Origin of the sequence: Brevibacterium aurantiacum (assembly GCF_007558825.1) — a bacterium.
In the GTDB taxonomy this organism is placed as follows: Bacteria; Actinomycetota; Actinomycetes; order Actinomycetales; family Brevibacteriaceae; genus Brevibacterium; species Brevibacterium aurantiacum_A.
The window spans coordinates 1-115343 of sequence record NZ_VLTK01000014.1; the positions used below are offsets into that span (position 1 = coordinate 1).

General features: G+C 61.2%; 101 protein-coding genes and 2 pseudogenes (1 of these 103 running past the window's edge). 57 read left to right on the top strand and 46 right to left on the bottom strand.

What is annotated here, in order from left to right; translation table 11 throughout:
- Positions 1-356, top strand: a 356-nt coding sequence (locus FO013_RS18535) for an NUDIX hydrolase (RefSeq protein ID WP_222103676.1), incomplete at its 5' end; no start/stop codon positions are given.
- Between the two features lie 195 nt (positions 357-551).
- Here the strand turns inward: FO013_RS18535 and FO013_RS18540 are convergent.
- Positions 552-1358 carry an abortive infection family protein gene (locus FO013_RS18540; protein ID WP_143924048.1) on the bottom strand — a complete coding sequence of 269 codons (807 nt, stop codon included), beginning with the start codon at positions 1356-1358 and terminating at the stop codon, positions 552-554.
- Between the two features lie 227 nt (positions 1359-1585).
- On the opposite strand from FO013_RS18540, the gene FO013_RS18545 reads away from it, so the two are divergent.
- Both FO013_RS18545 and FO013_RS18550 read left to right on the top strand, forming a co-directional pair.
- Positions 1586-2284 (top strand): TIGR02391 family protein, encoded by a 699-nt coding sequence (locus FO013_RS18545; RefSeq protein ID WP_186293201.1) that lies wholly within the window; start codon positions 1586-1588, stop codon positions 2282-2284.
- A gap of 372 nt (positions 2285-2656) precedes the next feature.
- A complete protein-coding gene (locus tag FO013_RS18550; RefSeq protein WP_143924050.1) occupies positions 2657-3238 on the top strand; it encodes a recombinase family protein in 582 nt (193 codons plus the stop codon).
- 170 nt (positions 3239-3408) lie between these two features.
- Here the strand turns inward: FO013_RS18550 and FO013_RS18555 are convergent, their stop codons facing one another.
- Both FO013_RS18555 and FO013_RS18560 read right to left on the bottom strand, forming a co-directional pair.
- The gene (locus tag FO013_RS18555; protein ID WP_143924051.1) at positions 3409-4284 is read right to left on the bottom strand and encodes a DUF4062 domain-containing protein; all 876 of its coding nucleotides are present in this window, start codon (positions 4282-4284) and stop codon (positions 3409-3411) included.
- Positions 4285-4950: 666 nt separating this feature from the next.
- Positions 4951-6216, bottom strand: coding sequence for an amidase domain-containing protein (locus FO013_RS18560; protein WP_143924052.1), 1266 nt, complete (start codon positions 6214-6216; stop codon positions 4951-4953).
- 132 nt (positions 6217-6348) lie between these two features.
- Here FO013_RS18560 and FO013_RS22465 point away from each other — a divergent pair, with 132 nt between their 5' ends.
- Positions 6349-6525, top strand: a complete 177-nt coding sequence (locus FO013_RS22465) for a ParB family protein (RefSeq protein WP_186293202.1) — start codon at positions 6349-6351, stop codon at positions 6523-6525.
- Positions 6526-7079: 554 nt separating this feature from the next.
- On the top strand, positions 7080-7487 hold the full coding sequence (locus tag FO013_RS22470) for a hypothetical protein (RefSeq protein WP_186293203.1): 408 nt from the start codon (positions 7080-7082) through the stop codon (positions 7485-7487).
- 372 nt (positions 7488-7859) lie between these two features.
- Here FO013_RS22470 and FO013_RS18570 read toward each other — a convergent pair whose 3' ends face one another.
- The 3 genes and pseudogenes from FO013_RS18570 to FO013_RS18580 form a co-directional block, all read right to left on the bottom strand.
- Positions 7860-8183, bottom strand: a complete 324-nt coding sequence (locus FO013_RS18570) for a hypothetical protein (RefSeq protein ID WP_143924053.1) — start codon at positions 8181-8183, stop codon at positions 7860-7862.
- Between the two features lie 56 nt (positions 8184-8239).
- Positions 8240-8479, bottom strand: coding sequence for a DUF6968 family protein (locus tag FO013_RS23335; RefSeq protein ID WP_395949992.1), 240 nt, complete (start codon positions 8477-8479; stop codon positions 8240-8242).
- 473 nt (positions 8480-8952) lie between these two features.
- Positions 8953-9855 (bottom strand): annotated as a pseudogene (locus FO013_RS18580) (Abi family protein); the annotation flags it as partial.
- A gap of 416 nt (positions 9856-10271) precedes the next feature.
- Here FO013_RS18580 and FO013_RS18585 point away from each other — a divergent pair.
- From FO013_RS18585 to FO013_RS18605, 5 genes are all read left to right on the top strand, one after another.
- Positions 10272-10508, top strand: a complete 237-nt coding sequence (locus tag FO013_RS18585; RefSeq protein ID WP_143924055.1) for an antitoxin VbhA family protein — start codon at positions 10272-10274, stop codon at positions 10506-10508.
- 9 nt (positions 10509-10517) lie between these two features.
- Positions 10518-10991, top strand: coding sequence for a Fic family protein (locus FO013_RS18590; RefSeq protein WP_143924056.1), 474 nt, complete (start codon positions 10518-10520; stop codon positions 10989-10991).
- A gap of 1164 nt (positions 10992-12155) precedes the next feature.
- Positions 12156-12566 (top strand): MmcQ/YjbR family DNA-binding protein, encoded by a 411-nt coding sequence (locus FO013_RS18595; RefSeq protein WP_143924057.1) that lies wholly within the window; start codon positions 12156-12158, stop codon positions 12564-12566.
- A 14-nt stretch (positions 12567-12580) separates the two neighbouring features.
- Positions 12581-13525 (top strand): phosphoglycerate dehydrogenase, encoded by a 945-nt coding sequence (locus FO013_RS18600; RefSeq protein WP_143924058.1) that lies wholly within the window; start codon positions 12581-12583, stop codon positions 13523-13525.
- 171 nt (positions 13526-13696) lie between these two features.
- The gene (locus FO013_RS18605) at positions 13697-14548 is read left to right on the top strand and encodes an aldo/keto reductase (protein WP_143924059.1); all 852 of its coding nucleotides are present in this window, start codon (positions 13697-13699) and stop codon (positions 14546-14548) included.
- Positions 14549-14603: 55 nt separating this feature from the next.
- Here FO013_RS18605 and FO013_RS18610 read toward each other — a convergent pair whose 3' ends face one another.
- Positions 14604-15314 (bottom strand): TetR/AcrR family transcriptional regulator, encoded by a 711-nt coding sequence (locus FO013_RS18610; RefSeq protein WP_143924060.1) that lies wholly within the window; start codon positions 15312-15314, stop codon positions 14604-14606.
- Positions 15315-15446: 132 nt separating this feature from the next.
- Here FO013_RS18610 and FO013_RS18615 point away from each other — a divergent pair, with 132 nt between their 5' ends.
- The 3 genes from FO013_RS18615 (at position 15447) to FO013_RS18625 (ending at position 18826) form a co-directional block, all read left to right on the top strand.
- A complete protein-coding gene (locus tag FO013_RS18615; RefSeq protein WP_143924061.1) occupies positions 15447-16394 on the top strand; it encodes a ketopantoate reductase family protein in 948 nt (315 codons plus the stop codon).
- A gap of 49 nt (positions 16395-16443) precedes the next feature.
- Complete coding sequence (locus tag FO013_RS18620) at positions 16444-17181, top strand: hypothetical protein (RefSeq protein WP_260848263.1); 738 nt, start codon at positions 16444-16446, stop codon at positions 17179-17181.
- 100 nt (positions 17182-17281) lie between these two features.
- Positions 17282-18826, top strand: a complete 1545-nt coding sequence (locus FO013_RS18625) for a PepSY-associated TM helix domain-containing protein (protein ID WP_143924063.1) — start codon at positions 17282-17284, stop codon at positions 18824-18826.
- A gap of 55 nt (positions 18827-18881) precedes the next feature.
- On the opposite strand, the gene FO013_RS18630 is transcribed toward FO013_RS18625, so the two are convergent.
- A complete protein-coding gene (locus FO013_RS18630; protein WP_143924064.1) occupies positions 18882-20279 on the bottom strand; it encodes an SLC13 family permease in 1398 nt (465 codons plus the stop codon).
- A 473-nt stretch (positions 20280-20752) separates the two neighbouring features.
- On the opposite strand from FO013_RS18630, the gene FO013_RS18635 reads away from it, so the two are divergent.
- Positions 20753-21916, top strand: a complete 1164-nt coding sequence (locus FO013_RS18635) for a pyridoxal-phosphate-dependent aminotransferase family protein (RefSeq protein ID WP_143924065.1) — start codon at positions 20753-20755, stop codon at positions 21914-21916.
- A gap of 73 nt (positions 21917-21989) precedes the next feature.
- Positions 21990-24899, top strand: a complete 2910-nt coding sequence (locus FO013_RS18640) for an FAD-binding and (Fe-S)-binding domain-containing protein (protein WP_143924066.1) — start codon at positions 21990-21992, stop codon at positions 24897-24899.
- Between the two features lie 188 nt (positions 24900-25087).
- Here FO013_RS18640 and FO013_RS18645 read toward each other — a convergent pair whose 3' ends face one another.
- The 6 genes from FO013_RS18645 to FO013_RS18670 form a co-directional block, all read right to left on the bottom strand.
- Positions 25088-26164, bottom strand: coding sequence for a VanZ family protein (locus FO013_RS18645; RefSeq protein WP_143924067.1), 1077 nt, complete (start codon positions 26162-26164; stop codon positions 25088-25090).
- Positions 26165-26268: 104 nt separating this feature from the next.
- On the bottom strand, positions 26269-27786 hold the full coding sequence (locus FO013_RS18650) for a tripartite tricarboxylate transporter permease (protein WP_143924068.1): 1518 nt from the start codon (positions 27784-27786) through the stop codon (positions 26269-26271).
- 9 nt (positions 27787-27795) lie between these two features.
- The gene (locus FO013_RS18655; RefSeq protein ID WP_143924069.1) at positions 27796-28410 is read right to left on the bottom strand and encodes a tripartite tricarboxylate transporter TctB family protein; all 615 of its coding nucleotides are present in this window, start codon (positions 28408-28410) and stop codon (positions 27796-27798) included.
- Entirely contained in the window at positions 28407-29459 is a 1053-nt protein-coding gene (locus FO013_RS18660; RefSeq protein ID WP_143924070.1) for a 4-hydroxythreonine-4-phosphate dehydrogenase PdxA, read from the bottom strand. The genes FO013_RS18655 and FO013_RS18660 overlap by 4 nt, the downstream gene beginning before the upstream one ends.
- A 2-nt stretch (positions 29460-29461) precedes the next feature.
- Positions 29462-30433 carry a tripartite tricarboxylate transporter substrate binding protein gene (locus tag FO013_RS18665; protein WP_143924071.1) on the bottom strand — a complete coding sequence of 324 codons (972 nt, stop codon included), beginning with the start codon at positions 30431-30433 and terminating at the stop codon, positions 29462-29464.
- Positions 30434-30516: 83 nt separating this feature from the next.
- Positions 30517-31245, bottom strand: coding sequence for a GntR family transcriptional regulator (locus tag FO013_RS18670; RefSeq protein WP_143924072.1), 729 nt, complete (start codon positions 31243-31245; stop codon positions 30517-30519).
- A gap of 130 nt (positions 31246-31375) precedes the next feature.
- On the opposite strand from FO013_RS18670, the gene FO013_RS18675 reads away from it, so the two are divergent.
- Entirely contained in the window at positions 31376-32581 is a 1206-nt protein-coding gene (locus FO013_RS18675; protein ID WP_143924073.1) for a CaiB/BaiF CoA transferase family protein, read from the top strand.
- A gap of 25 nt (positions 32582-32606) precedes the next feature.
- Positions 32607-33401, top strand: coding sequence for an enoyl-CoA hydratase/isomerase family protein (locus FO013_RS18680; RefSeq protein WP_143924074.1), 795 nt, complete (start codon positions 32607-32609; stop codon positions 33399-33401).
- Positions 33402-34610: 1209 nt separating this feature from the next.
- On the opposite strand, the gene FO013_RS18685 is transcribed toward FO013_RS18680, so the two are convergent.
- From FO013_RS18685 to FO013_RS18730, 10 genes are all read right to left on the bottom strand, one after another.
- Complete coding sequence (locus FO013_RS18685; protein ID WP_143924075.1) at positions 34611-34823, bottom strand: hypothetical protein; 213 nt, start codon at positions 34821-34823, stop codon at positions 34611-34613.
- Between the two features lie 31 nt (positions 34824-34854).
- Positions 34855-35265 (bottom strand): hypothetical protein, encoded by a 411-nt coding sequence (locus FO013_RS18690; protein ID WP_143924076.1) that lies wholly within the window; start codon positions 35263-35265, stop codon positions 34855-34857.
- A 178-nt stretch (positions 35266-35443) separates the two neighbouring features.
- On the bottom strand, positions 35444-35893 hold the full coding sequence (locus FO013_RS18695) for a hypothetical protein (RefSeq protein ID WP_143924077.1): 450 nt from the start codon (positions 35891-35893) through the stop codon (positions 35444-35446).
- Between the two features lie 66 nt (positions 35894-35959).
- On the bottom strand, positions 35960-36850 hold the full coding sequence (locus tag FO013_RS18700; protein WP_143924078.1) for an NAD(P)-dependent oxidoreductase: 891 nt from the start codon (positions 36848-36850) through the stop codon (positions 35960-35962).
- Between the two features lie 39 nt (positions 36851-36889).
- A complete protein-coding gene (locus FO013_RS18705) occupies positions 36890-37699 on the bottom strand; it encodes an SDR family NAD(P)-dependent oxidoreductase (protein WP_143924079.1) in 810 nt (269 codons plus the stop codon).
- On the bottom strand, positions 37696-38640 hold the full coding sequence (locus tag FO013_RS18710) for a sugar phosphate isomerase/epimerase family protein (protein ID WP_143924080.1): 945 nt from the start codon (positions 38638-38640) through the stop codon (positions 37696-37698). The genes FO013_RS18705 and FO013_RS18710 overlap by 4 nt, the downstream gene beginning before the upstream one ends.
- On the bottom strand, positions 38637-39410 hold the full coding sequence (locus FO013_RS18715) for a GntR family transcriptional regulator (protein ID WP_143924081.1): 774 nt from the start codon (positions 39408-39410) through the stop codon (positions 38637-38639). Before FO013_RS18715 ends, FO013_RS18710 begins: the two co-directional genes overlap by 4 nt.
- Positions 39407-40228 carry a triose-phosphate isomerase family protein gene (locus FO013_RS18720; RefSeq protein ID WP_143924082.1) on the bottom strand — a complete coding sequence of 274 codons (822 nt, stop codon included), beginning with the start codon at positions 40226-40228 and terminating at the stop codon, positions 39407-39409. Before FO013_RS18720 ends, FO013_RS18715 begins: the two co-directional genes overlap by 4 nt.
- A 3-nt stretch (positions 40229-40231) precedes the next feature.
- Positions 40232-40687 carry a ribose-5-phosphate isomerase gene (locus FO013_RS18725; RefSeq protein WP_143924083.1) on the bottom strand — a complete coding sequence of 152 codons (456 nt, stop codon included), beginning with the start codon at positions 40685-40687 and terminating at the stop codon, positions 40232-40234.
- Complete coding sequence (locus FO013_RS18730) at positions 40684-42468, bottom strand: dihydroxyacetone kinase family protein (protein ID WP_143924084.1); 1785 nt, start codon at positions 42466-42468, stop codon at positions 40684-40686. The genes FO013_RS18725 and FO013_RS18730 overlap by 4 nt, the downstream gene beginning before the upstream one ends.
- Before the next feature lie 280 nt (positions 42469-42748).
- On the opposite strand from FO013_RS18730, the gene FO013_RS18735 reads away from it, so the two are divergent.
- From FO013_RS18735 to FO013_RS22985, 3 genes are read left to right on the top strand one after another with little or no spacing between them, the layout of a single operon-like run.
- On the top strand, positions 42749-43984 hold the full coding sequence (locus FO013_RS18735; RefSeq protein WP_143924085.1) for an aromatic amino acid transport family protein: 1236 nt from the start codon (positions 42749-42751) through the stop codon (positions 43982-43984).
- A complete protein-coding gene (locus tag FO013_RS18740; protein ID WP_186293204.1) occupies positions 43876-44871 on the top strand; it encodes an acetamidase/formamidase family protein in 996 nt (331 codons plus the stop codon). Before FO013_RS18735 ends, FO013_RS18740 begins: the two co-directional genes overlap by 109 nt.
- Before the next feature lie 19 nt (positions 44872-44890).
- Positions 44891-45514 (top strand): response regulator, encoded by a 624-nt coding sequence (locus tag FO013_RS22985; protein WP_143924087.1) that lies wholly within the window; start codon positions 44891-44893, stop codon positions 45512-45514.
- A gap of 156 nt (positions 45515-45670) precedes the next feature.
- Here the strand turns inward: FO013_RS22985 and FO013_RS18750 are convergent, their stop codons facing one another.
- Positions 45671-47647: a hydantoinase B/oxoprolinase family protein gene (locus FO013_RS18750; protein ID WP_143924088.1), complete on the bottom strand. Its 1977-nt coding sequence runs from the start codon at positions 47645-47647 to the stop codon at positions 45671-45673.
- 10 nt (positions 47648-47657) lie between these two features.
- Positions 47658-49745 (bottom strand): hydantoinase/oxoprolinase family protein, encoded by a 2088-nt coding sequence (locus FO013_RS18755; protein WP_222103678.1) that lies wholly within the window; start codon positions 49743-49745, stop codon positions 47658-47660.
- A gap of 162 nt (positions 49746-49907) precedes the next feature.
- On the opposite strand from FO013_RS18755, the gene FO013_RS18760 reads away from it, so the two are divergent.
- The 4 genes from FO013_RS18760 (at position 49908) to FO013_RS18775 (ending at position 54253) form a co-directional block, all read left to right on the top strand.
- Positions 49908-51047, top strand: coding sequence for a PucR family transcriptional regulator (locus tag FO013_RS18760; protein ID WP_186293205.1), 1140 nt, complete (start codon positions 49908-49910; stop codon positions 51045-51047).
- A gap of 119 nt (positions 51048-51166) precedes the next feature.
- Complete coding sequence (locus FO013_RS18765) at positions 51167-51388, top strand: type 2 periplasmic-binding domain-containing protein (RefSeq protein WP_143924091.1); 222 nt, start codon at positions 51167-51169, stop codon at positions 51386-51388.
- Positions 51389-51481: 93 nt separating this feature from the next.
- Positions 51482-53791, top strand: coding sequence for an MMPL family transporter (locus FO013_RS18770; protein WP_143924092.1), 2310 nt, complete (start codon positions 51482-51484; stop codon positions 53789-53791).
- 69 nt (positions 53792-53860) lie between these two features.
- Positions 53861-54253: a GNAT family N-acetyltransferase gene (locus tag FO013_RS18775; protein ID WP_143924093.1), complete on the top strand. Its 393-nt coding sequence runs from the start codon at positions 53861-53863 to the stop codon at positions 54251-54253.
- Positions 54254-54321: 68 nt separating this feature from the next.
- Here FO013_RS18775 and FO013_RS18780 read toward each other — a convergent pair whose 3' ends face one another.
- Positions 54322-55632 carry a glutaminase gene (locus tag FO013_RS18780; RefSeq protein ID WP_313900595.1) on the bottom strand — a complete coding sequence of 437 codons (1311 nt, stop codon included), beginning with the start codon at positions 55630-55632 and terminating at the stop codon, positions 54322-54324.
- A gap of 91 nt (positions 55633-55723) precedes the next feature.
- On the opposite strand from FO013_RS18780, the gene FO013_RS18785 reads away from it, so the two are divergent.
- Genes FO013_RS18785 through ltaE form a run of 6 tightly spaced genes read left to right on the top strand, consistent with a single transcriptional unit; the run spans position 55724 to position 59864 of the window.
- The gene (locus tag FO013_RS18785; protein WP_143924094.1) at positions 55724-56377 is read left to right on the top strand and encodes an isochorismatase family protein; all 654 of its coding nucleotides are present in this window, start codon (positions 55724-55726) and stop codon (positions 56375-56377) included.
- A gap of 10 nt (positions 56378-56387) precedes the next feature.
- Positions 56388-56840 carry a MarR family winged helix-turn-helix transcriptional regulator gene (locus FO013_RS18790; protein WP_143924095.1) on the top strand — a complete coding sequence of 151 codons (453 nt, stop codon included), beginning with the start codon at positions 56388-56390 and terminating at the stop codon, positions 56838-56840.
- A gap of 36 nt (positions 56841-56876) precedes the next feature.
- A complete protein-coding gene (locus FO013_RS18795) occupies positions 56877-57935 on the top strand; it encodes a pirin family protein (protein ID WP_143924096.1) in 1059 nt (352 codons plus the stop codon).
- Positions 57936-57989: 54 nt separating this feature from the next.
- The gene (locus FO013_RS18800; protein ID WP_143924097.1) at positions 57990-58367 is read left to right on the top strand and encodes a GNAT family N-acetyltransferase; all 378 of its coding nucleotides are present in this window, start codon (positions 57990-57992) and stop codon (positions 58365-58367) included.
- The gene (locus tag FO013_RS18805; protein ID WP_143924098.1) at positions 58364-58831 is read left to right on the top strand and encodes a carboxymuconolactone decarboxylase family protein; all 468 of its coding nucleotides are present in this window, start codon (positions 58364-58366) and stop codon (positions 58829-58831) included. The genes FO013_RS18800 and FO013_RS18805 overlap by 4 nt, the downstream gene beginning before the upstream one ends.
- Before the next feature lie 4 nt (positions 58832-58835).
- Positions 58836-59864 (top strand): low-specificity L-threonine aldolase, encoded by a 1029-nt coding sequence (gene ltaE / locus FO013_RS18810; RefSeq protein ID WP_260848264.1) that lies wholly within the window; start codon positions 58836-58838, stop codon positions 59862-59864.
- A gap of 13 nt (positions 59865-59877) precedes the next feature.
- Here ltaE and FO013_RS18815 read toward each other — a convergent pair whose 3' ends face one another.
- On the bottom strand, positions 59878-61053 hold the full coding sequence (locus FO013_RS18815) for an MFS transporter (protein ID WP_260848265.1): 1176 nt from the start codon (positions 61051-61053) through the stop codon (positions 59878-59880).
- A 195-nt stretch (positions 61054-61248) separates the two neighbouring features.
- Between FO013_RS18815 and FO013_RS18820 the strand changes: the two genes are divergently transcribed.
- A complete protein-coding gene (locus tag FO013_RS18820) occupies positions 61249-62559 on the top strand; it encodes an Nramp family divalent metal transporter (protein WP_143924099.1) in 1311 nt (436 codons plus the stop codon).
- Positions 62560-62814: 255 nt separating this feature from the next.
- On the opposite strand, the gene FO013_RS18825 is transcribed toward FO013_RS18820, so the two are convergent.
- Positions 62815-64317, bottom strand: coding sequence for an amidase (locus FO013_RS18825; RefSeq protein WP_143924100.1), 1503 nt, complete (start codon positions 64315-64317; stop codon positions 62815-62817).
- Between the two features lie 123 nt (positions 64318-64440).
- On the opposite strand from FO013_RS18825, the gene FO013_RS18830 reads away from it, so the two are divergent.
- The 8 genes from FO013_RS18830 (at position 64441) to FO013_RS18865 (ending at position 74026) form a co-directional block, all read left to right on the top strand.
- Positions 64441-66030, top strand: a complete 1590-nt coding sequence (locus FO013_RS18830) for a peptide ABC transporter substrate-binding protein (RefSeq protein ID WP_260848266.1) — start codon at positions 64441-64443, stop codon at positions 66028-66030.
- Positions 66031-66049: 19 nt separating this feature from the next.
- Positions 66050-66976 (top strand): ABC transporter permease, encoded by a 927-nt coding sequence (locus FO013_RS18835; RefSeq protein WP_143924101.1) that lies wholly within the window; start codon positions 66050-66052, stop codon positions 66974-66976.
- Positions 66969-67865, top strand: a complete 897-nt coding sequence (locus FO013_RS18840; RefSeq protein ID WP_186293206.1) for an ABC transporter permease — start codon at positions 66969-66971, stop codon at positions 67863-67865. Before FO013_RS18835 ends, FO013_RS18840 begins: the two co-directional genes overlap by 8 nt.
- A 243-nt stretch (positions 67866-68108) precedes the next feature.
- Positions 68109-68723: a GbsR/MarR family transcriptional regulator gene (locus FO013_RS18845; RefSeq protein WP_143924103.1), complete on the top strand. Its 615-nt coding sequence runs from the start codon at positions 68109-68111 to the stop codon at positions 68721-68723.
- Complete coding sequence (locus FO013_RS18850) at positions 68716-70344, top strand: dipeptide ABC transporter ATP-binding protein (protein ID WP_143924104.1); 1629 nt, start codon at positions 68716-68718, stop codon at positions 70342-70344. The genes FO013_RS18845 and FO013_RS18850 overlap by 8 nt, the downstream gene beginning before the upstream one ends.
- Complete coding sequence (locus tag FO013_RS18855) at positions 70341-71858, top strand: M14 family zinc carboxypeptidase (protein ID WP_143924105.1); 1518 nt, start codon at positions 70341-70343, stop codon at positions 71856-71858. The genes FO013_RS18850 and FO013_RS18855 overlap by 4 nt, the downstream gene beginning before the upstream one ends.
- Positions 71855-72499 carry an FMN-binding negative transcriptional regulator gene (locus FO013_RS18860; RefSeq protein ID WP_143924106.1) on the top strand — a complete coding sequence of 215 codons (645 nt, stop codon included), beginning with the start codon at positions 71855-71857 and terminating at the stop codon, positions 72497-72499. The genes FO013_RS18855 and FO013_RS18860 overlap by 4 nt, the downstream gene beginning before the upstream one ends.
- 12 nt (positions 72500-72511) lie before the next feature.
- Positions 72512-74026, top strand: coding sequence for a leucyl aminopeptidase (locus FO013_RS18865; protein ID WP_143924107.1), 1515 nt, complete (start codon positions 72512-72514; stop codon positions 74024-74026).
- 62 nt (positions 74027-74088) lie between these two features.
- Here the strand turns inward: FO013_RS18865 and FO013_RS18870 are convergent, their stop codons facing one another.
- Both FO013_RS18870 and FO013_RS18875 read right to left on the bottom strand, forming a co-directional pair.
- Positions 74089-75111, bottom strand: coding sequence for an aldo/keto reductase (locus FO013_RS18870; protein WP_143924108.1), 1023 nt, complete (start codon positions 75109-75111; stop codon positions 74089-74091).
- Positions 75108-75551, bottom strand: coding sequence for a MerR family transcriptional regulator (locus tag FO013_RS18875; protein WP_143924109.1), 444 nt, complete (start codon positions 75549-75551; stop codon positions 75108-75110). The genes FO013_RS18870 and FO013_RS18875 overlap by 4 nt, the downstream gene beginning before the upstream one ends.
- Positions 75552-75688: 137 nt before the next feature.
- Here FO013_RS18875 and FO013_RS18880 point away from each other — a divergent pair, with 137 nt between their 5' ends.
- Positions 75689-76252 carry a dihydrofolate reductase family protein gene (locus FO013_RS18880; protein WP_143924110.1) on the top strand — a complete coding sequence of 188 codons (564 nt, stop codon included), beginning with the start codon at positions 75689-75691 and terminating at the stop codon, positions 76250-76252.
- A gap of 61 nt (positions 76253-76313) precedes the next feature.
- Here the strand turns inward: FO013_RS18880 and FO013_RS23180 are convergent, their stop codons facing one another.
- From FO013_RS23180 to FO013_RS18915, 7 genes are all read right to left on the bottom strand, one after another.
- On the bottom strand, positions 76314-76751 hold the full coding sequence (locus tag FO013_RS23180; protein ID WP_313900596.1) for a DUF3263 domain-containing protein: 438 nt from the start codon (positions 76749-76751) through the stop codon (positions 76314-76316).
- Entirely contained in the window at positions 76663-77697 is a 1035-nt protein-coding gene (locus FO013_RS18890; RefSeq protein ID WP_143924112.1) for a CNNM domain-containing protein, read from the bottom strand. Before FO013_RS18890 ends, FO013_RS23180 begins: the two co-directional genes overlap by 89 nt.
- Positions 77694-79037: a hemolysin family protein gene (locus FO013_RS18895; protein ID WP_143924113.1), complete on the bottom strand. Its 1344-nt coding sequence runs from the start codon at positions 79035-79037 to the stop codon at positions 77694-77696. Before FO013_RS18895 ends, FO013_RS18890 begins: the two co-directional genes overlap by 4 nt.
- A gap of 276 nt (positions 79038-79313) precedes the next feature.
- On the bottom strand, positions 79314-80600 hold the full coding sequence (locus FO013_RS18900; RefSeq protein ID WP_143924114.1) for a TRAP transporter large permease: 1287 nt from the start codon (positions 80598-80600) through the stop codon (positions 79314-79316).
- Positions 80600-81169, bottom strand: coding sequence for a TRAP transporter small permease (locus tag FO013_RS18905; protein WP_260848273.1), 570 nt, complete (start codon positions 81167-81169; stop codon positions 80600-80602). Before FO013_RS18905 ends, FO013_RS18900 begins: the two co-directional genes overlap by 1 nt.
- Positions 81170-81171: 2 nt before the next feature.
- Entirely contained in the window at positions 81172-82215 is a 1044-nt protein-coding gene (locus FO013_RS18910) for a DctP family TRAP transporter solute-binding subunit (protein WP_186293207.1), read from the bottom strand.
- Between the two features lie 239 nt (positions 82216-82454).
- A complete protein-coding gene (locus FO013_RS18915; protein WP_143924117.1) occupies positions 82455-83054 on the bottom strand; it encodes a TetR/AcrR family transcriptional regulator in 600 nt (199 codons plus the stop codon).
- A gap of 101 nt (positions 83055-83155) precedes the next feature.
- Here FO013_RS18915 and FO013_RS18920 point away from each other — a divergent pair, with 101 nt between their 5' ends.
- Entirely contained in the window at positions 83156-83902 is a 747-nt protein-coding gene (locus FO013_RS18920; RefSeq protein WP_143924118.1) for an SDR family NAD(P)-dependent oxidoreductase, read from the top strand.
- Positions 83903-83947: 45 nt separating this feature from the next.
- On the opposite strand, the gene FO013_RS18925 is transcribed toward FO013_RS18920, so the two are convergent.
- A complete protein-coding gene (locus FO013_RS18925) occupies positions 83948-84541 on the bottom strand; it encodes a TetR/AcrR family transcriptional regulator (protein WP_143924119.1) in 594 nt (197 codons plus the stop codon).
- 119 nt (positions 84542-84660) lie between these two features.
- Between FO013_RS18925 and FO013_RS18930 the strand changes: the two genes are divergently transcribed.
- From FO013_RS18930 to FO013_RS18940, 3 genes are read left to right on the top strand one after another with little or no spacing between them, the layout of a single operon-like run.
- Entirely contained in the window at positions 84661-85092 is a 432-nt protein-coding gene (locus tag FO013_RS18930) for an Ohr family peroxiredoxin (RefSeq protein WP_143924120.1), read from the top strand.
- 31 nt (positions 85093-85123) lie between these two features.
- Complete coding sequence (locus tag FO013_RS18935) at positions 85124-85726, top strand: hypothetical protein (RefSeq protein ID WP_222103679.1); 603 nt, start codon at positions 85124-85126, stop codon at positions 85724-85726.
- Positions 85723-87135, top strand: a complete 1413-nt coding sequence (locus FO013_RS18940; RefSeq protein ID WP_143924121.1) for a dihydrolipoyl dehydrogenase family protein — start codon at positions 85723-85725, stop codon at positions 87133-87135. The genes FO013_RS18935 and FO013_RS18940 overlap by 4 nt, the downstream gene beginning before the upstream one ends.
- Positions 87136-87240: 105 nt before the next feature.
- Here FO013_RS18940 and FO013_RS18945 read toward each other — a convergent pair whose 3' ends face one another.
- On the bottom strand, positions 87241-87921 hold the full coding sequence (locus tag FO013_RS18945) for a GntR family transcriptional regulator (RefSeq protein WP_186293208.1): 681 nt from the start codon (positions 87919-87921) through the stop codon (positions 87241-87243).
- A gap of 170 nt (positions 87922-88091) precedes the next feature.
- Here FO013_RS18945 and FO013_RS18950 point away from each other — a divergent pair, with 170 nt between their 5' ends.
- The 6 genes from FO013_RS18950 (at position 88092) to FO013_RS18975 (ending at position 95521) form a co-directional block, all read left to right on the top strand.
- Positions 88092-89279: a CaiB/BaiF CoA transferase family protein gene (locus tag FO013_RS18950; RefSeq protein ID WP_143924123.1), complete on the top strand. Its 1188-nt coding sequence runs from the start codon at positions 88092-88094 to the stop codon at positions 89277-89279.
- A 5-nt stretch (positions 89280-89284) separates the two neighbouring features.
- Complete coding sequence (locus tag FO013_RS18955) at positions 89285-91000, top strand: FumA C-terminus/TtdB family hydratase beta subunit (protein WP_143924124.1); 1716 nt, start codon at positions 89285-89287, stop codon at positions 90998-91000.
- A gap of 93 nt (positions 91001-91093) precedes the next feature.
- Positions 91094-92242 (top strand): acyl-CoA dehydrogenase family protein, encoded by a 1149-nt coding sequence (locus FO013_RS18960; RefSeq protein ID WP_143924125.1) that lies wholly within the window; start codon positions 91094-91096, stop codon positions 92240-92242.
- A 14-nt stretch (positions 92243-92256) separates the two neighbouring features.
- Positions 92257-93435, top strand: a complete 1179-nt coding sequence (locus tag FO013_RS18965; protein WP_143924126.1) for an acyl-CoA dehydrogenase family protein — start codon at positions 92257-92259, stop codon at positions 93433-93435.
- A 1-nt stretch (position 93436) separates the two neighbouring features.
- Positions 93437-94306, top strand: a complete 870-nt coding sequence (locus FO013_RS18970) for an HTD2 family dehydratase (protein ID WP_143924127.1) — start codon at positions 93437-93439, stop codon at positions 94304-94306.
- A gap of 9 nt (positions 94307-94315) precedes the next feature.
- Positions 94316-95521 (top strand): CoA transferase, encoded by a 1206-nt coding sequence (locus FO013_RS18975; RefSeq protein WP_143924128.1) that lies wholly within the window; start codon positions 94316-94318, stop codon positions 95519-95521.
- Between the two features lie 655 nt (positions 95522-96176).
- Here FO013_RS18975 and FO013_RS18980 read toward each other — a convergent pair.
- On the bottom strand, positions 96177-99782 hold the full coding sequence (locus FO013_RS18980; protein WP_143924129.1) for a hypothetical protein: 3606 nt from the start codon (positions 99780-99782) through the stop codon (positions 96177-96179).
- A 442-nt stretch (positions 99783-100224) separates the two neighbouring features.
- On the opposite strand from FO013_RS18980, the gene FO013_RS18985 reads away from it, so the two are divergent.
- Together FO013_RS18985 and FO013_RS18990 are read left to right on the top strand one after the other, a co-directional pair.
- Complete coding sequence (locus tag FO013_RS18985) at positions 100225-100632, top strand: (deoxy)nucleoside triphosphate pyrophosphohydrolase (protein WP_143924130.1); 408 nt, start codon at positions 100225-100227, stop codon at positions 100630-100632.
- Positions 100633-100725: 93 nt separating this feature from the next.
- Complete coding sequence (locus FO013_RS18990) at positions 100726-103608, top strand: DEAD/DEAH box helicase (protein ID WP_260848267.1); 2883 nt, start codon at positions 100726-100728, stop codon at positions 103606-103608.
- A 174-nt stretch (positions 103609-103782) separates the two neighbouring features.
- Here the strand turns inward: FO013_RS18990 and FO013_RS23340 are convergent.
- Positions 103783-104369 (bottom strand): annotated as a pseudogene (locus FO013_RS23340) (DUF2891 family protein).
- Positions 104370-104488: 119 nt separating this feature from the next.
- Positions 104489-104623, bottom strand: coding sequence for a DUF2891 family protein (locus FO013_RS23000; protein WP_313900597.1), 135 nt, complete (start codon positions 104621-104623; stop codon positions 104489-104491).
- A 215-nt stretch (positions 104624-104838) separates the two neighbouring features.
- Here FO013_RS23000 and FO013_RS19000 point away from each other — a divergent pair, with 215 nt between their 5' ends.
- The 3 genes from FO013_RS19000 to hutH all read left to right on the top strand — a co-directional run bounded on the left by FO013_RS19000 (position 104839) and on the right by hutH (position 108650).
- On the top strand, positions 104839-105066 hold the full coding sequence (locus tag FO013_RS19000) for a hypothetical protein (RefSeq protein WP_395950014.1): 228 nt from the start codon (positions 104839-104841) through the stop codon (positions 105064-105066).
- A 379-nt stretch (positions 105067-105445) separates the two neighbouring features.
- Entirely contained in the window at positions 105446-107053 is a 1608-nt protein-coding gene (locus tag FO013_RS19005) for a BCCT family transporter (protein ID WP_222103680.1), read from the top strand.
- 40 nt (positions 107054-107093) lie between these two features.
- Complete coding sequence (gene hutH, locus FO013_RS19010) at positions 107094-108650, top strand: histidine ammonia-lyase (RefSeq protein WP_143924133.1); 1557 nt, start codon at positions 107094-107096, stop codon at positions 108648-108650.
- A 98-nt stretch (positions 108651-108748) separates the two neighbouring features.
- Here the strand turns inward: hutH and FO013_RS19015 are convergent, their stop codons facing one another.
- Positions 108749-109195: a DUF2891 domain-containing protein gene (locus FO013_RS19015; protein WP_260848271.1), complete on the bottom strand. Its 447-nt coding sequence runs from the start codon at positions 109193-109195 to the stop codon at positions 108749-108751.
- A gap of 195 nt (positions 109196-109390) precedes the next feature.
- Here FO013_RS19015 and FO013_RS19020 point away from each other — a divergent pair, with 195 nt between their 5' ends.
- Both FO013_RS19020 and FO013_RS19025 read left to right on the top strand, forming a co-directional pair.
- A complete protein-coding gene (locus tag FO013_RS19020; RefSeq protein WP_143924134.1) occupies positions 109391-110881 on the top strand; it encodes a peptide MFS transporter in 1491 nt (496 codons plus the stop codon).
- 96 nt (positions 110882-110977) lie between these two features.
- On the top strand, positions 110978-112597 hold the full coding sequence (locus FO013_RS19025) for an amidohydrolase (RefSeq protein WP_260848272.1): 1620 nt from the start codon (positions 110978-110980) through the stop codon (positions 112595-112597).
- A gap of 462 nt (positions 112598-113059) precedes the next feature.
- Here FO013_RS19025 and FO013_RS19035 read toward each other — a convergent pair whose 3' ends face one another.
- Positions 113060-113737 (bottom strand): hypothetical protein, encoded by a 678-nt coding sequence (locus FO013_RS19035; protein WP_143924137.1) that lies wholly within the window; start codon positions 113735-113737, stop codon positions 113060-113062.
- Between the two features lie 125 nt (positions 113738-113862).
- Positions 113863-115343, bottom strand: partial view of a primary-amine oxidase gene (locus FO013_RS19040; RefSeq protein ID WP_143924138.1) — the 3' portion only. Its footprint extends 484 nt past the window's final position; only the last 1481 of its 1965 coding nucleotides appear in the window; the start codon falls outside the window, past its right edge; it ends in the stop codon at positions 113863-113865.

A 115343-nucleotide genomic window follows, 5' to 3' on the forward strand; every position in this document is an offset into this window, starting at 1 on the left:
GCATGGAAATCATCGAAAACGACCCGACGACAGGCGCACCTGTCCGCTTGAACGGCGTTTATGAACGCGACGAGACCGGTCAGGCCGACTACATCATCGATTTGCTGGAAGTCTTCGATAGCGAGGGGGTGGATAGCGCGTTTGTTTTCCTCTTCGCACTCGACAACCTACCCCACCGCCCCGATGGTGACCCCCACGAGGATCTGGACCTGGCAAGCCTCAGTATCGTCAAAGTCCTCGACGGCCACAACGGAACCGCCTTTCCGCAGATGCCCTGGGAACCAAAAGCTGCCTTTACCGCGATCGCCGAATTCTATGCGCGGTGCTGCCCAAGCCGGCATGAGAAGAGCGACTGAGGTCACGGTCATTAGTTGCCCATCTCGCGCCTTGTATCCGATGGGTCTTGAGACATCTTGGGTACGAGGCACAATCAGGTCGGGGCCAGACCTGATAGGCGCCACGGCGCTATGCCGGGTACTAAGCAAAGGCTGTCACTCTAGTGGAGTGTGAGACTCGACTTACACGCCGCAAAGTGGATATGGGCCGAAGGCTTAATCGTCTTCAATCTTCTTCCACGGTGCGTTGGTGTCAGCTAGCGTGTCCAGCACGAACTGGCACCATAGGCGCGCTCCGTTTACAGCGAGCCGTGCGTGGCGTCGATTGAGGCCGGAGGGAGGTGCGTCTCGGCCGTGGCCGGTACCATGAGTGTTACGCAGTTCAGCTATTCCACCGGAAATAGCAAGAGCTCCTCCGAGGATTTTGCGAATAGAGTGCTGGTTGTCAGCTGCGGTCTGCTTGGGGTGAATACTTAGCGCATCGCTTGCCATTCCGGCCAATTTGGGCAGGTCGTCATTCTTGTCGAAGTTTTTGCCCCGCTCACGTAAGACGATTTTGGCTGTGCTTTCGACGAGCTCCTTGGCTGAACCAATAGCCAGTGCGGGGTCATTTCGAACTGGAGCCTCCTCGATCCGGCGCAGGTGCTCGAAAATCACCTCTGCCGATCTAAGGTCGCCGAGATACTCATGATCGAGATTGACAGTCTCCCCGCCCGTTATGTGACCCTCATCATGAAGAGTGTAGTTGTCTCTAGCGAACAGTTTCCTGAGGCGGGCAATGTGAGCTGAAGTGTCCCAATCCGGAGCCCACGGGTGGTCGAACAGAGGTCTGAGCGCGACTTCGAATACCCTGACGGCACGAGCGACTTGACTGGGCGAGGTCCAGTCAACTTGGTCTAGATACCCTTGGAAACGTGTGACGCGCTGACCCCCATTGCCTGCTGGCAGCAGATCCTTCGGTGCCTCTGGAAATAGCTCGTCCATCCACATCTCGTCAATATCGCGTAACACTGTGTCGCTCATGTGGTCCCGCACGGCCTCTCGGGTCCGAAGGCCGACTAGTTCACGAGCAGTCGTTCTCACTTGATATTCTCCGCTGCAAATTCGGCGAACAGGCTGTCTGGCGTAAATAGGCTGTCCGAACAAGTTTTCCCACGCAGTCCCTTACCGGGTAACCAAAACCAGGCTGAAGCAGGGGGTTGCGTTTACTGTTGTAAACAAAGTTATCCGAGTTGAAAGGTGATATGCGAATGGCACTGCCGAAAATCGCCCGCAGCCATGGTACGAAAACGGTCGTAGTAGTCCAGAATGAAGGTACCGAGGATGAAATTAGCACCGAAACTGAGGCCATGATCCAGGCGGAAAGCGGGTTCTTTGACGTTGCAACGCCGATCTACGAAGGCGATATTGTAGAAATTCCCGATCCGCGGGGTGGTATTGATCGGCGTCTCGCGGCCGAGGTGCACGTCAACGACTACGGTCCCAAGGGACTACACCATACACAGGTGAAGTGGGGCAAGGCGTCGGCCGCACGCACGGCACCTGTTCGCCGACTATCGATTGAGCAGTTTCACCCAGCAGTGGCGCAAGCCGCAAGCGCGCTCTTCGTCGACGGTCACTACTCGAATGCGGTCTACGAGGCATTCAAGTCACTTGAGGTGCGTGTCCGACAGCTTGTTGGCACCGATGAGTCTGGCTCAAAACTTATGGGCAGAGCTTTCAGTGGCAAAGAGCCGAAATTGTCCGTTGCTAAGTCAACTGGTAGGAGCGGCGAGGACGAACAAGAGGGCTTCCAGTCAATCTTCCGAGGCGTGATGCTTGCAGTACGGAACCCGAAGGCCCATGAACTGGTACAGGACGAAGACCCTCAGCATGCGCTGGAATACCTAGGCCTGGCGAGCTTGCTTCATCGTCAGCTAGACGCGGCAGAGGCAGCTCAGCAGTCCTGACCTTGGGGCAACATGAGTTGACGTTTCTGATTGGGCTCTCACTTTTCTGCAGTCAGTGGTTTAGAAACTCTCAGTTTGACCCTATTACCTCTCGGCGGACGGCGGATCGTATCGGCTGCGATCAGGCTCCCAGTCGTCAGGGGGCGTTACCGTGGATCGGTCAGACCGCGACGTAAATTCCACAAGTGTTTCGTAACCCTAGGGATAAGAGACGTCTCATCAATGCACCGATTTTGAGCTTTCGGACCGAGCCGAGTTCCGCGAATTTTCAGCCTTGTTGGCCAGGAGAGGAATTCTTATAACTATGTCTTGTAACCTGAGTGGTGAATCGGTGTACTGACCGTTAGTTATAAGACACATTGGAGCACTCCCATGGCAAAACTGATCGGATACGCTCGCGTATCAACTCGTGACCAATCTACCGACCGGCAGCAAACTGATCTCCTCGCTTCCGGCGTCCGCCGCGATGACCTCTACATCGACCGCGGAGTCTCGGGAGCGCGAGCTTCACGACCTGAGTTCGATCGAGCACTCGCGGCGCTCATAGATGGTGACACTCTTGTCATCACCACGCTCGATCGCTTAGGCCGCTCGACGCAGAATATGCTGGCCTTCGCCGAGGAACTCCGAGCTCGTGGCGCCGGCTTGCGGGTACTTAACCTCGGCGGCGGCGACGTGGACACTGCGACGCCGATGGGGTCGATGCTGTTTACGATCATGGCCGCCTTGGCGCAAATGGAACATGAGATCAAACGTGAACGAATCACTGACTCCATCAAGAAGCGCCGCGATGCCGGCCTTGACCTCGGGGGCCGACCGCGCCGGGTTACCGACAGCCAGATCCGCAATGCGATTCGATTGGTCGACGGTGGTGAACCGGCTGCCCAGGCGGCGCGGGATCTCGGAATGTCCAGGGCAACTTTCTACCGACGGGCACGCTCGCTCGCCGAATAGCCGGAAGACTCATTGTTCTCATCTGGCGGTGTGGCTGCCTTCGCTACGGACTTCATCGCCACAGGCAGAGGTGGTTACGCTGGCGTAGCCGCTTGGGTGCCAATCGGCGGTGTGATGTTCTCCCTCGGTGTTCACTTCGATTCGAAGCGGTAGTTATTTCAGTGATGCTCTCAGACGAGATTCACTGAGTTGTTGCGGCTGAACGACTCTTCTCCTTCGTTCCACTCCAACTCATACTTTAGTTTCCTCGGGCTTCCCATAGTCAGGTCGTATCGAAAATCGATTGAGTCGCCGGGATACAGTGTCCTGGCTTCGTCTGAGAGGTCGTGCCAGAGCACGCCGTCTACCGACTCCCCTTCTTCGTAGGGAAGGAGTTTCACGCGGAAATTTTCGGCATCCTCCGTGCCCTTATTTTCGATGCGGAGCGAGTGCTTATTCTGCGTCTTCGGTCTTTGTTTACTGTCGAACTTAGTGATGGGTTCGTTGATGTGCTGGACTATGGGGTTTGCTCTACCCTTCGGCCCGGCCATGAGAGAGCTGCTTTCGAATTCAGGTACATCCGAGTCGATGGCATGGTTGATCTGCTCGGCCAGCTCTCCGTGGTCGGCATAAGTTCCATACAGGCCAGCGAAACTCTTCTTGAAATCGTTGAGGATCTGCGCCTCTTCAAGGTGATCCTGCGGGATGGGGGCTGACGAGAAATAGACGTGTACTTTGATTCCCGCTGCGCGAGCTTCTTCAAGTTCTTCTGCCGTGCCTGATATCGACCGAGGCGTTGCAGATCCTAAGCTGCTCTCGAATAGACCAATAACGATGTCTGCCTTTTCGACGAGCTGCTTGTTAATCACTGCCTGGCCGTCTGTTGTTCCAGTTTCGTAAGTGGGCACAGCATGCGATTCGTACCGCACGGGCAACAGGATTTGCCCGCTGCTTTCAGCGCGCCGCGCGTTCCATCTGGTGAGTGCGGTCTCGACCGCATTGCGACTGTCTGCCGTGTCAGATGGGGAGGCTATGAAGACTCGAATCACGGTAGCTGCGAAGGTCATGGCTTAAGTATGCCTGTAGTTGCGTCAAATGGGTATGCCTATTCATCGAATCTGTGCATCGGTAGAGTTCGTAGCTCTACCGAGCCGTCGAGAGTGGTACACAGTCGACCCACACTGCCGACGAACATCCGAGTGTCCGACTGTGCAAACAACAACCGCGAAGGCGCGAAGCCGCAGATTTGCTCGTGAAAGCGAGTTCTGTCTCGTGAGGGGCGCCCTGGCGGTTGTGGTTCAGTGATCTATCGTGTTGCACTTCGTGCATGGTGGCGTCGTCGAGCGAGTATCCCTCCTAGCCCGATTGCGACTCCGGCAGCAGTTGCTATCCCTGCCAGCACAGCATTCCGCTGTGAAATATCGCGACATTCTGCAATCCCCTCGGGAAGCGCTTTGCCCGGAGCTGGCTGAATTTGAATGCCCTGAAGTGCTGTCGGGCAGGCCCACTGCGCTTCATTGTCCTGTACGGTGCCAGGGCCAATGAGGAGGAAAGCTGCAACTACGATCAGCGCGGCCGCCACAGCTCCCAGGAGTGTGTACATTTTCCATTTTTCACTCCTGAACACGCAGAGAAGAATGAACGTCACTCCGACGAATCCAAGGCAAACGAGTAGGACTAGGAACCCCAGCGTGGAAAGCTCGCTATCTGGTGACATGTAGGAAGGGCTCATATCAGTCCATTATCATCGGATACCATTTGATTTTCCGAACTCCCGCCCGGTATTGGCGGTTCACCTGGTCACTGAGAGGGATGTTGTAGCGGGGATTGGACTGCTGCGAAATGCGCGGCCACGTCCTGTACTTATCTGTGGTAGATCCGGTCACAATCATGACGTGATCGATCTTTCCATCTGCGTACTTGTTTGGCCCCCAGTCAGCGAAGATCAGGTCGCCTGGCTTAGTCGACCAAATATCCTTTCGCTGTTTCTTCCCTGTGAGAGCTACGAACATGTGCAACGAGGAAGCTTGCGACCATGTCCTGGTGGTCTTACCCACAAGGTTTTTCGGGGCCCAAGTGCGTAAGTCTCGAGGGTTGGCTGACTTTCGGTACTGCCAACCGCCGGCTCGCAGCGATTGAGAAGCGAGGTTGGCACAGTTGTTCTTAAACTTAGGGAAGTTGGTGCTCATCTTCGTGCTCTTTGACCACTGCTTCGCCTTAGCAACGACCTTCTTCCGGTCGAGTTTGTTCTGATTCACCGACACTTTTCCCTTGTGGAGGTCCAGTACTGGCGGAATCGTCCACCCTCCGCCGCTGGAACCTTCTACAGGTTTTTCTTCGCTCGCGCCCTCTCCTAAGGGTGCGAGCTCGGTGATGGGGTCTCCGTCATCAACGACAGTGTCATCCGGGTTCGACTCCGTTTCCGGGCTTGATACCGGAGTCGTGACTGTGGTTTGACTGTCTTCATCATCGAAGTAGTCATCGGGTAGGAGAGCATCTTCAATGATGACCCACGCGGCTGAAGAATTGGCACGCGTCAGGACAACCTTCCGAAACTCTGTCGAGAACGGTTCGTCAGCGATGCCTGCTTCATCAACCACCGACCACGTAGTCAGCACTGATGAAACGAGCTCGATTCTGTTGCTTGATTCCGTGACCTCTACAGGAGTTTGTTCAGTGTGTGTGTCCTTGATGTCGAGGCCCGCGTCTTTCCAGATGTCGACTCGCTCCAGGACTTCGGAACGTTGGAGTAGGGGTTGTTTTGCGCCGGCCTGTCCGCTTTGCGGAGTGAGCGATATTGTTCCTGGTGCTTTGGTTCCGGTGTCCCATGCTGTGTCAACACCCTTGAGGTAGGTATTGATGGTGGCTTGGGCTTCTGTGTTGGGCAGCGTGTCATCGGTAGCCGAGGCGGGAGTTGGTGTGCTGGTTGACAGCAGCCCACCGGCGAGCAGCGCGGCGGCAGCTGAACCAGCCACGCCCGAGAGAAGTCGAGATTTCATATCACCTTCAAAGTTTAATTGGAAAGGACGACTAGTGTCGTCCAGGTTGAATCATAAGCTATCTAGAGTGATATTTTTGCGCTCTTGTCGGGCCAGCTGAACGCGAGGACGCGGTAAACTGATACGGACCGGATGCGCGGGGCACTACTCGCAACCCAACATCACGAGGGCTACCGAAGCATGAGTGCATTCATCGCGGCCGCCGTCATGGCCGAAGTTCAGCGCCTCGAAACGACATACAACGGGGGCCAGCCGTTCCCGCAGGTGTCCGCAAAAGGTGGGCAGCTCGGCCGGCCGATGGGGGAGTGACGATGCTCTACGACGATAATGACAGGCTCATGCTCGGGATGCAGAGCACCTTCACACAGTGGCGCACGGCATGGAGCAACGCCTATACGGCATGGGCTGCCCCGGAATCTCGTCGGGGCAAGCCCGTTAAGAGGCCGCAATTTGTAGGGATGAGCCAGCCAATGCGGACTGACGGCAGCGCAGCCCCAGAAGGATATGCGCACTACTTCGCGGACCCAGAAGGCGCAGAAGAGCTGGGTGGTCAGGACACGCAGTACTCAACCTCCTCGTCACTCGACTGCGCGCCCCTCGATTTCATCAGGATCACGGACCCCCGGTATCTGTACCCGACGCGGAAACAACGAGCACGGTTACACCTTCGCGCGCCGTGGACTGTTCGCTATCCCGTTCCGATGGGTGGAGTGTATGGCGGGTCGACTGCGTTCGTCGCCAGCTCGGCTGGTCTTATGGCGACAGTGGGAGAACTCGGTCCCGTCGTAGTACCAGCAGCTCTGGGAATTACTGCGCTCGGGGCTGCACTTGGGTCCGTTCCGAAGTGGAAAGATGGAGCGAGCGTGAGAACGCTAGGAGCCGGCCATATTATCGAATCAGACGCACTGTGCCTTGCCACAAACGCCTGGCTCACGACTCTCGAAATTCGCCGGCTAGTCGATGACGGAGAACTAGACCTTACAGCAAGCCAGATGCGCGAAATTCTCTGGGACGCTGCCGACTATCTCAACCGCCATGATCGCAACGTAGCAATCGATTACAGACTTTGGGACCCACTGATTCCCACTCTCGATGAAGTGCTGACTACGCTCACTGCGCGGCTTGAGTATGAGAGGTCTCCAGGTAGCGCACCAACTGAGGCTCAGACTCAGGCTATTGGCCAGCAGCAGGCAATGCTCGAACAGAACCTCAATCAACTCACAGTCCAGCTACAAGCCATCGAAGCTACTCAAGACCGGCCAGGTCGCTAGCCGGCACAGGTGAGGGCACGTGCTCATTTGGGAGAGTGAAGGGCAAGGGGATCGTCGTGCATGATGGCGTGCCGCTAACGTCTATTTTTGCTCCCACCACACATCTGCCGGAGAGAGCCAAAGGGTCGTGAGTTCTGGCGGCTTGCCGATGACGGTACAAGGTTGCTCTCGACCAGCCGAGAAGACGGCTGCGTCTTCGGCAGTGCGCCCTTAAATATGGTCGCCTCTTTGCCAACTCTGGTCCTGCTAATCGCTCATCCTCGAAACTTACCAGGACGTGCCGGGACCATATAGCTCCTGCACCTTCACTGTGCGATGGAAGGGTGCCGCCAATTATCGCCGAAGCTCACAGGCCCTATTTATGAAGAGTCATTAATCCGCACCCTTAAGGCAATCCGCATAAGCTCTCATTGCATTCGAATAACATTGCGCTCGGTCTTGTTTTGCAGCATTAGTATTCCCCGGAAAGCGCTTTTTGCAGCTATCGATATTGTATTTATATTCGTTCTCGCAGGTTTCTTTCGCTGTCATCGGCTTGACGTCACCCGCTGCTGCAGCAGCCGTTCTAACCTCTGAGCAGATCAAATTGGAAGCGTTAGAGCTGGAAGAGGCACCTTGAGGCGATGCCGAACCCCCAGCGCCACCGAAAATCAGTAGGATGCTGGCTGCGGTGGAAATAATTGGCGTGAAACTCATTTTCTCTCCAAACTAAGTTGACGCTCGAATGATTAGCGGAGTCTTGAAGGGGTTGCTTAGCTAACAATAAGTTCAGGATCCATGTGCTTCACCTGAGCGCGAGCAATAGTGACTGCAGCTTCGATCGCCTGGAAGGGGTCAACGCCGTAAGCATTCATTGAAGTGTCAACCTCTGCTTTGGCGCATTGGATATTCACAGTGCAATAATAGTCACCATCTTGCTGTTGCTGCGGGTGATCCATCGAAACACGAACTGAAGCGCCGTGAAGATGAGAATAAAATATATGAGTAAACACAACGCAACTTCCCTAAATGTAACGAATAGAATATATTGAGACTATCTTTAGAGTGTATTACTTTAATCTATCAGCTTTCAATGCCAGTGTCGATGGATTGATTCGAGGAGATCTGCGTAAAAAGCGAGGGGCCATGCGGCGTCGCCCACGCAACCGCCATCGCGACCATCGTCCGGATCACCGCAGGCAACTTCCGCCTCGTCGACCGTTTACTCACCCAGATCGAGCGCGTGCAGACCGTGAACGACCTTAACGAATTGACGCCCGAGGTTGTAGAGGCAGCTCGGCAGGCTCCCCCTCATCGGCCATTAGGTGCCGCGAGAAACGTGCCGTTTACCGCCGCGACTCACAGTCTGTGTTCCTTCAACCGTGATGAGCCGCTGCTAGAAGCAAGTCCCGGTAACGGTCGGATACGGGACGAGATTCTTTCGGTATGTGATTTCTACCTGATCCTGGTGCTGGGTGCCAAGAAGTTAATGCCACAGGAGATTGGTGTGCCAACTTTCAGGGAAGCCCATGTCCCTCTCCGGAGTGACTACGTGATGTCCCGAGGGAGTAGTCAGAGGGAGCCCGAAGGAGCGAATATGATCTCGAAATTTGGCAGGCCAATCACTCGGTTCGGAATGTGACTTAAGCATGAAAGCTAAAACAGCGGCGTTTACATATAGTCGTTTACCCTCCGCCGAAGTAAGGGAGTAGTCAGGTTTGGAGATGTGATCCAGCATTGGGCCAACGGTGTCTCCTTGCGAGATCGATTGTTCGCGTTTGAAGCGTCGGTTGAAGAGTCGTGAACCGTGGGCGCAGTAGTTTCGTAGGTCGGCAGCAGCCCGGATCACTTTCCCGAATGGTGCCGGGTGCATGAAGCCAAAATCGTTGGCCACAGCACGGGCATCGGCCGACTTCATCAGTTCGAAGAGATACGGCAAACTGCCGAAACTAAGGATCTCGGTTACGGCCCAGACCGGAAGTGGCTGACCGGGGTACTTCGCTAGGTGGTGGGCGACAAAATCTTCTCCCGGCTTTGAGTTCTTTATTGCCTCATCGACGGTGCGTTTCCAGGCTTCGAACTTTGTCGGGGACGATGGTTTTTTGGAGATTGGTTTATTGCACTTCGAGGCGTCGAGGTGGCCTTGGTCTAGGTGTGCAGCTGGATCCAGTCTGGATAACGCGTGTGCAATCGAAGCCCGCAAGCGAATTTCGAAGTCCAAGGTCCCATCTAGGCAGATGCGGGCCACCTTCATATCGAACGCTTCAAGGGCGATGACGTGCTCGAAGTTTGCGCCGGGTATGTATGTGCCCGTTCGGTACTCATGCAGTGTGGCGTTGATCTGATCAGTCGGTAGAAGTTCGCGGATCACATAACGGTATGCGCCAGACCGGTGATACCCACTCGGGTGAGAAAGCTGAGGGCTCGGCCCCGGTCCGGGACCTTCAACCCGGCCGTAATTAAGTCGCCAATCAGGTCGTCACGCTCTTTGAACGTCTTTGTGAAGTGCATGAATCTCATTATCGCGCAAATGAAAATCGTCTCCGTGAGCCGAGCGGCTCAGAGGGAGACGATGTCTGATGACACTACTTTAACACGCGGCGAAATACGGGTCCACACCGATCACGCTCTGATCCGGGGAACCGTAACCGATCGTCTACGGGGCACAGCAGGGAAGCGCCAATACATTGTGCCGAAATATATGTCCCGGAATGGTTGTCCCGTATTCCCGTCGGGTCTGTTTATTTCGGTACGTAGGGGTAGGCTAGTAATAGCAGGTAGAACTATTGAGGAAGGGCGCAGTGCATGACGGCAGCCACCCAGGCGCCAACAAAGCCACTGGATCTCGAGGCGAAGTGGCCGGAGATCTTCGATAGTATGACGCCGCGCCAGGTGCACACCGTTGTTCAGATCGTTGCGTCAAGCTGGCATGAGGGACGCGAGCCCGAGCGTGAGCACACCGCCCGTCTTGCTGCTCGTGTCCGGGGTGATCTGTCCAAGGCGGAGTATCGCCGCCTCGAGGGACTGCCGCCGGCCCGCTGACTCTGACACATGCCTCCGCTCACTCCTAAGGAGCAAGCCCGCTGGGACTCGTACTTGCCGTACGAAGACCAGCGGGTTTTGTTGAACATCCCAGAGATCACGAGTTACGAGGCATGGAAGCAGGCAGAATACTCGCACGCGGAGGATCAGCTGGTCGACATTGCGTCCGGCGCGATAGAGATCCCTGCGACGTTCGACGTTGACCACGCCAAGGCAGTCCATCAAGCACTGTTCGATGGATTCTACGAATGGGCAGGGGAGTGCCGGCAGGTGCCTCTCAGCGATGGACGGATCGAATTCGCTCCATATGACGAGATAGTGTCATCACTTGCTGAGGCAGGGGCCCACTTCAAGCAGCACTTAGAAGTCGGAGGTGATCGCGAAGCATTCATCATCGCCGCGTGCGAAGCGACAGCACGCTGGAATTATGCCCACCCCTTCCGGGAAGGCAACGGTTGGACCATGAAAGTCGTTCTCGATTAATTCGCTGATTCAACGCCGTGGCAGTTCAAATTCGACAGGGTGACTCCGGGCAAGTGGAACACCGCTTCGATGCTGTCGATGCCGGCACCGGATACGCAATGGCAACCTCAGCCGCAGAACCTCCGTGATGTGTTTAACCGGAACACTGTAGGCCGGGCTGAACTGGGCTCCGGAGCCGACGGTGACGGTCGTGGCGCTCGACTAGAGATGCTGAGGGTTGCGGACTCGCAAGCGGCTGCGGCGATCGAGCAGGCCTTTAAAAACCATGTTGACGGGATTCATCGGAGGCATGGTCATATGCCACCGGACGCGGGGGGCATCACACTACCGACCACCACAGCAACGCTCAACAGGTCAAGGTCTTGAACGTTAGAAGCGTAGTGGGAGCGTTGACTGGAAAATGGAACGGAACAGGATTCTATAAAAACTATAAACTTTATAAACTTCTATAAATAGTCTTTGCGAGTTTTGGGAAAGTGGTTATTGAGGAGTCTGCCGTTCGAGATTCCTTCGGTTCCTGATGAGTCTGCCAAGTAGTCACCGTTCACTCCAACGTTCGGCGCGATCCCACCGTTGCTGGCGGATCGGCAGAACCTGATCACTGGTTTTGCCTGTGCCCTTGATAGTGGACCTGGTGCGGGGGAGGGGGGAGGGGGGAGAGAGCAACCCTGGTGACCGGGACTCGTGGTGTGGGGAAGTCGGTCATGCTGTGAGTCTTCCGTGAGGTTGCGGATTCTCGGCAGTGGTTGACGGTCGGCGCTCAGGCCACACCGGGCTTTGTTGATCGATTAACGACTGCTCGACTGCCAGAGGCTCTGCTGAAGATGGACACCGTTAACACGAGGTCGACGCGCGTTAAATGTGGCAGTTTCTCGGCATTGGGATTTGGTGGCAGTGTCAATACCGAAACGGAGAACATAGCACCGGTGACACCGGACTTCCAGCACCAGCTCATGCGCACTCTCGAGATCCTTGATGAGCATGGAAATGGTTTGCTGCTGACTCTGGACGAGGTGCACCGGTCACAGTTAGGGGCGTAGGAATCGAGACGCGGGTGCTACATCGAAAGACACGTGCCCACACCCGGGTCTCGACACAACATCTGTATCTCGACGATGGTTGGTCGCCCTAGCCATCTTTGGTGACGCGACGTAGTGTGAATTCATGGCGCATCCACAGATGTTCGATGATGACGACCCTCAGCTGGCGCGCCTTCGGGAGATCGCTTTGAGCCTTCCCGAGGCGCAGGAGAAGGTCTCGCATGGGCGGCCCGCGTTCTTCACGAAGAAGATCTTCGCTCACTTCGGAGGCACACGGAAGCTCGTCACGGGTGGCATGGAACAGCATCCGCAAGCGCTGCTCATCCTTCCTGATCCGATGGACGCCGAGGTGCTGATGGAGCGACCGGACGCCTTCGTCCCCATGTATCTGGGTCCCACAGGGTGGATCGGTCTCGAGCTCCAGGCCCTCGACAACAACGAGGTCCGTGAGCTGCTCACCGATTCCTATCGGAACACCGCTCCGGCAGGTCTGGTCCGCCAGTTGGCTTCGGAGACGCCGCCCTCGCAGACGTAGATATCCTCGAACACATGAGCAATCGCATCGTCATCACCTCCGACTATCTCCGCCCAGGCGACACCGTCGACGCGATGCTGCGGGAGCGCGGTCTCGAACCGGTCTATTCGCCGGCGGGTGGGCATCGGACGGATGAAGAGAAGCGGGACCTGTTCCAGTCAGCAGTCGGTGCAATTGCTGCGAGTGAACCGATCACCCGCGACATGCTCGCATCCGCACCAGCGCTGAAAGTCCTCGCCCGTGCCGGTGTCGGCTACGACAACGTCGACACCGATGCAGCCGTTGAGCTCGGAATCCGTGTGTGCAACACTCCAGAGGTCAACCACCACGCCGTTGCCGAGATGGCGCTCGCCCTCATGCTTGCCTGTGCCCGCCGGCTCAACACCGTGCTGCCCGGCGTGGCCGATGGCGGATGGCCCCGCGCGGCGGGAACCGAGCTGCGGAGCAAAACGCTCGGCATCATCGGCTACGGTCCCAGCGGACGGGCGATCGCCGCGCTCGGTGTCGCGCTGGGAATGCGTGTCCTCGTCTCCACGGCACATCCAGATTCCGAGCAGTCGGCGGGCATCGAGTTCGCCGATGTCGACACGACGATCAAGGCCGCCGATTACCTGACTCTTCACAGCCGTGCGGGTAAGGGCGATCCGATCATCGGTGCCGCAACGTTCACAGCGATGAAGGACTCTGCGATCCTCATCAACACGGCCCGCGGGTCACTCGTCGATGAGGAAGCGCTGGTCGCCGCGCTCAAAGCAGGCGAGATCGCCGGTGCGGGCCTCGACGTTCTGCAGCGTGAACCTCTCGTGGCGGACAACCCGCTGCGGGCGATGAGCAACGTCGTCATCACTTCCCACCTCGCCGGACAGACGTTCGAAGCCCGGGAACGCGCCGGAGTCGCGGCAGCTCGAGCCGTCATCGACGTCCTCGACGGAAAGACGCCTAGGGGTGCGGTCGTCTGAGCCCAAGGAGTTCGGCACACCGAGACACCGGTGGAGCGCCGAGGCAGTTGTGTGTGCACAGGGGCCTCGGCGCTCCGCCGGTGTCTCGCCGCCGCACAGTCAGGCGGCGGCGTGACCTCGCTGCCGCGTGACCCCTGGCACGAACCACCTCGGCGGTCATAGGGTTGGGGCATGTCCACTTCAGAGCACAGCTCAGCGATTCCGACCCTTGAACTCAACGACGGGGCGATCATTCCCCAGATCGGCCTCGGCACATACGCCATGCGCGACGCCGAGGGCATCGGCGCGATCATCGCCGGCATCGACAACGGGTACCGACTCCTCGACACCGCGGTCAACTACGAGAATGAGCGCGAAGTCGGTCGCGCCGTCATCGATTCCAAGGTCGGTCGGGACGAGCTCTTCATCACGAGCAAGGTCCCTGGTCGTCACCACGGCTACGACGAAACGATCGCCAGCACCGAGGAATCTCTGGCCAGGCTCGAACTCGAGCGCCTCGACCTTCATCTCATTCACTGGCCCAACCCCAGCGTAGGCAAGTACGTTGAGACCTGGCGCGGCCTCATCGAGCTGCGCGAACGCGGCCTCGTGACCTCGATCGGAGTATCGAACTTCACCGAGCCTATGCTCGAACAGCTCATCGCGGAGACCGGGGTGACCCCGGCGGTCAACCAGATCGAGCTCCACCCCTACTTCCCGCAGACCGAGCTCATCAGCTTCCACAAATCCATCGGCGTCCAAACAGAATCCTGGTCACCGCTGTACCGCGACCAGGGCCTGTTCGACGAGGCTCCCATTGCCGAGGCGGCTCAGGCTCATGGGGTCGAGCCGGCTCAGGTGGTTCTGCGCTGGCACCTCGAGGTCGGCAGCCTGCCGATCCCGAAGTCGGCCAACCCTGACCGGCAGAGGCTCAACGCCGATATCTTCGGCTTCTCTCTCACTCCCGCCGAGGTGGCTGCGATCTCCGGTCTAGAGCGCGGTCGGATGAAGAACCGTGACCCGCTGACCCACGAAGAGATGTGAGCACTCACCTGGGCTGAACGGTCACCGAGGTTGAACGCTCACTGGGGCTGAACGCTCACTGGGGCGCGGCGAAGACTTCGCCGATCCCCATGCGGCTTGGTCCGGGAAGTGATCGTCCGGCCCGCTGGCCATTCGCCTCGAAACTCTGCAGCAGATAGGCGATGAGTCGTCGCGAGAGGTCGTGAGCATGCTCGGGCGGAGCCTCGCTGATGCCGCCGTTGGCCAGGAAGATCAGCAAGAGGTCGCTGGGGTTGAATTCGGGTCGGAGCCCGCCTGAATTCTGCGCACGTTCGACCAGGTCTGCGAAGACGGCTTCCGCACGCAGGCGCTTCTCATCGATCCCCGCGTCCTCGGAGAACGCTGAGAGAAACGCCTCGGTGAACCCGCGGTCCTCGATCTGCATCCGGCCGAGATCTTCGACGAACGTGCAGAAGCCATGCCAGGGGTCCGGGTCTGCAGCGGCTTCTTCGAGGACTGATTCGCAATGTGTCAGCTGTGTGGCGAAGACCTCGGCGATGAGTGATCGGCGGTCAGGGAAGCGGCGGAAGAGCGTTGCGGCACCTACGCCGGCCCGGCGGGCGATCGCGGTCATGGGCACCTCAATGCCTCTTTCGGCGATGATCTCGCGTGCCGCTGCGAGGATGCGCGCCCTATTGTCCGCGGCATCCGCACGCAGCTTCGGGCGGACAGAGTCATGCCTGCCTGAAACAGCACCTTCTGAATCGTTTGGTGCTTGCTGCGCATCGATCTGAGTCGTCTCGGCCATTTCTTCTCTCACTTCCGTGAAAACGGAATGCGGCGATGGGATCACTGCTTAGTCTAGACGTAAGTGGAAACCATCTTCCACATATTGTGGAGACGTGAAGAGCGCCGAACGGCGCGGAGGAAAGGCGCAGATATGAAGATTCTGATGTTCGGCCGCGGAGTCATTTCGACACTGTACGGATGGGCCCTGGAGAAGGCAGGAAACGAGGTCGACTTCTATGTCCGTCCCGGACGTGCCGCCGACTTCGGATCATCGGTCGACTTGGACATCAGGGACGGCCGGGCCTCCAGGAAAGGGAAGCCGGTTCACGAGAATTGGCCCATCACGATGCGAGAGGACCTCGAACCGGATCACGACTACGACCTCATCATCGTAAGCGTCAATCACGACCAGCTGGACAGCGCGGTCGACTTCCTCCACACTCGAGTCGGCGGGGCCACAATCCTCATCTTCAACAACGTCTGGGCCGACCCTGCGGCTGCAGTCTCGCGGCTGCCCCGCGAGCAGATCACATGGGGATTTCCAACTGGTGGAGGTGGCTACGACGTCAACACTCTGCACGGCGGATTCGTCAGAAGCATCTTCCTCGGCGATATCGACGGGTCGAGCCGCACTGACCGGCACCGCGTCGTCCGTGACCTTCTCACCAGGGCCGGATTCTCAATCTCCGACGTCGCGGACTTCCGCAGCTGGCTCTGGTTCCACTTCATCCTCGATGCCGGAATCATGGTCGGATGGCTGCGGATGGGAAGCTTCGATGCGCTTGTGCAGTCGCGTCCCGCGCTGCGGGAGGTCGTGCGCCTCGTGCGGGAGATGATCCCCGTCCTCACTGCGAAGGGCGGGACGTCGAGGCTCGGCGCTGCGGCAGCAAGGTACATCCCTTCCGCCGTCGTCGGTTTCGCTGTGCAGAAGATGCTGACCGGCGACAACATGTACACCTTCATCATGAATCAGGCGCAGATCACCGGCCGCAACGACTACAAGGCGAAGGCAGACTACCCTCGGGATGTTCTCGCCGACGCCCGTCGCCTCGGAGTCGCCGTTCCCCGGCTGGAAGCCAACGAGCCGGCGTTCAAGTGACTTCCCCCGAGTTCGTCACCGTCGAGGTGGGCCCGCCGATTGTGTGAGAATGTTCCCTGTGAGCTCGGAGCCGGAGGACCTGCATGCGCCGCTGCATGAGCGCGGGATGCAACACCAGCGCGGACTGAGGCTCCAGCGTGGGCTTCGGGGGACGGCGGCCGCTGTCTTCGCCACGTTCGTGGCGCTGGCCTCTCACATGATCGGCGGTGGCGCGCTGCCTTCCGCCATGGGTGTCGTGGTCCCCTTAGTGCTGTCGATGCTCGTCTGCGTCCTCCTTGCGGGTCGCAGGCTGTCGTTGCCTCGGCTGTCCCTGTCTGTGCTGGCCAGCCAGTCGCTGTTCCACCTTCTCTTCTCCGTCTTCACTCCGATGACCGGAAAACCGACTCCGGCGAACGCACTTGAGCGACATGCAATGCACCATTCGGATTCGGCGACCATGATCGGACCCCTGTCCGGTGCGGGCCAGGATTCGTTGTCAGGAATGTCCGGCACCATGAGTGCGACGGAGGGCGGCATGCATGCGCATACGTCACCGGCCATGCTTTCGGCCCACCTCGTCGCAGCTGTCCTCACGATCGCCATGATCTATTGGTCGGAGACGCTGCCGGTGAAGATCGCCAGCTTCGTCCGGCTCGTCATCCACGCGCTTCTGCCCACTGCGGTGCGGCCGATGCCGGTTCCGAACGGACCAAGACCCCACCTCGGCCTCTCCCGAATCCTGCCTCGCCACCTCGGCGTTCTGCGCTCTCCTGTCCTCACTCGAGGTCCACCCGCGGAAGCTTTCTGACCCCTTCATCACTGACCTCAGCGTCGGCGGAAATTCGCCGGCGCGCGCTCGCCTGACCGAATTTCACGGTGGCAGCGCGCTCTTCACAGAAAGCTTCACCATGACCACCTCTCTGACATCCCTGCCTGAAAACAGGCCGGACGATCCTCGACCACACGTCCGAGGCTGGCTCGGCCAGCTCTTGCGGCGCCTCCACTTCTATGCCGGAATCTTCGTCGGTCCCTTCATCCTCATCGCGGCGCTCAGCGGTGCCCTGTATGCGATCAGCCCGCAGATCGAAAAGGTCGTCTACGCAGATGAGCTGACCACTCAGGAGACGGGTCCCGCCCTGCCGCTGGCCGACCAGGTCGCGTCCGCGACAACCTACGCTGGGGGAGGCGAGACCGTCAGCGCCGTGCGTCCGGCTCCGGAACCCGGAGCCACGACCCGGGTGATGTTCGAGGACCCGAACCTGGAAGAGAGCGAATCCCGGGCGATCTTCATCGATCCCACCACCGCCGAGGTGAAGGGGGACCTGACCGTGTACGGGACCTCGGGATCCCTGCCCTTGAGGACCTGGGTCGATCAGCTGCACCGCAGCCTTCACCTCGGCGATTTCGGGCGGTACTACAGTGAACTCGCCGCGTCCTGGTTGGGCATCATCGCAGTCGCGGGATTGTGCCTGTGGGTGATGCGCGCCCGCAGGGCTCGGAATGCTTCAGCGATGTTGCGGCCGACCATGAGGCATAAGGGGCTTCGCCGCACCTTCTCCTGGCACGCTTCTGTTGGGGTGTGGGCGGCGATCGGGATGCTGTTCCTGTCCGCGACAGGTATCACCTGGTCCCAGCTGGGCGGAGACAATGTGACGAAGCTGCGGGCGGCGTTGGACTGGTCGACGCCTGCGGTCTCGACGGATCTCGGTCGAGACTCGGCAACAGGGGCAGCGGGGGAATCGGGCCACGGCGGGCACGCTGGCCACGCAGACCACGCAGGGCACAAGGGAAATACAGGCCACGAGGGCGATGCCGGGCACGAGGACGGCGCGGGCCACGCAGGCCACGAGGACGGCGCTCACAAAGGACAAGCTGATGCGGCCGATGCTGGCGGAATCGACCCGGCCGATTTCGACATGACGCTGGCCGTGGCCCGTGATATCAACGTCAACACGGGACTCGTCGAAATCCTGCCGCCGGCCGATGCTGAGTCCGCGTGGGTCGTCCAGGAGATCCAACGCGGCTTCCCCACCGAGGTCGATGCCGTGGCCATCGATGTCGACACCATGGAGGTCACTGATCGTGTCGACTTCTCCGACTACGGGTTCGCGTCGAAGCTTGCGCGGTGGGGCATCGACCTGCATATGGGAACGATGTTCGGCCTGGCCAACCAGATCGTCCTCGTCGTGCTCGCAATCGCAATCGCGTCCATGGTCGTGTGGGGCTATGTGATGTGGTGGCAGCGCCGACCCAAGCATGATCCGAGCAGGAGATTCGGCATCACACCTGGCCGCGGCGCGCTTGCTGACGCGCCCTGGTGGTCGGTGGCTGCAGTGGCGCTCGTTGCAGTGGGGATCGGGTGGTTCCTGCCGATGGTGGGGGTCAGCCTGATTGGGTTCCTCATTGTTGACGGGGTGCTGGCGATGTCGGTGAGGAGGCGAGCCCGACGGTGAGACCAGAACGCCGGACCGAGTGATCTCGGTCCGACGTTCATTCCCGGCTCGCGGATCAGCCCCAACCGGGAACGACGAAGATGAGCCAGGTGACGATCGGTGCGATGAGGACCATCGAGAAGCCCCAGCGCATGAGCTGTTTGAAGACCTGATCACGCTGTTCCTCCGGCGAGTTCGCGACGACCAGGGCGCCCGAGGTGGAGAAGGGGCTCGAGTCGACCACGGAGGACGAGATGGCCAGAGCGATGATCAGGCCGATTTCACCAACACTGCCGGTGAGCAGGAACGGCACGGCCAGTGGGATGAGAGCTCCGAGGATGCCGGTTGTCGAGGCGAAGGCCGAGACGACGGCACCGATGAAGCAGATGAGCAGCGCCGCGAAGAGCGGGGCTCCCATGCCGGCAACGAGGTTGCCCAACCAGTCGATGGTGCCCAAACGCTTCATGAGTTCGACGTAGGTGACGATGCCGCAGATGAGGAGCACCGTGGGCCAGGCGATCTTGCTGACCGCTCCTTTACTCACCTTCGGTGAGAAGAACGAGATGATGACGGCGATGCAGATCGCTGTGAAGCCGACGTCCTGGTTCAGTGGTGGAACCACCATGACCGCCAGGACGATGAGGCCGATGAGGGTGACGATGCGATTGCGATCCAGCGTGGTCACCTGTTCGTCGATGTCCTCGTCCTTGACCATGGTCGTCTGCAGCGACCTGCGTGCAGCGCGACGCTGCGGATCATTGCGGGGGACTTTCTGGTGAGCGCCGGAGCCGGTGCCTCCGCTGTCTCGTGCTTGATCGTCGACGTCGGTGCCGTGCACGTCCTCCAGGCCGTGGCCCATATCCCGCTTGCCCAGCAGGTCACGTCCGCCGAAGAGGAAGTAGCAGATGAGGCCGAGCAGGAAGTTGAAGGCGAAGGAGGCGAGGAACAGGAGTACAGGGCTGCCAGGCAGGTCATTGCGCTCGACGACCTGGTTGGTGATCGTGCCGAAGATGCTCAGCGGTGAGAAGCCGCCGGCAGTGGCACCGTTGATGATCATGAGACCCATCAGCAACGGCCGGATGTCGTAGCGACGGGCGAAGCCCATGCCGATCGGAGCGATGATCGCGATGGCGGCGGGAACCACGGAGCCGAAACCCGAGAGGAGCGCGGTGACGACGAAGAACACCCACGGGATCAGGGCGATTCTGCCTCCCACCGCCTTGACGAGGACATGAACCAGCCAGTCGACCGTTCCATTGTCCTTCGCCAGTGCGAACAGATACGTCACGCCGACGAGTATGAGGAAGAGGTCGGCCGGGAACCCTGACAAGAGCGTGTCGGCATCCTCTCCGAGGACGAAGGTGCCGAAGAGAAAGGTCGCCATGAGCGCCAGCGCGCCCATATGGACCGAGACGAAGGTGGCGATGACGAACAAGGCCACGAGGACGAGGATGGACGCTAGTTCAAGAGACACAATTCGCTCCAATGCGATGTGTAGAGTCACCGGAACAGCCTCTTTGCCGCCCCGTACTTTCCATGATGCGGAATCTTGATGGACCTTTTGTGAAAGTTTGCCCGCATCGGACTGACGAGTCAAGGGTTTCCTGACTAATGGGAAAGGCGACCGTCGATGCACCTGGTTTATGCATCCGTGCTGGTGAGGGGATCGCAGTCCACACTGCGTACTACCCATTTTCTGATCGCTCTGCTTGTGGTAGCGTAAAATGAAACCTTTGTATCGCATCGTGGAATCAGAGAGGATTCTCCGACGATGAACCCGGCAGCAGAAGTCATCAGACACCGTTTCGCCAGCTCGGTCGAGACGAGCCTCGCCCCTCTGCGTCCGGCTCTCACCCATCCGTACTCTGCTCCTCGGCACCTCCTGGCCGCTCGGCCGAACTCGACTCACACTCCGTGCCGATCGGCACGCGAAAGGGATGGAAGATCATGACTCACAGCGGACGGCACTTTCTCCAGATCCCAGGGCCCAGCAACGTCCCCGACTCCGTGCTGCGAGCCATGTCCATGCCCACGATCGATCATCGAGGCCCGGAGTTCCAGGCGCTCCTCTCTCAGGTCCTGGCCGGAGTCGCCGATATATTCCGAACCTCCAACCAGGTCATCATCTACCCCGCTACGGGCACCGGAGCCTGGGAAGCCGCGCTGGTCAACACGTTGAGCCCAGGCGATGAGATCCTCTGCTACGAGACCGGCCACTTCTCCAGCCTGTGGAAGGCCATGGCCGAGAAGTGGGGCCTCAAGCCCACGATGATCGAAGGTGACTGGCGCACGGGAGCTGACCCGGAGAAGATCAGTGCAGCCCTGGCCGAGGACACCGCCCACCGATTCAAGGCAGTCTGTGTGGTTCACAACGAAACGTCGACCGGCGTGACGAGCCGCATTCCCGAGATCCGCCGCTCCATCGATGCTGCAGGTCATCCCGCACTGCTCATGGTCGACACGATCTCCTCGCTGGGATCCGTGGACTATCGTCACGACGAATGGGGCGTCGATGTCACGGTGTCCGGTTCCCAGAAGGGGCTGATGCTGCCGCCAGGTATGTCCTTCAACGCTGTCAGCGACAAGGCTCTCGACGCTCACGAACGCTCAACTCTGCCCAAGTCCTTCTGGAACTGGACCGAGATGCTTGCTTCCGGGAAGAACGGGCAGACCCCCTACACTCCGAACACGAACCTCCTCTACGGACTCAAGGAAGCCTTGCGAATCCTCGACGAGGAGGGAATGGACAATGTGTTCGCCCGCCATATCCGCTTCGGTGAAGCGACCAGAGCAGCGGTCGATGCCTGGGGGCTTGAGGTGTTGTGCACGAACGAGAACGAGCACTCACCGGTCCTCACCGCCGTGCTCATGCCCGAGGGCTTCGACGCCGACGAGCTGAGGAGAATCATCCTCGAGAGGTTCAACATGTCTTTGGGCGCGGGACTGTCGAAACTCAAGGGAAAGATCTTCCGCATCGGCCACCTCGGCGATCTCAGTGACCTGACACTGGCCGGAACCCTCTCCGGTGTGCAGATGGGACTGCAGCTGGCCGGCATCAAGGTCAATCCATCGGGCGTGGAGGCCGCGCTCGACATCCTCCGGGACGCGTGAGGGGCGGCCCCACCTTCACGGCAACGCTTCACTCAATGAGTCAGCCTCCGCACGATCGATTGGTGAGAAGACAATGGGCGACTTCATCGCAGATCTGACCCACAGCATTGCAGGCACGGTCGACACCTCGGCGCGCAGGCGAGCCGAATATGCGGTCGACGCCTCGAACTACCGCGTGCCTCCGCAGGCCGTCGTCTTTCCGACGACGACGGCCGATGTCGCAGCCATCCTTGACGTGGCACGGTCCCATGAAGTGCCGATCACCTCCCGTGGTGGAGGCACGTCTCAGGCAGGCAATGCCATCGGAACCGGCGTCGTCATCGACTTCTCCCGACACCTCAACCGGGTCCTCGACATCGATCCCGTCGCCAAGACCGCACGCGTGGAACCCGGCGTCCTCATGAGCGACCTGCAGAAGGCCGGTGCCCCACACGGTCTGCGCTTCGGACCCGATCCGTCGACGAAGAACCGGGCCACGATCGCAGGCATGATCGGCAACAACTCCTGCGGGCCACACGCGATCTCGGCCGGTCGGACCGTTGACAACGTCGTCGAACTCGACGTCATCGATGGGCTGGGACGACGCTTCACCGCTGGAGAAGGACTCGACCCGGTCACCGGGTTGAGCGATCTTGCGGCGAGCCACCTCGGCGTCATCCGCACCGAATTCGGTCGCTTCAGCCGACAGGCATCGGCCTATGCGCTGGAACACCTGCTGCCGGAGAACGGACCTCATCTCGCACGGTTCCTCGTCGGCAGCGAGGGCACTCTGACGACAACGTTGGAAGCGGTGGTGTCCCTCGGGGACGTGCCGAACTCACCAACCGTCCTGGCCCTGGGCTACCCCGACATGTTCATCGCCGCCGACGCGGTCCCACGTGTGCTGCCCTACGGACCACTTGCCGTCGAAGGCATCGACTCCCGCCTCATGGACATGGTCCGCGCCCACAAGGGCAAGGACGCGGTCCCCGAACTTCCCGCAGGTTCCGGATGGCTGCTCATCGAGGTCGCCGGAGCCACCGCCGCCGAGGCTGTTGCGAACGCGCAGGTCATCGCCGACGACTCCGGCACAGATTCCTACCGGATCATTCCCGCCGGCCCAGAGGCCTCGACGCTGTGGGGCATCCGGGCCGACGCCGGGGGACTGGCCGGGCGCACCGAGAAGGGCGACCCGGCCTGGACAGGATGGGAAGACGCTGCGGTTCCCCCCGACGTCCTCGGCGACTACCTGCGTGAACAGGACGAGCTGATGAACAGCTACGGGGTCGTCGGACTGCCCTATGGCCACTTCGGCGATGGCTGCGTGCACATGCGCACGAACTTCCCCTTCGACCAGCCGGACGGCACCGAGATCTTCCGCAGCTTCCTCATGGACGCCGGCCGACTCGTCACCAAGTTCGGAGGATCTGCCTCCGGTGAACACGGTGACGGCCGCGCCCGCTCCGAACTGCTGGCTCTGCAGCACTCAGCCGAAGCCATCACCGCATTGGAACAGGTCAAGAGTCTCTTCGACCCGGAGATGTTGCTCAACCCCGGCGTCATCGTCGATCCGCTGCCGCTCGAGAAGGATCTGCGCCGGCCGCAGGCGATCTCGATCCAGGCGGCCAACGGGTTCTCCTTCTCTCATGACAAGGGAAGCTTCACCGATGCGGTGCACCGCTGTGTGGGGGTCGGCAAATGCCGTGCGGATACCACTGGTTCCGGTGGTTTCATGTGCCCGTCCTATCTGGCCACGCGCGATGAGAAGGACAGCACTCGGGGACGGGCCCGTGTGCTTCAGGAGGTCACCAACGGCGGCCTCATCGACGACTGGAACTCCACAGCCGTGCACGAATCGTTGGACCTGTGTCTGAGCTGCAAGGCGTGTGGCAGCGACTGCCCTGCCGGTGTCGACATGGCCCAATACAAGTCGGAAGTCCTCCACCGCACGTACAAGGGAAAGGTCCGGCCGCTCTCGCACTACTCGCTGGGCTGGCTGCCCACATGGGGCAAGGCCCTGACCGCGGTTCCGGGTCTCAGCGCAATCGCGAATGCAGCACTGTCGTTGAGGCCCTTGGCCAAACTCGTGCTGGCAGGTGGCGGGATGGACACCCGGCGCGGCATGGTCAGCTTCAACACTCAGCGCTTCTCCCGCTGGGCGAAGAAGAACATCACGGAGGCCCAGGCCCGTGACGAGTTGGTGGGAGAGCACTATGTGCGCAGCTCAACGGTGCAACGCGGACACCGACCGCAGGTCCTTCTCTGGGCGGACTCATTCTCCGAGTACCTCTCGGATGCCGGGGCCAAAGCGACCGTCGCAGTGCTGGAGGCCGCCGGTTTCGAAGTTCTGCTGCCGGAGTCACAGGCATGCTGCGGCCTGACTCTGATCTCCACCGGTCAGCTTGATGCGGCACGAGCCCGGCTGACTCACACCATGGAGGTGCTGGTCCCGTATGCGCAGAAGGGGATCCCCATCGTCGGCATCGAGCCGAGCTGCACCGCTGTACTGCGCAGCGACCTGAAGGACCTGTTCCCCGATGACACTCGGGCCAGCCTGATCGCAGCGCACACCTCCACCATCGCCGAGGTGCTGGTGGAGTCGGACATCGATGTGCCCGATCTGTCCGGCCGGACCATCGTCGTCCAGCCGCATTGCCATCAACATTCGGTCATGGGCTTCGCCGCGGATCGAAAGATACTCGAACGCACCGGAGCCACCATCCGCGAACTTGCAGGGTGCTGTGGGCTGGCGGGCAATTTCGGAATGGAAGCCGGTCACTACGAGGTCTCCGTAGCTGTAGCCGAGAACGCGCTGCTGCCGGGACTGCGTGACGCGCCGGAGAACTCGATCTTCCTGGCCGATGGCTACTCGTGCAGAACCCAGGCGAATGATCTCGCAGAGGTGCAGGGCATGACCCTGTCCCAGCTGCTGACAGGGGCTGCTGCGGGCTCCGACCACTCCGCGAGGGCGAAGCGACTGCCGGAAGGTGTTGGGGCCCGATAGTGAGAACGCGGATGACATGGTCCGGAACGCACAGGTGCGACGCATCAGAGTGATGCGTCGCACCGCAGCGAACAGGCCTTGCTTGTTCGTGTTCTCAACTCCGTGGGGTCAGCACCAGGCCGAGCACGAATGGTGCCGCCGGGAAGTCGAAGCGCTTCAGGTGGTGAGCATCAGCCTGCTCGGATTCCTCATCCTCGACGCGCTGCTTGGGCGTCGCGCCGGTCTGCGCGGGCATCGAAGATCTCGACTCTCGCGACAGCGCACGCGAGACCACGGTGCGAACGGGTCGTGAAGACCATGACGAAGGTGGACACCAGCAGCACGGTGAGGATGAGCCCGGAACCGGGGAAGGGCCATTGGGTCAGGAGCATGTAGCCGCCGATTCCGAAGAGGAAGCGCAGCGGTCTGGAGATCGCCACCGAGAGGCGCGTCTGTGCGGAGCCGATGAGCACCAGACGCTCTCCCAGGGTGACTCCTTCCGACAGCACTGACACAAGCTGTGCGAGAAACGGAAGCAGGAACGCGATGTTCATGACGGCGTCGCCCGGTTCGGCGATTTCACCATCTCCTCGGATCGTGGTGATGACGACGGTCCCGATGATGACGAACCACGGCCCCAGCCAGGCGATGACCATGTCGCAGACGATGCCGATGAAGCGGCGGGTCGCAGTGATCGGCCGTGGAGCGCTCGCGTCTTGGCCGTCCTTGCCTCGGCGGACGAAAAGCAGCGAGGCGAGGGAGCCGATGAGGGCGCCGAGGGTGTTCATCATCAGATCGTCGACGTCGAAGACTCTGTACGCGCATTCGTAGAGCCCCCAGATGCCGGAGAGCTGCGTGAACTCGATGAAGGCTGAGATGGTGATTCCGACGATGGTCGCAATGACGACGCCACGACCGACCAATTGCCGGATGAACCATCCCAAGGGTGCGAATAGGAAGACGTTGAGGGTCGCTTGGAGCACAGCCGGGTTCGACATGAGGGCACTGATGCTGCTCGTGTCGAAACCGAGGATATCGTCGACAAATTGGAATGGTCGCAGTTGAATCGGCGAGCATTCCACCTCTGCGGGCTGCGGGAACGGAACGAGAGTGTAGGTCCACAGCGCCATCGAGTAGATCGCCGCGGCGAACCACGATACGGTTCGCCAGAAAGTCATCCCACCTCGTCGTCGGAAGCTGATGGCGACGAAAGGCACGAAGGCGAGGGCGGCTACCCCGCATCCGACGAAAACGGCAATGATGGCTGGTATGGCGAAACTGGTCACCCGAGGAGTCTATTGGTTCGTTCGCCGAGGTGGGGGCGGCGGTCCGATCGATGAGTGAGGGATGGAAGTCAGCGTGGACGTCGGCGAGTTTCCGAGCTGCTCTGCTATTTCGACGCCATCTCCTTCCCCGCAGCATCGGCTTTCCGCGTCCTGAGGTTGCGGATCACTGCGCCTACAAGGGGGTAGGCGATGGCGATGAGTGCCGCAACGGTGAGGACGAGCGAGATTGGCCGCTGGAACATGATGAGCAGGCTTCCGTCTCCCATCGCGGAAGTCTGAACGAGGTACTTCTCCAACAGTGGGCCCAGTACCAGGCCGAGCACGAATGGCGCCGCCGGGAAGTCGAAACGCTTCATGAAGTAGCCGAGCAGCCCGGAGAAGAACACGATCCACAGTGTGAATGTGTTGTTTCCCAGAGCGAAGGCACCGACGAAGCTCATCATGAGCACGATGGGGTAGAGGAAGACGTACGGAATCCTGAGGATCTGAGCGAAGACCGGAGCCAGCGGCAGGTTGAGCACCAGCAGGATGAGGTTGCCGAAGAAGAAGCTCACCAGCAGACCCCACACCAGGTCAGGTTCCTGTTGGAAGAGGAGAGGACCGGGCTGGAGTCCGAAGATGACGAAGGCACCCAGCAGCACTGCAGTCGTTCCGCTGCCGGGAATGCCGAGTGCGAGGGTGGGGATGAAGCTCGCATTGGCGGCAGCGTTGTTCGCGGCCTCCGGAGACGCCACAGCCTCCGGGGCACCCTTCCCGATGAGATGCTTGAACTTGCTCACCTGCTTCTCAACGCCGTAGGCGAGGAAGGTGGCCAGTGTGGCTCCGGCGCCGGGAAGGACACCGACGGTGAAGCCCAAGACGGTGCCGCGCGTGGCCGCGGGGGCGGAGCGGGTCAGCTCCTCCTTCGTCACCAGCAGATCCTTGAAGCGTGCACGGATGGGTTTCTCACCGCCTCGGCGGATCTGGTGGAGAACCTCACCGACGGCGAAGATTCCGATCATCACGGCAACGAAATCGAGCCCGGAGAGCAGGTTCACGCTGCCGAAGGTGAACCGTGCTGTGGAGAACCCGGATGCCACACCGACCATCGACACGAGGAGGCCTGCTGCGGCCATTGTGATGCCGCGCAGAATGTTCTCGCCGGCGAAGGACACGATTGTGGCCATACCCAACAATATGATCGCGAGATTCTCCGCAGGCCCGAAGTTGAGCGCGAAATGGGCGATCGGTTGGGCCAAGGCCATGAGGCCGATGAGCGAGATGATCGCAGCGAAAAAGGACGCCAGGGCGGAGATTGCCAAGGCTGCTCCCGCTCGACCTTTGCGTGCCATCTGATAGCCGTCGAGGGTGAGTACGACGCTCGATGCATCTCCGGGGGTGGAGATGAGGATCGAACTGATCGAGGACCCGTACTGGGATCCGTAGTAGATCCCAGCCAACATGATGAGGGCTGTGACCGGTTCGAAGGCCAGGGTCACGGGCAGAAGAATGGCCACTCCCGTGGTGGAGCCGAGCCCGGGGAGCAGTCCGATGACGGTTCCCAGGAGGACGCCGACGAAGCACCATAGAAGGTTTTCGGGGCTGACTGCGGTTTCCAGCCCGAGCATGAGATTGTCGATCATGGAGAATCCTCAGATCAGTCCGAGCATCCCTGTCGGCATGGGAACCGACAGGAGGAGCCCGAAGACGATGTAGACGAAAACGGCTGCGCCGATCGTTGTGGCCGCAGATGTCCACCATTTCTGCTTCTCCACGACGAGGAGCAGGAAGAGGATCGCGGCGGCCAAAGAGATGATGAGACCGATGACGGGAATGAGCGCGAGGGCGAGTCCGAACGTGATGAAGATATAGAAGGGTGTGCGGTTACGCTGCTTCTCAGTCCGCCCGAAGGTGTCAATGTCACCGTCGGAGCCGTCATCGGAACGAGACTCAGCAATGGAGTCGATCGACTCCGCCGCTCTGGCTTCGAGGTCTTCGACCGCAGACATGATGCGACCTCCGGAGGTGCCCACGCGGGCGAAGAAGAGCCGGAAGATCTCAGCCGCAGAGGCGAGGAAGATGAATGCTCCGGTGAGGAAGGGGAGCATTCCCGGCCCGACCTGCCCGCCTTCCGCGGTGAGGCCGTAGCCGAATCCCATGATGGCGGCCGTTCCTCCGATGACTCCGAGGATCGAAGTCCCGACGACGTCGGCGAGATCCGGCTTGTTCCGAGGCGGAATCTTCTCTGTGTCGATTGCCGTGCTCATTGTGGACTCACCTGCGCTCCAGCGGCCGCACCAGCCGCCGTTCCCGCAGCTGCGCCCGCGACTGCGTTGTCGGTATCTGTCGTGGCCCGACGGCTCTCAGCCATCCGCACCGCCAGGTCGAAGGCATGGGTGCTCGGCCCGAGGTCGGCCTTGCCTGTGCCGACGATGTTGTGAGCGGTGCCGTGTGCAGGGGTGGCGATGGGGATAGGAATCCCACCGTGGACAGTGACTCCCTGATCGAACCCGAGCAGCTTCATCGCGATCTGACCCTGATCGTGATACATCGTCACCACGCCGTCGTAGTCCCCGCCGACCGCGCGTGCGAAGAGAGTATCGCAGGGGAAAGGCCCCTCAACATCGATTCCACGCGAGCGGGCCAACTCGATGGCCGGGGCGATGTCGTCGATCTCCTCTCTGCCGAATTTCCCGCCCTCGCCTGCGTGCGGGTTGAGCGCACAGACGGCCAGGCGAGGCGTCGAGGTTCGCGTCTGCGCCACAACACGATTGAGCAGCTCGATGGTCTCGAGGACCTTGCCGGCACTGATGCCGTCGGCGATCTCTGAGACCGGAACATGCGAGGTGACACGTGCTGTGACGAGCGATTCGATGAAGTTCAGCTCCGAGGTGAAGCCGTCGAAGTCGAGCCGCTTGGCGAACCAGCGCAGCTCGTCTTCCTCGGTCATGCCTGCCTGCCCCATGGCCCCCTTGTTCAGCGGGAGGAACATCACACCGTCGGCCTCACCGCCGGCGCACAGGTCGAGCGCTGTGGCCAGATCGGCCAGGGCACGTTCGCCTGCGGCGATGCTGACTTCACCGACGGGGATGGCAGGCCCGCGGTAGTCGGTGCCGAGATGCTCGATGTCATCGCGATCGGCAATCGTCACCGCCGCCGTTGTGGCGAAGGAGTCCAGTTCCTCCGCCGTCGCTGTGACGAGCAATCGCGCCCGAGCGCGATTGGCGGGGTCAGCGAGGAGCCGAGCCATGAGCTCGGGCCCGACCCCGGAGAGATCTCCGGGAACGAGGACGATTCGGGGGATGTCTGGCGTCATGATCATTTCCCGATCGCTTCCCGAAGCTCTTTGTCGTTCTCGCCGAGGTAGGTGGCGAAGTCATCGCCGTAGGCGGCGTTGGGCTGCATCATGTTGTCTTCGATGTAGGTCTTGTATGCGTCCGACTTCTCGAATTCCTTCGCCTTCTTGATCCAGTACTCCTTCGCCTCCTCGGGAATGTCTCCGGGAGCGATGACACCACGGAATTGGGCGAAGGCGACGTCGATGCCCTGTTCCTTCGCCGTCGGAATATCCTTGAGCTCCGGATATTCGTAGCGTTCATCGGCCGCGGCGCACAGAGGTTTGAGGTCCCCCGACTCCAACTGGCCGGAGACCTCGCCCGGGTTGACTGAGATCGCCTCGACCTGGCCGCCGAGAGCCGCGGTGATGGCCTCGGCTCCGGACTCGAAGGGCACTCGATCGAATTTCGCCTTGGTGGCCTTCTCCATCAGGGTGAACGTGATGTTGTCGAGACCAGTGGCCCCGGAGATGGCGACGACGGTGCGGTCCTTCTTGGCCTTGTCCGTGAGATCTGAACAGGTCTTCAGAGGGGAGTCCGCCTTGGTGACGATGAGGGTGTAGTCATCTCCGAGCTTCATGATCGGAGTGAAGCTCTCGTGGGTGAACTCCACATCCTGTGTTGCCGGCAGAGCGAGCATCGCCGTCTCCGTGGCAAGGAGGTAGTTCGGATCGCCGCTGCGCCCGAGGAACTCCGAATAGCCGACGGCGCCCGAGCCGCCATCGATGTTCTGAACCGTGATGGTCTTGTCGGTGGCTTCCTCCAGCCCCGAGGCGGTGGCACGGCCGGCGATATCGCTTCCGCCGCCAGCGGCGAAGGGCACGATCATCGTGACATTGCCCTTCGGCTCGAATTCTCCGCCGGCAGTATCTCCCGAGGCTTGGCCGCAGGCGCTGAGGCCCAATGCGAGAGCGCCGGTCACGGCCGCAGTGGTGAGCAGTTTCTTCGAATGCATTTCCATCTCCCTTGACAGAATTTTCTGTGGTGCCCGATATTGTGTTGCTGATGTTGCAGTCGGCTGGTGTCAGCGTCGACAGCTCAATTGGTCGCAGACAGCGAAGCGCGTACCTCCTCGAGCCAACGATCGGATTCCGGGGTGGCTCCGTCGAGCTGGTCGACGGTGTCGACGAGGAACGACAGGTTTCCGTGGTCGTCGAATTCGCGTTCGATCTCATCGGGGTCGCGACGAAGGATGACGTCGAGCATGCGCGCATGCCTGGCGACGTTGCCGTCGAGATCCTCGATCTCCCGCCTGGCCTGGTTGTTCATCGCCATGCACATCTGCAGCTGCATCGCCATCGCTCGGTAGGTCGATTCGATCCTCGCGTGGCCGGCCAGGCCGACGACCGCATAATGGAATTCGAACCCGGCCGCGACCATGTCGCCTTCGGTGCCGGATTCGGCGATCACCTCCATCGTGCGCAGCGTCTCGCGGCAGCGTTCGACCCTGTCCGGAGCGAGCTCGGGCAGCGTCAGACTCATGGCCATTCGTTCGAGTTCACGGCGCAGGGTGGCGATCTCGAAGACATCGTGTTGGGAGATCGACATGATCCTCACGCCCTTGCGCGGCACGTGCTCGACGAGACCGGTGTGCGCGAGTTCTTTGAGTGCTTCACGCAGCGGAGGGCGTGAGATGCCCAGTTCCTCGCACAGGCGCTCCTCCACGAGTCGTTCTCCCGGCATGTAGTTTCCTGCCAGGATCGTCCCTTCGAGTGCTTGCCTGGCCAATGTCGCCAAACTGGGTTGAGATGCGATGAGAGTGACCACTTCCGGTTAGATCCTCTTTTGTATACAGTAGTGTGAAGACTGTAACGCGGATCACACCAGCAAATCAATGCTTTGTCCAAGGTTGGGCACGTGATTCCTACAGGATCGATGAATATCAGAGGAGGATCTCATGGATGAAACCGAATCCGGCTCGACTGGTGGTGGCGAAGGGCCCCTCTCCGGGGTGACCGTTCTTGAACTCGGAGTGTTCATGGCCGGACCGTTCGCCACGATGCAGCTGGCCGACCTCGGTGCACGGGTGATCAAGATTGAAAACCCGACCGGCGGTGATCAGACGCGCAGCACAGGGCCCTTCATCAACGGAGAGAGCGCCCCATACATGCTCATCAACCGGAACAAGGAATCAATCACTCTCGATCTCAAGAGCGAGGTCGGGCAGGAAGCCTTCATGCGACTGGCGGAGACGGCCGACGTCGTGGTGGAGAACATGCGGCCCGGAGTCATGCAGCGCCTCGGTGTCGCCTACGAGAACGTCCGTGAGCGCAACCCCGGGATCATCTACGCCTCGGCATCGGGGTGGGGCCAGGACGGTCCTCTGGCGAAATTGGCCGGGCTCGACATCATGGCCCAGGCCCGCAGCGGGCTGATGAGCATCACCGGTCAGCCCGACTCGCCACCGGCCAAGGTGGGTGTGCCCATCTGCGATCTCACCTCGGCGATGTATGTGGCGCTTGCCCTCACCTCGGCGCTCTATGAACGCAACCGATCAGGGGAGGGCCAGTACATCGACGTCTCGCTCTTCGAAAGCGGAGTCTCATACGCAGTGTGGGAGGCGGCGGGATACTTCGTCGATGGAAAGGTGGGCCGGCCGAACGGTTCCGCACACCAGAACCAAGCACCCTATCAGGCGGTCCACTCAGCCGATGGGTACGTGACCATCGGTGCGAACACTCCTCGAAACTGGGTGAGGTTCTGTCAGGGCCTCGGCCTGGCGGAACTGCTCGACGACGAACGCTTCCAAGAGTCCTATGACAGGCTGACTCACAGAGACGAGCTCATCGATCTCATCGAAGAGAAGACGAAGACGATGACGACCGACGAGGTCGTCGAAGTCCTCAACGAGGCGGGGGTGCCCTGCGCACCGATCAGCGACTATTCGCAGGTATTCACGGATGAGCACCTGGCCAGCCGTGACTTCTTCTGGGACTCTGAGCACCCGGTGGCCGGCACCGTTCGGCAGATCGGCTCTCCGATGCGATTGTCACGGACACCGGCCAGGCGAGGACCTGCCGGCCCTTCTCTCGGTGCCGACAACTCGATTCTCGATGAACTCGGGTTCTCAGAAGCCGAGCTGGTGGAACTGAAGTCACAATGAGATGCGAACAGGGAAAGGCGCGACAATGACCGAAGCAGCAGATGCAGAGGCGAAGACAGACGACCTGATCGTCGAGCGCGAGGACGGCGTCCTCACCGTCACCTTCAACAGGCCCGAGGCGCGCAACGCGATGACCTGGGACATGTACATGGGTCTCGCCGAGGCGTGTGAAACGGCCGATGGAGACGAGTCCATCCGCGTCATGGTGCTGCGCGGAGCGGGTGGGAAGGCCTTCGTCGCCGGAACGGACATCGCACAGTTCACCGAGTTCGACGGCCCCGCAGGCGTCGCGTACGAAAAGCGCATCTCCGAGGTGCTCGCTCGACTGCGAGCCGTGAACGTCCCGGTCATCGCGGCGATCGACGGCTACTGTGTCGGCGGAGGGCTTGGCATCGCAGCCTGTGCCGACGTGCGCATCGCCTCACCGCGGGCACGCTTCGGGGTGCCGATCGCACGGACCCTCGGCAACTGTCTGTCCGGGGACACCCTGAGCTTGCTCATCGAGCTGCTCGGCCGTGCCCGCGTGGTCGACATGCTGCTGCGCGCCCGGTTCATCGAATCCGATGAGGCCCTGACCGCAGGGTTCGTCGGACTCGTGACCGAGGACATCGCCGAGGCGACCGCAGAGTGGGCGAATACCCTCAAAGGGCACGCACCGCTGACGATGTGGTCGGTCAAGGAAGTCGTGCGCAGGCTCTCGGATGCTGGCGGTTCAGTTGACGATGAGGACATCGTCGAGCGAATCTATGGTTCGGAGGACTTCCACAGTGCCGTGCACGCGTTCATCGATAAGACTCCATACGAATGGCGCGGGCGATGAGTCGATTCCGGATAATTCCGAGGCGGCATCGAAAACACTACTATCCGGTAGGTGGCCGAGTGGAGGGGCATGACTTTTGACCTGGGGAAACATCACTGATTAAATCAAGGTGCCTTCACAAAAGTGAAGCGTCTTTACGAAAGGAAAATCATGATCAACCTCAATCTCCCAGATATCCTTAACGCCATCCTCGGGGCACTCGGCCTCGCCTGATCCGATCACGGATCCCTGCGACCGCAACGGTCGCAACGAAGGCTTCTTCTCATTTGAGAAGAAGCCTTTGTCGTCCGTGCAGGGCACCGGCTTGTGGTGGGACGCGACGGAGCAAACCTGTACGGGACTAAACCCCACGCTCTCGACGCACTACAAAGTGTTTGCCGGGGCCGCCATAACGCCCGGCCGACTTAGGTTCGGAAATTCCCATATCAACCATTGCTTGGCATGCCTCTACGTGCACTTTGCTGACTGGAGCTGTTGCACGAAATTCTCCTCTGAGCTTATCCGGGAGATACTTATCCCGGCGCCGAGTATCTCACACTGCCGGCCGCGTTTCTGATCAGTTGCGGTCACTTGTGCGTAGCAAATCTACTGTCCGAATAACGTGTCAGCTTGGTTCTCGGACTGGAAAGCACATGTGTCCAATTATCGAAACTGCAACCCGCTTAACAGCACTTCTTCGTAGTCGGGTTCAGGTGCCAGACGGGTATACCCAATAGACAGTCACACCTTAGGGCGTCAGGCGACTGAGCGAGACTAGGCCGCGGGCCGTTCAGCTTTGGGCGTTCTGTCCGTCACCGGACGTGCCTGGCCGCCTCGCTCATGACTCGTGTTTTGAGTACCTGCGTCGGGCAGGGCTCGACACCGGCGAGCTTGAACGCGCCGATGTCAGGCGTAGGAGCGGGTGGGCTCGGTTTTTGCGGTTCATGTTCCCGAATATGGCTCAGCCGAGAATGGAAGGTCTCGCCGGCCGACAACATTGAGGAAGTGGGTAGAGTGCCGTCATGGAAACCACTTGGGGGCAGTATCCGACTGGATCGCTACTGTAGGAACCGCAGCAACATTCTTGTGGGCTGTATTCCCGTACCGGCGGACGCCGGTGGGAACGCTACGACAGCCGCCCGGTTCATAAACTACCCAGACGGTCGGGTCAAAGCCCACGCATAAGCGGTCACCATGTTGACCGCTTATGCGTGGATTGTCTCTTATTCTCTAGAAGTCTGGTTCGTCGAATCCGGCGTTCAGACGCTCCAGGTCAGTGGCTACACGGACGGTTCTTGCATCGACTACATAGGGGTTGCCGTTCGCATCATCGATGTGAGCTTGCCCCTGGCTGTCGTACATCGACAGGACGCCAATCACCAACCCTTTTTTAAGAACACGTGCCTTCATTTTGGCGCTGACGCCGTTGGCTACTGCTGCCACTATGTCGCCTTCGCCTGGCCTGTCTAGAGGTTCAGCATTTGCTGGCACTGATATGTCCCCTTCCCCAGTAGGCAGTAATCATGCCAATCTTTTTGTTGGTGGAGTAAATGACGCGCATGGTGCGCTTTTCCTTCTTCTTACCGACAGCGTAGTGCGAGCGGTAGATCCTCTTGGTTCCCTTAGTGTACTTGGGGCCGTTCAGGGCGCGCTTCCACTGCTTCTGAGCAGCTCTGGTCAGCTCATGGTTGAATTTGCGGCCGTGTGTGCCACCTCGCTTGATATGCGTGTAGCCCCAGTTCTTCGTTCCGTAACGAAGAATTGCCGTTTTCCCCTTTATTTTGGCCGACCACATAACAGTGGATGACTTAGGTTTAGCCTCGACAGGCTGGATGTCGGCCGATAGCCCGACACCGGTGAAGAGGATGGCGCAAGCTGCCAGCATTGCTATGAATCTGTATGCGCGGTTTCGCGAAGTCGTAGGGGTCACTAGGCCCAGGCCAATGGTCAACTTTGTCATTTGGTTTTTTCCGAAGATTGCAGTGGGTGCAACGAGACTATGGCTTGAATCAGTCGAGCACATCACACGAACAGATGAGATTGTGGGCGAACGGAAAAATAGGTCAGAGAATGGCGAGTTCCGCATGTGCTGGGATAGTGTTCGGGCGGCCATCGGCCGCCTTGGTGGGTGAGGGCCGCGTAGCGGGTCCTGGTGGAGTTCCTGTCTCGTGGGCGCGTGCAGGGAATTCCTTATAGCCATTTACGGTGTGAGGGGTGCCACTTACATCCACAACGAGTTCGTCAACTGGTTGCGTGAGTGCGTAGCCTGAGACGTCGTTGAGGAAGGCGTCGTCGCCTTTCCATCCTGCGACCAGCTTGGCTGAAGCGCTGCGTTTGGCGGTGACTCGGCCGATCAAGCCGGCCTCGTGGAAGCCGACTGTCGCGCGAGACATGCCTTTGCGCTTCGAAATCATGGCCCATGTGAGTGTGCTCGTCGTCAGTGTCTTCCCGCCGGCGTTGAGGCCGATGACACCGGCAAGACGGCGGCGGTAGTCGTGCCCGTCTGAACGCATGTCGAGACTTCAGCAGGGAAGGCCCGAGCGACCGTGTGGGCGCACTGCTGCGGCTGTGGGCGCCCCTCACACCTCGTAGGTCCGCATCACCTGCGAGTCGTCGCGGCGGAGGTGGCCCAGTTCTGCTGCCTCGCCGAATTTCCGGGCCGCCACGGGGAGCAGGGCGAGATCGATGTCGAGATCTTCGGCCACCTCGGCGACGATGGCAGTGTCCTTGACGAGGATGCCGACGGCGCTGGCCACCTCGACGTCAACACCTTGGAGCATCCGGGGGCCGCGATCACCGAGCATCCACGAGTTCGCGGCACCGGCGGTCATGGCCTCGAGGACCTTTGCCTGGTCTAGTCCGAGCCGCTCGGCCAGCGACAGTGCCTCGGCGGCGGCCACGACGTGGACTGAACACAGCAGCTGATTCACCGTTTTGAACGACTGCCCGTCTCCGATTCTCTCGCCGCAGTCGATGATCGTTCCGAGGGATTCGAGAACCGTCCGGCGCGACTCGAGCACCTCCGGTGGGCCTGAGGCGAGCATCCGCAGGGTCCCCGCCAGAACACCGGCAATGCCCCCGGTGACGGGAACGTCGAGGACGCCGATGCCACGCTCTTCGGCGCGTTCTGCTGCAGCTCGCACCGCGTCGGGGCCCACGGTACTCATGATGATGAGCACCGCTTCCGGGGACATGAGTGAGAGCAATCCGGGAGACCCGGTCTGCTCGTCCCCATCGAGTGCCTGCTTGAGCTGATTGCCGTCAGCCACCATGACGATGACCGTGCCTGCTGAGTCTGCAGACAGCGGTCGCTCCTCGGTCGGCAGTCCCTCCGCAGCGGCACGTTCCCGGGGCCCCGGGAACGGGTCGACGCCCGTGACATGGAATCCTGCCTGCTGCAGTCGCAGGGCCATGGGCAGGCCGATGGCCCCGATGCCGACGAACGTGATGTGATCTGTGCTGACGGTCATGGATCCTCCATTGGATCGGTTTGATGTGAGCGTGGGAAATCAGTGGAAGTAGAGCCCGCCATTGATGCTCAGGGTCTGGCCCGTGATGTGTCCGGCGCCTTCGCTGATGAGGAATTCGACGGTGGCAGAGACATCTTCGGGCACAGAGATTCGTCCCAGAGCGGTCGCGGCACCCATCGCCTCGCGGCGTTCGTCATCGAGCGGGCCGCCCATGATGTCGGTGTCGACAGGGCCAGGGGACACGGAGTTCGCGGTGACCCCGTAGGGGCCGAGTTCCAGGGCGACTCCGCGCATGAGGCCGACGATCCCGGCTTTGGCCGCGGCGTAGGCGGTCTTGGAGAATGTTCCACCACCCTTCTGCGCCGTGACCGAGGACAGGCCGATGATGCGGCCCAAGCCGTTGTTCGCCATGATGCGTCCGAAGGCCTGAGTGACGAGATGGGTCGAGGTGAGGTTGTTCGTCATCACCCGAGCCCACTCCTCGTCGGTGATCTCGAAGTAGGTCGTCGAGGAGGAGACTCCGGCGAAGTTCGCCAGCGCAACGATCTGGGGCAGGCCCGCTTCGAAGGCGGCCGCCGCCTCTGCGATCTCCGCTGATCGAGTCACGTCCACGCCCATGCCGAGGGCGGCCACTCCATATTCTTCGGTGATCTCTGCGACAAGTTCCTGCGCTTCCTCGGTGCGGCGGGCTATGAGCCCGAGGTTCCAGCCGGTCCGTGCCAAGCGGTGCGCGGTATGGCGGCCGATTCCGTTGACGCTGCCGACACCGGTGAGGACCGCGGTGCGATCGGCAGGGAAAGCCGGTCCCAGGGAGATCGATGACTGGGAGCCAGGAGAAGAGGGTGTCATGGGCCGGTCGTGCCTTTCGTTGATGGGGCGGTGGAGAGGAGCCCTGCGAGGTAGGTTCTGTTCTCTGCGCAGACGCCGAGGCTGTCGCCCCCGTACTGTTCCATGAGGAAGGGGCCGTTGAAGCCGAGCTCCACGGCGCGAGTGACCATTGCGCGGTAGTTGATGAGTCCGTCGCGCATCGTCGTCGGATGGGAGGTGAACCAGGAGCCGTCAGCGGCCTCGTCGCGCTGGTAGTTCTTCATGTGCCAGTAGTTCGCGTAGGGCAGTGTCAGTTCGTGCATCTCCTGCCAGTCATCGATGGGGCGGTGCAGGCGGATGAGGTTGCCGATGTCGGGATTGAGGCCGACGTTGTCGAGTCCGATCTCCTCGATGAGACGGACAGCGGATTCGGCGGTGCCCAGGTACGTGTCCTCGTACATCTCTAAGGACATCGGCAGGCCCACCTCGGCGGCGTGCCGGCCCAACTCCCGCAGGCGTCGGACGGCCAGGGCGCGGACCTCGGGGTCGGTGGGGTCGGTCCAGCCTTTCGCCGTCCAGAACCACAGGGCCTCGCGTTGGGCCTGGGAGAAGGGCTGATGGAGTCCGGTGGAGAAGACCTGACAGCCGAGTTCTGCGGCCGCATCAATCGTTCGATGCGCGTAGTCGAGGTTGGCCTCCCCGCGCTCGGGGTCGATGATCGACTGGCGTTGGACATGGATGGAGGTGAGCTCGACCCCCGCCGAGGCGGCAAGATCTTTGAGGAGTCCGCGACGTTCAGGTGAGAGATCGGCGGGACGGATATGACTGTCGGCGATCTCGAGGGCCGTGAACCCGAGACCCGTCAGAGTCGAGAAGATTCCGGCCCACGTCTGCGGGGCAGCCTCCTGGAGCGGCAGGCCGTTGGAATCGGTGGGGGAGAAGCCGTGCATGCAGCAGGCGATGGTGTGATGGGTGGGGCTCATGGGTCCTCGTGGTTCTCTTGGGTGGGAGTTTGAGGGTCTTCGACGAGCGCGCGGTGAGCGACCATCCTGATGTGGTGGCGCATGGCCGCCTCGGGTGCAGTCGGGTCCGGTGAGGCGAAGGCCTCGATGATGGCGTGATGTTCGGCCAGAGCTTCGTTGACGTCGGTGATGCCATGGGGCAGGGCCTGTCGCAGGCGGTGAACCTGTGCCCCCAGGTCCTGCGACATCTTGACGAGGTAGCGGTTGCCGCAGTGCTCGAGGATGCTGTCGTGGAAGTCCCGGTCGCGGGCGAAGTACTCCTGAGCTGCGCTCACCTGGATCCGGCGCGCCTCTTCGGGACTCTCTGCCGCCTCGTTGCCCTGCTCCGCCGTCTCCCGCACCCGGTCACCGGCCTTCTCATGCTCGGAGTGGGCGGCTGCCAATGCTCTGAGCAGTTCGTCATCGGCCGGTGTGGCCAGTCGTGTCGCCGCGGTTTCCACCGTTTCTCGGGCAATGAAGAGTTCTTGCAGCTGTCCGCGTTCCAGAGGAGGTGAGACGCGGTAGCCGCGCAGGGCCTCGCGGACGACGAGGCCGGTGCGTTCGAGGTCGACGAGTGCTTCACGCACGGGGGTGGGAGAGACATTGAGCTGTCTGGCCAATCCGTCGATGGACACTCTTTCGCCTGGGGAGATCTCTCCGGTGAGAAGGATTTCGAGGATGTGTTCGTAGACGAGGTCGCGGAGTCCGCGACGTTCGATGTCTGCGCGGGGGATCGGAGGCTGTGCATTCATGATTTCAGCATAATGACATCGGCGAGTTCATCGAGGATCCTCGGCACTGAATCGGGGTCATGGGCGAAGCGGCCGAGGAAGAGTCCGTCGACGCTGGGGCCGAGGCGGGTGAGGAGGCCGGGTCCCGCGCTTCCCCCGTAGATGAGGCGGAAGTCGAGACTGGGAAAGTGGGTGCGAGTGCGGGCACGCACCGCTTCGCAGACGGCGATGATGTAATCCGGGGCGGCTGGCTGCTGCGCACCGATCGCCCACATCGGCTCATAGGCGATGACGACGCCGCTCTGGGGTGGCAGGTCACCAGCCGTTGTGGGCAGGGCCGAGCGGATCTGGGCGGTCACCTCGGCGGCGGCAGATTCCGGTGTACCGGCGGATTTCTCTCCCACACACAGGACTGGGAACAATCGGTGGCGCAGTGCGGCGGCGATCTTCGCGCGGACGATGTCATCGGTCTCATGGAAGTGGCGACGACGTTCGGCATGACCCACTTCGACGTAGCGGCAGCCGAGTTCGGCAAGTACCGCTCCGGAGACTTCCCCGGTCCATGCACCGGCATCCTCGGCGGACAGGTTCTGGGCTCCGATCTGCAGCGGCCCGGGTACGTCGAGACAAGCGGGGATCGACGGAAACTGGGGGAGGAGGGCCAGTCCTGCCGCCCCCGACGTTACTGCCGGGTGGGCGTGCGTGAGTTCGGTGACCCTGTGGGCCCAGTCCACTGTCTGCACGTGGGACATGTACATCTTCAGGCTGATACCGATGAGCCGGTCCGGAAGAGCGGGTGACGGTGGCGAAGAGCGTGCGAGCGAGGAGGTGTCAGGCATGGATCAGCGGGACTCGTAGGCGCTGATCTGTGCCACTTTGTCATTTGAGGCGCTCGCCGGATCGAAGGTGTAGCCGATCCATTCCCGGGCCAGACGACGGGCGAGTTCGAGGCCGATGACGCGTTGGCCCATGCAGAGGATCTGGGCATCGTTGGACAGGACCGAGCGTTCGACGCTGAACGAGTCGTGTGCGGTGGCGGCTCGGATGCCCTTGACCTTGTTCGCTGCGATCGCGACACCGAGCCCGGTGCCGCAGATGAGTATCGCGCGATCGGCGTCACCTCGGGCGACCATCTCAGCTGCGGTGGTCGCGATGGAGGGATAGAAGGTGTGCGACTCGGAGTCGACTCCGACGTCGACCACCGAGGTGATGCGTGCGTCATCTCCGAGGTCGGACTTGATGATCTCTTTGTAGTCGAATCCCGCATCGTCGGATCCGACGACCACTCGCAGGGTCATGATCGCGCTGCCTTTCGCTCGGTGGGTGTAGGTAGGGGTGTGTCGGAGGTGAACTGTTCAGCGATCGCCGAGGCGATCATCGCCAGGGAGATCGCGCCGGGATCCGGCGTGCCCACACTGCGATCACCGTGGGAGCGGGCCCGGCCGCGCATCGCGACGAGGTCTGCAGTGGATTGGGCCGCCTGAGTCGCTGCGTGCGCGGCACACGTGGTCGCCCGGGCGAGAACCAGCGGCGAGGAGTCGTCGCCCGAGGAGCTGACGGTACGGGAGAACTCGGTGGCGAAGGGGACGAGTGCATCGAGAAGTGTCTTCTCGCCGACCTCGACTCCGCCGAACATGCGAACTTTATCGACTGCGGCATCGATGGCAGCAGCCATCGAAGTGGGAGTTGGGCGGGAGTCGCCAGCGAACCCTGCCGCAAGTGTGCCGATGATCCGTCCCCAAATCGCTCCGGAGGTGCCTCCGCCGACGTCGGCCCAGGCTTCACCGGCTGAGGCCAGCACCGCCTCGGCACCGTGGCCGGCGGCCGTTGCGTCAGCTGCGGCGCGTGCTGCCGCCTTCGATCCGCGCTGCATTCCGATTCCGTGGTCGCCGTCTCCGGCAACGCTGTCCAGGCGACCGAGTTCTCCGGCAGCGTCATCGAGGACTGCGGCGATTCGAGTGAAGGCGGCGGAGGCTTCTCTGCCCAGCTGCTGTGAAGCTGCCGAGGCGGCAGCCGGTGCTGCGGTGTTCACCTGTTCCTGTGGGAGCTCCTGTCCGGCGAGGCCTGTCGGCACATGCGCGGTCCCGAGTTCGCCGCGGGTGAACGCGGCCGATGAGCAGGGAGCGTTCCACAGCGGTTCGAGTTCATCGTCAAGCCACAGGAGAGTCAGTGAGAGGCCGGCCATGTCGAAGCTCGTGCAGAATTCTCCGACCTCCGGATCGACGAGCTCGTAGCCGGCGGTGCGCAGCAGGGGGTCGATGAGCCCGTAGAGAAGGTAGAGCTCTTCGTATTTGACCGTTCCCAGGCCATTGAGGATGGGAACAACTCGCTTCGACTGATCGGGTGCCTCGGCGAGGAGTCGTGAGACGAGAAGCTCGGCCAGCTGGATTGCGCTGGGGAGGGGGACCTCGTCGATTCCCGGTTCTCCATGGATACCCAACCCGATGGCCATCTGCCCGTCTGGCACTGTGAACAGAGGCTCATCGGCCCCGGGAAGGGTGCAGCCGGAGAACGCGACCCCGATCGATCGGGTGTGATCGTTCGCCGATGACGCCAATCGTTCGACTTCGGCGATATCGAGGCCCGCCTCGGCGGCAGCCCCGGCGACCTTGAAGACGACGAGGTCACCGGCGATGCCGCGACGTTTCTCGATCTCTCCGCTGGGGGCGCTGAAGATGTCGTCGGTGACGACGACGGTGCGCGCATCGATGCCTTCGGCCCGCAGCTGTTCCTGGGCCTGGTCGAAGTTGAGGACGTCTCCGGCGTAGTTGCCGTAACTGAAGAGGACGCCCCGGCCCTGGTCACAGGCGCGGGCCACGGACATGATCTGCTTCGTCGACGGCGAGGCGAAGACGTTGCCCATGGCGGTGCCGTGGGCCAGTCCCGGGCCGACGAGTCCAGAGAAGGCAGGGAAGTGGCCGCTGCCGCCTCCGACGACGAGCGAGACCGTCGGCTCAACTGCTGCGGTGGAGCGCACGACTCCGCCGTTGACGGCTCGCACCCAACGGGACGAGGCGAGCGCAAAACCTCGCGACATGTCGGAGACGAAGTCATTCGGGTCATTGAATAATCGGGTCACGAGTTCCCCTTCGAACTGATTCCTATTTCATAGATCCTATAGGATTTGCCCGAATTCGACCAGAGGGTTGCGAAAAGTTGGAGGTGGCGGGTTCTTCATTCCAGTTGCTCGTGAACTCAATCTCCTCCCTCAGGTAGGAAGAAGGACGTGGCGTCGAACACATAGAGTGGAGAACTGATAAAGCAACGATGCTTGACCCTGATGAGCAGAAAGCTGCGGAGAGCACCGTCACCTCGGCGTGATCTCTCGCCCTGAATCGGACCGCCGGAGGAGCTTGGTAATGAGTGAGACGTTTGACCAACCCAGACAGAATGTGAATATTCGCAAGAGCGAAACGATCACCTTTTGGCAGGGTGTCTCAATCATCGTCGGCGCGAATATCGGTGCGGGAATTCTCAGCCTTCCGTACGGGGCGAAGAACGGCGGGTTCTTCGCTCTTCTTGTGGCGCTCCTGGTGGCAGGCTTCTTGACCACAGCCTCGATGCTCTACGTGGCGGAGATTGCCCTGCGCACGAAAGAACCTCTGCAGCTGTCAGGGCTGGCAGAGAAGTATCTTGGGCAGGCCGGATCCTGGCTGATCTTCGCCGGTGTCGTGATCAACGGTTTGGGTGCGCTCATCGCCTATACCTCGGGCAGCGGCAATGTTCTCGCCGACCTTCTGGGGATACCGGTAACCGTCGGCAGCTTCCTGTTCTTCATCCCGGGTCTCGTTGTCGTGTGGTTCGGGCTCAAGGCGACGGGGCGATCTGAGCAGGGGCTGTCGATCGCGATGATAGCGCTGATCCTCTTCTTGTGTGCCTGGACGTTCATCGGGCCGGGGATCCACCTCGAGCATCTGACATATGTGCACCCCTTCTTCATCATTCCGATCGTGAACCTGGCGGTGTTCTCGTTCATCGCTCAGTACACTGTTCCGGAATTGGCGCGTGGCTTGGCTGAGACGAATCCGCAGGGTCTTCCACGAGCAGTCATCGTCGGCATGGGGATCACAGGATTCCTTCTGGCGATCGTCCCATTGGCGGCACTGGGAATGCTGGGACCAGACAGCATCACCGAAGTGGTCACAATCGGGTGGGGCCAGAGTCTGGGGCAGGTTGCCTATGTGCTCTCAAACGTCTTCGCTCTGTTGGCGATGATGACGTCATTCTGGGCAATCGCCCTGACCTTGATGACGAACATCTTCGACCGTTTCAAATGGCCGGCGGAGAACGCCAACGGGTACCGCATCGCCGCATTGGCTCTTGTCGCAATCCCACCGTTTCTGGTCGGTGTATTCCATCTCACCGGATTCGTTGCGGCGCTTGGTTATGCGGGAGGGTTCGCCGGAGCCATCATGTCCGTAGTTCCCGTGCTCATGTTGCATCGTGCACGCAGATTCGGTGACCAGGAACCCGCATGGACAGCCGGGTGGATCGCACATCCGCTGATACAGGCGCTGCTCATCATCGTCTTCGGTTTGGCATTCATCTACTCACTGTTGAATGCGGTCGGTCTGATTCCCGATGGGTGGGCCTGATGCTGAGGATTCCAAACACAGAATCATCGTCGGCGTTATCGGGCATCAACAATGTGGTGGCAACGGTTGCGACTGGCCAATCCTTTGTTCTGGAGACATTTGACTGCTACGCAGGACAGATCGATTCGGAGCGGGTTCTGCGGCCGGATGTCGACATGGCCAAGTTCAATCGGGCCACAGGCCCTGTCGCGGTTGAAGGAGTTCAGGCCGGCGACTGGATCTTGATCAAAATCGAACGTGTGAGTGTCGGTCGATGGGGCGTCATGGCTCTGTCCCCGGGGTTGGGCATTCTGGGCGACAAGATCGAACAGGCCAGCTCACGGATCGTGCCAGTTGATGATGGGCGGGCATGGATCACGGACACACTGGCGGTGGAGATTTCACCAATGGTCGGCGTCCTCGGAGTCGCGCCTCGGGTCGGAGAGATCAATACCGAGTTGCCTGGAGTCCACGGTGGCAATCTCGATACTCGTACGTTGAGGCCCGGCAGCGGGCTTCTGCTTCAGGCGCAGCATGACGGGGGCCTTGTGTCTGCCGGTGATCTGCATGCAGCACAAGGTGATGGAGAACTCGGCGGAACTGGCATCGAGATCTCGGGGGAGATCCAACTGAGCATCCGTAACGTCGACCACGAAGGACATCTGCCTGTGGTGATCCATTCTGCAGGAATGAGTGTGCTCTCCAGTGCAGAGGACATACACGAAGCCGTTCGGACGGGTTTCGAAGAAGCGGTTGACCTCATGCGGCTGTGGCATGAACTGGGATGGGATGATGCCTATCGTTTGACCAGCATTGTCTCCAACGCCGAAATCAGCCAACTGGTCAATCCACTTCACACTGCACGCATCACCATTCCGTCGGAGTGGTGCCCAATGGAATTCGGGTGAGTAGAACGGACAGCCAGGAATGACGAGCATTGCGGTGCTGATTGTCGAAGACCACCCCATCGTCAGCCTTGGTCTGACTACCGTTGTTTCGGCCCAAGAAGATATGAGTGTTGCCGGACAAGCCGCCCGGACTGAAGAAGTCTTCGAGCAGTTGTCGACGCTAGCGGTTGATCTCGTGATTATTCCCCTTCGCTTCGAAGGAGAGAACAAGGGGCTCGAGATCTGCCGTGAGATCAAGGCGATGCCACGGGCGACGAAGGTGCTGATGTACACCTCGTTCACGTCTCCGAGCGAGGCAACTCTCGCATTTCTATCCGGTGCCGACAGCTTTCTTACGAAGAATCAATCCCAAGCAAGCCTGCTGGAGACCATCAGATCGACAGCGGTGGGCAAAAAGGTGTGGATCACTGGACTGGATTCTGATACCACAGCGCGTGACCTCGATGACCGGATCAATTCGTCATTGCTCACCAAACGTGAATCGGAAGTTGTTGGATTCGTGTTGCAGCGATTCAGCAATGCCGAGATAGCTCGCGAACTCTATATCAGCGTCACTACGGTGAAGTCTCACGTATCCAATGCGTTTCAGAAGTTGGGTCTGCGCAATAGGCGTGAGCTCTTTGCACATGAGGATGACTCTTAGCGGGATTCCTTCACGGGTTGTTGGCGGAAGGGCCGTCCCACAACCGACCACGGTACGCCAGAACGCATCCCGCGACAGGTCCCAGTGTCGCGGGATGCTTGTCTGAGGTTCAGGCGCCTCCGATGTGCAGCCCCAGTGAGCTCGACCCGGAGTGCCTCACTTCCAATGTGCCGCCGAACGTTTCCGCATACTGTCACGGAACTGGCCGGTCGACTTCTCCAGCAGTTCCCCGGTGCCCCAATCGAGAACGACCCCGTGTTTCCGGACGACGTCGTGAACGGTGATGTCTCCGTTGCGATAACAGTGGGCCACCTCGGCAGGGTCGGCATCGAGCCAAGACGCGCGTTCGGAACGGATCTGCGCACGCATCTTCGTCGTCGCGGCCTCGTCGACCTCGTATTCATCGAGTTCAGCATCGATCTCGGTGATGACGACGCCGTAGTCCTTGCCAGCTCGGTCGATGGAGACGTAGCCGTCGATGACGTCCTCGAGCACCTCGGCACTGGGGCGTTCGAGCGGATCCCCGAACCCGCCGCCACCGGCGCTCGGCCTCTCGAACGTGTCGCCAGGGCTGATAGAGACGTTCGAGAACGTTGCGCCCAGGTATTTCGAATCGTCCGAAGAGGGATTGAGCCATACACCGTGCGGGATCGATGGGAGCCCGCCGTTGATGCCCCAAGTCGTGGAGCGACCGCGGTCGCAGCAGTAACTCATCACAGCACCGGCAGCATCAGTGAGGATCCCGCCCTTGTTGACGCCGCAGCCGCCGCGGAACCTTCCAGGTCCACCTGAGTCCATGTTGATCGAATGCTGTGTGGTGATGACGGGTGTCAGGCGTTCCTGCCCTTCGACCGGTTGCACCGCGAGCCCGGTACCAAACACCGGCGAGGTCGCCGATGAGCCGTCTTTCGTGGATCGTCCTCCCCAGCCGCCTGCCATCCAGTCGTACCACATGAAATACGGCTTCGATTTTGTTCGCCCATCATGGCCTCCCACCAGGAGATATTCGAGGTTGAAGGCACAAGCCATGGCCCTTTCAGGCATGATATGGGACCAAAGTTCGAAGATAGCGTTCATCACCTTCTCATAGGGGCCCGAACAGAATCCGGTCACCGCGTGCGGCCAACCAGCGTTGACGACGGTGCCCTCCTCGCCGATTTCTGCCGTGACGGCCTCATAGAACCCGGAATTGAGTGGGACGTCGGGGAAGAAGGTCTTCGTTCCGGCGTAGATTGCCGAATAGGTGGTTCCGTATCCGGAGTTGAGGAAGATTGAGACCGCATCGGCGGCTCCGGTCAGGTCGTAGTGGATGCCTTCGCCATCAAGGGTGAGCTTGACGCGAATCGGTATAAGCCCCTCCCCTTTGGCAGGGTCGCCATCGAGGTAGTCGACCGTCTCCCATTCTCCGCGTGGAAGGTCGCCGAGGCTGGCGAGCACAGTCCGGCAGACGTAGTCCTGCGTTTCCTGCATGGCATCGAGAACTGTGTCCTTCGAGTACTTGTCCACAAGACGGAGCACTTCGCGTTCGCACACCGCAGTGGCCTCGGCCTGGGCGTTGAGATCGCCGAGTGCCTGATCAGGAGCCCGAGTATTCGATACGAGCAGCTGCGCCACATCATGGAGGAACCGGCCTTTGCGCCACACTCGCAGGGGAGTGATTCGCAATCCCTCCCCGAAGTGTTCACTGGCAGAGACGTCGAAGGAGCCAGGCACCGACCCTCCGATGTCGGCCCAATGCCCCTTGTTCTGAGCGAACCCGATGATCTCGTCCTCGGCGAAGATGGGGCGGATGAAGCTGACATCGTTGAAGTGGGTGCCGCCCCGATAGGGGTCATTGATGAGGAAGACGTCGCCCGGGTTGATGTCGTCGCCGAATTCCTCCATCACTGCCTTGCACTGGAAATGAAGGGTGCCGACGTGCACCGCGATATCCGCGCTGCCCTGCATCACTGTGTTGCCGTATCTGTCGCACAGAGCAGAGGAGAAATCGCGCGAGTAGATGACGAAGGAGTAGCAGGTGCGCAGAATCTGCTCGCTCATCAGGTCGACGCTGGTGGCGAAGGCGTTCTTGAGTACCTCGAAGGTGACCGGGTCGAGAGTGGTTGCGGTTTTCGCAGAAGCGATCGTGGTCATTGTTCTCTCCTCATTTCACTGACTGCGGCGAATCGGCCGCAGTCGCAGCTAGGGCAGGTTCGCTGGTGGCGGAGTCCACCGCGATGCGAATGTTGAACCATTCGTCAATCACAGCGGAGGAGTCCGGTGGGATGACTGTCGTCGAATCGATCTGATTGAGGATCGCCGGCCCGATGAATGCGGCGCCGGAAGGCAGATTCTCGCGCTGATAGACGGGAGTGGAATGCCACTTGCCTTCGAAGTACACCTCGCGAACCTCGAGCGGCTCACCTGGATCACCCGTGCCGATGGGCGATGGGCGGAAGCTCGGCTTGGGAGTCTTGCCCAACGCCTTGAGATGGAGTTGGTAGATCTCGACGGGAGTTTCGTCCTGCCGGAACGCATACTGTTTCTCGTGCTCTTCGTGGAAAAGCTGCACAGCCTCCCGCAGAGCGTTGGGTCCATCACCCATCTTGACCTGCAAGGACCGCCATTGTCCCTGGTAGCGCATGGAGATGCCGCGCTCGAATACACCGTCGGATTCGGCGACTTTCTCGTGCCGCAGCCGTTCCTGGCCCTCGAGCTCGAGTTCTTTGAAATGCTGTTCCACGGCCTCAGAATCTGCCGAATCGGCGGCTCCGGTGAACATCTGGGAGAGATCGTGCTGAATATCGACCAAGAGACATCCCAGCGCGGAGGTGACACCCGGATTCGGTGGCACGACGACCGTGGGAATGTTCAGCTCTTTCGCAACATCCACCCCGTGCAGTGCCCCGGCGCCCCCGAAGGCAATGAGGGCGAAGTCGCGAGGGTCGAGTCCGCGCCTGATGGAGACGAGCCGGACAGCGTCGGCCATATTGGCGTTGGCCACCTTGATGATCGAATCCGCCGCAGCATCGACTCCTAGATTGAGGGGGCTGGCGACCTTCGCCTCGATCGCATCTTTGGCGCAAGCTCTGTCCAGGGTCATTTCGCCATCGGCCAAGTCGGTGCCCAGGCGTCCCATCCACAGATTTGCGTCGGTGTTCGTCGGTTCGGCACCACCTCGGCGATAGCAGGCCGGTCCGGGATCTGCTCCGGCAGATTGCGGACCATTGCGCAATGATCCAGCGATGTCGATGTGGGCTAGCGAACCACCACCCGCACCGATTGTGAGGACCTCGATGCTGGGGAAGACGATCGGGTGCCCGTACTCGACCTCCCAGTCGTTGGTCACTCGCAGCTCGCCTTCGGCGACGAGTGAGATGTCGGTCGAGGTTCCGCCCATGTCGAGGCCGACGGCATTGGCGTAGCCGCACTGTTCGGCCACGTGCTGAGCGGCGATGGCTCCGGCGGCGATGCCGGAGGCAGCCAAGCGCACGGGGAATCGTTTGACCATTTCGGAGGTCATCGATCCGCCACCTGAGTGGAGGAGGAGCAGCTCTCCGGAATAGCCGTCCTTGGTGAGGTTGCTGTCGAGTTCTTCGACGTATCCGGAGACCAGGGGGCCGAGCACCGCATTGGCGACCGTGGTGTTGAAGCGGTTGTGCTCGAAGATCTCCGGCAGGATCTCCGCCGAAGTGGAGATGTTCGCGCCAGGAAGCTCCTCGGTGAGAATCTCCCTAATACGGACCTCGTGCGCGGCGTTGGCGTAGGAGTTGATGAAGCAGATTGCCACGGTGTCGACACCGCGCTTCTTCAGCAGGCGCCCGACCCGGCGGGCTTCATCCTCGTCGAGAGTGGTGACGACATTGCCCGCATAGTCGATGCGCTCGGGGACTTCGAAGCGGTCGCGGCGCCGAATGTAGGGGCCGGACACATCGGAATAGGCATCCCACAGGTCATCTTTCGTGCCGTCGCGGATTTCAATGACATCGCGAAAGCCCGTGGTTGTCACCATTGCAGCTTTGGGGAATTTACGAGTGATGAGAGCGTTCGTGGCAACGGTGGTTCCATGAGAGAACAGCTCGACGTCGCCGAGGTTGATGTTGGCTCTTCTGACTCCGTTGAGAACAGCTTGCATGGGATTGTCTGGGGTGGACGGTACTTTCGTCACCCGCATGGACTGGGAGGATTCGTCGAATATGCAGATATCGGTGAAGGTGCCGCCAACGTCGACGGCGACTCGCAGATCGGCCACGGGATCTCCTTTGATTGTGATCTGCATAACATCATGGGCTGGTCGAAGACGCCGGGTCAATGGAGGAATCGAAGGATAGATCCGCTGATATTGTGGAAAACACAAAAGCGATGCAACGGGGCTGGTGAGCTGACCGTCGGTGCAGAGAGGCCAGGGGAAGCGATGGCGAGATCACGGGAGTGGGTCTTCGGCGAGCTGTTGGCGTCACTTGGCACTGCGGACCCTCTGGAATCGGTGCTTCGGCGAGCGGCGAAAATCTGCAGGGGTTCGGGCCTGGTCGTCAATGAACTCGGCGAAGTCACCCGGTCGGTCGGGTCGGCTCCCAGCCGCCTCATCTCGGATTGGGTTCTCTCCGCGGATCTGGCCGATACCGCGCAGACTCAGATCGGCCGGTGGATTGTGCGGGCGCGTGCGGTACGGATCAGGCAGCGCGACCATGTGATTGTCATTGCCGTTCACGAGGAGTTCGAGGCCGGTGGGGCTGCTCGTGAGTCGGGCCGCCCTGGCAGCGGCGCTGGAGCCGATGTGGCACTCGTCTTCGACACAATGACGAAGATCCTGCAGGCATTCGAAGGCTTCGAATCATTCTCGATCAGCACGCGCCGAGAAGAATCCGCGCGACTGATGCGCGACCTTGAGGCGGGGGTGTCACCCGGTAATGAACCCGCACGGTGGAGGTCACTGGAGAAGTTCGGATTCGCACCTTATCAGCCCGTGCGCATCGTGCGGGCAAGGGCGGACACAGGAACATCGAGCGCTGCTCAGCAATCTCCGACCTTGACGCAGGGGATCGTCGCCAGTGACACCGGCTACACCACCTCCGCGGTCGAACATACCGCGCTATGTGCCGAGGACTTCGCTGTCGAGGACTACTTCGCCGTGGAAATCATCGGCGCTGGGGTCTCCGAGCCGTTCACTGCGCTCAGCCAAGTCCCTGAGATGTTGAGATCGGCAGATGTGGCGCTTGGGGCCGCAGGCCCTGGGGAGTTCGTCTATGTCGACTCCATGCGCCCGGTGGTCTGGGCGGCGGCGCGGATGAGTTCGCGCTTCGATCAGCTCATCGTCCAGCGCTACCTCGACAGGATCTCCCGCAATCCTGATTCCTGGATGACCCTGACCACATACATCGACTGCGGTGCGAACGTCGCCGAGGCGGCTCGTCGGCTGCAGGTCCACGAGAACACTGTTCGGTACCGGTTGACTCAGATCGAAGGCATTCTCGGATCTCGACTCGGGGACCCGAGAGTCATGGCCGATGTCGTCATCGCGCTGGAGTGTCGGCGGCTGGGTGCGGGTGAGTGAGCGGTCACCGGTGCGGGCGGTGGGCCAGGAACCTCTCCAGCGCGCGATCGGATAGGTTCGACAACTACTCCTTCTACGACGAGTCCGACGGAATGCACCTCGTTGATCACTATCTTGCGATGTCGGATGACATTGAGGTTCTCTTCGGGCCGTGGATCGTCCGGCAGAAATTGGATCATTTCTGGGTAGTGAACGTTGCCATCCACCAGAAGAATAGTCAGGTGTGGGGTTCAACCTTGGATGACCTCATCATCGATATCGTTCCCACGACAACGCCGGCTCTTGAAGCCGCGGTTTACGATCTCAGCTATCTGGAAGACGGAAGTGGACGGTCTCATTGAGAACAATTGGATCCGTCAGATCCTCAAGAACTTCGTGCAGGCCCACGGGCTGTGAACGTCGAGGTGAAGCGTCTACTGACGTAGTCTGAGACTATGCCCCGTCACCTCCTCACCAGCACCCCTCCGAAGCCGACCCCAGGCTCGATCCAGTCCCCAGCCGACACAGACCCCAGTGCAGGCAAAACCCACACCACCCGCGTCCCCGCGCGCCGCTCACTCATCGCGCTCTTCGCCGTCCTCCTCGTCGCATGGGTGGCCATCGCGGGAGTCGGCGGGCCCTACTTCGGCAAAATCTCCGAGGTGGCCACGAACGATCGGTCCTCGTTCCTGCCTGAATCGGCTGAGTCGACGAAGGCCCAGGCGCTCATCGATGAGTTCAGCGACCTGGACTATGTTCCGGCCATCGTCGTGCTCGAGAACAAGGACGGGGTCAGCGACAGCGACCGTCGCGATCTCGCGGACCTGACCGCGACGCTCGAGGATAAGGAGCTGCTCGCAGCCGATGCCTCACCGATCATCCCCTCCGAGGACGGTGATGCCCTTGAGCTCATCCTCCCGGTCTCCACGGACACCACGGCCGACGACGTTGAGCAGATCCGCTCGACCATCGCTGGGACCTTCCCGATCGCAGCTGCAGCAGCTGGCGTCAACGGTGAGACCACCGACGCCACCACCTCGGCGGATGTCTACGTCACCGGTCCCGGAGGTTTCTCAGCTGATCTCTCTGAGGCGTTCGCCGGCATCGACGGCATCCTTTTGCTCGTCGCGCTGATCGCGGTCTTCGTCATCCTCATCATCGTCTACCGCTCACCGCTGCTTCCGGTCATCGTGCTCTTCACCTCGGTGGCGGCGCTCTCAGCCTCGATCTTCGTCATCTGGCACCTCGCCGATGCCGGGATCCTCCTCATCAACGGCCAGGTTCAGGGCATTCTCTTCATCCTCGTCGTCGGCGCGACCACGGACTACTCCCTCCTCGTCGTCGCCCGGTTCCGCGATGCGCTGCTGACCGAACGTGATCGCGTGAGAGCCGGACTCAAGGCGATCAAAGGCGTCCTCGAGCCGATCGCAGCGTCGGGTGGCACGGTCATCGCCGGACTCCTCGTCCTCCTGCTCACCGACCTGGCCTCGACGCGGGCCCTGGGCCCTGTGGCGGCTATCGGCATCCTCGTGGCGATGTGTGCGGCACTGACATTCCTGCCTGCCGCCCTCATCGTCATCGGCCGTGCCGTCTTCTGGCCCTTCCTCCCGAAGGTCCGCACGGAGACGACCGCTGCACCGAAGAAGGGCTTGTGGAACCGGATCGCCGAGGTGGTCGCCCGGCGTCCGCGCACAATCTGGATCGTTCTCGTCGTCCTCCTCGCCCTGCCGCTGCTGGCCTTCCCGCAGTTCAAGGCCTCCGGAGTGGCGCAGAGCGACTTCGTTCTCGGCGAGTCCGAAGCTCGCGACGGCCAGGACGTCCTGGCCGAGCATTTCCCCGGTGGCTCAGGTTCGCCGACACAGATCGTCGTAGCGGAGGACCAGCTCAAGGATGCGGCGAAAGCCGTCAGCAGCCTCGGCGGGGTTGAGTCGATGACTGTCGTCGCCAACGACTCCCCGAGTGGGTCCGTTGCCATCGACGACGAGGGAGCTCTCCAGGCACCGCGCGGCGGCGGAGGTCCCGCGGGTGCGGGTGCGCCGCCGGCATCCCCACCGGCACCCACTGAGGTCGACGGTCAGGTCCTGCTCGAGGTCACCCTGTCTGATCCTGCCGATTCCCTCGCGGCCGAGGACACCGTCACCTCGATCCGTGACGCCGTCCATGATGTCGACGCCGAGGCGCTTGTCGGCGGGGAGACGGCGGTCGACCTCGACACGAACACCACCGCCGAGGCGGACCGGGCCCTGGCGATCCCGCTCATCCTTCTCGTCATCACCGTCATCCTCATCCTGCTGCTCAGGTCGCTGCTGGCTCCTCTGCTGCTCGTGGCGCTGACCGTCCTGTCCTTCGGCACGGCGCTCGGGGTCTCCGCTCTGGTGTTCAACCACATCATCGGCTTCTCCGGGGCTGACCCATCGGTGCCGCTATACGCGTTCGTGTTCCTTGTGGCGCTGGGCATCGACTACAACATCTTCCTCATGTCCCGAGTTCGTGAGGAATCTCTGCGGTTCGGCACCCACAAGGGCGTGCTGTCCGGGCTCGTGGCCACCGGTGGGGTGATCACCTCGGCGGGGATAGTCCTCGCGGCGACGTTCGCCGCTCTCGCGGTCATCCCGGTGATGTTCCTGTTCCAACTGGCCTTCATCGTCACCTTCGGCGTCCTCCTCGACGCCATCCTCGTACGCTCACTCGTCGTCCCGGCCCTCGTCCACGACATCGGCCGAAGAGTATGGTGGCCGTGGCGCAAGCGGATTCCCGTCGACTGAGCGCAGGGGATGGGCAAAGCCGTCGAGAAAGCGCACAATGGAAGTGATGCCGATCGAGGAGGCTGGAGCATGTCTGAAACAGTGCAGGATGCCACCGGTGCCAGGGTGAGCGTTGAACTCGACGAAGAAGCCTCGGCGTTTGTGGTCACGGTCGATACCGGAGCAGTGGCAGGAAGAGCCCACTACCTCACCGGTCCCGGACCAGGTGCCGAAGCCGGTGCTGGACCCGAGTGGATCATGTATCACACGGAAGTCGGTGAGGAGTTCGCAGGACGGGGCCTGGCGAAGATCCTCGTCTCCCACGCGCTCAAGGACAGCAGCGACAGAGGCATCAGGGTAGTGCCGGTCTGCCCGCTGTTCGCCAAACGTCTGAAGGAGCACGGCAACGACTTCCTCGCCATCGGCGGCCGATTCCGCTGGGCCACCGAAGACGACGTGGAGTTCGTGAAGCACCACGTCTGAAGCGCCGTCGACAGGCCGTGTCGGCCCAGAGGTACGGGTCTGTCAGCGAGTCCTGCGCCGAGGTGGTCTCACTCGGTTGCGTCGAACGGTCGCGTTCCGTCGCCTAAGTCGGGTTCCGGCAGCTTCCTGCCCGGGTCGATGAGGCCGACACTGTGCCCATCGAGTACGAGACGGCGCATGCCTTCGAGAGCCATACGCCGGCCGACATCGGTGAAGTCGTCGACGCGACTGGTGTCGAAGATGACGGTCGCGGTCGACGGCTGGTGAGAATCGAGGCTGTCGAGGAGTCCTTCGGCGCCGACGAAATTGACGACGCCCTGCAGCTCGACGATCGTCAGGTCGCCGTCATCGCGAACCCCTCGCAGTGCGCGAGAGCCGAACGCCTCCGTTTCCATGAGATGCAGCCCCATATCCGCTGACAGGCGGCGGAACACCTTCACACCCCGGACGCTGTTGCCGTGATCGTCGAGACGAGGTGAGAAGGACCCGATCCCGACCTGCCCCGGCAGCGCGCCGAGGAGACCGCCGGCGACGCCGCTCTTGGCCGGAATGCCGACATCGTTGAACCATGACCCTGCCGCGTCATACATTCCGGCCGCAGCCATGACGGACAACGTGCGCCGGGACGCATGGCGGTCGATGATTCGCTGCCCGGACACGGGGTGGACTCCTCCGGCAGCGAGTGTCGCCGCCATCATCGCTATATCGCGCACAGTGACAGTGATCGAACACTGGGCCGTGTACCCGGCCACAACGTCATGCGGGTCATCGTCGATGATGCCGTAGCTGCGCAGCATATGAGCAATCGACAGGTTCCGGTCGGCCGTGGCCAATTCGGATTCGCGAATGGACTCGTCGATCGACAGCCTGCGTCCCGCCAGCTGCGAGAAGAAGCCGAGGGCGCGCTCCACCCTCTCCTCGATGGATGCTCCGGGCCCTACGAGGAGGCTGTGAGCCGTGATCGCACCGGCATTGATCATCGGATTGCGGGGACGGTGGGAACCTGTCTCCAGAGACAGTTCGTTGAATGCCTCTCCGGAAGGATCGACTCCGACATGATCGGCGACGATGTCCTCTCCGCGATCGGCCAGCGCCGCCGCATAGGCGAAGGGCTTCGACATCGATTGGATGGAGAACTCGACATCGCAGTCGCCGGCGGTATAGGAGCGCCCGTCGACTGTTGTGATCGCGACCGCGAACAGCTCAGCATCGGCGGTCTTGAGGCTAGGAATGTAGTCCGCGACGGCACCGCCGTCCCCAGAGCGAAGACTGTCGAGAATCTCGGTCAGATAGTCAGGGATCGGTGTTCGCATGGGTGTGCCCTTCTCGAAGAGTGCGATCGTCAAGCGGTCAGCGCCGACAACCCTGGACATGTCCATCCAACTATGGAATTGTTGTCAATGCAACAAGTTGTGCGTATGCACCAGGCCGAACCACGAGTTCGACCCCGATCCCTGAGGAGTTGCCGATATGACCGACGCTCGTTCCAAGACTCAACCCGAACCGGTCCGCGATCCATCCACTGACCGCCTGCTGACTCCCCAGAACTGTGTGGTCGCGCTCATCGACTACCAGCCGGAGCAGTACGGAACTGTGCGCTCGGCAACCAAGGAACGCATCGACCTCAACGTCCTCGCCGTGTGCAAAGCGGCCATGAAGTACGAAGTCCCGGTCATCCTGTCGACTGTCGGCGTTGATCTGGGGGTCAATAAGTCCACTGCCGAGGCGATCAGAGCCGAGCTGCCCGGAGTCGAGGAGATCGACCGGACTGGCGTCAATGCCTGGGAAGACGAAGACTTCCGACAGGCGGTCGAAGACACCGGCCGGAAGAAGGTCGTCATGGCCGGCCTGTGGACGGAAGTCTGCTTGACCTTCCCCACGCTGGACATGCTCGCTGAAGGCTTCGAGGTCTATCCCGTTGCTGATGCCGTGGGCGGAATCAGCAGCGACTCCCACCACTGGGCCCTGGAACGCATGATCTCCGCGGGTGCATCGCCGCTCACCGCGATCTCCTTCGCCTCCGAACTCATGCGCAATTGGGCCCGAGAGGACTCCGATAATCTGCGCGAGATCATGAACTGGTACTTCCCGCTGAAGAACGAACTCGACAAGGCCGGGAAATAGGAAACGAACCATGGAACTGGCCGGCTGCGGGCCCATCACCGTGTGGCGACGGATGCTTGAGAAGCACGCAGACCTCGTCGACACTCTGGAGGCCAAGCTCCGCGCCGATCACGGCCTCACGGCCACCGAGTTCGACGTCCTCATCAATATCCCGTCGACGACCACGATCCGCCACCGCGAACTTCTGCACCAGATTGTGCTCAGCCGCAGTGCGCTCTCACGATTGCTGGGTCGCTTGGAGACACGTGGACTCGTCACCCAGACCTCAGATTCGACCGATCAACGCGGAGTCTGTGTGGAACTGACACCCGATGGACTGCGATTGAAACGCGAATCTGCACGCACCAACGCAGACATCGTCCGCACCGCCTTCGCTGGTTTGACGGAAGAGAATCTCAGCGTCCTCCTCGATTTGGTCGATCAGATCCAACCGAGTCCAGCAGAACCGAGCGGACCACGATGACCGCCGAGGTGGGTCGGCAGTGAGAAGGAGACACCAATGAGCAACGTCGAAGCCCAACCTGACCAAGTGGTCTGCCGGGCCGGTGGCCTGCCCGGACCGCAATGTGATGAGCGAGGCCGCTCGCCGGTCGAGATCATTCCGTCTCGAGACGTGCCCCTCGGAGGGCCCCGGGCGATGACCGTGCGCCGGACCCTGCCCCAGAGGCAGCGTTCGCTCATCGGCCCGTGGTGCTTCGTCGACCACTACGGTCCCAATGATGTTTCAGGCTCAGCGGGTATGGACGTCGCTCCGCACCCACATACCGGTCTGCAGACCGTGAGTTGGCTCTTCGAAGGAGCGGTCCAGCACATCGATTCCGGCGGACATGCCGGCCTGGTGCTGCCCGGGGAAGTGAACCTCATGACCGCAGGGCGCGGCATCTGCCACTCGGAGGTGTCGACGGAAGACACGTCGAATCTCCACGGGGTCCAACTGTGGTTGGCCCTGCCTGATCACACCCGCCACCAGGAAGCACGCGAGTTCGAGCACTTCGCACCCGAGGTCACGAGCTTCGACGGAGGCGAGTTCCTCGTCTTCCTCGGCCAGCTGTGGGGTTCGGCCTCACCCGTGAGCACCCATTCGCCCCTTCTTGGCGCGGAGATCCGTCTGGATCCCGGCGCAAGCGTCGACCTTCCCGTCGATGAGACCTTCGAACACGGTGTCCTCGTCGACGCCGGCGACATCACCCTCGAGAACGTTCCGCTGCCGGTCAACTCCATCGGATACACCGGCGTCGGCCTGAAGGAGATGCGCATCAGCAACCGCGCAGACACCACGGCACGGGTCGTCCTCCTCGGCGGTGAGCCGTTCCCCGAGCAGATCGTCATGTGGTGGAACTTCGTGGGCCGCACCCACGAGGAGATCAGCCGGTTCCGGCAGGAATGGCAAGACGAGGGTGATCGGTTCGGCGAGGTCGAGGGCTACGTCGGCCAGGGCGGGCCAGGATCCAACGCCGAGGGCCTCGGACGCCTCCCCGCGCCGAGGCTGCCCGACGTGACCATCAAAGCGCGCAGAAATCCGCCGCCGCAGGTTCAGGGCGGGCCCGAGAGCAGCTGAGCACACCTCAGCGATTGTGAGTTCACCATAGTGATGAGAGCAGAGGAGAAAGCAATGAGCGAAGCACTCAAGGATTCCACGGGCGCAGACGTGCATGTGGAACTCGATGATCAGGGACAGTCCTACGTCATCACAGTCGACGGCGGTGAGGTCGCCGGTCACGCCTACTTCCTTCCCGGGCCGGAGGCCGAGACTGAACGGATCTTCTACCACACGGTCGTCGATGAGGCCTTCGGCGGTCGGGGCCTGTCGAAGGTTCTCGTCGCACAGGCTCTGGCCGACTCCCGGGAGAAGAGCATCACCGTGGTGCCGGTCTGCCCGCTGTTCGTGAAGAAGCTCAATGACACCGGAGACGACTATCAAGCTGAAGGCGGTCGATTCCGCAAGGCAACCGGTGCGGATATCGACATCGTCAAGAGGCACGCTGAATGAACGCCAATCGCCCGTATGTGGACAAGACCCACCCAGAGGTCTACAAGGCCCTGGCGCAGACCGCCACCGCATCCCGCAAAGCCGCTCGGGCGGCCGGGCTAGGCGACGGTCTCATCGAACTCATCAACATGAGGGTCTCTCAGATCAACGGCTGCCGGACCTGTTTGAGTATCCACGCCCCGGCCGCACGGAAGGCCGGCATCGATCAGCTCAAGCTCGACGTGCTGCCCAGCTGGCGTGAGGCCGAGATCTTCGATGACAGCGAGAAATCCGCACTCCTCATCGCCGAGACGCTGACCATCCTCGACAAGAGCGCTGATCGTGACGAGATCGCCGCCGAGGCGGGACAGCATCTGAGCACCGAGCAGATCTCCGCCATCGAATGGACAGTGACGCTGATCAACGCGTTCAACAGAATCTCGATCGCGAGCAATCACCCGGTCGTCGGCGCGAAAGCAGTGTGATCACATGGGCCACAGAATGATCCCGGACGTCGACTTCCGCTCGGACACGGTGACCCGGCCCAGCGAGGGAATGCGCAAGGCCATGGCCGACGCCGAGGTGGGCGACGCAGTCTATGACGAAGACCCGACGACCAACCGGTTGGAGTCGATGACCGCCGAAATCCTCGGCAAGGAAGCGGGACTGTTCTTCCCGTCGGCAACTCAGGCCAACCTCGCCGGGATCATGGCCCACTGCGGACGCGGCGATGAGTACATCGTCGGTCAGACCGCACACGCCTACCGCGACGAAGGCGGGGGAGCAGCAGTCCTGGGATCGATCCAGCCCCAACCTCTGCCCAACGAACCCGAGGGCATCATCGATCTCGACGCGATCACCTCGGCGATCAAGCCCGATGATTTTCACAATCCGGTCACCCGACTGCTGACCTTGGAGAACACCTTCAACGGTCGTCCCCTGCCCGAGGGCTACGTCGCGGAGGCGACCGAGCTGGCGCGCAGCCACGGCTTGTCGACCCACCTCGACGGGGCGCGAATGATGAACGCGGCCGTGGCCACGGACAGCAGGCCTTCATCCGTCGCGAGTGACTTCGACTCGGCCTCTCTGTGTCTGTCGAAGGGCCTCGGCGCACCAGTCGGTGCTGTCTTCGCCGGACCCAGAGACCTTGTTGATCGAGCCAAACGCATCCGCAAGCTGCTCGGCGGCGGAATGCGCCAGACCGGGGTGCTCGCCGCAGCCGGGATCTATGCGCTCGAGAACAACGTGAACCGTCTGCGTGAGGATCACGATCGGGCAGATCGTCTCTCCGAAATGTTCAAGGACTTTCCCGAACTCGGTGCCGCTGAGGCGCGGACCAACATGGTCTTCCTCTCCCCAGACGGCGTCGACATGCCCGCCTTCGCAGCCTTCCTCGCCGAACGCGGCATCATCACCGGTGCCGGACACGGAAAGCCGCGGTGGGTCACGCACCTGGACATCGACGATGAAGCGATCGAGTCAGTGCGGCGGGCGTGCAAGGAGTACTTCGGGCGGTAGTCTCTTCGTCGGCTCAGCCGTTCCGCGGTCCGGCAAAGGTGCGGCGGCTGATGACGATGGTGAACGTGAGCCCGAGTGCCACGAGGCCAGTCATCGCGAACAGCAGCGTCCACTGGTCGTTGTCGCCGAGAGCGCCTCCGACCGATGTGCCCAGTGCACTGCCAGCGAACAGGCATCCTGCGAAGAGAGCGACGACGGTTCCGCGCGCCCGCGGGAGGACAGCCGTGGCCCAGGTCTGCAGCGAGGAATGCTGGAAGGACCAGGTTGCTCCGAGCAGGAGTGCGGCGATGATGACTGTCAGCGTGGACAGATGAACGGTGAGGACGGCGAATCCGATCACGGTCGCAGCGCCGCCGATGACCATGAGCCGGGGCATGCTCAGCCTGCGACTGAGCACCTTGACCATGCGGCTGGTGATGATGACGCCGACCCCATAGGCGGCAGTGGCGAGACCTGCGACTGCCGCGCCGACTCCCTGAGATTGCAGTGCTGGTGCGAGCAGGGTCAGAACGCCGAGGACCACAGCGCCTTCCACGAACGCCAGACTGATGACGATGAGGACCCAGCGGTTGGTCACCGCCGCCTGGAGGGTTGAGAAGACTCCGATCTGCTCCTCGCGGGCGGGTTCGCGCAGCCGCCGAAGACCGAAGACACAGCCCACGGCCAGAACCGCGGGAATGGCGAAGACGATCCGCCAATCGGCGAAGTGCGCGAGGACCCCGGCCAGCGCTGTGGCACTGGCAGTTCCGACGGCGATCGCGGCCATGAGATCGGTCAGCGCCGGCTGCCGATGAGCCTCGGCGACGGTGTCCCCGACATAGGTCATGGACGTGGGAACGATTGCTCCGTAGAACGCACCCGATAAGGCGCGAGCGATGACGAGGATCGTCAGGGTCGGCGCGAAGGTCGCCACCACTCCTGCCGCCGCCGCGGCAATCAGAGTCGCCTTCATCAGAGGGATGCGCCCGATGCGATCGGAGAGCACTCCCCAGACGGGTTGGCTGATGCCATAGGCCAGAAAATAGGAGCTGGCGATCGTCAGTGCCTGAGTCAGAGTCGCACCCAGATCGGCCGCGACGAGAACGATCAGAGGACTGATCGCGAAACGGTCGAAGCTGCTGACGAACGCGGCCAAGGAGACGGGCACCGGAGGCCGCGTCGGGCCTGGCGGGACAGCGACAGTACTCACGCTGGACTACTGTACTCCGAGCGGGGCAGACGTCTGACGGCGATCTCAGTGACCGTGGGTGAGTGCTCCTGGCCCAGTTGTTTCCCGGGTGTTGAGACCAGACCGTGGGAATCTCGAGGATCGGCCATACTCACCTGAGCGAACGACGCCAGCGCCGTCGTCGACGAACACCTGTGAAGGAGCCACACCCCACTCATGTCCGCCGAAACGACACCGCAGACCAAGGGCGCCACCACCTCGGCGCCGGCAACATTGACCGGACGGCTGCGGCTGATCGGACCGGGCATCGTCCTGGCCCTGGCCAGCGTCGGAGCCTCAGACATGATCACGACGATGAACTCCGGGGCCGAGTACGGGCTCGCGCTCATCTGGGTCTTCACCGTCGGCATCCTCCTCAAATTCGTCCTCTCTGAGGCGGTCTCCCGCCTGCAGATGAGCGGTGACCGGTCGCTGCTGTCCCACCTGACCTCATTCGGCGGGCGTCTCTTCCCAGCTCTGTTCCTCATCGCCGAGCTGCTCGTCGGTCTCTTCTTCGGTGCGGGCGTCATCGCCGTGACGACGAACATCCTGCAGGCGCTCTTTCCGGTGCTGCCGTTCTGGCCGACGGCGGACGTCGTCCTGCTCTCCGCTGCGGTCCTCGTCGGCATCGGACGCTACGGTCTGGTTGAGAAGGCGATGATCGGCTTCGGCATCATCATGTTCTTCGGCATTCTTGCCCTCGCGATCTCCGTGTTCCAGGGCCAGAGTGCCCAGGAGGTCGCTGCAGAGACCATTGCCCCGACCTTCCCGAACGGGTCGATCATCACCGTCATGTCGCTCATCGGCGGCGTGGGCGGTGCGACGGGAATCCTCGCCTACTCGTACTGGATCCGTGAGAAGTCCTGGCGTGACGCCCAGTGGAAACCGGTCGTGCGCATCGACCTGTTCATCAGCTACGGACTGGTGTTCGTTTTCGCCGTAGCCATGAGCGCCGTGGGTGCCTTCATCCTCTACGGGCAGGGTTTCACGATCGCCGACAACGGCTCGCTCTTCGCCATCGCCGACAGCCTGGTCACCCGCATCGGTGAACCGGGTCGCATCATCTTCCTCATCAGCTTCCTCGCAGTGGTCTACACGAGCGTGCTCGGCGGATTCTCCGGCATCGCCTATGTCACCGCCGACTGCATCCGGGTGCTGCGCCGCTTCCCGCATCAGGACAAGCCTGAGTTCGAGATGTCGGCGAAGTCCGTCGAGTTCCGTGGCGCAATCGTCTACCTGTCCGTCGCCACATTGATCATCATGGGCCTGGGCAAACCGGTCACCCTGGTGCTCATCTACGCCGCGATCAGCGCCTTCATCCTGCCGGTGCTCGCGATTGCCCTTCTTGTCATCCTCAATCGAACTTCGGTGCCGGCGGCACTCCGGAATCGCCGACTGTCGAATGTGCTCCTGAGTGTGTGCTTCCTGCTCTTCGGCTTCCTCGCTGTGCTGCAGGCCAGGGAGTCGGTGATGGGGCTGCTGGGGTAGCAGATATTTTCCGGGTAAGGGTTTGCCGCCCCACCAGGACAGACGGTGAATAACGGGTTCGCATGCGCTACCTTTTTCCAGGTCCGGCTCGCTCCCGTCCGGAGCAAATCCACGTCGGATTGTCGACGATGTTGCGGGTTCCTCTGACCAGTGAGTGAATGGAGTCCAATTTCGGTGTGACTCCTATCTGGGCCGAGTGATGGTGAATCGTGGTGAAGTAGTCTGAAGCAATTGACTAACTGAGAACCCCGATGTTCACAGCACCGGCGTTTGCCTGTGATGGTTAGTCAGCTCCTCGAACGCCTGGCAAGCAAGCAGGAGCTCGACGTCCTTACCCGGCGCAGCGACGAACTGGACTCCGACAGGTAACCCGTCGGCGGTGAAGCCGGCCGGGACGGAGACAGCTGGGCAACCAGTCGCCGAGACGATTGTGGCAGCACGCATCCATTCCAGGTAGTCCGCGAGATGCTGCCCGTCGATCTCGTGCGGATATTCGATGTTCGCATCGAAGGGTGCTACTTGACTCGCGGCGAGAACGAATAGATCGTGATGGGAGAAGTACTCCTCGACCGAGGCCTGGAGGCGGCACCTTGCTTGGTCCGCTTCGATGAGATCGTCGACCTTGAGGTTAAGTCCCAGCTCCGTATTCCACACGACTGCCTCTCGCACTTCGCGGCGATGGTCCCTGACGAACTCACGATAGTCGACTGCGAAGTCGTAGGCGCGCCGGATGTGGAACACCTCATCCGCAGCGTGCAGATCGGGCAGGGTCTCGTCGACGCAAGCTCCCGCCGCCGCCAGGACCCCGGCGACTGGGCCGAGGACGTCGGCCACTCGACGTTCAACGGGGATGAGCCCGCCGAGGTCGGTTGAGAATCCGATCCGCAGTCCCGTCAGGCCGCTGCCGGGCTCGTGATGCTCTGGCTCGGCAAATTCCCAACGGTCGAATACTGATGCGGGTTCGGGGATGGACGAGGGGGCGCCGGCCGCGGGTCCACACGCAACCGACATGAGCAGTGCAACATCGCTGACCGTGCGCGCCATGAAACCTGTCTGAGCGAGCCATTGCCAGGGGTTTGCTGGCAGAGCATGCGGGATACGTCCGTTCGACGGTCGCATCCCGACGATGTTTGTGAACGACGCCGGTGTGCGTAGCGATCCGCCCATGTCCGAGCCGTCGCCGGAGGCCTGCACTCCGGCAGAAATGGCAGCGGCCGCACCGCCCGACGAGCCGGCGGTCGACTTTGTCGTGTCATAAGGGTTCACCGTAGTGCCGAAGATGTTGTTGAACGTGTGCGAACCGGCGGTGAATTCGGGAATGTTCGTCTTACCCGAGCTGACAACGCCGGCGTTCCGCAGACGGGCGATGATGAGAGCGTCCTCGCTTGCGACATTGTCGAGCAGGAGCTTCGACCCGCGCGTCGTCGTCCAGCCCGCGACATCGTTCGACTCTTTGTGCGTGAGGGGTACTCCGTGCAGCCGCCCGAGGCCGCTGCCGGCCAGGTTCGTCGACCTCTGGCATCGAGCCGTTATGGCGTCAGCGTTGGCGGCCTGCGCATGAGCCCGGCCGTCGTCCCGGGTGACGACTGCGTTGAGAACCGGGTTGACGGAGTCGATGCGCGCCAGCTGATCGCTAAGCACCTCGCGCGAAGACACCTCGCGGCGGGCGAGCCGGGAGGCCAGCTCGCGTGTGCTCAGCCAGGTGAGTTCGGACTCGTGGGCGTGATCGTCGACAGGTGTCGGAGGCAAAGAGGACATATATTGATATTACAAGATTTTGAAAATTCTGAAAGTTCAGTATAGTGTGTAAAGTGAGCGGCGGTTTCCCAACCATCGATCTTCATCCATCGCCACTCGCCATTACGCTCAAGGAGGAGCTTCATGCGAGGTCTAATGCAGGGCATTGCCGCAGTGACGGCAGTCTCGGCCCTTTTGTTGTCAGGATGCGGCAACTCGGGAGAGGGGAAGGAAGGTCAGCCTGCCGAAATCGTCATCGGCTCGTCGGACCCGGTACCTAATCTCACACCCGGCCGGCAGACGAATGCCTTCGGATTCGCCATGTCGGTATTCAGTCCACTCACCTTCGTGGACAAAGACGGCAAGCTCAGCTTTGTGGCTGCGAAGTCCGTGGAGAGCGACGATCAGAAGAACTGGACCGTCACACTGCGTGACGGGTGGACGTTCCACGACGGCTCTCCAGTGACCGCCGAGGACTATGTGGACAGCTGGAACACGGTGGCATACGGTCCCAACGCCTTTGAGAACTCCGGCCAGCTGTCCGAAATCGAGGGCTACGCCGACCTCAACCCCAAGAAGGGCCAGCCTAAGACGAAGGAGATGGACGGGCTCAAGGTCAAGGACGATCAGACTTTCACTGTCGAGCTCGATCGTGCGGACAGCCAATTTCCTATTCAGCTTTCCCAGGCCCAAACAGCATTCTTCCCGATGCCGCAGAGCGCCTTCGATGACCTCGAAGCATACGGGAAGTCGCCGATCGGCAACGGACCGTTCAAGGTCACGACCGGGTGGACCCAAGGCGAGCCAGTGGTGGCGGAGGCGTACGACGAGTACGCGGGGAAAAGGCCGACAGTGTCCGCGCTCACCTGGGTTCCTTATTCTGACAATCTCACTGCTTACAACGATGCCCTCGCAGGCAACGTCGACGTTCAGCGGCTTCCGGCCACTCGAATGAATCAAGTATCCGACGACTTTGACAAGGACCACATCTTCTCTTTTGGCGGACCGGCCATCAGTTATCTGAGCACGCCGTTCTGGGACAAGCGCTTCGACGACAAACGTGTCAGGCAGGCGATCTCCATGGCTATCGACCGTGACACGATCAACGAGAAGGTCTACGGCGGACTCAATAGATCGGCAACAGCCTGGACTCCGTCCATCATGCCCGGCAACCCCGACGGTATCTGCGGCGAATACTGCAAATACGACCCCGAGGCCGCAGCCACGTTACTCAAAGAGGCCGGCGGATTCGAGGGACAGCTCACGCTCAATTTCCCCGGCGGGGCCGGTCACGACGATCTCTACAATGCCGTGGCGAATTACCTCAATCAGAACCTCGGCATCGATACCGTGGCCAAGCCCTCGGTCGGCTGGGCGGAATTCACCGAGGACCGGAACAACGAGAAGCTCGACGGTCCATTCTTCGCCCGGTGGGGTGCCCTCTATCCCAGTCAGCAGTCGACCCTTCGCGCCTTCTTCTCCGACGCGCCCAACTGCACGAACTGCGGCGGACCGCCCTCCGCCGAGGTTGAGAAGGCGATCAACGTGGCCGATTCGAGCGGGAACAACAGCGATGCGGCCTACGCCGATGTGCAGAAGACCATCGCGGAGGACTTTCCCGTGATCCCAATGTTCGAGGAGTCATACAACTTCGTCACCTCCGACAAGATCACCGATCTTCCGACGTCGGCCGTCGGAGAACCGCAACTAGCCGACATCGTGCTCGGCGACTGAGCGAGAGCTGCCTCTGACTATGACTCAATACGCAGTGCGCCGGCTCCTGGAACTCGTCATTGTCTTCTTCGGTGTCACGTTTATCATCTACTGCGCGGTCTTCCTCCTGCCCGGTGACCCGATCGCGGCATTGGGTGGCGACAGGCCATTGCCGGGGGCGGTGCAGCGGCAACTGCGCTTGCAATACGGCCTCGACCTTCCGATCTGGCAGCAGTATTTGAACTACCTCGGCGGTCTCCTCCGCGGTGACTTCGGGACCACGTTCACGGGCCAGTCGGTCGGCGAGCAGATGGCGAGGAGATGGCCGACGACAATCGCCTTAGCCCTGACAGCGTGGACATTGACCGTGCTTATCAGCGTCGGACTCGGGCTCGTCTCGGGATTGCGACGTGGATCGGGAATCGACAAGTCCGTATTACTCGGCACTATCGTCGCCGAATCCGTTCCGATCTTCGTTTTGGGCGTCATGGCTCAGTACGTGTTCGGTATCAGAATGGGGTGGGCACCGGTTGCCGGGGTGAATGCCGGCTGGCCCGCCGCCTATCTGCTCCCGGCACTCGTCGTTGCCGTTTACGGACTCTCGGGAGTCTCGCGGCTGATGCGTGGCAGCGTCATCGACACCATGCAGTCAGACTTCGTCCGCACGCTCAGGGCTAAGGGGATGACGAAGCGCAACATCGTCGGCCTGCACGTGATGCGCAATGCAGCGGCTCCGGTGATGACGGTGATCGCGATCCAGCTCGGATCCCTACTGGGAGGAACAGTGGTCGTTGAAGCCATCTTCAACATCAACGGCGTTGGGCAACTGCTGTACAAGGCGATTCAGGACCAGGAGGGGACCACCGTCGTTGGCGTCGCGACCACTCTGGTGTTCATTTTCCTAGTCACCAATGTCCTGGTCGACATCCTCTCAACCGTTCTCGACCCCAGGATCCGCAATGACTGAACCATCGACGATCAACATCGCGGCCCGTCCCGATCGGGCGACCACTTATGGTCTGTGGGGTACTCTGCGGCGACGCCTCCAGTTCTGGATCAGCATCGCTCTGCTGGTCATTCTGGCCCTCATCGCCGCATTTCCGGGGCTGATTGCCGGACTCTTCGGAGAGAAAGACCCCCGTTCCTGTGATCTCAGCGCATCCAACAGCGAGCCGGTACCAGGGCACCCCTTCGGCACGGACGTCCAAGGCTGTGACGTCCTCGCTAATGTACTGTTCGGCACCCGGACATCGCTGTTCATCGGCATCGCCGCGACGGCGATATGCCTGATCATCGCGGTGATCGTCGGCACCCTCGCGGGCTACCTCGGCGGATGGGTCGATTCTCTTATCGCGCGCATGGCGGACGTGTTCCTTGGATTTCCATTCCTCCTTGGCGCCATCATTGTGCTCAACACAGCTCCCAGCCGGACCCCGCTGCTCATGGCGTCGGTGCTCGCCTTCTTCTCTTGGCCCACGTTCGCTCGCCTCATCCGGGGCTCCGTCCGGGGCGTACGCGAGAGGGAGTACGTGCAGGCGGCCTTTGCCATAGGGGTGTCCCATTTGCGGCTGGTGCTCACGCATGTGCTCCCAAACTCCCTCGCACCGACCCTGGCGATTGCCGCGACTGCGGTGGGCGGCGTCATCGGTGCCGAGGCGACGTTAACCTTCCTCGGCGTCGGCCTCGTCGAACCGTCGATTTCCTGGGGCCTCCAACTTTCGACAGCACAGGCTCATTTCCAAGCGGCACCGCACACCGTCGTGTTCCCGAGTCTCTTCCTTACGATCACGGTGATCAGCCTCATCATGCTCGGCGATGCGCTCCGCGATGGCCTCGATCCTCGGGGGAGGCTGTGACGGCGTTGACCGGGCCAACGTGGACGGTTGCACCCGATGCCCAGTACGGCGCCGTTTTGACGCTCACCGAGTTGACCCAGACTCGGGCGGACATCCATCGGATACGTAGTGTTGGATATTGGCAGCGCCCATCGCATGCCCCGGACATGAAGGCACGAGCCCTCGTGGGGAACAGCTCTGGCTCACCCAGAACCACCTACCCCCCCGTTCCGGCTTGCACATACACCTGAGGAGGTCCGAATCATGCAGTTAAACGAATCGGGAGATTTAGACAACACCGCACAGCCGGAGACTGAGCTGCCGAGCGAAGGTTCGGTGTCGGAATTGACCCCCGATATTCGCAACTTCATCGATCGGTTCACCGACGCCTGGGAGATGATGCGCGGCAAGCGCATCAACGGCCGCGTGCTCGGACTGCTCATCATCACCGACGAACCGTACCTGTCCTCGGCCGACCTCGGCCGCCTCCTCAACGCCAGCAACGGCGCGATCTCGACGGCCACTCGGGCTCTTGTGGGCTCGGGCTATATCAAGGGGGTGTCCCTGCCGAACAGCCGCAGCCGGTATTTCAAAGCCGAAGACGACGTCTGGGGCAATTTTCTCAGCCGGGAGAAGCTCGCGCTCACCCGCATGTCCGAGGTCCTAAGATCAGGTCTTTCCACCGAACCCGGTTCACAACCGGGGCCGGCTCGCCGTCTGCGAAACGGCAGCCGCTACATGGATTGGGTCGATCAGTTCCATCACAACCTCCTTGAGCAGTGGCGTACATACAGGGACCAAGAAGAGGACACGCCCCCGCCGCAGGAGCTGCCGAAGGAGATGGTCGACTGGATCCGCCGAGAGGAGAAACATGAGTGAACCGAGACTGAGCGTCGAAGAACTAAAGGTCGAATTCCGAGGTCAGAACGGCGCAGGGGTGCGTGCGGTCGACGGGGTGTCCTTCGATGTCCACGACGGCGAGGTCGTGGCCGTCGTAGGCGAGTCCGGATCGGGAAAGTCAGTGACAGCGATGAGCGTTCTCGGGCTTCTGCCGAAGAACGCGACGACAACCGGCAGCATCAGACTAGGGGGCGAGGAGCTGGTCGATGCCGGCCTCGAGGCGCTCGAGGCTGTACGGGGCAGACGAGCGGCGATGATCTTCCAGGATCCTTTCGGCGCCCTCGACCCCGTGTTCACGATCGGTTTCCAGATCCGTGAGGTGCTGGGGAAGCACTTCCCTTCGCTCACAGGTCCCGAACGCCGGCAGCGGGTCCTCGACCTGCTCACGGCAGTCGAGCTCAGCGAGCCGGAGAAGCGGATGTCGGCCTTTCCACACCAACTTTCCGGCGGCCAGGCCCAGCGCGTGGTCATCGCCATGGCATTGGCCTGCGAACCCGAACTTCTCATCGCCGACGAGCCGACGACAGCGCTTGACGTGACTGTGCAGAGGGAAATCCTCGACCTGCTGATCGGGGTTCGGGAGAGAACCGGCACGGCCGTGCTTATTATCACCCACGACATGGGAGTCGTGGCCGATGTGGCCGACCGTGTCGTGGTAATGCGCAGGGGCAGGATCGAGGAGACCCAAACCGTTCACGGGCTATTCACTCGGCCGACGGCCGAGTACACACGTCAGCTGTTGTCATCGGTACCGCGTCTGGGGGCGGGTGACCGACAAGGTGTCGTGGAGGGCCATTCGGTGCTCGTCCTCGATGAGGTGAGCGTCGAATACCGGCAGCGATTTAGGGCTGTGCGCGCAGTCACCGGGGCGAGTCTGCACATCGATCGCGGAGAGATCCTCGCACTTGTGGGGGAATCCGGCTCCGGGAAGTCGACGCTCGGCAAGTCCATCGTCGGTCTGGCACCGGTGAAGAGCGGACGTGTCCTCGTCGACGGTGTCGATATTTCGTCCGTGCGCGGCAAAGATGCCATCGACTACAAAAAGCGGGTCGGCGTGGTGTTCCAGAATCCCCTCGGCGCCCTCGACCCGAGGTACACGATGGGCGAGGTTATCGGAGAACCTCTGCGCGTGCATGCCGGACTCAAGGGCCGACCGCTCGCATCGCGCGTCAATGAACTCCTCGAAGCGGTGGGCCTCGAACCGAGTTGGTCGGGGCGTTACAGTCACGAACTCTCCGGAGGCCAGAGGCAGCGAGTGGCTATCGCGCGGGCGATTGCGCTTGATCCCGTGCTACTCATTGCTGATGAGCCGACCTCGGCCCTCGACGTCTCAGTGCAGGCGACGATCCTCGAGTTGTTTCGCCGACTGCAGACCGAGCTGCGCTTCGCGTGCCTCTTCATCAGCCACGATCTGGCAGTCGTAGACAGTCTCGCCGACCGAGTCGTCGTCATGCGCAACTCGCGAATCGTCGAAGAGGGCAGCCGCAACGAGGTGCTGACCCATCCACGGGAGGACTACACGAGGCGACTCCTCGAATCGGCACCGATCCCGGACCCGGACCTACAGAAAAAGCGACGACGAGAAAGAGAAGCCCGATGATCCCCGACCAGACGATGCAGTCCGTGTCCGATGCCGAAATCGTCGAACGCGCAACTGCGCTTCCCGAGTTCCACGCATTCCCCACTGTGGACGAGCTCCTGGCGCGACTCGAGAGTCTTCGGGTGGAGTTTCCGGACCTGCTTACGGTCAGGCGAATAGGGACATCACGCCTGGGCGAACCGATCTCCCTCTACACGCTGAACGTTGATCGACACCACCCCTCGAGTGCCCCCAGTCGAGACGCTTATGAACACGAAGGCTCCGGCGAGCCGCGGAACCGGGGGCTCATCGTCGGAGGCGTGCATCCCAACGAACCGATCGGTTCGCTCACCATCATCCAGGTGCTCACTGACTTGCTCGCGGACAACGTCCTTCGCGAGCGGCTCAACATCGAATGGCATGTCATTCCCTGCGCCGATCCCGACGCGATGCGTCTCAACGAGGGATGGTTCTCTGCCCCCTTCGACGGCGAGACGTACTTCCGGAACTTCTATCGTCCCCCGGGCAACGAACAGGTTGAGTGGACCTTCCCTGTCAGCTACAAGGAGAAGTACTTCGATGAAATGATGCCGGAGACGCAGGCACTGCAGCGAGTCATCGATGATGTCCGGCCCGACTTCTACGTACCCCTGCACAACTCGGAGACCGGCGGCGCCTACTATTATATGTCGCAGTCGTTGTCCGACATGGTCCCGCTGCTCCACCGGTTGCCGGCGGAGTTCGGGATCCCCCTCCACCTGGGAGAACCCGAGTCCGCCCACAGCCAAGTGGTCGCCCCCGCGGTGTTCGCGGCTGGCTCCGTCGAACGGGTCTACGAATGGCGCGAGGCCAACGGTCTCGACCCCGTCCCTGAAGGCGGTGCCGGTCAGTCCTCGACGAGCTACGCCCGCAGGTACGGAACGGTCTCCCTCATCGCCGAGCTGCCGATCTGGAAGACGTTCGGCGCCGACGACACGAGCCACTCGACCGCGAACTACGCAGCCCTTCTGCGCGAAGCCGGCGAGGCGCTGATGGCGACGGGGAACCAGCTCACGGAGCTGATGCGGCAGGTCCATCGCAACCTGACCCTGGACTCGCCGTTCCTGCGCAGCGCCCGCGCCTTCATCCCCGGTATGTACCGGGCCGGGGAGCTGATGATGAGGCGGGCCACGATGCCGGAGAACGATCGGCTCGCGACGGTAGCCGAGCGGCCCCTCTCCATCGTCTGGATGTACCGACTTCGATATGGAGGGGCACTGCTACGCGCGCTCTCCGCCGAGGTAGCCGCTGGAATGGCCGGGGTGCGTGTCCGCCGTGCCGCGGATGACCTCGAAGCGATTTGGAGCCGGTGGCTGAGCCAGCGGCTAGCGCGGGAACAGACGGAGGGGATCCCGATACGCGGAGTCGTCGGCGTTCAGTATGGCGCGGTCATCGGATTGGCGGCCCGTGCACGCGCCTTGGGCGAGACGGACCGCACGAACAGCACCTCTTCAGTCGTGAATGACCTTCCCAAGGTCGAGGAGGGGCGGCGATGAGAGACAATTCGGACTATGCACTCAGGGACGTCGACACCGTCGCCGACCTTGTGCGCGAGTACCCGTGGACGACGTTCGTCAGCCACGTTCCTGAAACCGGTCTCATCGCCTCCCACTATCCGGTCCTCCTTGACGAGGAGGCATATGCCTCAGGGAGAGGCATCGTTCTTCTCAGCCACATGGGCCGACCTGATGAAGAAAAGCACGACCTAGGAAACCACGACGTCCTTGCGATTGTCCAAGGACCCCATGGTTACATCTCACCCTCCTGGTACGGGTATCGGCCGAACGTCCCCACCTGGGACTTTGCCGTCGCGCACCTGACTGGGACCGTCGAGATCCTCCCCGACGAGGAAAACCTCCGGACGCTCGACCGGCTTGTCGAGCACTTCGAGAAGGACCTGCCGGACCCGCACCTGCTGCACGCGACGAAGGAGAACAGTGACTACGCCGCGCGGATCGTGCACGGCACGGTGGGTTTCCGGATAAATGTGGCCTCGATCGAGGCCAAGGAGAAGATGAACCAAGACAAGCCTGTCGCATCGATCAGAACCATCGTCGAAGAACTCTGTGGACCGGGCCTGCACCACAATCCGCGTCTGGCCGCGCGAATTGCCGCCGTAAATCACCTCGACATCTGAGAACGGAGAATCATGTCCACACGCCTGCCCGAACTGATCCGAAGGACCCGCTATCCCGCCGAACTCGATGCGGAAGTCCTCGTCGTCGCCGTGGTGAAGAACGGGGACGACATAGGCATCGAAGCTCCGCTGCTGGCCCCCTCGGTGATCGACGCGTTGACCGCAGCGGCCCGGGCCGTCGGGCACACGGGAGCAGTGGACACGACGTCGAGGATCCCGGCGCCGATCGGCCTCGGGGCCGCCTCGGTGATCCTCACAGGAATCGGAAGACCGGATGAGCGCAGCGATGCGACCGAGATCAATGATGTGCTGCGTATCGCCGCCGGTTCAGCCCTACGGTCTCTGGCCGGCGTGGCCTCAGTAGCGGTGCTCCTGCCGATTGAGGACGCCATCGGTGCGGAAGCCGTGGCGATCGGGGCGATGCTGGGCGCCTATCGCGATACGAGGTTCAAGTCCGAGGCGCCGCGGCAGCAGGCCCTCGAGCGGATCGTCGTCTGTACACCTGACTCGATCGACGCCGACATCGACCGTTCTACGATCATCGCGGACGCCGTCGCCGCAGCTCGGGATCTCGTCAACGAACCTCCTCTCGACCTGTACCCCGAGACTTTCGCCAAGGCGGTCGTCCGGGAGGCGAAGGCGAGCGACGTTCGCCACCTCGTCTCCGTGACAGTCGTCGACGACACCGAGCTTCGGGAACGAGGATTCGGGGGACTTACCAGCGTCGGAGAGGGGTCGGTGCGCGGTCCCAGGCTCGTCAAAGTCGAGTACGCGCCTGAGGAAGCTGCCCGACGGCTCGCCTTCGTCGGCAAGGGCATCACTTTCGACTCCGGAGGGATCTCGCTCAAGCCGTCGGCGAAGATGGAGAAGATGAAGTCCGACATGGCAGGTGCTGCCGCGGCGGTTGAAGCGCTGTTCGCGATCGCGCGCCTGGGACTGCCGATCGCTGTCACGGCCTGGCTGGCTCTCGCCGAGAACATGCCGTCGGGATCAGCGGTGCGTCCGGCGGATGTACTTCGGATCTACGGGGGAAGAACTGTCGAAGTGACGAATACGGATGCCGAAGGACGTCTTGTCCTCGCCGACGCATTGGTCGCGGCGCAGGAGGAAGACCCGGACCTCATCGTCGACATCGCGACGCTCACCGGCGCCCAGGTGGCTGCCCTCGGCTATCGGACCTCTGGCGTGATGGGTACAGAGACGGCACGCGAGCGGGTTGTGTCGGCGGCCGATTCTGTTGGCGAGCCGATGTGGGCGATGCCGATCCCGAGGGAAATGATCGGCTACTTTGACTCCACGACGGCCGACCTCAAAAATGCTGGCGCCCCCGGCGGCGGCATGCTCGCGGCCTCGGCCTTCCTCCGGGAGTTCGTCGAAGACGGCACCGAATGGGCTCACCTTGACGTCGCCGGTCCCGCGATCAACGCGGACTCCGCCTACGGCTTCACTGTCCTCGGGGGCACCGGCGTACCGGTGCGCACCCTCGTTGAACTCGCCGAGAACGAGGTCAGAACGGCTATGAGCTGAAGTCAGGTACCAAACCCCATACAGACACGAATATCCCGGCGTCGGGACTCTGGACTTGCCCGTCACTCCCGCCCGGAGCTGATCCAGGTCGGATTGTCGACGATGTTCCGGGTGCCCTCCACCAGCGTGCGGATGGCGTCGAGCTGTGTCATGTCATCGGCATCGAGGAGCAGATCTACGGCCCCGAGGTTCTCCAACGCACGTTCGGCCTTGCGCGATCCTGGGATCGGTACCGCGGAGACTCCCATCTGGTCCGCGCGCTGCAGAAGCCAAGCCAGCGCGACCTGAGCGTTTGTGGCGTCGTGACGGCGAGCCACCTCGGCGACGATATCGACGATCTTCTGGTTGGCATCCCACGACTCGCCCATGCGGGTGGTGCCGCCGCGGAAGTCTCCGGCGACCTGTTCCTTGGTCAGCGTGCCGGTGAGGAAGCCGCGGCCCAGGGGACTGTAGGGCACGAACCCGACCCCGAGCTCGGCGCAGGCGGGCACGACACGATCCTCGACGTCGCGTGACCATAGGCTCCACTCGGACTGGAGTGCGGCGATCGGGTGGACTGCGTGGGCCCGGTGCAGCTCCTCGGAGGTGACCTCCGAGAGGCCGATGTGGCGGATCTTGCCCGCCGCAACTAGCTCGGCCATGGCGCCGACGGTCTCCTCGATCGGTACATCGGGATCCGGGCGATGGTGGTAGTAGAGATCGATCGTGTCCACGCCGAGGCGGGCCAACGAAGCGTCGCAGGCTGAGCGGGCGTATTCCGGGCGACCGTCGGTGCGTTTAGACGAGGTATCAGTCCCCTCGCGGGGTGCGGTGATGCCGAACTTCGTGGCCAGCTGGACCTCGTCGCGTCGGTCCTTGAGGAACGGGGCGAGCATCTCCTCGTTTGTTCCGGCTGGTCCGGTAGATCCTTCGCGAGGTTCGCCGTAGACGTCGGAGGTGTCGAGGAAGGTGATGCCGGCGTCGACGGCCGCGCCCAATGTGTCACGTGCTGCGTCGTCGGTGGTTCCGCCATAGACGTGGGACAGTGCCATGCAGCCGAAGCCGATGGGGGAGACGGTGAGGTCGCCGAGGTTGGTGGTTGTCATGATGTGGCTCCTTCTGAGGCGGTGGTGCCTGCGTATTTGGCGATCTTGTAGTCCGTGGTGGTCAGGGCCAGATTCAGATCGTGGATCTGGGTGAGAATGTGTTCGCGTTGGGCGGCCATGATCTGCAGACGCTGCGGTGTCGTTGCCTCCCCGGCCCGGACCAGTTCTACATAGCGCTTGAGTTGGCTGATGCCCATGCCGGAGGTGCGCATGCGCACGAGGAAGTCCAGGCGTTCGACGGTTGCCGAATCGTAGACCCGGTGCCCGGATTGGGACCTGGCCACGTGAAGCAGACCGGCCCGCTCGTAATAGCGGGCGGTGTGCGCTGTGATGCTGAGGAGTTCGCTGACCTCGGAGATCGAGAGAACCCTGTCGGAATCGACCGACAGAGCCTGCCTCAGATCTGAAGGGCGTGAGACGTCTGCCGTGTGCTGGGTCATGGAAACAAACCTACGACTGTGAGTGCACTCTAAGTCAAGGGGCAGGGGTGAACCTCATTGCGAGCCACCGATAGCGGTGCCTGAGTGTTGCCGGTTTTCCTTGATTGTTCTCGCTCGCAGCAGACATACTTGACCCTATGTCCGCGTCGCAGCAGTCTCTCCGTGCCGTCGTCTTTCTCGGGTTGAGTGTCGATGGCCGCATTGCGCGGCCGGACGGGGACTTGGAGTGGCTGACCAGCCGCGGCGAGGCCGCCGGAGATGCGGGTTTCACGCCGTTCGTGGAGTCGGTTGACGCGGTGGTGATGGGCCGGAAGACCTACGAGGCGATCGCTTCCATCCAGGAGTGGCCCTACCTCGGTCGCCCGATCCACGTCATCAGTACGACCCTCGACGCAGATGCAGACCCTCGCATCATCGTGCACCGCTCACCCGAGGCTGCCATCGACGCAGCGGAGCGAAGTGGCTGCAAGCGCGTCTACGTCGACGGTGGGGCGACCGTCCGATGGTTTCTTGCCGCCAAGCTTGTCGACGAGCTCACGCTCTCCCAAGTACCTGTGCTCATCGGCGATGGGCCATCACTGTTCGGGTCACTTGGCGGAGATGTGGATCTCGAGCACGTGCGCACCACAGTCCTCGACGGCGGGATGGTCCAGACCACCTATCGAGTTTTGGGCGGACCAACGCCTCACACGTCCGAGTAGGACGGTCTGTTCGGGGCGTTTCTCCTCTTACAGGGTGAGACTCGAGAGGTGACGCGCCGAGCTAAGAGCGGGGGCTCTTCCACCGCCCGTGCCGTCGTTCGAATGCAAACCTCTCCGCTCTCAGATGCCTGACTCGATCCACGACGTCTGGGGCGTAGCTATAGGCAGCATCCGTATCGACAAGCCCCTCAAGCACGATGGTGTACTCATCTGGTGGCAGCTCGATGCGTCGGCACAGCGCGTCGCGAGCAGCTGACGTGTGCTCTGTCTTCTCCAGGTCGAGGATCATTCGATCGTGCGCTGAGAGTTCATTCACGGTGCCGGGGACCATACGGGCCAGTGTGGCATATTGACCGTAAGGCCGACGCGGACGAGCGATCCAGGCTCGAGGATCGCCGAGGTGGTGAACCTCAGAATTCGGCACTGCGTCTGCCGGAATCGTCTGCCGAGAGCAGGTAGCTGAGCACATCGGTGACCGTGACCACCGCATGGCTGCCATCAGATCTCTCGACCAGTGCCAGCTGTGTCCCTGCATCCTTCATTGCACCGAAGGCGCGGCCGACGGTCATCGTTGCGGGCAGGACCTCGACCGAGTGAGCCACCTCGGTGATGGTGTCCCCGCCGGCGAGGCCGAGGACATCGCGGACATGGACCACGTGGGTCGGTGGTTGCCCAGGCACAGTGTGCACGAGGATGCGTCGGTGGCGATCGCGCTGTGCGGCGTCACGTACCTGAGCCACCGTCGCACCCGGTCCGACAGCAGTCGGCTGACCACGTTCTGCCACCAGTTCGCCGAGGCTGAGCTGAGTCAGCTCGAGAGCACCGAGCAGTGCATCCGAAGACTCCCGTTCGATAGTTCCCGCCTGCGCCGAATGACGCAGCAGCTCCCGCAGATCGTCCGAGGTGTGGCCCTGATCGACCTCGTCGACGGGTTCGACGCCGACGAGTCGCAGGCAGGCGTTGGCCGCGTTGTTGAGCACGTGGAGCAGGGGCCGGGTGAGGAACATGAACGCCCGCATCGGCAGCGCGAGTAGGATCGCGGAGCGCTCCGGGTGCGCCACAGCCCACGATTTCGGGGCCATCTCACCGACAACGAGATGGAGGAACGTGACGATGATGAGGGCGAGGACGAATCCGGTGAGGTCGGCGATCCACAGCGGCAGACCCAGAGCCTCGGCGACCGGCGTGATCCAATGATGAACCGCGGGCTTCGTGATCGCACCCAGTGCCAGGGTGCACGCCGTGATGCCCAGCTGGGAACCGGCGAGGAGGACGGAGAGCTCGGTGGAGCTGCGCAGCGCCGCTCTGGCCGAGCGGCTGTCGGCCGCCGCATCTTCCAGCCGGTGGCGTTTGGCGGCGATGAGGGCGAATTCCACGGCGACGAAGAACGCGCTGAGGCCGATGAAGAGAACAGTGAGGGTGACAATGACCCAGGGGTTGCTCATCGCTGAACCTCGATTCCGATCCGCAGCTGGGAGGGCACATGGGAGGACACCTCGAGGACGTCGACGGTGAGCCTGACCGGACTCGGCGCTCGTGTGTCGGCGAGCTCGGCTGGGTCGATGGGCAAGGTGATCTCGATCCGGTCACCGACCTCGGGGAAGCCCTTGGCCTGTTCGATGACAAGGCCTGAGAGCGTCTGCGCCGAGGTGGCGGGCAGTTCGCGGTGGAGCGCGCGGGAGAGCTCGTCGAGGGGCATCGCCCCCGGAGCCGTCCAGGTGCCGTCATCATCTGCGACGATCTCCTCGATCGCCTCATCGTGTTCGTCGACGATGTCACCGACGAGTTCCTCGCCGAGGTCCTCGATCGTGACGATGCCGGAGAACCCTCCGTACTCATCGACGACGCAGCCCATCTGGGCCCGGTTCTCAGCCAGGGTGCGCACGGCGTCGGGCAGGGGGAGGGACTCGGGAACGAAGACCGGCGATTTGAGCAAGAGACGCAGATCCTCGTCATCAGCAGCGGAGAGGACGTCGAGGAGATCGATCGTGCCGACCACCTCTTCGGCGTCGTTGAGTACCGGGTACCGGGAATGACCGGTCTGCATGAGGGTTCGCACCTGATGAAGCGGCGTGTCCTCGCCGATGACATCGACCCGAGACCGGGGCACGGTGGCGTGGTCGACGCTCTGCTGAGGGAAGTCGAGGATGCGGTCGAGGATGAGGGAATCCTCGTCGACGAGATCCCCGCTCTGGCGTGAGTCCGCGACGATATGTTTGAGATCGCGACGGGTCGCGGAGTGGTCGACATCGTGGACGGGTTCGATTCCCAGGACCTTCAGCAGGGCGTTCGATGCCCTGTCGAAGATCGTGATGAGCCAACCGAAGACGGCGAGATAGATCGCAGTCGATCGTGCAAGCCAGATAGCCAGCGGTTCGGGGCGGGCGATCGCGAGGTTCTTCGGGAAGAGTTCGCCGAAGACCATCTGGATGATCGTCGCCACGACCAGGGCGAGCACGGTGCCGATGACGACTCCGGTGCCGGTGGGGATCGACGTCCCACCGAGGGCCTCGCCGATGGCCGTGCCGATGAGGGGTTCGGCGACATAGCCGACCAGCAGCCCGGTGACGGTGATGCCCAGCTGAGCACCCGAGAGCATGAAAGAGGTGCGGCGAGTGATCGATTGAGCGCGCTCCGCGGCTTTGTCGCCGGCGGCCGACCGGGCGGACAGGCGAGAACGGTCGACGGCCATATAGGCGAATTCCTGGGCCACGAAGTAGCCGGTGGCCACTGTGATGAGCAGGACGACGAGCAGGCCGATGAGAAGCGAGAGAAGCCAGGTCAACGGAGTTCACCTGCCCGCGCGGGATGTTGCTGAGGTCTGATACTGCCAATGATGTCCCAGCCGGGACTTCGATAGTCGTCCATGTTCCTTCCGGAAGTCTGCATGTAGGCGGCTGACTACGATTATCCAGATGAAAGCTGACAGCGCGCTGTGGGTGGGCGTGGCGAAGGGCCGGCGGCCTTCGTCACGCTTCCATGACCACTGAACACTTATGGTGCAGGTGACCAGTCCGCAAACTGTCCACCTGCACCAAAAGTGATCGATCTTCCTCGGGCCCTACGACCCCACGAACGCCGTCGCGAAGAACGGCACGAAGGTCACCAGCGCCAGGGCCGCCAGGAGCACAAGGGCGCTCGGGATGGCGGCCTTCGCCACGCTCATCACGCTCATGCCCGACATGCCTGAGGCGACGAACAGGTTGAGTCCCAGCGGCGGCGTGATCATGCCGATCTCCAGATTCATCACGACGATGATGCCGAAGTGGATCGGGTCGATGCCCAGCTCCATGGCGATCGGCAGCAGGATGGGAGCGAGGATGAGGATCGCTGAGGACGTCTCCATCACACATCCCACGAACAGCAGCAGGATGTTGACGAGGATGAGGAACTGCCAGGGCTGCAGGTCCCAGTCGGTGATCGTTGCCGATATCGACCCCGGAATCCGCTCGCTGGCCAGCACGAAGGTGAAGAGGATGCCGTTGGCGATGATGAACATGACCATCGCCGAGGTCTTCACCGACGAGAGCGTGACTTCCCAGAGCTGCGAGATCTTGATCTCGCGGTAGATGACCAGGGACACCACCAGGGAGTAGGCGACTGCGACGGCCGCCGCCTCGGTGGGGGTGAACCAGCCGGAGTAGATTCCGCCGAGGACGAGGAACGGCAGCGCCAGTGCGAGGATAGCGTCGCGGAAGGCCTTGAGTTTGTCGGCATTCGACAATTTGAAGCCGGCTCCCGCGTGTCCGTAGCCCTTCTTCCATGCCACGAACACGGCCATGGCCAGCAGCATGACGCCGGCGAGGATGCCCGGCAGGATGCCGGCGAGGAACAGATCGCCGATGTTCTGTTCGGTGGCGATGCCGAAGACGATGAGCGGAATCGACGGGGGAATGAGGATGCCCAAGGACCCCGACGTGGCCACGAGTCCGGTGGAGAACTCCTTCGGATAGCCGTTTCGCATCATGGCCGGGATCATCAGCGCGCCGACGGCGACGACCGTGGCAGGCGACGAGCCGGAGACCGCGGCGAAGAACATGCACGCGAGCACCGTGGTGATCGCCATTCCGCCGCGCAGATGCCCGACCATTGCGGCACCGAAATCGGTCAGCCGGCGCGAGATTCCGCCGCGGGACATGATGTTTGCCGCGAGGATGAAGAACGGGATCGCCATGAGCGGGAACGAGTTGAGCGCATTGAACAGCCGTTCCGAGACTTGAGTCATCGGGATGAGCGTGAAGTAGTAGAAGTAGACAAGGCTGGTCAGGCCCAGTGCCACCGCGATGGGCGCCGAGGTGACGAGCAGCAGAATGAGGACTGCAATGAGAACGAATGTTGCTTCGAGCATCAGCGATCCCCTTCCTTCGTGTCGTCGATGGCGATGTCGTTGACGTCGATGCCGACCGCCGCGGCTTCCTCAGCAAACACGTCCTTGTCGAGTTCCTCGGCCGGGGCCTTGATGGCACGGATGAGCATCTCGGCCGCACGGATGAGGAACATCGTCATCCCCACCGCAAGCGAGAGTTCGACGACCCACAGAGGCAGCTTGAGTGCCGGGGTGATCGTCGTCCTTGAGAAGGGCTCACTGATGAGTGCCCAGGACAGGTAGGCGATGAAACCCGCGTAGACGAGGGTGGCCAGGCCGCCGAGGACAACGAAGAACTTCTTCTTCTTGCCCTTGAGCAGCGTCGGCATGATGTCCACGGCGACGTGATCGTTGTGTCGCAGGGTCACGACTGCGCCGAAGAAGGTCGAGCAGATGATGAGGTAGATGATGGCCTCTTCGGACCAGAACAGGACATCACCGGTGATGTTGCGCAGAAGCACGGCGAAGACCGCGAGTGCTGTGGCGCCGATGAGGCTGGCGCCGGCCAGGAAGTTCTCCACCCGGCTCAGATACTTGTCGAAGGTTCTCATCGTCACTCCCGTTCCTTGTCACGCTGCAGGAGCTCGTCGACGACCTCGGGGCCGATGACATCCCGGTACTTCTCGTACTCGGAGGGCACAACCATGTCCTTGAACGACTGGCGCTCCTTCTTCGTGGGCACGACGATTGTCGTGCCACCGGATTCCTCGATGAGTCGCTTCGACTCTGCGTTGACCTTCTGTGACTCCTGTCGGTTGAATGCGGAGGCCTCGTCGGCGGATTCGTCGACGACTGCCTGCAGGTCAGCGGGCAGTTCGTCGTACCACCGTTTGTTCACAGTGAGGATGTAGCCGATGTACCCGTGGTCGAGTTCGGTCACGTATTTCTGGACCGTATGCATCTTCTGTGACTCAATGTTCGAGTAGGTGTTCTCACCGCCGTCGATGAGTCCCTGCTGGAGACCGTTGTAGACCTCGGCGAAGGCCAGGGGAGAGGGGATTCCGCCCCAGGTCTCGAACTGGGTGCGCAGAACGTCGGAGGGCTGGATGCGGTACTTCTTGCCCTTCATGTCTTTAGGCGAGAGCGTTGGGTTGTTCGAATGGATCTGCTTCATTCCGGAGTCCCACAGGCCGAGGACTTTGAGCCCGTTGGCCTCGAGGTCGGGGTTGGCGTAGATCGCCTTCCCGATTTCGGTCTCAGGGCTGACGATGTCCGGGATCTCATCGGGTTCGTCGAAGATGAATGGGAGGTCGAGGACCTGCAGGCTCGGTGCGATCGTCGTGAACTTCGCGCTCGCCGGGGCGAGCATCTGCACGGCGTTGGACTGCAGCGCCTGCATCTCATCCTTGTCGCCGTAGAGCTCCGAGTTCGGAAAGACCTCGACCTGGATACGACCGTCGGATTTCTCCTCGATCTGCTTCGCAAAGTAATCGGCGGCGAGTCCCTTCGGCGTACCCGTCGACGTCACATGGGCAAAGCGCAGTTCGAACTTCTCCTGCTTGCCGCTGCGCGCGGGATTGCAGCCACTCAGAACGAGCAGGCAGATCGACAGGCAGGCAACCAAAGGTTTCCACCCGGATCGTCGTATCGACGTCATCGTCAGCTCCAGTTGTAGGAATCGGTGTGTGAGATCAGTGGGCTGCATCACCCGCACGATCAAACGTTTTTGAGCTTAGACGAGATCTCAGCGATTTCCAATATTATCTGAAAAAGAATGCATTGTTTCCCGTGAAGCGGGATCTCGGGCCCGCGCAGTGCGGACAATTGCAAGGCAAGGGCGGATGAAGGCGCTGTTGTGGCAACGGCCCGTCTGGTCGTTTTTCGGTGCCTGTCGATTCAGTCGCTGGAACGGGCCGGCAGAAGGTGATCTGCGAGTGACCGGGATGTGGCCTTGAGCGCGGCCGTGCTCATTCCCGTCCTGCTCATGTACACGATCCCTTGTTGAGCGGTGAGAATGGCGCGTGCCAGCGCAATCGCATCCGATTCGGCTTGCAGATCCCCTTCATCCTGGGCGCGGGAGATGCAATCGGCGATAAGTTCAGTCGATGTTTCGTAGGTCGCATGAGCGAGGGTGAGAACCTCCGGGTCGGCATTGCCCAGCTCGGAGGTGCTATTGGCCAGCAGGCAGCCCCGCCGAACACCGGAGTCGTCCCCCTCGTCGACCGGCGCCTCGAGCAGCATTCGCAAAGCACTGATCGCTCGTGGAGTCTCGCCCAGGACTTTCCGAAGATTCTCATGATTGCTGTCGATGTAGCTCCGCAGCGCTCGGAGGAAGAGTTGACGCTTGTCGCCGAATGCCGCGTAGATGCTGCCCTTGCCCAGCCCGCTGACCTGCATCAGGTCCTCCATCGAGGTCGCGGCGTAGCCTGCGTCCCAGAACTGCTCCTGAGCCGCATCCAGTATCTGCTTCTCGTCGAATGCTCGTGGACGTGCCATGGCCCCAGGATACGTGTTCTTGACTCAATGGTCCAGAACTCTCTATTGTGGACCGAGCGGTCAAGAATGGCGGCGTGAATCGAAATGGAAGCAGGGAGATCATGGGAAAGCTGAATGGCAAGGTAGCGATCGTCACGGGCGGATCACGAGGGATCGGGGCAGCATCGGCCCGGGCGCTGGCTGATGAAGGAGCTGATGTCGCGATCAGCTACTCATCCTCGGCGGATCGCGCCAAGGCAGTGGTCGCTGATCTGGAGGCGAAAGGAGTGCGCGCGGCAGCCTTTCGCGCCGACCAGGCTGATGCGGCGCAGGCGGCAGGTCTCATCCACAGTGTGAAGGAACATTTCGGGCGCCTCGACATCCTGGTCAATAATGCGGGCGTCAGTGCTCCAGCCCTTATCGATAGCGAGGATGTCGATGAGTCCAGTATCGACCACCAGTTCGCGGTGAACTACACCGGTCCAGTCGCGGCGATCAGAACGGCGTTCCCGATCCTGCCTGAGGGTGGGAGGATCGTGAGCATCAGCAGTGGAGTTGCCACGCGAACAGGCTTCTCCGGGATGGCTGACTATGCAGCGTCCAAGTCTGCTCTCGAGGGCTACAGTCGCGGCGCGGCCCGCGATCTCGCGCACCGAGGAATCACGGTGAACGTGGTCCAAGTCGGCTTTACCGACACAGAGATGAACCCTGCCGACAGCGCTGCCGCACCCATGTTCCTCTCCACGACGGCGATCGGCAGATACGCCAGGCCAGAGGAGATTGCTGCGGGTGTTGTCTTCCTCGCCAGCCCGGAAGCGTCCTACGTCACGGGCACGGTGCTCAACATCGACGGCGGGTACCGTGCGTAACAGGTTCGCCTCAACAGTGATCGTGGATGCCCCTCTGGGCTCGGTTCAGAGGTTCGCTGCGGCGATCACCGAGGCGAATGCGGTGGAGAGTGCCGCTGTGACGGACGCAGATTCTCCGAGATAGCCGTTGACCATTGCACCGTCGCGCAGGATCATGAGCTGCTGGGCCGTGAGGCCGGCATCTGAGGCCCCGGCCTCGGCCGCGATTGAGGCGAACTCGTCAAGCATCCACTGCCGATGCTCATCGACGACCGCACGCACCGGATCCTGCGGGTCTGCGAACTCTGCGGCGGCGTTGATGAACGCGCAGCCCCGAAACCCCGGGCTGCAGCTCGCCGTGCCGACACCCTCGGCGATCGCATGCAGCGAGCCTTCCGGATCCTCGACTTGGCGCATCGAGGAGAACCATGCGCGCTCTCCGGCTGCCTGCTGCTGCAGATAGGCGACGACGAGGTCGCTTTTCGTGGGGAAGTGGCGATAGAAGGTGACTTTCGTGATGCCCACCTGCGCAATGATGCGATCCGCGCTCGTGCCGCGGATCCCGTGCGAGTAGAACATCTCATTCGCGGCCTGAAGAATGCGTTCACGCGTGGCGGGACCCGATCTGCTGCGAGTGCTTTCTGAGGCCTTCTGTGGCATCCGTTTTCTCCGAATTCGTCTGTGCTGCTTGCGTCGGTATACGAAGTAGTCTACATTATTGAAGTAGACGAACTAGTAACTCTACTTAGTTCGCATCATCATCCAAAAGGAGACACCGCATGTCCGCCACGCTCTACACCACCACCGCCACCTCGACCGGCGAGGGCCGCGCGGGAGGCCGCGCGGTCACCGACGACGGCCTGCTTGACATCACTCTGGCCACTCCCACTTCGATGGGCGGCCCCGGCGGCGCGACAAACCCCGAGCAGCTCTTCGCAGCCGGATGGTCATCGTGCTTCCACTCAGCCCTGAAGATGGTCGCCGCACAGCAGAAGACGCCCGTGACCGATTCCACTGTCACCGCGGATGTGTCGCTGACGAAGACCGACGACGGCAACTTGGTCCTCAACGCCACGATGCGTGTGCACATTGGAGGCGGCATCGCCCAGGACGCCGCTGAGGCGCTCGTGGCCGCTGCGCACCAGGTGTGCCCCTACTCGAACGCGACCCGCGGCAATATTCCCGTCACCCTCACCACCACCGTCGCCTGAGCGACCACGTGAAATCACCAGGAGCAGAACAATGACCACGCAATCCACCGCAGCACAGTCCACGGACGTGCAATCTGACACCTCGGCGGCCTATAGCCGTTCGCTGCGCAAGCTGTACTTCGTCCGCTTCGCCTTCGCCGCCGTCTGGGTGGGGATCATGTTCGCCACCGCCGCCAAGGCCACCGACCCGACCCCGCTGTTGACAGTCCTCCTCGTCATCTACCCCGTCTTCGACGCCGCTGCGGTGCTGTGGCAGCTGCGGGCAGACCCGGATAAGCAGCGCTCGAAGACTGTCGAATGGCTCAATGTCGTCATCAGCGTCGCGATTGCGATCGCCCTCGGCGTCTCATCTTCGATCGCGATCCCCGCAGCTCTTGCGGTCTGGGGCGTGTGGGCGATCATCGTCGGTGTCCCGCAGCTGATCGCCGCGATTCGCAACCGCCGCAACGGCGGCCAGGTCGCACAGATGCTCTCGGGCGGCATCTCGGTCTTCGCCGGTGCCGGCTTCCTGTTCCAGGGACTCCAGGGCAGCGGCATGATTTCAGGCGCGGCCGGATACGCAAGCCTCGGCGCGATCTTCTTCCTCGTCTCGGCTATCCGACTGAGCGTGAAACTGAAGGGACAGAGCGCATGAGCCAGGAAAACACCGAAGTCGACTACGACCTGATCGTCATCGGCGGTGGAGCTGTTGGCGAGAACGTCGCCGGCAGTGCCACCCAGCAAGGTCTGCGTGTGGCAATCGTTGAGTCCGAATTGGTCGGCGGCGAGTGCTCGTATTGGGCCTGCATGCCGTCGAAGGCATTGCTGCGCAGCGGACACGCGATCCGCGCCGCCCGCCGCGTCCCTGGCGCCCGCGAAGCCATCACCGGTGGGCTGGATGCAGACGCCGTGCTCGCCCGACGCACTGCGTTCACCGACAACTGGAAGGACGAAGGTCAGGTCAGCTGGCTCGAGTCTGCCGGCATCGATCTGATCCGCGGATTCGGCGCATTGGACGGACCCGGCCGGGTGAAGGTCGGAGACCGTGTCTACACGGCTGGGGCAGTCGCGTTAGCCACCGGATCTGTCCCGGTCATCCCGCCGATTCCGGGGATTGCTGAGTCTCGAGCGTGGGGGACCCGCGAAATCACCGCTGCCGACCATGTGCCGCAGAGTCTGATCATCCTCGGCGGAGGCGTCGCCGGCACCGAGATGGCCTTCGCCTTCTCCGCGCTCGGCACTCGGGTCACCGTGCTCTCCCGTGAAGCCCTGCTCGGCCGGGAAGAACCGTTCGTCGGTGAGCACGTCGCCGCGGCACTCGAGAACGAAGGCGTCGATGTGCGCATCGGCCCATCACCCGTGCGCGTCGACCGGGAGAGTGACGGAAGCATCACCGTTGCGTTCGAGGACGGCACGACCCTGCAGGCTGAGGAGATGCTCGTCTCGACCGGACGGCGGCCTGCGACCAGTGGACTGGGGCTAGACGTCGTGGGCATCGATGACAACCTGATTGTCGATGACACGATGCTCGTCGAGGGCACCGATTGGCTCTACGCCGTCGGTGATGTCAACGGGCGTGCACTGCTGACCCATCAAGGCAAATATCAGGCTCGTGCCGCGGGTGAGGCCATCGCCGCTCGTGTCAACGGCACGCCGCTGTCGGGCGAGAAGTGGGGGCGACACGTCGCCACCGCCGACCACCGTGCTGTGCCTCGCGTCGTGTTCACCGACCCCGAGGTTGCGGCTGTCGGGCTCACGGAGGCGCAGGCCCGCGAAGAAGGAATCGGGATCAGGACAGTCGAATTCGATCTCGGTTCGGTGGCCGGCGCAAGCCTCCACGCCGACGGTTACACCGGGCGCGCGAAGCTCGTCATCGACGAGCAGCGTCTCCTTATAGTCGGCGCAACATTTGTCGGTCAGGACGTCGCGGACCTGCTGCACTCGGCGACGATCGCGATCGTCGGTGAAGTGACACTCGACCGTCTCTGGCATGCAGTGCCCTCGTATCCCACCATCAGCGAGGTGTGGCTCCGGCTCCTCGAGACCTACGGCAGACCAAGCTGAGACGCAGAGCGCTCGCGGCTCGGAGAATCGTCCGCACCACTCGCGTCCGAATGGTCACATCACACGCAGGTGAAGTGACCATTCGCACGCGTGCGTGTGACGGTGTCAGTCCGCGTCGAAATCGAAGGGGTCGGCGATCGGCTCACCCGTCGTTGACTCGGCCAGGCGGAGGAAACCGTTCGTGATGTGATCGCCGAGGTGGGTTGCCGCTGCGTCGGGATCGATTCGTTTCACGGCATCGACGATGGCCTGGTGCTCACTGTGGACCTGGTTGAGACGGTCCGAGCTGTCAAGAGTGAGGTCCCACGGGAAGGCTCGCCACCGGGTCGCGATGTCATCACGCAGGGCAGGCAGTCCGCATCGGTCGTAGAAGAAGAAGTGGAACTCCTCGTTGCGGGTATTGCGTCCCATGGCATCGCCTTCTTCGCTGGCGGAGTCCAGGGCCTCGAGGAGCTTCTCTGCCTGGCGCAGCTCATGACGGGAAATCCTTGTCGTCGCGCGAGCGATGGCGAAGGTCTCGGTGAGTTTGCGGGTGATGAACAGAGACTTGAGCCGGTCGATGTCGACGCCGGCCACACGGACACCCCGGTGAGCCTCGGAGGACACAAGGCCTTCGGACTCGAGGATCCGCAGGGCTTCACGGACCGGGGTGATCGAGGCGCTGAACCATTCGGCCACTTGGTCCTGGCGCAGGCGTTCGCCGCGTTCGAGTTCGCGGCCGAGGATCTTCCTGCGCAGGCCGAGGACGATCATGTCACGCTTCGTTGAAGCCGACTCTTGATCCATCTGCCGTTTTCCTTCGTTCTGCTCGTCGCTCTCACTGCACGTGCTTACGATCGTCACGTCTGACTTGATGAGTCTATCCCGATCAATAGATTCTATCATTAATAATGCATTCTCAGTCAGAAGATGTATTATTTGAACGTCAACTCGTGAAAACTCGCTGTGGAGGCCCCTTGCACGCTGAACTTCCCTTATCCGGAGTCACCGTCATCAGTTGTGAGCAGGCTGTGGCCGCGCCCTTCGCGTCTCGGCAACTCGCCGATCTCGGTGCTCGTGTGATCAAGATCGAACGACCCGGAACCGGGGACTTCGCTCGCGGCTACGACACCACGGTCAACGGAATGGCGAGCCACTTCGTGTGGCTCAACCGCAACAAGGAGAGCCTGAGCCTCGACCTCAAACACCCGGAGGGTAAGAAGATCCTCAACAACCTCGTCGCCGAGGCCGACGTGTTCATCCAGAACTTCGCCCCCGGCGCCGCCGAGCGACTGGGCTTCGGCGCCGAAGAGCTGCGCGGCATGAATGATCGACTCATCTACGCCTCGATCTCCGGATACGGACCAGACGGACCGTACAAGGATGCCAAGGCATACGATGCACTTGTGCAGGCCGAGGCAGGTTTGGTCTCTGTGACGGGGACTGAGGATCATCCCGCGAAGACGGGAATCTCAACGGCGGACATCTCCGCCGGAATGTACGCGTATTCCGGCATCCTCACCGCGCTGTTCAACCGTGAACGCACCGGCGAGGGCGCCACCTTGCAGATCAGTCTCTTCGACTCCCTCGTCGAATGGATGGGCTACCCCCTCTACTTCACCCACGGCAGCGGCACCCGCCCCACTCGGGCCGGAACCTCGCACGCTGCCATCGCCCCCTATGGCGCCTTCACCTGCGGCGACGGCACCCAGATCATGCTGGCGATCCAGAACGAACGCGAATGGAAGAGCTTCGCCACCCAGGTCCTTGGTCGAGAGGACATGGTCACCGACGAACGCTTCGACCGGGCAGCCCACCGCTACGCCCACCGCGATGAGCTGCAAACCATCATCGAAGCAGTCTTCGCCGACTTCACCGGCGCGCAATGCGACGAGCTCCTCGAAACCGCCAAGGTCGCACACTCGCGGCAGCGGGACATGACTGAGATCGCCGATCACCCCCAGCTGGTCGAGCGCGATCGCTGGCAGGACGTCGGTTCCCCGGTCGGGCCGATCCCGATGCTGCTGCCTCCGGTCGGCATGTCCGGGGTTGAACCTCGGATGGATCCGATTCCCGATGTCGGAGACCATACGGACACCATCCTCGGCGATCTGGGAATCAGTCCTGAGAAGGTTGCCGAACTCCATCGCGAAGGAGCAGTCTGATCACCATGGCCGAACAACCTGACACAACACCGGCCTTCGCGTATACGTCTCTGCTGCCCACCAGCGGTGCGGGGCCGGCCATGCGCCGCCTCGACATCGACGGTGTGAAGCAGATCCACGCCGAGGTGGCCGACCAGTCCAGATCCTTCCTGCAGGTCGCGCCGTCGACGCTCACCGACCTCGCCGAGGTGGCCTTCAAAGAGGTCTCGCACTACCTGCGCACCGACCACCTGGCCAGCCTGCGCGCCATCATCGACGATCCGGAGGCCAGCGCCAACGACGTCTTCGTCGCCCTCGACCTGCTCAAGAACGCTTCGGTCTCAGCCGGGGAGATCCTGCCGATGTGCCAAGACACAGGTACCGCGATCGTCTCCGCCAAACGCGGACCCAATGTGCTCACCGATGGTGACGACGCGAAGCACCTCTCTGCCGGAATCCACAAGGCGTACGAAGAACTCAACCTTCGCTACTCACAGTTGGCTCCGGTCAGCCTCTTCGAGGAGAAGAACACGGGCACCAACCTGCCCGCACAGATCGAAGTGGGCCTCAGCCCAGACGATGACTACGAGCTGCTGTTCATGGCCAAAGGCGGGGGAAGTGCGAACAAATCCTTCCTCTACCAGGAGACGAAGGCCGTGCTCAACGAGTCATCGATGCTCGACTTCCTGGCGGAGAAGATCTCGACTCTCGGCACAGCAGCCTGCCCGCCCTACCACCTGGCAGTGGTCATCGGCGGACCCTCGGCGGAGTTCACGCTCAAGACCGCGAAGCTTGCCAGCGCCCACTACCTCGATGACCTGCCGACGGCCGGTGACGCGACACTGGGCCACGGATTCCGCGACACGGACTTCGAAGACACCGTGTTCAAGCTGACGCAGACGCTCGGGTTCGGCGCCCAGTTCGGCGGTAAGTACTTCTGCCACGACGTGCGCGTCGTCAGGCTCCCACGCCACAACGGATCGCTGCCGATCGCCATCGCCGTGAGCTGCTCGGCCGACCGGCAGATCCTTGCCCGCATCAACGCCGAGGGTGTCTTCATCGAAGAGCTCGAGCACGATCCCGCCAGGTTCCTGCCGTCGATGGGCCGGGTCGAGGAGATCGAATCCGGCAATGTCACCGAGGTAGACCTCGACCGTCCGATGCCCGAACTCCAGTCACAGCTGAGCCGACTGGCCGTAGGGGACAGGCTCTCACTGTCCGGCACCGTGATCGTGGCCCGCGACATCGTCCATGCGAACCTACGTCAGCGGTTGGGCGAGGGCGGGCAGCTGCCCGACTATTTCAAGGACCACCCCATCTACTACGCGGGACCGGCCAAGACTCCCGACGGAATGCCTTCGGGATCGTTTGGACCGACCACCGCTTCACGGATGGACACCTACGTGCGCCAGTTCCAGGAAGCCGGCGGGTCGATGATCATGCTCGCCAAGGGCAACCGCTCGGCTCAGGTGAAGAACTCCTGCGCCGAATTCGGCGGATTCTACTTAGGCTCCATCGGCGGGCCCGCGGCCCGTCTGGCCCAGGACTGCATCACCGAAGTCGAAGTCCTCGACATGGAAGACCTCGGGATGGAAGCAGTGTGGCGGATCAAAGTTGAGGACTTCCCGGCCTTCATTATTACCGACGACAAGGGCAACGACTTCTTCGACAGCACTGGACCGGATACGACGATCGGACTCGGGCGGACGAGAACAGCGAAAGACGGCGCCCGACTGGACTGAACCGGTCACGGACCACCACGAATACGGCCACGTCGGGCCACCTCGGCGAGGCAGACAATCACAACTTCAGCAGCAGAGGATAAGGACTTCGAGATGGCAGTCAGCAGCGAAGAGCAGATGATGATCGATACGGTCGCCGAGTTCATCGACCACGACGTCAAACCCCACGTCAACCGGGTCGAGCATGCCGACGAATATCCGGAAAAGTGGATCCAGACCATGAAGGACATGGGCATCTACGGACTCGCGATCGACGAGCCCTGGGGCGACGGCAAGGTCTCGACCGAGGCGTATGCGCTCATCACGCAGGAACTGGCCCGCGGGTGGATGTCCCTGGCTGGTGCCATGGGCGGGCACACCGTCGTGGCCAAGCTCATCGCCGAATACGGCACGAGCGAGCAGAAGGACAAGTACCTGCCGCGCATGGCCACCGGTGAACTGCGTGCGACCATGGCCCTGACCGAGCCCGGTGGTGGCTCTGACCTGCAGGCCATGCGCACCTCGGCAGCCAAGGACGGCGAGGACTACGTCATCAATGGGTCGAAGACCTGGATCACCAATGCCCGCAAGTCCGATCTCATCGCACTGCTGTGCAAGACCGACCCGAGTGCAGAGCCCCGCCACAAGGGCATCTCGATCATCCTTGTCGAGAAGGGTGAGGGTTTCACGGTGTCGAAGAACCTCTCGAAGCTCGGCTACAAGGGTGTCGAGACCTGCGAACTCGTGTTCGAGAACCTGCGCCAGCCGCAGTCCCAGCTGCTCGGCGGGGCAGAGGGAGTCGGATTCAAGCAGATGATGAAGGGCCTGGAGATCGGCCGCATCCAGGTGGCTTCTCGCTCGCTCGGTGTGGCCCAGGCTGCACTCAATGACGCTGTGAAGTACTCGCAGGAGCGCGAATCCATGGGCAAGCCGATTTGGCGTCACCAGGCCGTGGGCAACCAGCTGGCGAAGATGGCGACGAAGCTCGAGGCCGCCCGGCAGCTCGTCCTCCACGCAGCTCGCACCTACGATTCCGGTGAGCGCGTGGACATGGAGGCCGGCATGGCCAAGTACTACGCCTCAGAGATGGCCGCCGAGGTGGCCCTCGACGCCATCCGTGTCCATGGCGGTTACGGATATTCCACCGAATACGACGTCGAACGCTACTACCGGGATGCCCCGCTGATGATCGTCGGCGAGGGCACCAACGAAATCCAGCTCAACGTCATCGCCAAGCAGCTCATCGGCCGCAACAAGGCCTGAGAGGGAGACGCACCATGACGCACAAACCCAGGCCCAGGCCGGACACCCCGCACTTCATGACCGAGGAACGCCTCGAGATCCAGGCGCTCGCCCGCGAGTTCGCCCACGACGTGGTCCTCCCGTTGGCCAATGAGCTCGACCCCATCGAGGGACAGTTCCCTGAATGGTTCATCAAACAGATGGCCGATATGGGGTTCTTCGGCATCCTCATCCCCGAGGAATACGGCGGCCTCGGATTGGGTGTCTTCGAGTACTGCCTCGTCGCCGAGGAACTCTCCCGTGCCTGGATGAGCGTGGGTGGACTGCTGGCTCGGGGCAACGGGATGGGCGGTGGCTTCTCACCCGAACAGGAAGCCCGGCTGCTGCCGAAGGTCGCCACAGGTGAGTATTTGGGTGCCTTCGCCCTGTCCGAGGCAGAAGCCGGATCCGATGTCGCCAACATCCGGTGCAAGGCCAGTCGTGCCGCGGACGGTGGGTGGGTCATCAATGGCACGAAGATGTGGTGCACGTTTGCCGATCAGGCTGACTATGTGATTCTCTTTGCCCGCACCTCGACCGATGAGGCCAAGCGCCATCGTGGGATCTCAGCGTTCCTCGTGGAGAAGAACCGGGGTTCCTTCCCCGAGGGTATGTCGGGGACTGCTGTGAAGAAGATCGGGTACTTCGGATGGAAGACCTGGGATCTGGCCTTCGACGACTTCCACCTGCCGGCCGAAGCACTGCTGGGTGAGGAAGATCGTGGCTTCTACCAAGCGGTGTCGGGTCTTGAAGTGGGGCGTGCGCATACGGCGGCTCGCTCGATCGGTTTGGCGCAGGCGGCGTTGGAGGACTCGATCGCGTACTTGAAGCAGCGGGTCCAGTTCGGGCATCCTCTGGCTGATTTCCAGCATCTGCGGTTCAAGGTCGCTGACATGGCCGCCCAAATCGAGGCCAGTCGTGCGTTGATGTATCACGTGTGCACGCAGATCGATTCTGGTGCACGCTGTGACAAGGAAGCGGCGATGGTCAAATACTTGGCCGCGGAGATGGCGGAGAAGGTCACCTCGGAGGCTGTCCAGATCCATGGTGGTGCCGGGTACACGAAGGACTTTGCCGTGGAGCGTCATTGGCGTGATGCCCGGTTGACGAAGATCTTCGAGGGCTCGTCTGAGATCCAGATGCGCATCATCTCCGATGAACTGTTAGGACGTTGACATGACTGAGATCAACCTGCAGGACTGGGTCGGCCGATCCAGCACCGAAGAAGACATTGCCTCTCCGATCAGTGCTGCCCGCTTGGCCACGTTGCTCGAACAGGACGTATCGTCGTCGACCGAGCCAGCGACGCTGTTCCCCGTGGGACACTGGTTGCACTTCGCCGAAGACGACGTTCCGATGAGCGAACTGGGAACAGACGGTCACGTGAAGCTCGGCGGATTCATGCCCCCGGTCGGACTGCCTCGGCGCATGTGGGCCGGCAGCAAGCTGCAGTTCCATGCACCCATCCTCGCCGGGCAGAAGCTGTCACGGACGACAACCATCGAATCGATTACGGAGAAGACCGGCGGCAGCGGTTCCCTCTGCTTCGTCGTGCTGCGCCACGAGGTCTCCGCCGATGGAAACCTCGCGACAACGGATCGGCACACGATCGTCTACCGGGAAGCCACCTCGGCGCCAGAAGGATCCACGGCGGCACCAGCGCGTGCGGATTCCCCGGCACCCGAAGGGTGGGACTGGGTGCGCTCGGTGCGACCCAACGAGGTTACGCTCTTCCGCTACTCAGCTCTGACATTCAACTCCCACCGCATCCACTACGACCACCCGTATGTGACGGGCGTCGAAGGCTACCCGGGACTCGTCACCCACGGCCCGCTGACCGCGACACTCCTGCTCGACGCATTCATGAAGAACCACCCGGAGGCGAGCGTCGCTACGTACGACTTCCGCGCGAAGTCACCCCTGTTCGCGAACGAGCAGATACACCTCGTCGGTCGCAGCACCGGAGCGAACACCCATGAACTCGAAGCCATCGGACCTGATGGTCAGACCGCGATCGCGGCAACAGTGACGACCACGGAAAGCTGAGGAGCACCCATGTCTGAGACACGACCGGCACCACTGACCGGACTGAAAGTCGTCGAGATCTCCGCCTTCGTCGCAGCACCTCTGGGTGCGATGACCCTGGCGCAGCTGGGTGCCGACGTCATCCGCATCGACCCGATCGGCGGCAACATCGACGCCAACCGGTGGCCGATCAGCGATGACGGGACGTCGATCTATTGGGCCAGCCTGAACAAGGGCAAGCGCTCGGTCACCCTCGATCTCAAGTCCGAAGAGGGACAGAAGATCGCGACCGATCTCATTGCCGAGGCGGGCACCCTGGTGACGAACCTGCCCGCTCGCGGATGGCTGAGCTACGACAATCTCGTCCAGCACCGTGAAGATCTGGTCATGCTGCGTCTCAATGGGTCCCATGATGGGAAGCCGGCCGTGGACTACACGATCAATGCGGCCAGCGGGTTCCCGATCATCACCGGCGATGATGAGCGACCGGTCAACAATGCGCTGCCGGCGTGGGATGTCATCGCCGGCCTGTACATTGCCAATGGCATTACTGCCGCTGAGCTCGATCGCCGGACTTCGGGCAAGGGGCAGGAGATCAACCTCGCCCTGTCCGATGCGATGCTCGCAACCGTGGGCAACCTCGGATACATCGCCGAGGTGCAGTCGACCGGTAAGACTCGTGGACCGCTGGGCAATGGCCTCTATGGCGCCTACGGGCAGTCGTTCAAGACCTCGGACGAACGCGAGATCATGGTTGCCGTCATCTCGAACAAGCACTGGCGCGGACTGGGCAAGGCGACGGGGCTGTCCGAGAAGCTCGAGATGATCGGGCCCATGCTCGACGTTGATCTGTCTACCGAAGGCGGACGGTTCGAAGCGCGTGAGGCCATCGACGTTGTGCTGCGCCCGTGGTTCGCTGCGCACACGGTCGCCGAGGCGGCTACTGCATTGGCCAATGCCGGTGTGCTCCAGGGTGAGTTTCAGACCTTCGAAGAGCTCGTCAACAACGATCCGTGGTGTTCGTTGGAGAACCCGCTGTTCGGTGAGATCGAGCAGCCGGGAGTCGGCCGTGTGATGGCTCCTCGGGTGCCGTTGTCGTTCTCTGGGACGCCGGCGGCAGAAGCGGTTGCTGCTCCGCGGCTGGGTGGGGATACGGAGGATGTGATGGCAGATGTGCTAGGGCTCGGCCCCGATGAGCTCACGTCGCTCCGAGAATCGGCGACAATCGATTCCTGAGCGCTGATCAGTTCGACGCCTCGAGCGCTGCGCGCCTGACTGCGGCGCTCGAGCTGCTGGAGGCAGGCGAAAGAATCGAGCAGGTCGCCTAATCGGTCAGATTCTCCAGCGCATCGCGTTTCGTCCCTGAGCTCAGGAGGCACTACAGGATGACGGCGGGGCGCCAGGATCAAATGAGATCGTGTAAGCATCACGGCAAAGCTGGGTGGGCGTAGGAACCGATCTCATTGCCGAGACGGGGACGTCCTTTACGAATCTGACCGCCCGTGGCTGGTCGAGCTAAGAGAACCTGGTTCGGCACCGTAGGGACCTTGTCATGCTCCGCCTGGATGTGTGGGGTGACAGTTCGCCGACGGTGGAGCTCGATCGGTGCTCCGCGCGCCAGGAGTAGAGATCATCCGGGCCTCGTCCGATGCTGGTATGGCGGTTCGGAGAGCACAGACTCGAGCCTTCGCGACCACAATAGTGCCTGATTCGCACTCGACGAATAGGTCTTGTCGCTAAGGAGTGCATTTAGGTGAGTGCGTCGACTAACCTTCAGTTTCTCCACCAGGCACACGGCCCACCGTTCTCGGGTGACGTCGCTGTGATGCGTGTAGCAGACAGGCGTCCGACGCAATGCTGGCGGCTTGCCCCGGATAACGGCAGTGACTACCTACCGCCCGCGGCCCTTTCCGCGACGGGATCGTTGTCGCCCTGCGTCGACTCCGACCGCCTCGGTGGTAAGGTCGTCGATGGCAACGACGGGGAACGGGCTCTCCGTCATCAGAGGCATGATCAGCGGCTCGCTGGTCACGACGGCGCCGAGCACCTTGACCCGAGCACTTGCGGGGAGGCCCAGGCCGGTGGCGACGACAACGTTGTTGTTGCGGAGCCAATCGATTCGTCGTGAGTGGAGTTCGACAGTCGATCTCTTGCCGCTCTTTCCGGTGAAGAGCTTCTTGACCTCATTGGCGATCTCGACCGGTGTGCGGGCAATCTCGAAGTCTTTGGCTTCAATGGCGACGATGGTGTTGCTGGCCTCATGGAACGCGAAGACGTCGATGTCGCCGATGTCGTTGCCTTCCGGGTCGGCTACTCGTTTCTTTCCGAACTTCTTCACGGATAGATAGGTGGTGAAGCCGAGACGGTCGAGCTTACGGCCGACCTGTTGCGCGAAATGGTCGTTGATTCGGCCTCTGGTCTGGGAGATGAACTTGATCATCTCGTCGGTTTCGGCTCGTCCCTGGAGCCGACCGGAGAGAAGGTTGTCGACCCAATACGGTCCAAGCCGGTAGAGGGCGCGAAAGCCGAAGACGAGGTCTGATCCTTGCTGGACGACGGGTCTCCGGACGTACGACATGTCTCGGTTGAAGCGCCACGGCACCGCGTCGTTTCCGATCGACATGAACGATGCCCTGGGAGCGAGCGTGATCTTGTCGAGGACCTGCTCCACAGTCACTGGGGTCAGGCCCTTGCTGTTGGAGACCTCGGCGATGGCAGTCGTTCGGTCGACGCGATTCACTTGGTCGGCGGCCCCAAGATCCAGCAGACCCCCGCATACCTTGCGCAGCTCGTCGAAGGTGAATCCGAACTCTGCCTGTGTTGCCTCGGCGCTAGTAGCGAGGAACTCGGCAAAATCGAACGGATTCGATTCGTCAACCGAGTCGTCGGCTTGGGCCTCACGCAGTGATCGGGAGCCAGAATTCACGGCGTATGTTTCCATCGCTTGGTGAATTGGGTGGTCTCGCTCTACTCCGAGGCGCCCCGACTCGAGGATGGACACCTCGAAGTCCGCCAGGTGGTGGTGGAGGAAATCCGAAGCTGTTCCTCGATCGGCGATCTCCCTCGCGATGCTGAGCATTCCGTAATAGTCGCGCGTCTGGACTTGCTCAGTGCCGGTCGGCGGACACGCTGCGACGTACTCGATCAGGAACCGGTTGGCACGCTGAGCAGAAGCGCTCGCCTTGCGCTCCTCAACGAGATCGGTGGCCGCCTCAGAGTTCTCTCCGAAACACGCGATTCGCGCCCGGAGCATGGTGTCGAGGAACTTGGCATTGTGGAGGAGCGACTCGTTTTGCGCGATCAGGTATGCGAGTAGGCCTCGAGGCTCGTAAACAACGATCTCGCTTTCGAGTCGCTTGAAGAGGTAACTGACGGCCGCATTGAGAACATCGACACGGTTTTTACCCTCGAAACCACCTGTCGGGAAGTTGCCGCCTGACGGCGAACGGAGCCAGTTGCCTAGTTCATCGAGCAGCTGTGCGGTGACTTGCGAGTGTCCTGTCAGAGGGCGAGGTAGCCCCTTTGCCCACATGTCAGGCGCCTGGTTTTGATCGAAAGCGTTGAGCATGCGCTTGGAACCGGTCGGCGCGACCCGATCCAGGACTTCTGGCAGATCGGCAACCGCTACAGCGAACAGGGCCTCCAGCAACGCCGAGACCAGCTCGCGCTCGGCAAGGTTGTCTCCTTCTTGAAAGAGAGCGACGAACGTCTCGGCGATCTCGAAGGTGAAACCACCCGAACGAGGGGAGACGCACACCGCAGGATCAGACTGCGACCAACCGTTCGGCTTGCGCCACGATTCGGGCGAAGAGAGTTTGAGTACGAGTTCAACGGTTGGATCGGTCGGTACGACGTCGACGTGGTTTGCGCATTCCCAGACCCAATATGCAGCGCACTCCATGAGCTCGGCCTCGACACCTACCGGTCCGTCGTTGTCCAGGTCGACGGTGATGAAGATATTGCTGGCGGTCAGCTCGACCACATAGCCTGGGAAGGGGCTGCGTGGGTCGATTATGTAGATGCCGCGGCCATCGCTTCGATATCGTCGCCGGGCAGTGACGATAATTTTAGGGTCAATTGGCGGCACGACTCCGTGCGTGTCAATTTCGAGTTGGCACTTGGCGCGAGGCACAAGTGCCTCTCCGGTCTGGAACATCATGAGGCTGGGCTGCGGCCCGTCCGAGACGTAGAACGACTTCTCGGACTCCTCATAGACGCTGAACTCGTCAAGGATGTCGGTGACAAGCGCATCCCAGGGGCGCCTGCTCCGCGCTTCGGCGAAAAGGAGCAGACCTAGAGACCCATCAGGCTCGTGATGAAGAATGACCTCGAGATCATCTGACCTGATGAAGAGCATCGGGTCGGCATCGTTGATGTTAGGGACGCTCCAGAATGCGCCTCCGCCCAGGGTATCGGTGACGACAAGGTGCAGGAGCGTCGAGGCGCTCGAGTACGTGCGACGTTCCTCGGGCGCCATGAGGTGGGCAAGGCGCGCCAGCACCGCCTGGGTGTCGTGCACGTGGTCCCAGACGTTGGTCTCCCAGTTGGCCAGTGGGTCGGTTGCGAGCACGACATGCAGGTCGCGTCTGTCGTCGATCGGCACCAGGTACCTGGTGGTCAGGTCGTCCTCTTCGATGAGGATCGCGGTCCTGTCGGGATCGAGCAGGCGCATGACGCGATAGAGCACGGCAGTTCGCCACCTTCGTCCTAGCTTCTCGAGTTGGCCGTCTTGCTTCGCGAACCGCAAGAAGTGGAAGCGCATCGTCACAAGCAGATCGACGGGCAGCACCACTTGGTACCCGTCGTCCATCCTGAGGAACGGATAGGTGGAGAGACGGTCATCGGTGACGTCGTCGTCACAGGGTTCGGTGAGGGTTCCCGGATCGAGCGCGAAGGTGTCGATGACCGTACGGAGCCACGGGGCGTACGAGTCGAGGTCGTCAGTGGAGATGAACGCGGCAGAAGCGAGTTCTTTGAGTCTCGCCGCTCCAGGGACGTCGACGGGAGTCCGTGCAGAACCTTGCGGCAGTGTACCGCGCTGGAGGCCAGCTCGCCTTAGCACCAGGTCACTGACGATGAGCAGGCTGTGAACCAGTCGGAATGCTGGTTGGTAGAGGTCGTTATCCATCCAACGCTCACGGAGCATCGTGTCGATTAGGTTCTTGACGTCAGCCACTGTGTGCTCCCCGCTGCCCGACGAGACAAGGTATGGCCCGCCGGGGAAATCGATGCTCTGGACAAGGACGTCGGAGTAAGGATCTTCTTGCCGAAGGACATCAGGACCGCCGATGTCGTCGGTCTTCAGCAGCGCGCGGATAGCACTGGAACTAGCGGCGGAAATCTGTCGGTCCTCAAGTGCCATGCCAAGCGCCGCCATCCGGTGCAGACGTAGGAGTCTCGACGCGTTCTCTGGGAGCAGCATCAAACCGGACGCCGCAGCAACTATGGATGGCCCGTCGACGGTGCTCGGGACGTTGTCGGTGCGGATGCTGACCATGGTGGGATTATCGCAGACAGTGCCGACAGAGCAGAGTCGGTGCGTTCTCCTTCCGCTTCGTTGAACTGGTAAGAGCCCGAGTGATCCTGCGGCGAACGAGGCTCGAATTGCTGAGTAGGCATGGTCGCCGCTCGTGGAGCATTGCTGAGCTGCGGCAGGGTCCGAATTGAACGCATCGAGCGGGAAGCACCGCTCAGTAAGGGCCTGCGATCCCAATCCCCACCACTGAAAGTCAGCGGTTTAAACCAGCTCCTAACTACAACCCCGCAGGGCGCTGATCTGCGCCAAGACCTCGTCGAGATCCTTGCATCAGTCGCTCGCTAGATCTACCCATCGGAGTCAGGACCTTGCTGACAGTTCTTCTTGACATGCGCGTCGTCCACCGTGCAATTGGCTTGGTAAGCTCGGTGGAAGCGCTTCATATGGCAAAAGGAATTCGTTGATGAAGAAGGAAATCACCGTTGTTGGTGCCGTTGTAGTCGACGGAATGCGAGTGCTCTCCGCGAAACGGAGCGAGGTCATGTCGCTTTCCGGCTATTGGGAGTTCCCTGGTGGGAAGATCGAGGCTGGAGAGACTCTTCGGGACGCGCTTGTTCGTGAAATGCGAGAAGAGCTGCTCTGCATGGTTGAAGTCGGCGAGCAAGTCGAGTCGACCCGACATGAGTACGATTTCGGATTCGTCACGCTGACTACGTTTTATGCAACGGTGGTAGAAGGTGAGCCGCGCTTAACTGAGCATTCGGAAATCCGATGGATTCCTGCGACGGAGCTAAACTCAGTTCAGTGGGCGCCGGCTGATGTCCCTGCGGTCGAGAAGATCATCCGCGATTTCTCGTCTGCTGATAGCTGATCCATGGTCCCCGCGATCCCGGATCACATTCGTCAAGACACAGCATTTGGGTTCTTTGACCGGAGCGCGACTTCTGACAGACTTTTCAACCCCATGTTGGTCTCGAACTTCGAAGCCAACACCATGTACAAGACGATCCTTGACGAACTTCGTCGCTCGAAGAGCTTCACCTTCTCCGTTGCATTTGTCAGCTCTGATGCGATCGCCTCTCTCAAACAAGCGCTCATCGACTTTCCTGGCCGCGGTCGCATCATCACTTCGACTTATCTCGGATTCAACTCGCCAGACTCATTCCGCGAACTCGCCAATCTTCGTGACATCGGTGTCGATACCTACATCTTCGACAATGAGAATCAAGGGTTCCACCCCAAAGGCTTCATCTTCGAACAAGAGCACAGCACCACCGCCATCGTCGGCAGTTCAAACCTGACTTCCCGGGCGCTCAAAGCCAACCACGAATGGAACCTGCGATTTTCCGCGCTCCCAGATGGTGACATCGTAGATCAACTTGACGCCGCCATTGCCGAACAACTGAAAGTGTCGACACCCCTCACTGAGGCATGGATCCAGGCCTACGAGGCCGTCTATGTTCCGCCCGAACGGCGTGAGACCGTCCATCTGTCTAGTGCTGATGGCGGGTCCGACACCGAGGTCATCTGCCCCAATGCGATGCAGATGGAGGCGCTACAGGAAATTGACCAGGTACGCGAATCAGGCGAAGACAAAGCGCTCGTTGTGTCGGCCACCGGTACGGGCAAGACAATCCTCGCCGCGCTCGATGTCAAAGCGGTAAACCCCAACCGGATGCTCTTCGTGGTCCACCGCGAACAGATCCTCGACCGTGCGATTGAAGAGTTCACCAAGGTTCTCGACCTTATTCCAGGCGACATAGGGAAATTTGTAGGCTCACTCCGGGAGCTTGATCGAAGATTCGTCTTTGCCACAGTTCAATCGCTTGGGACGATGGCCAACCTCGAATCCATACCTGCGGACTATTTCGACTACGTTCTTGTCGATGAAGTTCATCGCGCCGGTGCTCAGCTGCATTTGAACATCATCAACTACTTCACGCCCAAATTCATGCTTGGTATCACAGCTACACCGGAGCGCACTGACGACTTCAACGTCTACAGCCTCTTCGACTTCAATGTTCCCTACGAGATTCGGCTCCAGAAGGCACTCGAAGAAGACATGTTGGCTCCGTTTCACTACTATGGTGTCACCGACTTCGAACTTGGTGGCGAGGTTATATCAGATGCCTCCCAGCTGAAAGACCTCGTTGCATCTGAACGAGTCACGCACGTGCTCAACGCAATTGAGACTTATGGCCACGCTGGTGCAGCGGTCAAAGGGCTTATGTTCTGCAGCCGCAAAGAAGAAGCAAATGAGCTCTCCCGACTCCTCAATCAGAGAGCGGTTCACGGTAGAACGTTGAGAACCCGCGCGCTCACGGGAGATGATCCAATTCCGATCCGAGAAGCCGTCGTTGACGACCTTGAAGCCGGCCGCCTCGATTACATCATCACAGTCGACGTGTTCAATGAAGGCATTGACATTCGATCCGTCAATCAAGTAGTGATGCTTCGACAGACTTTATCGAGCATCGTTTTCACCCAACAACTCGGTCGAGGACTGAGGAAGTCCGAAGGCAAGAGCCATCTCATCGTCATCGACTTCATCGGAAACTATGCCAACAACTATCTCGTTCCGATTGCACTTTTCGGCGACAGCAGCCTTAATAAAGACTCCATCAGGCAGAAGATGATTGAAGCTCAAGATGCGGGTACCGTCGCAGGTCTCTCGAGCGTGAACTTCGATCCTATTGCGAAGGAACGCATATTCGCATCGATCGCCTCAACGAAGCTCGACAGTATGAAGAATCTCAAGAAGACGTTCAAAGATTTCCAATCGAGGCTTGGTCGGCCGCCAAAGCTGATTGACTTCGCTCGATTTGACGTTGTCGATCCAGTCGTCATTGCAGGTGCCCGTGGGAACTATTGGAACCTCCTGCACAGCTTCAAAATTTCAGAGCTGGCGCCGCCTGAAATTCAAAACAAGGCACTGACGTTCCTCAGCGTAGAGTTCCTCAACGGTAAGCGTCCGCACGAATTGTTGATACTTGACCACCTGTTGAAGAACCGCGATTCGCTCGATGAGCAGGAATGCATTGGTCTCCTAAGGCGCCACGCTGTGACGGCCGATGAAATGACGATGGTCTCCCTTCAGCGAATCTTCTCGCTTGATTTCTACACAATCACTGAGCAAGCGAAGTATGGGCAGCCAATCGTCGACTGGAACGCGGACCGCATCGCATTGGCCGAATGGTTTGGCGACCTCGTCGCGCAATCCGCGGAGTTTAACGATCATGTCCAGGACCTAGTTGAGACTGGACTCTACTTGTCGCGCCATCGCTATGAGTGGGGCCAGCCGATGGAGCTTGGGAAAATGTACTCACGCAAGGACGTTTGCCGGTTGCTCAACTGGAGCGACAACCAGCAAGGCACGATGTTTGGCTACAAGTTCGACCTTCACACGAACACATGTCCGATCTTCGTTAAATACCACAAGGGCTCAGACATGTCCGCAAGTACTTCTTACAAGGATGCGTTCATCAACGAAAAGACGCTTCACTGGTACAGCAAGAACAGAAAGTCACTCGAGAGCCCCGACGTTCAACGGATCCTGTCGAACAAGTTCGCCCTGCATTTGTTCGCCAAGAAAGACGATGCTGAAAGTGCTGACTTCTACTATTTGGGGAAAGTTAGGCCATCAAATGCCGAACAGGCGACCATGCCCGGAGACGAGCCTGATTCAGAGCTCAGCGTCGTAACGATGAACCTCGCTCTCGACACACCTGTCGAACTCGCGCTGTATGACTACCTTACTCAGAGTGGTTCATCGCCGGCCAAGGATTCAGAAGCAAGGGAAGAGTTACGTTCAGTAGGTGAGGGCCCGGCTCAAGAATCACTCTTCTAGCTGAGATATTGGCAAAGGAGAGAGCCAGAACCATATGCTCGCCCAAACAGCTGTGAGGTGCTCGCCGAGGAGTCGAAGCCGGCACTGCTGCTAGCCGACTTCGCGGCCCCGACCGACCTAAACTTGCCGGCCCATCGAGTGGAGCGTGAGAGTGCCCGGCTGTGGAGAGCCACTTCAACGCTTGCGCGCGCAGAGCGCCTCGTTAACCGTTTCCCACGCGAACGTCGCGACCCAGTGCGAGGCCATGTACTCGTCGGAGACAGCAGCTTCGAGACCCGGGGCCATGAGGTGGTCGACCGTTGTGAGGAGTCCCCACGCATGGTCGGCCACTTCGTGATTGCCCGAATGCTCAGTGGCTGCGAGCAGCTTGGGCGCCGAGCGCATCAACGATGCTGCGACTGAGAGTCCCAACCCATAGAGGTGGCTCTGGTATCCGTCCGTGGGATCGAGGACCTCGATTGGTTTGAGCGCAGGTGATTCCGCGGTCAGTTCCGTGAGGAAATCGGGCAGCCAGACGGTCAGCTCATCCTCGGTGAGGACCTCGGCCATGAGGTCGACTTCGCACAGGCGGGGGAGAGGAAGTCCTGGCCGCTGCGCTCCTGGGTGAAATTCCACGCATGATCATCGGCGAAGCAGCGACGAGCAGAGGCGGCGATGGCATCAATGACATCGTGGCGTTCCAGGTCACGAGCGCCGAGCAAGATTCGGCGTAGACCGAACGCTGTGTTCGAGTGCAGTCCGTGGCGAACGGGTACTGCCATCTTCGGTAGCTATGCCACGGTCAGGTCGAAGACCGTCTAAGCAAGCACCTCGGCGCGGTCTGGGCGGTCTCGGTGCTCAACAGTGACGCGAGCAGATAGTGCATATGGACGCTGGAATGCTAGTCAAAGGAGTTTGCGAACGCCGGGTACTTCTCTCGCGGCTCGACGATGTCATCGGCCGAGCGTGTGACGTGATGCGCAGCGTACGGGTAGTCGCGGGTGATGTTGGCCAAGACCACCCGGGCGAACTGCACCTCCCAGGAGAGGCCACCCTCATTTGGGCTTCACCGACCCACAGCCTCGTGGACACGGAGCCTGATTCGGCGCGGTGTCGTAGCCAGCTGACAGGCTCAGTTGCAAAAGGAAAGTACGAGGTTAGGAGCCAGAGCAGTGGGAACATCATTTGACGAACTGCTGACGACTGCTGCGGGCAAGCCGTTTTATCGCCGCGCATTCTGGCTACGCTCAGGTGGCGCAGCTGGCCAAGCAAGCCCTGGCCACCGATGAGAGAATCTCCGAGCTCGTCATTGCGCGAGGACTGCTCGAACGCGAGCAGCTCGACGAGATCCTCCAACCCGAGCGTCTGTCCGGGCTGAGCGCTGATCACAGCGTGACGAATGATGCCGACAGCGCCGAGGCTGTTCCCCGAGATGGGATGACCGGGGAGTTCGAGGTGGTTCCTGAGCCCAAGATGTGACCGACGGGGATGAGGACGTGCAGAATTGTGGGCTTAGCCGACGGACTTCGCCCCGCCGATCGACTTGCCCTGGCCCGACTGCCGCTTGGACCGGGCCAGCGGCCAACGCTGTTGGTGACGTTGAAGGCTTGACGATCAGAATCATATTGGCTTCGCATCAGTGTCGCTGAAATGGCGGGCAACTCCATTCGTGCAAGCGAAGACATTTTCAGTCCTTGTCCGATATATCGGACGTAATTTTACTCAAGTGCATTGTGAGCCAGGTTACGAACTGCCAGCATGACCGGAGACCTTTTCAACACCATCGATTGCATTAGCAGCTGTATCACCAATGTCGGAACAGCGCCGGTGTTCTCTCAGTGCCTATGGCAGGTCGTCAATGATGGACAATTCACCGGAGTCAATGATGAACAATAAGAAGATGCGGTGGGGCGTATTCGCCCCAATGTCTGTTCTGCTGGTTGCAACCGCAGTCCTGGGTATTGTCGCTCCCCAGTGGTTCTACAATATTCAGTCGACGGTCGTCGGATTCGCCTTCACCAACTTCGGTTGGCTGTTCAGTTTGACCGTCTTCGTTTTGATCTTCGTCTGTCTGTATCTGGGCTTTTCGAAGTTCGGGAAAATCAGAATCGGTGGTGACTCAGCCAAGCCGACCATGACAAGGTGGCAGTGGTTTGCGATCTCGCTGACCAGCGGAATCGGTACCGGCATTCTGTTCTGGGGGACCGCCGAGCCACTGACGCATTTCATGAACCCTCCGGCTGCGCTTGGGGCGGAGCCAGGATCCGAACAAGCCGCGACCTTCTCGATCGCGGCCGTGACGATGCAGTGGACGATCGCCCCATATGCCTTGTACGTCATCTGTGGAATAGCGATCGGATATGCGCATTACAACAAGGGAATGCCCTATGCCGTCAGCTCTGCTCTCTACCCCATTTTCGGAAAGCGCGCGCTCGGAGGCATCGGCACGATTGTCGACAATATCTGCATGTTCGCAATTGCCGGTGCCATGTCAGCGATCCTCGGCGAAGGAGTGCTGCAGATAGGCAGCGGTGTTTCGCACTATACGGACATCGTCAATGGACCCGTCCTGTGGGCTGCAATAGCCATCCTCATCACCATCACCTACATACTGTCGAGCTATACCGGACTCCAAAAGGGAATCAAGTTCCTTGCGGAGCAGAACACCAGGCTCTTCCTCTTGCTTCTGGTCTTCGTGCTCGTGGTTGGCCCAACGGCTTACATCATGACCATTGGTACTCAAGGAACTGGAAAGTACCTTTCCGATTTCGCGGAGATGCATCTATGGTTCAGCCCGATGGATGGCGAATCGTGGCCCCGCGATTGGCCGATTTTCGAATGGGCGCTGTGGGGAGCAAATGCTCCTTTGATCGGTATGTTCATCGCTCGCGTCTCTTATGGGCGTACGATCCGTGAGTTCGTCACGGTCAATATGCTGTTGCCGGCGGCATTCGGAGCATTCTGGTTCTGGGTATTCGGTGGAGCGGCGATGTACTTCGACTGGAAGGGCGACGGCAAACTCTGGGACATCATCAACGGCGAAGGCGGTGTGCCACTGTCCCTGTTCGCTTTCCTGGATGAACTCCCACTTTCGCTGCTCTTCGGCATCCTGATGCTGATCGCAATCTTCATCTCCTTCACCACTCTGGCTGATTCACTGACCACCACGATGTCGTCTCTGACAACTACTGGAAACGACCTCAAAAATCCGGAGCCGCCGGCCGTGGTCAAGATCTTCTGGGGTGGACTGATCGGGGTTCTGGCAATACTCACCGTGACGGCCGGAACCGGTGGAGAGATTTCCGGCATCGACGCGGTCAAACAGACCGCAACTCTTGCAGGATTCCCCGTCTTGTTCCTGATCATTCTCATCTCGTTCTCTGCCGTCAAAAACCTTCGGTCGGACGCGAAATTGATGGGTGAACCGCGGGAATTCCCGGCTGAAGCTGCGCAACTCGAGAACTGAGCCGGTTCCCGGTTTTGCCGTCAGACCGAAAGCACCAAGAATGTCGTTTCGAGCGAAGGAGCATGAGATCAACACGCAAGAATATGTGACCATCAGTCCCTCTGGGTTCAACGTCGATGACTTGCATCGCATCGCCCGAGATCGATGCTTGGTGCGGCTTTCGGATGATGCGCGTCGCGGGATTCGCGAGTCCCGGCGAGTCGTCGACGATCTGCTGAGCCAGGACGCAATTGTCTATGGAATTACGACCGGTGTCGGCGATAACAGCAAGATCCGAATCAGCCCGGAGGAATCGGCCCAGCTGCAGCTCAGCCTTGTCCGCAGCCACGCCAGCGGAGTAGGAGACCTTCTTTCTGCGGTCGAAACGCGTGCGGTGATGACAATGATGGTCCGGAACCTTTCGCTCGGGTACTCCGGGATCAGGGAAGAAGTCGTGGATCTGCTTCTTGGCATGGTGAATGAAGACGTGATCCCGCGAGTGCCTCGCAAGGGATCGCTCGGGTACCTGTCGTACCAAGCCCACATCGCGTTGGTTCTCATCGGTGAAGGCGAAGCATGCGTGGATGGTTCGGCGGTCTCTGGTGCAGAAGCGCTCAAACGCCGGGGACTGCGGACGGTCGTCCTGCAGGCAAAAGAGGGATTGAGCCTGCTCAACGGCACGTGCGACATGGTCGCACTCGGAGGCCTTGCTGTGCACGATGCCTTGTCGCTGCTGAAGACGGCGGACATCGCAAGCGCCGTTTCAGTAGAGGGACTTCGTGGGAACGTCTCCGCTTTCGACGCTCGTATCGGCGCTGTGAAGAAGCACGAGGGCGTCGGGGCGACGGCTGAGAACCTCCGAACATTGTTGCAGGGGAGCAGCTTGGAGGAGGATTCCCAGCGCAAGGTGCAGGACGCTCTGAGCCTGAGATCGATTCCTCAAGTACACGGTGCCGCCAAAGATATGATTCGATTCGTCAAGTCCGTGATCGAAGACGAAATGAACTCCGCGACCGATAACCCGCTGATCTTCGCCGAGGACGAGATGTCATTGTCGTCGTCGAATTGTCACGGTGAGTCTGTGGCGATGGCTCTGGACATGCTCGCAATAGCGCTCACAGAACTCTCCAGCATCTCAGAACGGCGAACATTCCGGCTGACCTCCGCTCACCATAGCGGACTTCCTCCATTCTTGTCGCCGAACCCGGGCACCGACTCGGGGTACATGATTCCTCAGTACACTGCCGCCGCGCTGGTCTCAGACAACAAGCGATTGGCTCAGCCTGCCTCGGTGGATTCCATCCCATCGGCAGCAGGTCAGGAGGACCACGTGAGCATGGGTACATCTTCTGCGCTCAAGAGCCTCGAAATCATTGAGAATGTATCGCACGTACTTGCGATCGAGTTTTTGTGTGCATGCCAAGCGGTGGAGTTCATCTCCTCTGAACCCATCGGACGGGGTGTGAGCGCTGCTCACGACACAGTTCGAGCGGTGGTCCCGAAGCTTGAGAGAGACCGCCAGGTCCACAAAGATATCGAATCGATTCATTCTCTGATCGTCGGTGAAGAACTCATAACTGCGGTGGAGTCAGGTGGGAGCAAATTGCGCACAGTTTGACCCGGATGACTTGAGAAGCATGACGCCGGGCATCCGGACGTGGCGGGCGTGAGGGGGCCGGTTATGTTGACGACACAGTGTCGGTGGGGTCGATGACTTCAACCGGCGTCAGTGCCGATGTTGCAGGTGTCAGTTCCGACAAGAAGTTCGGCAACTAGACAGCGAGTACATTCTCGGTGAGGACTTCTGCCATGAGGTCGGCCTCGCAGAGCCCGGGGGGAGAGGCCGTCATGGCCGCTGCGCTCTTGACGGAAGTTCCAGGCCCGGTCCTCGGCACAAAAGCGGTGGGCCGCCTCGGCGATGGCTTCATCGCGCCAATCTGCACTGCGATCAGGCTCGGTGTCCAGACGCGAGACCAATAGGTAGTGCATGTGCACGCTGGAGTGCCAGCCGAATGAGTTTGCGAAGGCCGGGTTCTTCTCGCTTGCCGGGACGATGTCGATCAATCTGCGTGCGACGTGGTGGGCGGCGAATAGATACTCGCGGGTGATGTTGGCCAGGGCTACCTCGGCGAAGGGGTGGACGAAGTCAGCAGTGGATGTCATGGGAACGATTCTGCAACCCAGGGTCGTCGCCCATCTGAAAATCAGACAGTGGACATCCAGAACGACTATTGGAATCGATGAAGCGACGTCATTAGGCTCGAAGCACCACCTCAGCCGGATAGCGGTGGCCCTTTCAATTCACCCATCCACACAGAATCTTGTGCTCGACAGGGCACTCAACATGCCGAGGAAGTCATGTCCAATTCTCAGATTGCCGACCCCGCGGGACCGGCCAGCTCGCCGGATACGAGTCCTACTCAGCAAAGACAGCCGATCGGGCTCTTCACCCTCTCGTCCATCGAGATGTGGGAGCGCTTCAGCTTCTACGGACTCCAAGTCATCCTCGCCTATTACATCTACTACTCGGCCGGCGACGGTGGATTGGGGCTGTCCGAATCCGAAGCTCTGGCCATTGCCGGCGCCTACGGTGGCGCCGTCTACCTCGGTCAGCCCGTGGGAGCCTGGTTCGCCGATCGGCTGGTTCCGGCTCGAACAATGGTGATGGCCGGAGGCGCTATCATCATGGCGGGGCACATCAGCCTCGCGGCACTACCGGGAATGGCGGGGCTTCTCACGGGTTTGGCGCTCATCACGATCGGCACGGGTGCGCTCGCGCCCAACACTCATGCCATGGTGGGTCGGCTGTACGCTCAACCATCACCTCGGCGGGATTCCGGTTATGCGATCTTCTACACAGGTATCCTCATCGGTGCCCTGTTTGGCCCACTTGCTACCGGGTACCTCCAGGTCGAACTAGGGTTCCACTATGGGTTCGGTGCCGCGGCAGTCGGCATGGCAATCGGTCTCATCACATATTTCCTCGGTCGCAACACAGTGCCCGAAGAATCTCGGATCGTCCCGAACCCGGTGAGTTCGCAGGGCAAGTGGAAAGCTGCAGGGTTCGGCATCGCTGTGGTTGCCGTTATCGCCATGCTCGTGAGCACGGGACTCATGTCCACCGGCAATCTCAACAACTACGTGCTCGGGACGATCCTCATTGTCGCCGTCGTGTACTTCGTGGCCATGCTGCGATCGAAGAACGTGACCGTGGACGAGCGCCTGAAGGTCAAGGCGTTCATCCCGCTCTTCATCACCGGCGCGATTTTCTGGACGATGATCCTCCAACTCTTCACCACATTCGCCGTCTACGCTGATTCACGGGTGGAACTGAACATCGGCAGCTACTCGATGCCCGCCGCTTATATCAGCACATTTGAAGTCATCGCCGGCATCATCGCGGGGCCGATCATTGCCGCGTATGGGCAGAAGCTGGCGAACCGACCCAACCGTCGCGTTCCGAGCACGACATCGAAGCTCGCATTCGGTTTCGTGTTGATGACTTTGACGTTCGGGCTCTTCGCGATCTTCCCATTGATCTTCTCCGGCCTGATTCCTCTCGTCGCTGTCATCGCCGGCATGATCGTCATGGGCATCACCGAGGTGACCTACGCACCGATCGGCATGTCAGTGGCCTCCCAGCTGTCTCCCGTTGCCTTCAACTCCCAGATGATGGCCCTATGGGGTTTGACCACAGCCGCCGGTGCCAGTCTCTCCGGCTTCATGGGACAGGTGTACTCCGAGACCAGCGAAGTCGGATTCTTTGCCCTCATGACCGTGATCAGTCTGCTCACGGCAATCTTCCTCTACGCAATCCGCGGCCCACTGCGGAAGCTCGGCGTCGCCTGACCTTCCACAGTTCTGCACCTTCCCATGACCACGGAGTTCCTCATGCCTGTCGCTGACCGTATCTACCGCGGCGGAACCATTCATACGATGGATCCGATGACACCAACAACAGACGCCGTCGCCATCTACGCGGGAACAATCATCGCCATCGGCGATGCCAACTGCACGGCAGCGACCGGTCCCGACACCGAAGTGATCGATTTGAACGGTCGGACACTGATCCCCGGGTTCCATGACGCTCACGCCCACCCCGTCCTCGGCGGGTTGGGGATGGTGGAATGCAACCTCGACGACATCCACGGCTACCAGCCTTATCTCGATCGAATCGCCGAGTACGCTGATGAACATCCAGACGACGAATGGGTCCTCGGGTCCGGGTGGTACGGGGACGTTTTCACTGATGGATTCCCTCACCGCCGCGATCTGGACTCCGTTGTCAGCGATCGCCCTGCCTCGATCACCAGCCACGATGCTCACGGCACTTGGGTCAACACCCGTGCCCTCGAGGTCGCGGGGATCACTCGCGATACTCCTGACCCTGATGGCGGACGTATCGTCAAGGACGCCGAGGGCAATCCCATAGGGCTGCTCTTTGAAAGCGCAGCGGAACTCGTCACAGGCCTGTTCCCTCCGAAGACCCCGGCGGATGTGGAACTGGCACTGAGGAACTCGCAGGACTACTTCCATTCAATCGGCATTGTCGGCTGGCAAGATGCCGGCGTCGGGGTCCTCACCGGCTCACCGGTCGATACCTTCCACCCATACATCTCGACTGCCGAAGACGGTAGATTTGCCAGCAAAGTCACCGCCGCCCTGTGGTGGGACCGTGCCGTCCCCTACGCCCAGCAGATCGAGACCGTCAAGGAACGACGAGCCACGATCCAAGGCATCGACGGCAACCGACGCCGAGGTGGTCTGCAGGCCACGGTCGTCAAGATCATGCTCGACGGTGTCTGTGAGAACCTCACCGGCGCTCTCAAACGCTCCTACCGCGGTCACGATCACGAACATGGTCTGCTCATGTTCGAGGCCGATGAACTCAACGAGATCGTCAGCGGCCTCGAAGCCAACGACTTCGACGTCCACATCCATGCCGTGGGCGACAATGCTCTAAAACTGGCTGTTGACGCACTGACCCAGAACGGTGGACCGTCGCCGGCGCGTCGTCACCAGGTCGCCCACCTCGACATCGCCGACCCCGCCGAGCTGGCTCGGATGGCGGAGGCTGGAATCATCGCCAATGTGCAGCCCTTGTGGGCCAGGCGTGACTCGGTTCTCGTCGACACCAAGTTGCCGCTGCTCCACGAAGATCAGCAGTCTCATCACTTCATCTTCGCCTCGATGAGGGACGCCGGAGTCCGGCTGTCTTTCGGCAGCGACTGGCCGGTCTCGAGCCCCGATCCGATCTGGGGCATGCACGTGGCAGTCAACCGGACGGCCCCGCATAATGATCCCCATGGTCAAGACGATGTCGCGCAGAATGAGCCACTGCTCGGCGATGAGAAGATCACCGTCGGGCAGGCGCTCCGTGCCTATACAGTCGACGCCGCCTATGCCAATGGGTTCGACGACGTTTCGGGGAGCATCGCGGTGGGCAAGTCTGCGGACTTCGCGATCCTCGACCGGGACCCGTTCGAGGTGGTGCCGGGGGATCTTGGTGACATTCTGGTGGAGACTACAGTGTCTGCGGGAGAGGTTGTCTATCAGCGGAGTTGATTCCTTTTCCTGAAGAATGAGCCGTTGACGACTGTGGTCGGGATATTCGCCGCAGAGTAGGTTGTGGACCGAGTGTTTCCCAGACGGACGACAGTGACAATGACGGTATCGACACAAGTACTCGGTAAAACGGTCGATGGCCAGACACGTTGCGCGCATTACTCGACCGAGCTCAACATCATTGCCATTTGTTTCGCTTGCTGTGGGCTGTACTATCCGTGCCATCTCTGCCATGCCGAATGCGCCGGGCACCTCGCGAAGCAATGGCCCCGCGAAGAGTGGGACCGGTGTGCCATTCTCTGTGGTGCGTGCTGGACGCAGCTGACGTTAGAGGCTTATATGGGGTGGGCGCGTGGCCGAGGTGCACTGCGCAATTCACCACCGGGCTCTAAGGCGCATTCGTCGTCTTTTCGGCACGAGTTTTTCGAACATCTGACTCATAGTGCCAACCACAGGTCAGGTTCAGTGCATGAACTGCATGACTGTCAGCATCGTGGCCATGCCAAGGCTTTCGAACATCAGCGTGGGCCGTTTGCGGGTTAGAGCCTGTACCGCGCAGAGCGCAAGCAGCAGCGATACAGCGATCACGCTCAACGTGATGACACTGCTGGCGAGAGAGCCGTCGAAGGCCTGCCCGTGGTGCTGATGAACGGCGTGGACACCGGCGCCCGAACCGGCAGCATGGTGGGCCCCATGGTTGAGGACCTGCCAGGCCATGATCGGATAAGCGGCCGCGGACAGGATCGCGGACGATCTTCCTAGGTGAGGGAACGGGCGGGCTTTGTGCCACTCGGTCGGTCGCTCAAGCGACGATGACTCGACCGTGCTGTCCATGGAATTGTGAGCGGGGGAGTGAGCAGTGGTGGCGCTGATAAGAACCTTCTCGGGCAAGGTGGTCATTGCCCTCGCTGTCGGCTTCTCCTTCAGCCTCGACCCGAGTCTCATCGCAATACACAATCCGACGAGGAGCAGCAGTCCCGACCAGAGGACTGGTGGCAGAGCATTGACGAACGCCAGGTCGACCATGGCCAGCAACATCACCGATGATGCGGTGATCGCCATGCGACTCCATGAATTGATGGCCCCGATGACACAGGGAACTGCCGCAGCGACCATGAGAATGGATGCGATGTGGCCCATTTGATGTTCGCCCTCCTTTGGGCATCGGTCGTCCGTGTTTGCCTACAGACGACCAGGTATTTGTGAGAGTACCGGAAAGGGCGGTGTTCGAGCATTCAGTCTCGAACACCGCCCTCAAGCGAATGTCAGCCGCACTCGCAGGAACTGCCGCTCTCGTATGCGCAATGCCCCGACTTGGGTCGTGGCACATCGAGTGCGGGGTTCTGATCGAAGAAGCCGTAGGGCTTCATCGAGAAGCCGAGGCGGTCGACAGGCATGATCGGCCAGTCTTCGGGCCGCGGGAAGTGGGTCATTGCAAACGAGGGCCAGAGGACGATGTCATCACCGTCGACCGGACGCTGCTGCTCGACCCACTGGGTGATGGTGCCCTGTCCCGGGTTCTGGTTCGGATAGGTCCCGGATGGGAAACGCTCGTTCTCGTCGAACTGAGTCAGCCACACGTGCTTCGACCCGAATCCGGCGCGTTTCGAGATTGACGATCCCTCGGCGGCCATCATCGTCGGCTCGTCGGGCATGTGCAACTGGTAACCGACGGGGAACCCATGACGGTTCTGCTTCTCCGGGTTGATGACGTGCCAGACTCGACCGACTTCTCCATTGGCGAGCCTGCCGCCCTCCTCGGTCAGGCGGGTCTGCTTGCGGGTGAACGCATTGCCGTAAGGGTTGTCGTCACCGAAGGGAACGCGCACGACTTCCTGTTCGTCGACCGCGTTCTCGATGCCGTCGACCTGCATGTCCAGGCGGGCACAGAACATGTGCTGGTGGAAGGGCATGCCGAGGCCTTCGTCGCCGAGCGGTGATGACCAGCGCTGACGCTGGGACTCATCGCCGTAGGCCGCGGTGTAGACGATACCTGTGGCCTTGCACTCGAGTTCGATTGTGCCGTCAAGATAGAGGTACCAGTAGAAGCCGTAGTCGTAGTTGCCGACGGTGATGAAGAAGGAGATGACGATGCGCCGGTTGCGGCGCACATCGGCGGCTCCGGTGAACTCATCGGTGTGCTTGAAGAGAATACCGGCGTCCTCTTCATGGATGCAGATCGCGTTCTTGATCGTGTGTGCGTGGCCCTGTTCGTCGGCGAGCACAGCGTCGGAGTACTGGATCTCGCCGAGGCAGTCGCAGCCGAGTTCGAGCGAGTTCGCGCTCTTGCCCATCGAGTACTCACCGGCGTCAAAGTAGTTCTGCCAGAAGCGCACTGGGCTGGGGTCGCCGTAGGGGACGACCATCTCGGCGACAGATGCGCGGTAGACGATGGGGCGCTGCTCGCCGTTGTCGTCGAAGCCGATCTGGTGGAGGACGAGGCCCTCGACCGGGTCGAAGCCGAGGCGGACCTGCCACTTCTCCCACATCAGCACGTCACCGTCGAGAGAGAAGCTGACACCTTCGGGCTGAGAGATCTCGATCGGTTTCTGCGTCGTGCGTGGTTCGGGCAGCCATGAGTCGAGATGGTAGTCGAAGCGTTCCTTGGGCACCGGGACGATATCGGTGTCGATGACGTCGATGACCTCGCCGGTGTTGAGGTCGAGGTAGGCGACGAGTCCCTCGAGCGGGTGCGCCCAGGCGTTGTCCTGTGGGTCGGACTGGATGAAGGAGGAACCACGCACGA

Excerpts from the sequence above, each read along its gene's own strand:
- FO013_RS19020 (WP_143924134.1), top strand. The coding sequence starts at position 109,391 with ATGTCCAATTCTCAGATTGCCGACCCCGCGGGACCGGCCAGCTCGCCG.
- FO013_RS18940 (WP_143924121.1), top strand. The coding sequence starts at position 85,723 with ATGAGCCAGGAAAACACCGAAGTCGACTACGACCTGATCGTCATCGGC.
- FO013_RS18660 (WP_143924070.1), bottom strand. The coding sequence starts at position 29,459 with ATGACGCCAGACATCCCCCGAATCGTCCTCGTTCCCGGAGATCTCTCC.
- FO013_RS18600 (WP_143924058.1), top strand. The coding sequence starts at position 12,581 with ATGAGCAATCGCATCGTCATCACCTCCGACTATCTCCGCCCAGGCGAC.
- FO013_RS18935 (WP_222103679.1), top strand. The coding sequence starts at position 85,124 with ATGACCACGCAATCCACCGCAGCACAGTCCACGGACGTGCAATCTGAC.
- FO013_RS18970 (WP_143924127.1), top strand. The coding sequence starts at position 93,437 with ATGACTGAGATCAACCTGCAGGACTGGGTCGGCCGATCCAGCACCGAA.
- FO013_RS18690 (WP_143924076.1), bottom strand. The coding sequence starts at position 35,265 with ATGCTGGCAGCTTGCGCCATCCTCTTCACCGGTGTCGGGCTATCGGCC.
- FO013_RS18795 (WP_143924096.1), top strand. The coding sequence starts at position 56,877 with ATGAGCAACGTCGAAGCCCAACCTGACCAAGTGGTCTGCCGGGCCGGT.
- FO013_RS18980 (WP_143924129.1), bottom strand. The coding sequence starts at position 99,782 with ATGGTCAGCATCCGCACCGACAACGTCCCGAGCACCGTCGACGGGCCA.
- FO013_RS18805 (WP_143924098.1), top strand. The coding sequence starts at position 58,364 with ATGAACGCCAATCGCCCGTATGTGGACAAGACCCACCCAGAGGTCTAC.
- FO013_RS18540 (WP_143924048.1), bottom strand. The coding sequence starts at position 1,358 with ATGAGCGACACAGTGTTACGCGATATTGACGAGATGTGGATGGACGAG.
- FO013_RS18910 (WP_186293207.1), bottom strand. The coding sequence starts at position 82,215 with ATGACGTCGATACGACGATCCGGGTGGAAACCTTTGGTTGCCTGCCTG.
- FO013_RS18900 (WP_143924114.1), bottom strand. The coding sequence starts at position 80,600 with ATGCTCGAAGCAACATTCGTTCTCATTGCAGTCCTCATTCTGCTGCTC.
- FO013_RS18725 (WP_143924083.1), bottom strand. The coding sequence starts at position 40,687 with ATGACCCTGCGAGTGGTCGTCGGATCCGACGATGCGGGATTCGACTAC.
- FO013_RS18830 (WP_260848266.1), top strand. The coding sequence starts at position 64,441 with ATGCGAGGTCTAATGCAGGGCATTGCCGCAGTGACGGCAGTCTCGGCC.
- FO013_RS18705 (WP_143924079.1), bottom strand. The coding sequence starts at position 37,699 with ATGACACCCTCTTCTCCTGGCTCCCAGTCATCGATCTCCCTGGGACCG.
- FO013_RS18570 (WP_143924053.1), bottom strand. The coding sequence starts at position 8,183 with ATGAGTTTCACGCCAATTATTTCCACCGCAGCCAGCATCCTACTGATT.
- FO013_RS18960 (WP_143924125.1), top strand. The coding sequence starts at position 91,094 with ATGGCAGTCAGCAGCGAAGAGCAGATGATGATCGATACGGTCGCCGAG.
- FO013_RS18775 (WP_143924093.1), top strand. The coding sequence starts at position 53,861 with ATGTCTGAAACAGTGCAGGATGCCACCGGTGCCAGGGTGAGCGTTGAA.
- FO013_RS18655 (WP_143924069.1), bottom strand. The coding sequence starts at position 28,410 with ATGAGCACGGCAATCGACACAGAGAAGATTCCGCCTCGGAACAAGCCG.
- FO013_RS18610 (WP_143924060.1), bottom strand. The coding sequence starts at position 15,314 with ATGGCCGAGACGACTCAGATCGATGCGCAGCAAGCACCAAACGATTCA.
- FO013_RS18750 (WP_143924088.1), bottom strand. The coding sequence starts at position 47,647 with ATGACCACGATCGCTTCTGCGAAAACCGCAACCACTCTCGACCCGGTC.
- FO013_RS18560 (WP_143924052.1), bottom strand. The coding sequence starts at position 6,216 with ATGAAATCTCGACTTCTCTCGGGCGTGGCTGGTTCAGCTGCCGCCGCG.
- FO013_RS18665 (WP_143924071.1), bottom strand. The coding sequence starts at position 30,433 with ATGCATTCGAAGAAACTGCTCACCACTGCGGCCGTGACCGGCGCTCTC.
- FO013_RS18785 (WP_143924094.1), top strand. The coding sequence starts at position 55,724 with ATGACCGACGCTCGTTCCAAGACTCAACCCGAACCGGTCCGCGATCCA.
- FO013_RS18875 (WP_143924109.1), bottom strand. The coding sequence starts at position 75,551 with ATGACCCAGCACACGGCAGACGTCTCACGCCCTTCAGATCTGAGGCAG.
- FO013_RS18720 (WP_143924082.1), bottom strand. The coding sequence starts at position 40,228 with ATGCCTGACACCTCCTCGCTCGCACGCTCTTCGCCACCGTCACCCGCT.
- FO013_RS18590 (WP_143924056.1), top strand. The coding sequence starts at position 10,518 with ATGCCTCCGCTCACTCCTAAGGAGCAAGCCCGCTGGGACTCGTACTTG.
- FO013_RS18700 (WP_143924078.1), bottom strand. The coding sequence starts at position 36,850 with ATGACCGTCAGCACAGATCACATCACGTTCGTCGGCATCGGGGCCATC.
- FO013_RS23180 (WP_313900596.1), bottom strand. The coding sequence starts at position 76,751 with ATGGCAGCCATGCGGTGGTCACGGTCACCGATGTGCTCAGCTACCTGC.
- FO013_RS18550 (WP_143924050.1), top strand. The coding sequence starts at position 2,657 with ATGGCAAAACTGATCGGATACGCTCGCGTATCAACTCGTGACCAATCT.
- FO013_RS18680 (WP_143924074.1), top strand. The coding sequence starts at position 32,607 with ATGACCGAAGCAGCAGATGCAGAGGCGAAGACAGACGACCTGATCGTC.
- FO013_RS18890 (WP_143924112.1), bottom strand. The coding sequence starts at position 77,697 with ATGAGCAACCCCTGGGTCATTGTCACCCTCACTGTTCTCTTCATCGGC.
- FO013_RS18595 (WP_143924057.1), top strand. The coding sequence starts at position 12,156 with ATGGCGCATCCACAGATGTTCGATGATGACGACCCTCAGCTGGCGCGC.
- FO013_RS18695 (WP_143924077.1), bottom strand. The coding sequence starts at position 35,893 with ATGCGTTCAGACGGGCACGACTACCGCCGCCGTCTTGCCGGTGTCATC.
- FO013_RS18780 (WP_313900595.1), bottom strand. The coding sequence starts at position 55,632 with ATGGACATGTCCAGGGTTGTCGGCGCTGACCGCTTGACGATCGCACTC.
- FO013_RS18920 (WP_143924118.1), top strand. The coding sequence starts at position 83,156 with ATGGGAAAGCTGAATGGCAAGGTAGCGATCGTCACGGGCGGATCACGA.
- FO013_RS18585 (WP_143924055.1), top strand. The coding sequence starts at position 10,272 with ATGACGGCAGCCACCCAGGCGCCAACAAAGCCACTGGATCTCGAGGCG.
- FO013_RS18865 (WP_143924107.1), top strand. The coding sequence starts at position 72,512 with ATGTCCACACGCCTGCCCGAACTGATCCGAAGGACCCGCTATCCCGCC.
- FO013_RS22465 (WP_186293202.1), top strand. The coding sequence starts at position 6,349 with ATGCGCGGGGCACTACTCGCAACCCAACATCACGAGGGCTACCGAAGC.
- FO013_RS18650 (WP_143924068.1), bottom strand. The coding sequence starts at position 27,786 with ATGATCGACAATCTCATGCTCGGGCTGGAAACCGCAGTCAGCCCCGAA.
- FO013_RS18860 (WP_143924106.1), top strand. The coding sequence starts at position 71,855 with ATGAGAGACAATTCGGACTATGCACTCAGGGACGTCGACACCGTCGCC.
- FO013_RS18925 (WP_143924119.1), bottom strand. The coding sequence starts at position 84,541 with ATGCCACAGAAGGCCTCAGAAAGCACTCGCAGCAGATCGGGTCCCGCC.
- FO013_RS18635 (WP_143924065.1), top strand. The coding sequence starts at position 20,753 with ATGACTCACAGCGGACGGCACTTTCTCCAGATCCCAGGGCCCAGCAAC.
- FO013_RS18905 (WP_260848273.1), bottom strand. The coding sequence starts at position 81,169 with ATGAGAACCTTCGACAAGTATCTGAGCCGGGTGGAGAACTTCCTGGCC.
- FO013_RS18715 (WP_143924081.1), bottom strand. The coding sequence starts at position 39,410 with ATGAATGCACAGCCTCCGATCCCCCGCGCAGACATCGAACGTCGCGGA.
- FO013_RS18840 (WP_186293206.1), top strand. The coding sequence starts at position 66,969 with ATGACTGAACCATCGACGATCAACATCGCGGCCCGTCCCGATCGGGCG.
- FO013_RS18675 (WP_143924073.1), top strand. The coding sequence starts at position 31,376 with ATGGATGAAACCGAATCCGGCTCGACTGGTGGTGGCGAAGGGCCCCTC.
- FO013_RS18555 (WP_143924051.1), bottom strand. The coding sequence starts at position 4,284 with ATGACCTTCGCAGCTACCGTGATTCGAGTCTTCATAGCCTCCCCATCT.
- FO013_RS18975 (WP_143924128.1), top strand. The coding sequence starts at position 94,316 with ATGTCTGAGACACGACCGGCACCACTGACCGGACTGAAAGTCGTCGAG.
- FO013_RS18820 (WP_143924099.1), top strand. The coding sequence starts at position 61,249 with ATGTCCGCCGAAACGACACCGCAGACCAAGGGCGCCACCACCTCGGCG.
- FO013_RS18990 (WP_260848267.1), top strand. The coding sequence starts at position 100,726 with ATGTTGGTCTCGAACTTCGAAGCCAACACCATGTACAAGACGATCCTT.
- FO013_RS18945 (WP_186293208.1), bottom strand. The coding sequence starts at position 87,921 with ATGGATCAAGAGTCGGCTTCAACGAAGCGTGACATGATCGTCCTCGGC.
- FO013_RS18825 (WP_143924100.1), bottom strand. The coding sequence starts at position 64,317 with ATGTCCTCTTTGCCTCCGACACCTGTCGACGATCACGCCCACGAGTCC.
- FO013_RS18770 (WP_143924092.1), top strand. The coding sequence starts at position 51,482 with ATGCCCCGTCACCTCCTCACCAGCACCCCTCCGAAGCCGACCCCAGGC.
- FO013_RS18735 (WP_143924085.1), top strand. The coding sequence starts at position 42,749 with ATGAGTGAGACGTTTGACCAACCCAGACAGAATGTGAATATTCGCAAG.
- FO013_RS19015 (WP_260848271.1), bottom strand. The coding sequence starts at position 109,195 with ATGACATCCACTGCTGACTTCGTCCACCCCTTCGCCGAGGTAGCCCTG.
- FO013_RS22985 (WP_143924087.1), top strand. The coding sequence starts at position 44,891 with ATGACGAGCATTGCGGTGCTGATTGTCGAAGACCACCCCATCGTCAGC.
- FO013_RS18765 (WP_143924091.1), top strand. The coding sequence starts at position 51,167 with ATGTCGGATGACATTGAGGTTCTCTTCGGGCCGTGGATCGTCCGGCAG.
- FO013_RS18955 (WP_143924124.1), top strand. The coding sequence starts at position 89,285 with ATGGCCGAACAACCTGACACAACACCGGCCTTCGCGTATACGTCTCTG.
- FO013_RS19005 (WP_222103680.1), top strand. The coding sequence starts at position 105,446 with ATGATGGACAATTCACCGGAGTCAATGATGAACAATAAGAAGATGCGG.
- FO013_RS18790 (WP_143924095.1), top strand. The coding sequence starts at position 56,388 with ATGGAACTGGCCGGCTGCGGGCCCATCACCGTGTGGCGACGGATGCTT.
- FO013_RS18880 (WP_143924110.1), top strand. The coding sequence starts at position 75,689 with ATGTCCGCGTCGCAGCAGTCTCTCCGTGCCGTCGTCTTTCTCGGGTTG.
- FO013_RS18850 (WP_143924104.1), top strand. The coding sequence starts at position 68,716 with ATGAGTGAACCGAGACTGAGCGTCGAAGAACTAAAGGTCGAATTCCGA.
- FO013_RS18640 (WP_143924066.1), top strand. The coding sequence starts at position 21,990 with ATGGGCGACTTCATCGCAGATCTGACCCACAGCATTGCAGGCACGGTC.
- FO013_RS18615 (WP_143924061.1), top strand. The coding sequence starts at position 15,447 with ATGAAGATTCTGATGTTCGGCCGCGGAGTCATTTCGACACTGTACGGA.
- FO013_RS18870 (WP_143924108.1), bottom strand. The coding sequence starts at position 75,111 with ATGACAACCACCAACCTCGGCGACCTCACCGTCTCCCCCATCGGCTTC.
- FO013_RS19035 (WP_143924137.1), bottom strand. The coding sequence starts at position 113,737 with ATGGGCCACATCGCATCCATTCTCATGGTCGCTGCGGCAGTTCCCTGT.
- FO013_RS18965 (WP_143924126.1), top strand. The coding sequence starts at position 92,257 with ATGACGCACAAACCCAGGCCCAGGCCGGACACCCCGCACTTCATGACC.
- FO013_RS18800 (WP_143924097.1), top strand. The coding sequence starts at position 57,990 with ATGAGCGAAGCACTCAAGGATTCCACGGGCGCAGACGTGCATGTGGAA.
- FO013_RS18855 (WP_143924105.1), top strand. The coding sequence starts at position 70,341 with ATGATCCCCGACCAGACGATGCAGTCCGTGTCCGATGCCGAAATCGTC.
- FO013_RS18545 (WP_186293201.1), top strand. The coding sequence starts at position 1,586 with ATGGCACTGCCGAAAATCGCCCGCAGCCATGGTACGAAAACGGTCGTA.
- FO013_RS18605 (WP_143924059.1), top strand. The coding sequence starts at position 13,697 with ATGTCCACTTCAGAGCACAGCTCAGCGATTCCGACCCTTGAACTCAAC.
- FO013_RS18760 (WP_186293205.1), top strand. The coding sequence starts at position 49,908 with ATGGCGAGATCACGGGAGTGGGTCTTCGGCGAGCTGTTGGCGTCACTT.
- FO013_RS19025 (WP_260848272.1), top strand. The coding sequence starts at position 110,978 with ATGACACCAACAACAGACGCCGTCGCCATCTACGCGGGAACAATCATC.
- FO013_RS18835 (WP_143924101.1), top strand. The coding sequence starts at position 66,050 with ATGACTCAATACGCAGTGCGCCGGCTCCTGGAACTCGTCATTGTCTTC.
- FO013_RS18710 (WP_143924080.1), bottom strand. The coding sequence starts at position 38,640 with ATGAGCCCCACCCATCACACCATCGCCTGCTGCATGCACGGCTTCTCC.
- FO013_RS18915 (WP_143924117.1), bottom strand. The coding sequence starts at position 83,054 with ATGGCACGTCCACGAGCATTCGACGAGAAGCAGATACTGGATGCGGCT.
- hutH (WP_143924133.1), top strand. The coding sequence starts at position 107,094 with ATGTCGTTTCGAGCGAAGGAGCATGAGATCAACACGCAAGAATATGTG.
- FO013_RS18845 (WP_143924103.1), top strand. The coding sequence starts at position 68,109 with ATGCAGTTAAACGAATCGGGAGATTTAGACAACACCGCACAGCCGGAG.
- FO013_RS18985 (WP_143924130.1), top strand. The coding sequence starts at position 100,225 with ATGAAGAAGGAAATCACCGTTGTTGGTGCCGTTGTAGTCGACGGAATG.
- FO013_RS18930 (WP_143924120.1), top strand. The coding sequence starts at position 84,661 with ATGTCCGCCACGCTCTACACCACCACCGCCACCTCGACCGGCGAGGGC.
- FO013_RS18620 (WP_260848263.1), top strand. The coding sequence starts at position 16,444 with ATGTTCCCTGTGAGCTCGGAGCCGGAGGACCTGCATGCGCCGCTGCAT.
- ltaE (WP_260848264.1), top strand. The coding sequence starts at position 58,836 with ATGGGCCACAGAATGATCCCGGACGTCGACTTCCGCTCGGACACGGTG.
- FO013_RS18625 (WP_143924063.1), top strand. The coding sequence starts at position 17,282 with ATGACCACCTCTCTGACATCCCTGCCTGAAAACAGGCCGGACGATCCT.